We start from the raw sequence: 115,343 nt of genomic DNA, 5'->3' as shown, positions 1-115,343 counted from the left end.
TAGCCCTTTCGTACAGTCAGAGTGTGCCTGTGGCTAACTAGCTTATCTGTTCAATTTTGAAAAATATGATCAACATTCAAGCAAGGAGCTTTCAACCTATGCCGCGGGTAATTTATCTGGGCTTGCAAGCCTTCGCGCACGAGCCGCACCAGTTGTTGCCAGCTGCGGAAAATCCGTTGGCATGCGAATCACTAGTAGATATCAGCGAAGCAGATGCGCAAGCTCCAAGCAGTATATATCTGTTATCCACGTTGAATGATGAAGACGTCGTTAAGCTACGCGCTTGGTGTAAGCATGACGCAGAGCGCCAGGTAATGATCGCTTGGCCACAGCCAGATGCTTGGTTAGCAGCAAACCTTGCAAGCGGCGCCGTTGCCAAAGAGGCGCTTAATGATTGGTTAGCGCAGGCTAAACGACTACTTGCACTGTTTCGCTCAGCGCGCCGCCAGGTTACCTTAGTAGGCTACTCGCCAGGTCGCACATCCAAGCTCATTGACGCACCGCTCGACTTACCAACCACGGCGGCGGATAAAACAATTTATCGGCTAGCCGCGGCTTACCTTTGTGGGCAAACCCAAACGTTACAAGATATCTATGCTTACCTGTTGGCTAGCAGCCAGGAGAGCCCAGTTGAGGAAGGCCAAGAGGCGACCATCGCCCAAGCCGCGCTTAACGAATACCATGCCTTGCAAGCAGCCAGTGAAAAAGGGCAGCGGGATGGCCGAGCGTTACAACAGGCAGAGAGTCTTCAAGAACAACAACAGCAGAATATCGCTCGTTTGAAGGGCGAACTAACAGCCGCGCGTGAAGAGTACGCTGTTGTTTTTCAACAGCTTCAAAGCGTTCAGTCGTCGCTGGCTGAAAGTGTTGACAAGCAAAAGGCAAATGTTGAGCAGCGTGAGCAAGAGAGTTCAAAACGCCTTAAAGAACTTCAGCAGCAAACTAACACGTTGCAAAAGAAAAATGCTCAGCTGGAGCAAGATAACGCGACCATTAAAAAGGCCCAGCTAGCACTTCAGCAAGAAAAAGAGTCCCTTAAAAAGGCGTTGGCGGCGCAACTCAATACTCAAAAAGAGGGGCAGGAAACTCTTGCTACGGCGCAAAAAGAGAATGCGCAGCTGCTGAATACCCTGCAGCAGGCCCAACAGGCCTATGAAGCACTAAGCCAAGAATACCAAGCTTTAGCCGCGCGTAAAGATGACGAAATTTTCCAGCAACAGCGCCTAGTAAACGCCCAGCAGCAAAACATAGACAGCGTAGTCACCAAGCTAGAACGGCGCGCCGCTGAAGTGCAAAAAATCCAGCAACAACTAGAGAAAAGTACCCAAGATACCGCACACTTCCGCCAACAGCTGGAAAAACGCCAGAAAGAGCTCAATATATTACGTGCGGATACGCAGCGGCATATTAGCCACTTGGAAAGCTTAGTGCAGTGGCTGCGTGTGCATGCACAGCGTCATGCCGCGGTGGCTTACCGCGATAGCCGAAGCTACAAAAAAGAGCTACCAAAGCAGCTAGCCATGCTGGAAGCAACGCCGTTCTTTGATGCCGACTGGTACCTTGCCCAATACCCTGATGTTGCCAAGTCAGGTATTAAACCCGCCGAACACTTTATTAAGTTTGGCGCGATTGATGGCCGCCATCCAAGTTCTCAATTCAGTACCGACTTTTATCTTACTCACTACAAAGATGTCGCGGCATCGGGTCAGCATCCGCTGCTGCACTACCTGCGGCATGGCATCGCCGAACAGCGAAAAACGCAGCCACCACAGCACCATTTGCCCGCGCCCAAAAAACCGACAGAGGGGGCTGATGCATGAGTCAAGCTGCCGACCTGCTAGTGCATATTGGCCCACTACGTGAAGAGAGTGAGACGCTTATTAAACAGGCCAACTTAGCGGTATTGTTGGCATCACTTTCGCCCGTTTCAGCGCACCACAAAGGGTTATCTCAAGTGTTACCGGCATTGCATATTGCAGACCAGCCGATAACTCCCCCCGGCGGTGAAGCAGTGTGTTATGCCTACACACTGAAAGACTTCAACAGCTTGGCTCCTGCCAGTGAACTAACGACCCTCTATCCTGGTCTAGGCAAGGCTCGTCATCAATCAGTAGACACTCAAACACTGCCGCAAGCGCTAGAGCAGGCTGGCCTGAGCCAAGCAACGTTTAGCCATTTGATTATCGAACAGCCGGAAATTTCCCTAAGCCTGCTGCAGGCGTTCAATCATTCCGGTTTACTTGATCAGTTAACCCATCTGTGGGTACGTACTAGCCCGTTGCGTTTATACGAAGGCATGGCGACAGACGCCGAGCTAACCCAATGGTGCGAACAGCAAGGTTTTGAAGTGGTGGCTCAAGATGCCGCGGACCCGGATTTCTTTCTTCTCGGTTTTAACCGTAGCCCGCTGTATCACAAGCTAAAAGAGACCCATGCACAACTGGCTGAGCGTGATACACAGCTTAGCCAGCTAACCGAAGAGCGGGATGCACTAAAAAAGCAGCTAAATCAGGCGCTCAAAGCTAATCAGCAGCAAAAAAAAGAGCATCAGGAAACCGAGCAAGCACTCAAAAAGATCGAGCAGCAGTATCAAGACGCTGTGCAAGCTGAGCAGAAAGCGCAGGAAAAGCTGCAAGAAACGCACACTTGGTTTACTCACCGCAAGCAGCAGGCAGAAGAGGGCGTCGAGAAAATCGCTAGCCTTCAAGAAAAATTAACGCACAGCGAAGAAGAGCGCGAAAATTATCAGCGCTACTTTGCTAATCGAAAAAAACAGCATGAAGAAGCTGAAGCTGAGTTAGTGAAAGTCCAGCAGCAGCTAACTGAAAAAGACGCTACGATCAGCCAGCTCAGCGAACAGCTCGCCACGTTACAACAAAGTAACGAACGGTTTGGGCAGTTAGAAAGTAAGCTGGAATCGCTGTTCGGCGAACAGCGCAGCTATATACAGCAAACCACCAACGCTCTTGGTCAGCACGTTACCCGTAGCGCCCGCCAACAGCGTGACGAACAGGCGCTAATGAACTACCTGCAACATGGTCAGCGCCCAATTAGCACAACGTTAGCACCTGGCTATGCCATGGCCTTGCTAGAACACTACAATGCAAATAACCATGATGTAATAGTGATTTTTGGCAGTAATGGCACAACGGAATTGCTGGCGCAAAGTGTAATTAACGCCCGGGCAGAGCAGCCCAAACTAACCCGGCAGAAAGGCCAGCATCACGGGCAGGAACACGAGGTAACGTTATCTCACGCTGACCTGCCACAAACCATTATTAGCATTACGCATCAGAAAGTAGCTAGCGATGAGCTGAAACAGTGCTTGAATAACAAGCGCCTTAGCCACGCGGTCAATGTGGTTCATGCCCCTTGGATAGAGTGCCAAGCCAACGGCCAAACGGCGCTGTTCTACGCGGCAAATACTGTTCTGCAACGCCTAAACCAGTGGCTGCCGGAAGATGCTCGTGTACTAGCGATTGTAGGCGAAACGCTAGCCGAATCAGGGCATAGCCGAGAAGCGGCGTTAACGCTACTGCTACAGCAACTACCCACGCAACGGCTGGATATTGTGCTGGAAGGTAATAGCTATCCGCTGGAAAACGACCTAAAGGAAAGCTGGAATACGCTACTCGAAACCCGCCAACGTCCAGCCCAATGGCTAACGCTCCCCAACACAATCAGCCTCAGAGTAGAAGGGTAGATAACGCATTCTTCCCAACCGTCTTTCCCGTATACCACCGAACCGCCATTAATTGATGCATCGAACCGCCATTAACGCATGCCACCGAACTGTCATTCCCGCATGTCCTTAGCGGGAATCCATTTTGGATTCAGGCACTCAGGCATCAGTGGGTAAGGTCAAGGTGGATTTCCGATAACCCCACTCGGAAATGACGGGGTTGGAGCTGCTCGGAAATGACGGAGTTGGGGGTGCTCGAACTGTCATTCTCGTATGCCACCGAACTGTCATTCCCGCATGCCACCGAACTGTCATTCCCGCATGTCCTTAGCGGGAATCCAGTTTGGATTCAGGCACTCAGGCATCACCGGGTAAGGTCAAGGTGGATTTCCGATAACCCCACTCGGAAATGACGGAGTTGGGGGGGGCGGAAATGACGGAGTTGGGGGTGCTCGAACTGTCATTCTCGCATGCCACCGAACTGTCATTCCCGCATGTCCTTAGCGGGAATCCAGTTTGGATTCAGGCACTCAGGTATTAGCGGGTAAGGTCAAGGTGGATTTCCGATAACCCCACTCGGAAATGACGGGGTTGGAGCTGCTCGGCAATGACGGGGGAAAGGCTCTAGCTTAAAATTCACGATTCAAGATTCACGAGATACCCATGGAAAAAGATCTTGTTAAGCGCGCTCACGATGCTTTTAAACAAAACGATTATCAAAATGCCATAACGCTCTATCAACAAGCGGCCTACCAGTATGGGCAAAGTCTATTTGATGTTAATATTAAAATTTGTGAACAAAGGCTACAGAAGCCCGGCCAAGTGTTCCAACATGCACCCAAAAGTGCTGAGACTATCCCTATTGCCCAGCAATTAGCAGAAACTCAGGAACTGCTGGAATACTATTATCGCCGTTGTCAGGAACTGGAATACCGCCTACAAGACGCTGGCCAAACGAAAACGTCATAAGGCTGTCAAGGTATGACACTCAGGCCTCAAGATGGACTGATAACTGAAAAAGAAGGTAAAGAATGAAAGTACTCACTGTCTTCGGCACCCGCCCAGAAGCAATTAAAATGGCACCGCTTGCACTGCAGCTTGCCTCAGACGAGCGTTTTGAAGCCCGGGTTTGTGTCACTGCTCAGCATCGAGAAATGCTAGATCAAGTGCTCGCTTTATTCGAACTTACCCCAGACTATGACCTGGACATCATGAAGCCGGGACAGGATCTTAACGACGTCACTTGTGGCATTCTGCAAGGGCTCAAACCAGTACTGGAAGACTTCAAACCAGATATTGTTCTAGTGCATGGCGACACCGCCACCACCTTTGCGACCACCCTCGCATGTTATTATCAGCAGATCCCTGTAGGGCATGTTGAAGCAGGTCTGCGTACCGGCAACCTATATTCTCCCTGGCCGGAAGAGGGTAACCGTAAGCTCACAGGAGCATTGGCTGCAGTTCACTTTGCGCCTACGGGCACCTCGCAGCAAAACTTACTGGATGAGGGCATTGCCCCAGCGACTATCCACATAACCGGCAACACCGTGATAGATGCGCTGCTGGAAGTTGCCCATAAGCTGGAAACCAACCAGGCGCTAGCCGCTGAACAGGCCAAGCGGTTCCCCATGCTGGATGAAAGCAAACGCTTGATTCTAGTCACCGGCCATCGTCGCGAAAGCTTTGGTGGCGGATTTGAGCGTATCTGCCAAGCCCTAGCTGCTACCGCCGAGCGCCACCCGGATACCCAGATTCTCTACCCGGTACACCTCAACCCTAACGTCCGTGAGCCGGTTAACCGCTTGTTAGCCAGGGTCGATAATGTGCACCTGATTGAACCCCAGGACTACCTGCCGTTTGTCTACCTGATGAACCAGGCACACATTATCCTTACCGATTCTGGTGGCATTCAGGAAGAAGCGCCTTCGCTGGGCAAACCGGTACTGGTCATGCGTGATACCACCGAACGCCCCGAAGCCGTAGAAGCAGGTACCGTCAAACTGGTGGGCACCGATGTGGCGACTATTGCCAGCGAGCTAACCCGGCTGCTGACCGATAATGACGCCTACACTGCCATGAGCTATGCCCACAACCCCTACGGCGACGGCAAAGCCTGCGAACGCATTCGCGATATTTTGGCTTCTCTGTGAAATGTGAGCGCGCTACGCGCTGTGAATAGTTGCTGACACGACTCACTATTCATTATTCATTATTCACGACTCACTATTCCTACTCACGGAACACCACATGAAATTCGATACTATTTCCATGATTGGCTTGGGCTACATTGGCCTACCTACCGCTGCTGTTTTCGCTTCCCGCAAACAGAATGTTATCGGTGTTGATGTTAACCAACATGCTGTCGACACCATCAACAATGGTGACATCCACATTGTTGAGCCGGAACTGGACATGATTGTTCATGCGGCAGTAAAAGAGGGTTACCTGCGCGCAACTACCACACCAGAACCTGCCGATGCGTTTCTGGTGGCCGTGCCCACGCCGTTTCATACCGACGAAAACGGCCAAAACCACAAAGCAGATTTAAGCTATATCGAAGCTGCCAGTAAGGCTGTAGCTAAGGTGCTTAAGCCCGGTAACCTAGTCGTATTGGAATCTACTAGCCCGGTAGGCGCTACCGAGCAAATGGCTGCTTGGCTAGCGGAAGCCCGTCCAGATCTGACGTTCCCGCAAACCCACGGTGAAGAATCGGATATTCGTATTGCCCATTGCCCGGAACGTGTATTGCCCGGCCATGTTATCCGCGAACTAGTCGAAAATGATCGCGTGATTGGCGGTATGACACCCAAGTGCGCCGAAGTGGCCTGCGAGCTCTACAAAATCGTAGTAGAAGGCGATTGTGTATCCACTACCGCCCGCACTGCAGAAATGGCTAAACTGACCGAGAACAGCTTCCGTGATGTAAATATTGCCTTCGCCAATGAGCTTTCCACCATTTGTCATGAGCTAGACATCAATGTGTGGGAACTGATCGCCCTGGCCAATCGCCATCCGCGTGTGAATATCCTCACCCCTGGTGCAGGCGTGGGCGGCCACTGTATCGCGGTAGACCCATGGTTCATTGTCGATGCCTGCCCGGAACAAGCGAAAATTATCCGTGCCGCGCGCGAAGTGAACGATAACAAACCCCAGTGGGTACTGGGCCGCGTCAAAGAAGCGCTAGAGTACTACCATCAGCAACACCCGGATGCCAAACGCAGCGACCTTACCGTGGCCTGCTTGGGCGTTGCCTTCAAACCAGATATCGATGACCTGCGTGAAAGCCCCGCACTAGGCATTGCACAGCAAGTGCAGCAGCTAGGCTGCCGCCTGCAAGTGGTAGAACCCAATATCAAGTCACTACCTAAAACGCTGCAAGGCGAGAACACCACGCTGGCCACGCTTGAAGAAGCACTTACCCAAGCGGACGTGGTATGCGTACTCGTTAAGCACAAACCATTTATCGCAAATGCCGAACAAGTACGTGCTAAAGAAAGCGTGATCGACGCGGTCGGGCTGCTAGGGTAATTCTATTTTCGGCTCGTCATCCCGAGCACCGAACTGGATTTCCGACTGGCCTTCCCGAGCGGGGTTAGCGGGAATCCAGTGATATCCCGTCATTCCCGAATTGCACCAAAACTGTCATTCCCGAGTGAGGTTATCGGGAATCCACCTTGACCTTTGCTACCAAGGCCAGGGTATTAGAAGTCATTTCCAAATGTGTTTATCGGGAACCCACGACAGACCGGCACGATACGCTAGTAACCTTCATGACTGTAAATAAAGTCTCAAAACTTAACGGGTAACAGTAATATACTCCTATGGACGATCTGCTCAATCACGCCCAACAGCTTGCTAATCAGGCCCCTACGCCTATCATCCAGCCAATAGAAGGACGGGTCGCCTACTTAGTAAATCAGGGTCATGGCACAGCGAATGGCAATACTCAGCAACTTGCAGAAGCCTTGAACCGGCAAGGCCTTGAAACCCTGTGTATGGTACGCCCTGGTTGGCCTTGGGATGCTGAAGGGAAGGGAAACGACCTAATAACCCCTGAGTCTGATATCAACGGTGTGCGTTATCTTTACTCCACGTTACCCAGCAGTGCTTCAGAGTGCGCGCGTGCTACATTAGAGGCTACCGTAGAGAAACTGATCAAGCTATTACGTGTGTATCGCCCCACGGCCGTTCTGACAGAAACGACTGATGTAGGGTTGGGCGCGTGGATTGCAGCAAAACGGTTAGGGTTGACGATTTATGGAATGGGGCCTAGCCAAGAAGATGTAACTGACGAGAAAGTATTACATTGCCTATTTGTAGCTAAGCAAGCTGAATATGTATTTGTGAACAACCGGCAAGTTAAATCTACATTGGTAAAAAATGGGGTGAAAGAAGAAAGTATTGAGGCGATTTCTAAGAATGTTGATAGTGTTACATTGCCATTGGTTCATGCGAAAAGGCTCGCATCTCTCTTAGAAAAAACTAAAGGTATAGAGACAGTAATTGAATCTCAGCCGCTTAAGCGTTATACAAGTATGCCTGCTTTAAGTGTAAATAAAAGCTTGAGGGGTAGGGTTAAAACTAAGAAATCAGAAGATATTATAATAAATCCTGGTAATTCTTTTGAAATAAAACAAAAAGTCGAGGCTGGTGAAGAGTATTCACTAATTATTAAGTGTTTATCTAGTAGTGAAAATCCAAAAGGTTCTGTTGCTGACGTTACATTTTACGATAAAGAAGGTAGGATGTTACCGAAGCCTTATCCTGGAATGTCTAAATCAAAAGCTTTTGGATCATATTTTTATATAGCTACTCATGAGTCTGTAACTGAAAAAGCTAAGAATCATACTTTTTTATCGCCTAAAAATGCTGTTGAAGTGTCTATTAAGATTGTTGCCTTTGGTGTTAAGTCTAGTATGACGCTTGCAGGTGGATATAGGCTGATTTCTAACAAAGAACGACTTAGGGAAAGTGCTAAAGAATGTAAGTATATTGAATCATTTAACGAGATTCTTCTAGAAGCAGAATCCATTCCAGATAGTAACGGTACTGAATATTTTTCTAAACATAGTTTTCGTGTAGGAGTTATCGGTGATGTATATATGTATAACTTTTACAAGGACGTTTTCAATGAAGTTCATTACCTAAGCCCGAGCAATTACTCAGAAATTTTGGCGAAAGGAATAGATATCTTTATATATACTACATGTTGGAAAGGTATCAATAATGAGGAATGGCGTGGTGTGAAATTTAGGGATACTCCTAAAAATGCGCTAGAAAAAATATTAACGCATGCAAAAGAAAATAATATAAAAACTGTTTTCCAAACAATTGAAGATCCTTCAAATTTTGATTATTTTTTACCAATAGCCGAAAAGTTTGATTATGTTCTAACAACAGACACAGACTGCATTGATCGCTATAAGAAGGAGCTAGGTCACGATCGAGTCTATTTTGGTGAATATGGTGTAAATCCACAATTAAATAATCCAATCGGTTGTCGTAGAAATACTCGAAATGCTGCTTTTTTCGCAGGATCCTATCCTAAGCGATATCAAGAGCGTTGCGATGATATGGAAACAATTTTTGATTCGATCGTTGATTCTGGCGGTGAAGTATTGATAGCAGACCGTAACTTTGGTTCAGAATCAGACGATCTTGTTTATCCAGATCGCTTCCAGTCTAGCGTGCTGCCGCCGGTACAACACGACGTGCTTCAAAAGCTACATAAGCTATTTCGTTACAATTTGAACTTTAACTCTATCAAGCAAAGCCCTACCATGTGTGCTATGCGAATTTATGAGCTTCAGGCTCAAGGGAATGGTTTTATATCGAACTATGCTAATTCGGTTTTCAATAAATTCCCAGGAGTTCGTATAGTACCCTATAAACAAGATATGAGTTTCGATTTTTGCAAAGATGAAACCTGGGAAGAATATCGAGTTAATGTTAGCAATATTCGTGAAGTTCTTGATAGCAAAACGAGTTATCAAGTTGTCTCAAAGCTATTAGAAAACATAGGGCTAAAAAACGTAACGAAGCCTGATAAAACTATTGCAGTTATCTGCAGTGATAAAACAGATAGTGTGATACGTTCATTTGAAGCTCAGGCCTATCCTCATAAAATATTGATCGAGGAGGCAGATCTAGAGAGTTGGGAGAAAATAAAAAAAGATTATAGTATTGGTTATTTTTGTTGGTTTAATTCAGAAAATAGCTATGAGAAATACTATCTTAGCGACCTTTTGAATGGTTTTAAATATACGAATTGTTTTTATATAACCAAGAATTCTTTTTTTAACGTATACGGCCAATATGTGCCTGGTAAAGAGCATGAGTATACAGCTCTATGTAGTGGTAAAGGGCTATCTTTGTTTAGTGCGAAATATCTTAAACCAGGCGATTTGTTAAGCTACAATGAAAGCCAAAGCTTTAGTTATGAAAATGGTTATAGTATTGATCCATTTGAAGTCAATTTTATTAGATATATGCAAGTAAATTCTTTAAATGAGTTGAATTATCAGCTGTCAGTGATAATTCCTGTTTATAATAATGGTCGCTTTCTGATATCAAAATGTCTTCCTAGTCTTCAGCGTAATAAAATATGGTCTGAGATGGAGATATTATTAGTAGACGATGGTTCAACAGACCATGAAACACTGTCGACACTTGAGTATTTGGAAGCTCAGTATCCTAATGTACGTGTAAAATTTAATCATGATGGAGGTAGTGGTAGTGCATCTCGCCCTCGAAATCAGGGAATTGATATGGCATCTGCAACACTGGTGACCTTCCTTGATCCAGATAACGAGATTGCGCCAGGCGCTTATGACTTGCTAATAGAGTTGTACCTAGAAGCTAATCACAACTCACCGGAACCCGTTGAGTTTGTTTCTGGATTTCATGTTAAAGTTGGTGAAGATGTTAGAACTATTGGCAAGCATACTCCCAAGCGTATAAGTGTTATTCGAGATTTTAAAAAGGGTTATTTTGATCGCGGACGCTTCCCTGTTATCGCTACGCAATCAGCTGTGATATCTAAAAAACTATTAATAAGTAAAAATATTCGTTTTGTTGAGCGTTCAGCAGGACAAGACACGCTTTTTGGTTGGGAGCTTATTGCTAAGGCTACGTGTGGATGTTTTAATGGTGAAGCATATATTATTTATTATGCAGATCGTTCTGATTCAATTACTAACAAAGTTGATGAAGGATATTTCAAGAAAAAGCTCATTCTTGAGAAAGAACAGAAAAAATTCTTAGAAGAAAATGGTTTGTTACAGATATTTATCGAAAATCGTTTTGACCAATTCATGTCAGATTGGTATTTAAAAAAACTAGATTATGTTGATAAAGATAATGTTGATAAGTGTAAGGGCGTGTTAAGTGATATCTGTCATGTCTATCAGAAAAAAATTGACGACTATCTTTGATTAAATAGCGAAAGGATGTAGAGATGAATAAGCCTAAAATTGGTTTGGTTGGATATTTTGGCTGGGGGAATTTTGGCGACGAGCTCTTTATGGAAGCTCACAAGCAATTCTTATCCGATGATTATGACTTGGAAGTGGTTCACGATAAATTAGAACAGCCTTATTTCTCTGATGCCGCTTTAAAAAACTTGAAAAATTATGATGGTTTTTTGATTGGAGGAGGAGATTTAGTTAATCCCAATGCAGTTTCAGACCTCTATTGGCGTAAAGAGTATCTAGAAAAGCCTGTATTCGTCCATGGCATTGGCTGTCCAAATTTAAAGGTTAAACAGTCTCGTGCGTTAAATTATTTCCATGATTTTTTTTCTAGTAACTCAGTGAAATATGTTTGTCTAAGAGATATTGAAAGTAAAAATTATTTTGATGCCACAGTAAAGCCTAAAGTTGAAACAGTAACATATCCAGATGCTGTGTTTGCGATGAATATTCCCTCTGTAAAGCGTGACCCTAAAGATAAAACTCTAGGGGTTGTTTTACGCAGTCATAAATCATTAGTTGGCGAGTATGAGCAAGTAAGAAAGGCTGTTAATGAAGCCAAAAGACTTGGATACAAAGTGAGCATTATTGTTGCTGCTTTTGGAAATTTGGGTGATGGAGATCTATCGGTCTCGAAAGACTTCGCATATGATGATGAAGAAATTGTTTACTCAACAGACCTTATGGAGCTATGTAAAGCTTTAGGTAAGTGCAATCTTATTTTGAGTATGAAATTTCATGCATTAGTTGTTGCAAGTATGTACAGCGTTCCTGTGATTCAGCTTTCTTCAACACAAAAAAATAGAAACCTGTTTAGATACATGCAGCGCCCAGACTTACTTGGTAATTATCACGATGAAGAACTTTATAGAAAGATACCTCCAACTCCCGCTCCCATTCATTCTTTGCTAGTTAAAAAGCTTAAGAGAGATGCAGGGCAAGGTTACTTATCTCTTATCAGTTCTATGAACGAAGTTTTTTATCCTTAATTTAATCATAGATGAGTTCTGGTGTGTCAAACTACCTTATTGTTTCAGCTCCGTTAGACAGTCCCTATGAAATGCAAATCTCAGAATTTGCTGAGGTTTTTGATAGCGATTGCCACAAGTTTGATTGGGGCGTTTTTAAAGTGTTTGTATTTTCTAAAGGTGTTCAGAGTGGCACATCAGGATTCTTAAAAGGAGTCGCAATAGATCACGACGAGAGAAGTATCATTTTTCATGATGGTTTTGGCTTTAATAACTATGAGGCTTTAAATAGATCCGAAGGTTGCTTTATTTCGTTACAAAGAAGAAATGATTACTTGAAAGTTCATGGTGATAAATTTGGTTTAATGCCTAAGCTCTATACAGTTTTTGAGTTTGGTGGTGGTGCGGTGTCAGACTCTTTTTTTATGCTGATGGCCTTGCGTCGTTTTTTAAATATTGATGCTGATTTTCACGATGAATCTTTTAATTCCAGGTCTTGGTTTAATGCAATAACATATCAGCTACTGAGCAAAGATACAGTCTGTAAGCAAATAAAGTATCTCCCAGCTAACTCATGTGTTTATTTCCATAAGAATAATTTAATAGTAGAGCAGCAAGATGCTTCATTAAATTTTCTTATTAATCAGAAGTCATCCTATAAAGAATTAGTCCTAAAAGCGGCATCTCAGATTTATGGTCTTATGAGTGGGCTTGCAGGTATAGATGAATCGTATTTGAGCTTGTCAGCATCTGGCGGTTTGGACTCAAGAATTTTACTATGCGCCTATTCAAAGATGAAGAAAGATAAATCTTTAGTAGGCTTCGGTGTGAATTCTAAAAAGAATTTAACTAAAGATTTTGATATTGCTTGTAATATATCTGAAAGTATAGGTGTGAATTTTAATAGTAGACCAGCCTCCCGAAAAAGTACAAAAATAAACGGAATTTTTGAGTGGCTTATTTTTTGTTGTGGTATTTATGACCCTTTGTACTCAAGTGGTTCATATTTGGAAAAGGACTCTCTTATAAGGCTCGGAGGTCATGGTGGCGAGCTTTTTAAAGGTAATTATGGGTGGCGAAAATGCTCTTCAATAGGATTGTCTTCCCTCGATAGTGGACTATATGACTTATTTAACAGAGAAATAAAAAAAGGTGTTAAGTCTTTAGGCCTTGATGATGAGTCGAGTTTTTCTTCTGAGTTTCATTATCTAGGTTATCGAAACCCACTGCATGGTAGCAGATTTTTACAATCTACCTTGTTAGGTTTTAGGCCATTAGTAAATGAGAGCTTGATTCGAGTTGCTTATAATTGCTTTGATATACAGTGTCGTGATAAAAATAAAATATCACAAGATTTAGCAATTTTATTAGACCCCTTAATAGCAATTGAACCATATGATGATATTAGGAAGCAAATAAGTCCATCTTATGCCTGTGAGCGAATGAGTTATTTTGGTGGTTTGGGCGAGGTGAGTAAATATTCTGTATTTGGGCATCCAGCGGATATTAAATCTGGCCCTATCCATGGCGCTCTTAAATTAGCAAGAAGTTTTTTTGAAAAAAATAATATTCCATCTAATAAAAATGATTTAAAAGTATTTCTTTCTGACTTCTTGTTTGCTAATGAAGTTGTGGATCGTGAAGTCAAAGATAGGATTTTGAATGCTATTCTCGATAGTTCATCTTCTTATAAAAGTGATGCGGCAACAGGTAAGGCCTTTTCACTTTTTCTAATTACAAGAAAATAATATAAATTAATTTTAAAAAAGAGTTTCTTATGGATTGCTTTCTTTATACAGCCGCTTCAATAAGTCGGAATAAAATAACTGCTGAACATGAACCAGTACAGCCGTTTTTTTTTCTATCATTTCTTGAATTTGCAAATGTTGAAGTAGTCCTAGATATTGGAGCTAACGTTGGTCTCTATAGTTTAGCCTCTACTATCCCAAAGAATGTTCGATGTGTATATTCTTTTGAGCCTGATGAAGCTTCGTATCGTGAACTTGAAAAGAATATAGCCCTGAATTGTTTGTCTAGTGTCATTTTGCCGTTTCAATTTGCAATTTCTAATTCAAATGGAAATTTATCTTTTGGAACATTTTCTCCTATGTCCGGGGTAAATAGCGTCATCAATACATCCATTCATAATTCAGCTGTTTTTTCTGAAATTAGTGATGTGCCTGCAATCACACTTGACGAAATCGAAGGCATTAGTGGCAAAGTTTTAGGCATTAAGATTGATGTAGAAGGGCATGAGCTTGAAGTTATTGATGGTGCTAAGAACTTGCTTGTTAGCAGTCCTACAGTTATTCAAATTGAGCATTATGTTGGCAGCTGTATTGATGAGACTCTTAGAAAAATAGGTTATTTTTGTTTTCTCATTGCTGGCCATGATCACTATTTTACCAATATTCGTAATTTTACCAATCCTTTGTTCGTTAAGCGTGCGGTTGACTATGCTTCTACATGGTTTATTGAAACCAATGCAGGACGATGGCCTAATTTAAGCACTATTAAAAATAGCCTATCATTATCGTGTTCTTTCGTGGACGAAGAAATTCATGCACAAGCATCTTTAGTAGATGGATTTTTCTCTGATCCAGAGTTTGCATTTTATCTTATTGTCAACGGCGAGAAAGTTGATGAGCAATGGTACCGACCTATTGCTTATGCTATTTTTAATGCTCCTGACTATGCTGACTCGATCGAGTTAAAAGCTTTTGCTCGCGAAAAAAATTCTCTTGAAAAGAAAGTCATGGTTGGGAGCTTCCTCAAACAGCCTGCTATTGGTTACCGGGCAGAATCTGCAGTAGGTGAATCTTTGGGTTTGCCAAGCGTGTATTCTTCAATAGTTCATCGTCTAGGTAGAGCAGAGTTCGATTATCCAGCTCTTAATCATGCGCCACTGTTGGATTCGATTACAAGCGAAATTCCTGAACATTTGATTGTGGTTGGTGATAGCTCTGATTTTGAGGTGTTTGTTAATCTTTACAAAAAAAAATTAAGCCGTTTAAGCGTTTTTTGTTTGCCCTGTAAAACTGCTTTTAATAATGAAGAAGGAAAACAGGTTGGTTTTTTTGAAGTGCAGTCCATCTATAAAAATATAACTGTTTACAGTCCTTCCTCTGCTATTGAGTTTATTAATAACATTAATTTTTTATTATCAAGATTAAATTCTGCATGTCATTTTTTAATTCGCGGACAGTTTTTATCTGATCTTGGTGTTGATATTGATGAAATGATGCTTTCTTTTTCTAATTTTCCTTCAGGAAGTAAGATTTACACTGAAGGGCTATCTAATGCTTCATATAAATGTAAAGTGTTGGAGTTTTCGGATAAATATGATTTGGCTGTGGAGTGGCTTTATTCTCGTTCTGAAATAATTTCTCCTGAAGAAATTAATAATAGTTATGAAAATATTTCTATGCCGATTTTGTTCCAGAATGAAAAACTGTCTTTTAATGATATGCTGGATTTTTCATCTACTTCGTTGCTGGAAGAAAATTGTGTACATACCCTTGGTTTAGATTTTTCACTGCCAGAAGATTAAAGTTATGGGCTGAGTGCCGAAGGATCGTGGCGGCTGTAACCAATGACTTTCCAGAGATAGTCGTATACCCAGGTGTCTTTCATCATGAAGTGACTGCATTGGGTTTGTTGTATTCGCTTGACTCTTTAACAGGTTATGCCACTGATTGTGCTAGCTTTCATAATGGTACCCATGAAACCTACCTGAATAATCTAGAAATGAGTCAGGCGAAGTGTTGTATGCCGAATATTGTCTGTGAAAGCTGTCGTGCGCTTACCAGTTATTTACCTTCTCGTTTACGGCCTCGTCCACATGATGTGGAAAATTTAGCAAGTTTGAAGCGCTGGCTTGAAATTTGTGATTACTGGGCTTGGTTTTATCTGGGGCCAGAATATGTTCCGGAAATGCTGTAAGCATGTGGCTACTTTTTTGGCTTAGCCAACTACTTGGTCATTGACCGACCTCATTGTTCTTCAGAATAAAACTGAACCGATAGCTATTAAAGATGGTCAGGATAACAAGCCAGATTTTGCGTTGTGCCTCCTTTGAGTAGAGAGGCCTGCCTCTCTGTCATTCCCGCGTGCCCTTAGCGGGAATCCATGTTGGTTTCCGTGATCGGGCCTCAGTGGGTAAGGTCAAGGTGGATTCCCGATAACCCCATTCGGGAATGACGGATCTGGGGCGGCTTCGGGAATGACGAGGCTGGGGTGAGGCCTCTGCGGGTAAGGTCAAATTGGATTCCCGATAACCCCATTCGGGAGTGACAGGTTTGGGGCGGCTTCGGGAATGACGGGGCTGGGACTGGTTCGGGAATGACGGGCATGGGGTGGCTTCGGGAATTGGTGCGGTTAGTAGTTCATTTACGAAATAACAGAGATGTAATTAATGCCATTTTTTTTTCTACATATACCTAAAACTGCCGGGACAAGCTTTCGACTGGGCGCGGAAGCATACTTTTCGAAAGAACGAATTGTTTATGACTATGGTGCAAATTCTAAAACCACGTCTCCGCTTGTCAAAGAGTCTTTGCATGTCGATCAGCCAGATTTTTGGCAGTTCAAGAAAGCCTTCTTAGCGAATAACCCCGCCATGATCTGTGGGCATGTGCCTGTCGCTCGGTTCGTTTCTTTAATCGGCGTGGGTCGTACGATTACCTTTCTGCGCGAACCGCTGCAGCGAATTGCGTCTGAATATGGCCATTTTGTCAGAAACATGGATTACAAAGGGAGCTTCAAAGAGTTTTACTCATCTCCAGCGATGATTAATCGTCAGCGCCGAGCTCTGAGTGGAGTGAATTTTGAAGCGATTGGGTTCCTGGGGTTAACCGAGCGTTACACGGAAAGCTTGGAAATATTTAATGATAGCTTTGCCACCGATATTGCTGAGCGTAAAGACAATCTAGGTAAGCGTATTCCGCTGGCTGAACATAAGCTAGATCAAGACGACATTGATGAACTCACGCGGCTGAATAAGCAAGATATTGTGCTTTATAAGCACGCATGTGCATTATTTGACGCGCGCTATGCCATGTTTAAATTGAACCAGCCGTGGGCGCATGCGCGTCTTGTCGAAGCTAATACAAAACGCATCAGCGGTTGGGCGTGGTGGGCGAATGGAAGTGAGGAGCCAGTAGATATTGAACTGTGGGTGAAGGGCGAGCATACCACCACTCTGCGTGCAGTCGAGATGCGCAAGGAGTTGTGTCGCTTGCTGCCTCCCCGTGGAGGATACGTGGGTTTTCACCTACCCGTTAAGCTATTGCCAGGCGATACGGTGCAATGCCGGGTTGCTGCAACAGGGCAGTGGTTTCCGCTCAAGCCGCAACGCGTTACGGAGCCCGCTAGCTGAACTTATTGTTGCTCCGTGTCGTCGAACGATCATGAATATCCGCCCGCTTGCGTGCGGGCTTTCCTTTCTCTGCGTATGATGTGGCAGCGCCTAGCAATTCAGCTTATTGCTTTGTTGTTGTTAATAAATTTTCACTTTACCGGCCAGGTATTGCATGGATGACCTGATTAAGCACGCGGAACAAATTGCGTCGCAACCTCTGACTTCTGTTTTTCAACCCATTGCTAAGCGTGTGGCCTATGTGGTTAGCCACGGCCAAAGTTACGCGAATAACGGCTACGCGATTCGCACCCAAGGGGTTGCGGAAGCACTGAATCAGCAAGGGCTGGAAGTGCTATGTTTCTTGCGCCCAGGGCGCCCGTGGGAATTTCACTCTGAGAGTGATATGGCCCCTGAAGTGATCGTCAATGGCGTTAAGTATATTCACTCGCGGTGGCCTTATCGTGTGGTGCCTCAAGGGGCGCGTGCTAATTTTAATGCCAGTGTTGAGCGCTTTATTGAGCTTTTTCGGGTGTACCGTCCTTCTGTGGTGTTGGCCGCCTCTAACTGGATTGTTGCGCTACCTGCCTGGGTGGCAGCCAAACGGTTGGGTCTGCCATTTTGTAACGAAGTCCGAGGTTTTTGGGAGCTTTCCAAAGATGCCCGTGAGCCAGGGTATGCCTATACGGAAAGCTTTAAGGAAGAAGCTGGGCGAGATAGTTTTGTTGCGCGGAAGGCTAATCAAGTCTTTACGCTGAATGACCCGATGAAGGCTGAGCTGGTGAAGCGTGGTGTGCAGCCCGAGCGTATTAGCATTGTGCCAAATGGCATTCGCGAACTGCCTGATCTAAAGCCTACTGACCCGCGATTGCAGCAACGTTTGGGGATTCAGGCAGCCGACCATGTGATTGGCTATATCGGTAGCTTCAATGCTTATGAAGGGCTGGATGTACTTCTGCAAGCCTGTGAGATATTGGTCAAGAAAGGTGTCAGTCTTAAATTGCTGCTGGTGGGGGATGACCAGCCGCTAACCCATGTAATGAGTACCCATGAGCATGATGCTGACAGGCCTTGGTTAATTCAGGTAGGGCGTGTTCCCCATCAGCAGGTGGCTGATTATTATGCGCTGATTGATTGTGTTGCCATTCCCCGTAAGAACTATCCGGTATGCCGGTTGGTGCCGCCTATTAAAGCGGCGGAAGCGCTGGCCTACGGCAAGCGGTTGGTGATGTCGAAGCTTCCGGCATTGCAGAGTGCTTGCCCGGTGGTCAAAGGCGTTAGCTTTGCTGAAGCTGATAATGCTGAATTGCTAGCGGCAGCCTTGGAATGCTCACTGGAAGAGCCATCACCTGAGGTGCAGGAAAGGGCTTCCCTTCAAGTACTAAACCGCAATGTGTTGACGTTTAGCCGCTTGACTCAAGGAATGGCGGAGGCACTGGAAAACATTAGCCAGGAAAGCGTTCGTCAGAAACTTATAGAGCTTGATAAACCGGCTTTATGCAGTGTTCAGCAAAGTGCTGATGCCTTTGCTCAGGTCGATTACCCCACTGCCAGCCGTTGGTTCTATAAAGAAGGCCGCCTGACCGATACACTGAAAGCGTTGCAAAATCTGCAGGCGCGGGGTGTGAAGTTCGATAAACCCAAACGCGACTTTGAAGCTTTTGTGGCGGGCTTGGCGCGCTTGAAAGGGGGCGTAATGTTGCCTCCTCGCCAGCCCAATGCTGGGCTGATGAGCCGCCGTCAGCGTGTCTTATATTGCTTGCATCAGTCGGTTCCCCATGCCACTAACGGCTATTCGACCCGCTCGCACGGTATTGCGGTGGGCTTGCAAGAGTCTGGCTGGAACGTGCGTGCGACGACGCGTCCTGGCTTTCCGTGGGATAGCGGCGCTAAAGGATTGCCGCGTGGTTACTATGAAGCCACTGTTGATGGCGTGGCCTATGGGGCGTGCGCCGGCTGGAATATTGCCAAAACGCCGCTGGATTTCTACCTAGCCGAAGCTGCTGATCACTACCTGCGTGAAGCGCAAACCAGTGGTGCGGAAATCATCGTAGCAGCCTCTAACCATATTACTGCACTGCCTGCCTTAATGGCGGCGCGCCGCCTGGGCTTGCCGTTTGTGTACGAAGTGCGCGGCTTGTGGGAAGTTACACAAGCATCGACCCAGCCTGAATGGGCTGGCTCTGAGCGTTACCAACTCATGCGCGAACTGGAGCAGCAGGCTGCGCTTGAAGCGGATCTTGTCATTACTCTGACCGAAGAGCTGGCTGACGAACTAGCCAGTTGGGGTGTCGCTCGTGAGCGCATTACGGTTGTGCCTAACGCGGTGAATGCTGAACGCTTTACCCCCAGGCCCGCCGATATTGATGTGGCGCGCCAATTAGCGCTACCTGAGGGCGTACCGGTTATCGGTTATGCGGGCAGTGCTGTCGCCTATGAGGGGCTGGAACTGCTGCTGGAAGCGTTAGCCAAACTGAAGGCTCGGGGGCAGGCGTTTGTCTTTGTGCTGGTAGGCGATGGCAAGGTAATTGATACCGTTAAAGCCACCGCCAAAACGTTAGGCATTGAACAGAACTGCCGCTTTACTGGTCGGGTAGCGTTTGAACAGGTGCCCGGTTATTTATCGTGTATGGATATTATGCCGATACCGCGGCTTTCCTCAGCCGTTACTGAAATGGTATCGGCACTCAAACCACTTGAAGCTATGGCGATGGGTAAGGCGGTAGTGCTTTCCGATGTGTCGCCCCATCAGGTAATGGCAGGCTCAGGTGGCGAACGTGCGCGGTTGTTTGAAAAAGACAACGCGGCGGCATTAAGTGATGCCATAGAAGCGCTAATCAATAATCCCGCAGAGCGTGAACGTTTGGGCAAGGCGGCTCGAGCCTGGATTGACCGCGAGCGGACTTGGAATCACGTGACTAGTATTTATGCGCGTAGCTTGCAGCAGTTGCGTGAGTCGCTGGCTTCATACCAGCAGGCGCAAGAGCCCGAAGCTAAAACCCTTGCTCAACTTACCTTGGGGTTGATAGGCGATACCTTTACTACTGACACGCTAGCAAGTGCTGTTAATGTCGTGCCGCTTTCGCCGGATAACTGGCGAGAGCAGATTGCAGAACAACCGATCGATGCGCTGTTTGTGGAATCCGCTTGGAAGGGCAATGACTGGCAGTGGTTCCGCCAAGTAGGGCATTACAGCGACCATGAGTTTGCCGCGCTCGATGCCTTATTGGCGCATTGTCGCCGCAAGGGGATCCCGTCTCTGTTCTGGAACAAGGAAGACCCAGTCCACTTTAACCGCTTCCGCTCGACCGCCGCTAAGTGTGACCATGTATTCACGACGGATAGTCGTCGAATAGTGCCTTACCTGTCCACGCCCGGGGTGCTCTCTCAAACCGCAAGCAGCGCGCCGTTCTACGCCTCACCGAAGATCCATAACCTGCTGCCGTCTAGCCGTGAATGGCAGCCAACGGCCGCTTATGGCGGTACCTATTATGGTAAGCGCTACCCCGAGCGCACCGAATACATGGACAAGATCATGAGTGCCGCGGCTCCCTTGGGCCTAACGCTTTATGATCGTCAGCATGATGACCCCGCATCGCCCTACAAATACCCCGGCGGCTTGGGTAGCTATGTGGCAGGTAGCCTCAGCTATGAAGAGATGATCCAGGCCTACAAGGCTCATCCGGTGCAAATTAACGTCAACTCGGTGCTGGACTCCCCAACGATGTTTTCGCGTCGTGTTGTGGAAACCGCGGCCTGCGGCTCGCCGATGATTTCTGGCCCAGCCCTTGGTATGAACCGTTATTTGGAAGGAGCGGGCCATGTGGTTCGCACCGAAAGCGATGCTGCCCAGGCGCTTGAAAACCTAATGCATTTCCCGGCGTACCGCTGGCGCGTGGCGTTACAAGGCGCACGCGCAGTTATGCGTGCCCATACCACCGAGCTTCGTCTGACCCAAATGCTGCGCACTGCCGGTATGGTTATCCAAGCCCCTGAACCACCGGCGTACTCTATTTATACGTTTGAAATGACTCCTGCTAGCGCGCAGCGTGTACTAGCGCAAACGGTTCGCCCGGCATGTATTGTGAGTCACGAATGGCAGGCAGGTACCCGTGCCCAGCTCGAAGCAGAGGGTATTCGTTGTGCAACGCCAGATGGCGAACGTGCGGCGGCGGGAACGCTTTGGTTATTAGCTAATCCGCGTGCCTTGGAAGGGTTGGAAGCGGAAGACCTTGAAGACTTGATCTGGCCAACCTTTTACGCCCCCCATAAGCGCATTGCTTTCAACCGGCATGCAGTGCTTGAAGAGGGCGACTGGCCGGGCGTGGCGGTGGAAAACCCTTCTATCGATACGACATTGCAGCTACTGCGCCCAGATACGGAAATGGCGCTTTCCCAGCTTCAGAAATGGGTGTCGCGTAAGCCGACCTTGACGCTTCGCAAACCCCCTCAGGTGCATGCCCAGGCTCCCAATGTACCGCCCAAGAAAACCGTTGTGATCGCAGGGCATGATCTCAAGTTTATTAAACCGTTTTATCCCTACTTCACGAAAGCAGGGATGCGCCTATTGCTAGATTTCTGGACCGGTCATAACCAGCATAACGAAACGGCTAGTAAGCGCTTGGTGCGCCAAGCCGATACTGTGTTCTGTGAGTGGACCCTGGGTAACGCTATTTGGTATGCCAAGCACAAAGCTGAAGGGCAAAAACTGATAGGGCGGCTACATCTGCAGGAAATCGATAACGTTCTGTTCCCCAAGATTCCTTTTGAGGCTTTTGATTCGGTGATGTTTGTGGGGCCACACATCCTGCGGCAGGCGATTGCCAAGAACCCTGCACTTAAGCGAAATGGTATTGTAGTTTATAACGGCGTAGACGTTGAAGGCCTGCAATCAGTCCCACGCAAGGTCACTAATGGGAAAGTACTTGGCTTTGTGGGAATAGTACCGCAGCGTAAACGCTTTGATCTTGCGCTGGATATTCTCCGTGAACTTCGTAAAGAAGATGTGGGTTATACGTTACGGATTAAAGGTAAGCGTCCAGAGGAGTATCCCTGGATGGCTAAACGCCCCGAGGAAATGGCTTGGTACGAAGTACAATATCGCCGTTTAGAAGAAGATCCTTTGCTGAAGGGGGCAGTGATCTTCGACCCCCATGGAAACGATATGCCTGAATGGTACGCTGGTATAAATTTTGCGCTTTCCACCAGCGACTTTGAAAGCTTTCATTTTACAATTGCCGATGGTGCCGCTGCAGGTTGTACGCCGATCATTCTACCGTGGGATGGTGCGGATGAGATTTACCCGAAAGAGTGGGTTTATGCGGATACCAAAGCAGCAGTTGAGGGCATAAAGTCTGGATGTGGTGATCAAGAAAGTATTAAAGGTGTAGCCAGGGAGATGTTTAATATTGATATGATTGCTAAAAATTTCACAAGGTTGTAGTTGTTTTTGTTTTATTTAAAGATGTTTTTATGAGTTAAGGGGGCGGCTTGGGTGAGCTATAATATTGAAAGTTACCGTTATGCAGGTATGTATGATATTGATAGTTTGGAAGTTTCTGAAGATGGGCTGTATCAGATAGATTTTGATAAGTATTCTATTGATATTTTTTGTGAAAAATTTTCGTTAATTGAAAAGTCAGACAAGGTCCTTTTTTTCTTTTCTGGGGCCGTGCCTGAAAGAGAAAATAAAGTGGCGCCCTTTTTTTCAGGGCGTTCAATTTCTAAACAATTCAATATGCCTGTTGTTTGTATATCGGATCCAGCATTTAATATCTGTGAAAGTTTGACGCTTGCGTGGTATTCAGGAGGTGATAAGCTGCCGAAATTGCAGGAGAATATTTGTAGTTTGATTCGAAGAATTTCAGAATTATATAATATCGAACCAGTTTTGATAGGTGGCTCCGGTGGTGGATTTGCAGCGCTTTTACAGAGTGGCAAGCTAAGCCAGCTTGATATAATTAATTCTTGTGTTATATGGAACCCTCAAACTGATATTGTAAAATATTCTTACAGATTTGTGAGAGCGTATTATGATGAGCTTTTTTTGAGTGATCAAGATTCTATTTATGGCTACTTTTCACCACCAAAGAATAGTGCTGATATCTCTGATCGATTAAGTAAACGTGGGATAATTAATTCCCTCCTTTTATTTGATTATCGTAAGAGTAGGGTTTTGTATTTGCAAAATAAAAAAGATCATCATTATGAAGTTCATGCTCGACCATTTATTGATAAGTTAGAGCTGAAGAGTACAAGCTCAAAAGGAAGGGTTTTTTCGAAAGGTAATATTTCATTAGTTCTTGGGGACTGGGGTGAAGGGCACTCTCCTCCTCCAGGCGCTACTATAGCTAACAGTATAAAAAATATGTGTGGCTTTGGGAGAAGGGAGGTTGAAGAAGAAGTTGATCTTTTTGGTGGTTATGAAAATATAATAAAAGCCCATCTTGGAAGCGATGGTTTTATTAAGTTCACTGTATGTACTTACGGAAAGCCGCCCGCTAGCTTAGATGGAGCGAGTTATGCTTTTTACTCATACGTTGACGGAGTGCTGAAGAAAAAAAGATTTTATAAGAAAGGTAATAATCAGTCCATAGAAGCACCTAAAGACGATTTTTCATCTAAATTAGTAATGGGTGTTTTTTGTAGAAATTCTCCTGGTGCAGAAGTTGCTAGGACTAAAGTTGAGGTGGGAAAAGCGCTTGGGACTATTTATAAAGGCCATGTCTATGTACTGGTGAATAGGGCTTTTCGCAGAAGTAGTATTTCAGTTTTAGTAGATGGTTTTAATGAGATTTTGCTTGAAAAGGTGGCAAGCAGTGAGGCTAGCGATGCTTTTCCTGTAAAGGACGGTAGCGTCTATAAATCTATAGCTCCTGTTGTTCCTAATGAGAAAATAGAGTTGTTTGTGAAGTATAAAGGAGCTCAGAAAATGGTAGTTCCTTGGTCGTACTTGAAGTACGATCTAAGCAAACTTGTTACAGTAAGTGACAGTGATTTTAGGCAGAGGTTTACATTTAATTCAGGTAGGCATGCTAGCCCAGAAGTGGCGCTTATAATAGCAAAAAATAATCTCTCAAACGATGCTTGCAATGATTTTATCAAAATAAATTCAGGCGTTGTTTTTATCTATAAGTCCATTGAGACTCTTTCTCGTCAAGGCAGGGGAGATTTAAGTAGCCTGTATTTTCAGCTATTGGATATTTGTCACAATTTGCCAGAGGCAGATGGAGCTAGAAAAGATCCAGTACATCTTGTCTACTCCTTAAAAACAGCTTTTTTTCATTTTTTGATTACGGAGATGGAATGGGAAAAGGCAGTTTTAGTCGCCAGTGAAATGCTGATGTTATATAGGAGTAGCAAGTTCAAAAACTACCATTCTGTCAATCTCTTTAAAGTTTTTGGTCTTGCTTGGCTGTTAACACGTGTGCTTGGCGAATTTGATAATGAATTTTTTGAGTCAGCTGAAAATGTTGTTTGTAAAGCATTGAGGAGCATAGAGTTAAATGAAAAAGGATGGCTTTATTCTGAAGCGGATGGTTTAGTTAGTTCGTTAAAGGAAATGAGACTAATGAGGTCTGGTGTTGAGTCCTTCTCAGAAACATCGCTAAAGAGGCTTGTTGAACAACTTTCTAGAGTGCGTGGGAATGCAATAGAAGAAACTTCTAATGAGATATTTAAAGCCTTTGAAATAGTGTGATTTTGTAGTTTATATAAGTGGTTTTGGTTTGTTGGCTGTTAATGATAATTTTATTTTGGATTTCAACTTTTTAAGTGTTCAGCCCTAATGTGAAAACTAATGGTGATTTATGATTTTTTTAGACTGCACGCTCCGCGACGGCGGCTACTATAATGCCTGGGACTTCTCCCATGTATTAATTCACGATTATCTTAACGCTATGCAAGCTTCAGGTGTGGATATTGTAGAGCTGGGGCTTCGATCACTAAAAAACCAGAGTTTCCAAGGCCCTTGCGCGTTTACTACTGATGAATTTATTCGGGGGTTAACTATCCCCAGTGAATTAACCGTAGGTGTGATGATCAATGGCAGCGAACTGGTGGGGGAAGTGCCTCTGGTAGAAGCGCTAGAACTGCTTTTCCCTAATGATGCAGGCAATTCACCCGTAGAACTAGTGCGAATCGCTTGCCATGTTCAAGAGTTCGTGGCGGCACTGCCTGCAGTCACTTGGCTGAAAGAACGAGGCTTTAAAGTCGGCTTTAATTTAATGCAGGTGGCTGATCGTACTGAAGAAGAAATTAAGTCACTTGCTCGTATTGCGAAAGCCTACCCGCTGGATGCACTTTATTTTGCCGATAGCATGGGCAGCATGAATCCAGATCAAGCCGCGCAGATCATTCAGTGGTTTCGCAGTGAGTGGAAGGGGGCGATGGGTATACATACCCACGACAATCTTGGTCTGGCGCTCTCTAATACACTGCGCGCTCTGGATGAGGGCGTGACATGGGTAGACTCTACTGTCACAGGTATGGGCCGCGGGCCTGGCAATGCTCGCACTGAAGAGTTGGCTATTGAACTTGCCGAGCGGCGCGGTAAACCAGCCAATATGGTGCCGCTGATGGCTCTATTGCGGAAACACTTTAAGCCCATGCAGGCTCAATACGGCTGGGGTACTAACCCCTATTATTATTTGGCGGGCAAGTACGGCATTCATCCTACTTACATCCAAGAGATGCTTAGCGACTCCCGTTATGATGAAGAGGATGTGCTGGCCGTTATTGAGCACCTGCGGGTAGAGGGTGGAACCAAGTTCAGTTTCAACACGCTGGATGCAGCTCGTCACTTTTATCGTGGCGAAGCGCAAGGCACGTGGTCACCAAAGGAAATGTTCAAAGGCCGCAAAGTACTGCTATTGGGCACTGGTCCGGGAGTTGCTCGCCACCGCGACGCACTGGAGCGCTATATCCGTATTCATAAGCCGCTGGTGCTAGCGCTTAATACCCAGAGTGCCATCGAAGCCAAGTTGATTGACTTGCGTGTAGCCTGTCACCCAGTGCGATTGTTAGCGGATTGTGATGAGCATACTAAACTACCGCAGCCGCTGATTACCCCGTACTCCATGTTACCAGCGGACGTGCAAAATTCACTGGCTAATAAAGAAGTGTTAGATTTTGGCCTTAATGTTCAAGCGGGTTCTTTCGAATTTGCGGAGACACACTGCATGGCTCCAACATCCCTTGTTATGGCATATGCTTTCGCGATTGCCGCGAGTGGCGAGTGCAGTACGCTTTATCTAGCCGGATTTGACGGCTATCCCGGAGAGGACCCGCGTAATATTGAAATGAACCGCGTAGTCACGCAGTTCAAAGATGCAAATGGTATTTTACCTCTTATTGCCATTACACCATCGCGTTATGATGTTGTTAAACAAAGTGTTTACGGGATGGTCCCATGAAGGAAAAAGTAACCTGTTTTTTACCTTGCCGTGCTGGTAGTCAGCGAGTGGTAAGGAAAAATATCAAGCCCTTTGCTGGTTATGAGCATGGCCTGATTCAAATCAAGCTCCGCCAGCTGCTTGCAACGGAAAGGGTCGACGAAGTCGTCTTGACCACAAACGATGCTGATATTCTGGCCTATGCAGAATCACTGGATAGCCCTCGTCTGCGCTTACATCACCGTATTGAGGAGTTATCGTCAAGCGCTACAAGTACGGATCAATTGGTTGCTCATGCGCTCGAGCTTATTCCGGAGGGGCACATTCTTTGGACTCATGTGACTTCACCTTTCGTTACCTCGCAGCACTACGATCAAATGATTCACACCTATTTTGATCAGCGCAAAAAAGGCTACGACTCACTTATGAGCACTACTTCTATTCATGGGTTCCTTTGGCAGGATGAGCGTCCGATGAACTACGACCGCTCTATCGAGAAATGGCCACGGACACAGACGCTTAAACCTGTGCATGAAGTGAACAGTGGTGCTTTTTTGGCATCGGCGGCTCTTTACCGCGAACTTGATGACCGCATCGGGAAGCACCCTTATCTCTATGAAATGGATAAATTCATTAGCTTTGATATTGATTGGCCTGAAGATTTTGTAATCGCCGAGTGTTTGGTGGAGAAAGGGCTGGTGGGGTTATGAGCCAAACGTTACATGTGTCGGATTACGCCACCCTTGTCTTTGACTGTGACGGTGTGGTGCTGGATTCCAACAAGATCAAGACAGATGCTTTTTATCAAGCCAGCTTGCCATATGGTCAGGCTGCGGCGGAGGCCATGGTGGAGTATCATGTTGCTAATGGCGGGGTATCACGCTATAAGAAATTTGCCTATTTTCTAAAGCAAATTGCTCCTGCACAAGCTACATCGTTACTGGATCTAGACCTAGAGGCGATGCTGCAAGCTTACGCCAGCCATGTGCGGGAAGGGTTGCTGAATTGTGAAATAGCGCCCGGCCTGGAATCGCTTCGCAAAAAGACCCCGGGTGCTCGCTGGTTGATCGTTTCCGGTGGTGATCAGACCGAACTGAGGGACGTGTTTGCTCAGCGAGGTATTGCTGAGTGGTTTGATGGCAATATCTTCGGTAGCCCAGATACCAAAGACGAAATTCTTGCCCGTGAGTTGGCCTCCGGCAATATTCAGCACCCCGCGCTGTTTCTTGGTGATAGTAAGTATGACTACCAAGCAGCAAGTACTGCGGGGTTAGACTTCGTATTTTTAAGCAATTGGAGTGAAGTCGATCAATGGAATGAATGGGTTTTAGCTAACCGATTGGTGCAAATGAGTAGTGTACAGTCATTACTTGATAGTTATAGCTGTTAGAGAAAACTTAGAGAAACGATTAAAGGGGCTTGGTTATTTTTAGATATGCCCCGTCCTGCCTCCTCCCTTTTGTTGGGTTTTTTTATGTCATTTTTTTGATGACCGTACTGTCAGGACTTTCTTTAATTTTATGAGAAAATCTGTTGTTATTAATTATTATACATATGATTGTGCTTATAAATCTAGCAGATACCAAGAGGTGATTAGGGATCTTCTAATGTTTATTTGGACATAAATATTGTGGTTAGTATTATTTTGAATGAGATCTACGTCTAAGAGTGCGGGTTAATGCTAGGGTGGTGCTTAGTAGGTTTTATTTTGAAGTTGCGGTTTTTTAAATTATTGTGTCGGTAAGTGTGATCTCAACTAAAAATGTTTGAAGTGAGTGATTGGTTTTTCTTAAAATTGATGTGTTGGATGCTGTTAAATATAAGTAAGGCTGGGTCTGTAGGTGCTTTTTAAAAAATAAGCTTAAGGCAGTTGGCAGAGCTAGCTTAATAGACTTGCTGTTGATAAATTTAGCAGGCAAGGCTGTAGATAGGCTCCCATGGCTAAAAAGGAAACACCATCGGGGTAATCACTAAGACTGCGGCAGAGTAAGTAATACTGACAGGTAAACCAATCTTGAAGAAATCAGTAGCCTTATAGCGCCCCGGTGAATACACCATCAAGTGGGTTTGATAGCCAAAGGGAATTAAAAAGCAGGCGCTGGCACCGTAGGCAACCGCCATCACAAATGGTAAGGGGTCGGCACCAAAGGCTTGGGCGGTGCTCCAGGCAATAGGGAAGGCTAGGGCGGCAGCGGCGTTATTGGTGACGGTTTCGGTTAGCAGTAGGGTTAGTAGGTAGCAGCCAATAAAGGCAGCGTAAATGCCGTAACCGCTAAACATCCACTGCATTCCCCCTGCCAGAACGGCGGCAGCTCCTGAGTTTTCTAGCGCTTGGGCTATCCCTAAGGCAGAACCAATGATCAGCCAAAGTTCAAACGGAAAGCGGCGGCGTAATTCCGCCAAGCTAATTACTTTTAGTAGCAATAAGCCGCCCAGCAACAGTAGCAAGCCATGAAACAGCGGCAGCAGGTTGGCCGTCGCCAGTGCGATAACCGCTGCAAACCCACCTAGCGTCATGATGCTCTCTTTTCGCGTGAGCTGTGGGCGAGTGAAACTGCCGCTAAGTAGATGAAAGTTGCGGTCTATGTTGCGGTGTTGGCGAAAGTCAGCGCTCACAGCCAGGAGCAAGCAGTCGCCCACTCGCAGGGGGATTTTACCAAGCTGCCCCTCTAAGCGTTTTCCGCCCCGGCGTATGCCGACAACTCCGGCGCTAAACATACTTCGGAAATCAACGTCTTGCAGTGTTTTGCTGGAGAGTTCTGATTCGTGTGAAATAACCACTTCTACCAAATTAGTGGCGAGTAGGTTATTGACTTGATGGCCAAATAGATTGAGCCCGGGAAAGCGCTGTAGCGCCTGAACTTTGCTTACTTCTCCAGTAAACACGAGTGTATCCGCCGCTTGAAGGCGCTCATCTGGCGCAACGGGGCTGATTAGGCGGCCTTGGCGTTCAATTTCTAATAGATACAATCCGTTTAGGCTTCTTAAGCCGTTTTCTTCAATACTCTTGCCAATCATCGGTGAATCGGCTTCTACATCGGCTGCGAGAAAGTAAGAGAGCTTTTCGTCGGTGTCTTCCAGGCGATGGTGAGGTAAGGCATTCGCCCGCCATAGCAGTATGCATAGCGTAATTAATGCAACAGGTACCCCCACTAAGCTGAATTGAAACATGCCTAGTTCATTACCGCTGGCGCTGAGGTTAAATGAGTTCACCACTAAATTGGTGGATGTGCCTACCAGCGTAGTGATGCCTCCTAAAATTGAGGCGTAGGAGAGTGGAATTAATAGCCGTGAAGGTGCAATACGTTGCTGGCGTGAGATAGCCCCTAAAAAGGCCGCTACGACCGCGGTGTTGTTCAAAAATGCAGAAAGCACCGCGGTGCTGCCCATCAGCCGGGCTGTGGCTAAGCGGGGATGGCCTTTAAGTAAGTGACAGGAAAGCCAGTCCAGTAGCGGCGAGCGCTCTAAGGCAAGCGATACCAACAGCAGTAAGAGTAGTGTGGCTAAGGCGGGGTTGGTGTACTGCATGAGCAACGTGCTGGTATCAACAAACCCACAAAGCATAAACAGTCCCGCAAGCGTGACGAAGGCAATCGCAGGCTTCACTTTTCCACTGATTAACACCATCAGCAATACAGCAATTGATAACAAAACGGCCCATGGGGTCATGTTAATCCTTACAAAACATACTTCACGTTAGAAATTTGCTGGATTCTACGCGGGCTTTTATGATGGCGTCTAATAATTGCCAACGATGGCGTTATGTACTGTAGGTAAATTGATTTTTAATCAAAGGTTTGTGATTAATATTGGCCATTAAACATTTATCGCCTGAATTGCTAAATGAACGCCGTAAACAGGCGGTTAAGCTTCGTTTAGACGGCCATACCGTTGCGGTCGCCAGCCAGCAAACAGGGCTTTCCGCGCCAACCGTTTCGGCGGCTTGGAAGGCTTTCCGTGAAGGTGGGTGGGCGGCGGTACCCGTCAAGCCTCGTGGGCGTTTAAAAGGTCAAGCTAACGTTCTTGGGGCAGATGTTCAGGCGCTTTTGTGGCAGGCACTTTACCAAGAACCACAAAATAGTTTATTGCCCCCTTTATTGCACGCAGTGCCCGGCTGGGGAAGTGCCGACTTAGCCGAGTGGCTGAGTACGCACCACGGCGTTGTGCTATCTCAGCGGGCGATTGAACATTGGTGGGAAGCGCAAGGATTAAAGCATAAGCCTTGGAAACTTACGTGCTTAACAAATAGCCGCTTAGCAACACAGCGTTCCCAAGAAGGGCGTTGGTTTCGCAGCGCGGTGGCTCCCGTTTTTACCAAGTTGAAAGATGCGGACCAACGTTGGCAAGGTGGTGTGCGGCGAGTGGCTCATTCATCTGGTGGCGTATATCAGATTTATTTGCATGGCCCCAGGGGGCGGTTATTAATGCGTTGCTTTAAAAAGCCGCCTGAAGCGCAAGACTACCTCGCGGTATTTGATGCATTAAATTCATCCGGTGCTGCTGCGCTGGTCTTTCATGGGGCTCTGTTTTCAGCAAGCCCGGAAGTGACTGACTGGTTAGCGCGGCAGCCTGCGTTTTGGCTAGTGCCAGTGCCTGCTGATTTTACGCTTCCCATATAGGGCTGTATTAATCGGGCTGTGTTAATCGGGCTGCGTTGGTTGGGTAAATTGCTGAAGTTAAAGGTTTTTAGTCAGCGTCTCGAGTGACCACTTGAGAACAATTTTTTCATATAACATTGGGATAGATGATGACATCACTCACCCATTTACAGCGACTGGAAGCAGAAAGCATCCAGATCATGCGCGAAGTGGTCGCCGAGGCTGAAAATCCAGTCATGCTGTATTCCGTCGGTAAAGATTCTGCGGTGATGCTGCACTTGGCTCGTAAAGCGTTTGCGCCTGGGCCACCGCCGTTCCCACTCTTACATGTGGACACGCGTTGGAAGTTTCGGGCGATGTATGAATTTCGCGATAAAATGGCCGAAGAGACCGGCATGGATCTTCTGGTGCATATCAATCCGGAAGGGATAGAGAAAGACATCAACCCGTTTACCCACGGCTCGGCGATTCACACTGATGTGATGAAAACCGAAGGCTTGAAGCAGGCGCTTGATAAGTATGGGTTCGATGCGGCCTTTGGTGGTGCTCGTCGTGATGAAGAGAAGTCTCGTGCCAAAGAGCGGGTGTTCTCTTTCCGTACTGCTCAGCACCGTTGGGACCCGAAAAATCAGCGTCCTGAGCTGTGGAAGCTATACAACACGCGTAAGAACCCTAAAGAGTCTATTCGTGTGTTCCCCATCTCTAATTGGACCGAGCTGGATATCTGGCAGTATATCCATCTGCAGAATATTCCCATTGTGCCGCTTTACTACTCGGCAGAGCGCCCGGTGGTTGAGCGCGATGGCGCCTTGATCATGGTCGACGATGAGCGCATGCCGCTGGAGCCGGGCGAAGTGCCGATGATGCGTAAGGTTCGTTTCCGTACGCTTGGCTGCTACCCCCTAACAGGGGCGGTGGAGTCTGAAGCCGATACGCTTCCGGCCATCATTCAAGAAATGCTGTTGACCAAGACGTCAGAACGCCAGGGGCGTGTGATTGATCACGATAGCGCTGCTTCCATGGAGAAGAAAAAGCAAGAGGGTTACTTCTAATGTCGCACTCATCTGAACTCATTGCCGAAGACATCGAAGGTTACCTGAAGGCCCACGAGCATAAAGGCCTGCTGCGTTTTATTACCTGTGGCAGCGTTGATGACGGTAAAAGCACCCTGATTGGCCGCTTGCTGTTTGAATCTAAACTGCTCTTTGAAGATCAGTTGGCTGCTATTGAAGCTGATTCGAAGAAGTTCGGTACGCAAGGCGGCGATATGGATTTCGCTCTGCTGGTTGATGGCTTGGCAGCAGAGCGCGAGCAAGGCATCACTATCGATGTCGCGTATCGCTTTTTTTCCACCGAAAAGCGCAAGTTTATCGTTGCTGATACGCCTGGGCACGAGCAGTACACCCGTAACATGGTGACCGGTGCTTCCACGGCCGACGCTGCTATTTTGATGGTTGATGCACGCCACGGAATTTTGACGCAGACGCGCCGCCACAGCTTTTTAATGTCTTTGATGGGCATGCGGCATGTCGTCGTTGCCATCAATAAAATGGACTTGGTGGATTACTCTAAAACGCGTTTCGACCAAATCGTTGAAGAGTATCGTACGTTTGCCAAACAGCTCGGTTTGGAAAACATTACGTTTATCCCTATGTCGGCGTTGAAAGGCGATAACGTTATTGAGCCAAGCCCGCACATGCCTTGGTATCACGGCACTACGCTGATGGGCTATTTGGAAACCGTAGAGCTAGATGCCGAGCATTTGCAGCGCGCTCCCTTCCGGATGCCTGTGCAGTGGGTGAACCGTCCTAACCTGGATTTCCGTGGTTTTTCTGGAATGGTAGCCAGCGGTGTTGTTCGCCCTGGTGACCAGATTCGTGTTCAGCCTTCTGGTAAAACGAGCGCGGTGTCACGCATTTATACCTTTGATGGTGACTTGGACGAAGCGGTGGCAGGCCAATCGGTAACACTGCTGCTGGAAGATGAAATTGATATCTCTCGGGGCGACGTCATCTCCGGGGTAGAGCAGCCCGCTCATACGGCTGATCAGTTCGAAACAACGTTGGTGTGGATGCATGAGGCACCGCTACTGCCGGGTCGCCCCTACCTAATGAAGCTAGGCACCCAGCTGGTGTCAGCGACCGTTACCAATATTAAATATCAGGTTAACGTTAATACGCTGGAGCATACGGCTGGCAAGCAGCTTGATTTAAATGGCATTGGTGTCTGCACGATTAGCCTCAACCGTGCGGTTGCTTTTGATGCATATCAAGATAATCACGATACCGGTGGCTTCATCCTGATTGACCGTATGACGAACAATACGGTGGGTGCAGGTATGCTGCATTTTGCCCTTCGACGTAGCCAGAATATTCATATGCAACATGTGGATATTGATAAACAGGCACGTGCGTTGGCGAAGAGCCAAAAGCCGGCGGTTCTATGGTTTACAGGCCTTTCGGGTGCTGGCAAATCGACGATTGCTAATCTAGTCGAGAAGAAGTTATTTACCCAGGGCCAGCATACCTACTTACTGGACGGCGATAACGTGCGTCATGGTTTAAACCGTGACTTAGGCTTTACCGATGCTGATCGCGTTGAAAACGTGCGTCGCGTAGCGGAAACCGCCAAGTTGATGGTTGATGCTGGGTTGATCGTTATGTCTGCGTTTATTTCACCTTTCCGCAGCGAGCGTCAATTAGCACGTGATTTACTGGAAGCAGGTGAGTTCATCGAGATTTTTGTAGATGCGCCGCTTGATGTAGTGGAGGCTCGGGATCCTAAAGGGCTTTATAAAAAGGCTCGTCGTGGTGAGCTGAAAAACTTCACCGGCATTGATTCAACGTATGAAGCACCTGAGTCGCCAGATATTCATCTGAAAACCTCAGAGATGAGCGCTGAGGAAGCGGCCGATAGTGTGATTAAGGCACTGCGTGAGCTTGGTTTGATTAGCTGATCTCCACTTAGTGTAGGCTAAACGCGTAATGTAAATACTGATAAGCCATCAAGCAGCTAACCGCTGTTTGGTGGCTTAATCATAAGGAAATGACAAAATGATTGATCAAGCGTTATTAGATTCTGTGGAGCGTATTGCTCGTGAAGCGGGCGATGCCATTATGGCCGTTTACGCACGCGAATTTAGTGTGGAAGAGAAAGCCGACAAAAGCCCGTTAACTGAAGCGGATCAAGCTGCCCATCATGTGATTATGCGCGGCCTGCAGGGGCTTTCAGTGCAGTTGCCAATACTCTCTGAAGAGGATGCAGAAGGCTTTGCCGGGGTAGATAGTAATGGCCGCTATTGGTTGGTAGATCCGCTTGATGGCACTAAAGAGTTTATCAAGCGTAACGGCGAGTTTACCGTCAATATTGCGCTGATTGAAAACGGCAAGCCAGTGCTGGGTGTGGTTACCGCTCCGGCGCTAGAAACCGCTTATGTCGCTGCTGAAGGTTTAGGTGCCTTTAAGGTTGAAGCTGACGGCCAGCGTCATGCCATTAAGATTGCGGGCCAACCGGGCGCTGCTTCTGCCTGGCGTGTTGTGGGCAGCCGCTCGCACCCCAGCCCGGACTTGGCAGCCTGGCTTGAAAAGCTAGGCAAGCACGAGATGTTGCCCATGGGTAGCTCACTTAAGCTCTGTTTGATTGCAGAAGGGAAGGCTGATGCCTACCCCCGTTTAGGCCCTACTTGCCTTTGGGACACCGGCGCTGCCCATGCGGTTGTGCTTCAAGCGGGTGGCCGTGTTGAAACGTTAGAAGGCGAGCCGCTTAGCTACGCCAACCCAAGTGAAAAACTAAATCCGTTTTTTGTTGTCTGGGGACAGGCGTGAGATGAAAAGCGTGCTTTGAAGAACAGGTTCTGAAGGGCACGTATTATTAAAAGGCATGTGTTGAAGGGCATGCTTTGAAGGCTGAACCAAGGGGAGTGTATGATGCTCCCCTTTAAGAGCCCGTTCATGGGATACTTTAGATGATCGGTCTTTTAGCTGGCCATGAGCGATCTCTTGTGGCCGGGCTTGTGTCACTGTTTTTATGGCTGGTTTTTTGTGACTGGTCTTTTTGACTGGTTTGTGTGGCGAGTGTTTGTAACTTGTAAATAGTCCTCTGCAAATGGCCTTTTGTTAACCGTTCTTTGCAAGTGGTTCGTTGCAAGTGGTTCTTTGCAAATGGTTCTTTGCAAATGGTTCTTTGCACATGGCTCTTTGCATACGAGTGAAAGCCATCGTCGTTATAAGTCGTTATTAAAGGATTGAGTATGTGCGGAATCGTCGGCGCCGTTGGCGCAATGGAATGTCCCCCTTTCTTGCTTTCTGGCCTGAAGGTTCTTGAGTATCGCGGCTATGATTCTGCAGGGCTTGCGGTGCTAAATACGTCTGGTGAGCTGGTACGTGCCCGCGCAAAAGGCCGCGTAGCGGAACTGGAAGCCCGTGTTGCGGAGAAGGGGGTGGCCGGAAATGTGGGTATTGCTCACACCCGTTGGGCAACTCACGGTGTTCCTGCTGAACGTAACGCTCATCCGCATATTTCCAGTGGGTTGGCGGTGGTGCATAACGGCATCATTGAGAACTACGAGGCTCTGCGTGAAAAGCTTCAGGGGTTAGGGTATGAATTCACTTCAGATACCGACACTGAAACCATTGCGCACTTAATTCAAGCCTGCTTTAAAGGCGAAATTGGCGAACCAGCGGAAAATCTTTTTTCTGCGGTGCGTTGTGCCGTGGCGCATTTGCAGGGCGCTTTTGCTTTGGCAGTGGTCAGTGAAGAAGAGCCGGATTGCTTGGTTGTGGCTCGTGAAGGCTCGCCGCTGATGTTAGGTATTGCTGATGATGGGCATTATGCCGCTTCTGATGCCTCGGCACTGTTGTCTGTTACCCAGAAAATGATGTACCTGGAAAATGGTGATGTGGCGCGTTTGACACGTGACTCGGTCACGCTGGTCGATGCACTTGGTCAGCCCGCTCAGCGGGAAGTGGTTGTCTCTAGCCTTTCTGCGAATGCAGTTGAGCTAGGTGAGTTTAATCACTACATGCAAAAAGAGATTTTTGAGCAGCCGCAGGCGTTGGGCAACACACTGGAAATGCTGAGCGGTGCAGGCCAACTGCAGCCGGGTATTTTTGGTGCAGAAGCGCAAGCAGTTTTTGAGCAGGTAGATTCCGTACTGATCTTAGCGTGTGGTACGTCTAGCTATGCGGGTATGACGGCTAAGTACTGGATTGAACAGGTGGCCGGTATTCCGTGCAATGTCGAAATTGCCAGTGAATACCGTTATCGCCAAAGCGTAGCTAATCCTAACCAGCTAGTGGTGGTTATTTCTCAGTCGGGTGAAACCGCTGATACCCTCGCCGCATTACAACACGCTAAATCAATGGGCCACACCCACACGCTGGCGATTTGCAACGTACCTGAATCTGCCATTGTGCGTGAAACGCTGCTGCGTTTTATTACCCGCGCAGGCCCGGAAATTGGTGTTGCCTCAACTAAAGCCTTTACCACTCAGTTGAGCGCACTGTTTTTGTTGACGCTTTTGTTAGCCAAAGCGAATCAGCGGCTAGATGAAGCAGATGAAAAAGCCTATCTGGATGAGCTGCGCCACTTGCCGATTGCAGTTGAAAAAGTGCTGGCGCTAGAGCCAAGCATCAAGGCGTGGTCGAAGCATTTTGCTAATAAGCAGCACGCGCTGTTTTTAGGCCGTGGCCGCCACTTCCCGATTGCCTTGGAAGGAGCGCTGAAGCTAAAAGAAATCTCTTATATTCATGCAGAAGCATACCCTGCTGGAGAGTTGAAACACGGCCCACTGGCATTAGTTGATGAAAATATGCCCGTGGTGGTAGTGGCGCCTAATGATGAGCTGCTTGAAAAACTAAAAGCCAATATGCAGGAAGTGAGCGCCCGTGGCGGCCAGCTTTATGTGTTTGCTGATGGTGGTAGCGCTGTTAAGCCAAGTGAAGGCGTTAATGTATTGGTGATGCCGGAGCACTACGGCCTGCTTTCGCCCGTGTTGCACGTGGTTGCTCTTCAGCTGTTGTCTTACCACGTTGCTCTTGTGAAAGGTACCGACGTTGACAAGCCCCGTAACTTGGCGAAAAGCGTCACTGTGGAATAAAGCCAGGGGCGGCTTCGCCGCCTTCGCGGGTGCCTCATTCGCTCGTTCCTCGCGAGATTCGTTACACCGCGCTACAAACGTATTGAATGCACAGGTTTTGTAGCGCGGCGTAAGCGTCAGCGCACCCGCGGGGGTGCTCACCATTCACTTTTCATTATTCACCACTCACTATTCAGGTTTTGACATGCGTAAATATTTTGGCACCGATGGTGTGCGTGGCCGTGTTGGCGAATTTCCTATGACTCCAGACTTCGCAATGAAGCTGGGGTGGGCCGCTGGCAAAGTGCTGGGGGCGGAAGGTATTAAAGAGGTATTGATTGGCAAGGATACCCGAGCCAGTGGCTATATGTTGGAGTCTGCGTTGGAAGCAGGCTTTTCAGCGGCGGGTGTTAATGTGGCTCTGGTCGGGCCACTGCCTACGCCGGGTGTCGCGTACCTTACTTCTACTTTCCGCGCAGATGCCGGGGTGGTCATCAGCGCTTCGCATAACCCGTTTGACGACAACGGTATCAAAATATTTGGGCAGGGGGGCTATAAGCTAACCGACGCTCAAGAGCAGGAAATTGAAAATAAGCTCCATATTGCTCTGGAAGGCGGTATGGAGTGCGTAAGTTCACAGGCACTAGGTAAAGCGCGCCGTGTAGACGATGCCGCTGGTCGTTATATTGAATACTGTAAAGCCGTACTGCCCAGCACATTAAGCTTGAGCGGGCTAAAAATTGTAGTGGATAGCGCGAATGGTGCTGGCTATAAAGTAGCGCCTGCGGTTTACAAAGAGTTAGGTGCTGAGGTTGTTAGTATTCATGACCAGCCTAACGGTGTGAACATTAATGCAGACTGTGGCGCGACTTCGATGCGCAGCCTGTGCGCGGCAGTGCTAGAGCAAGAAGCCGACCTTGGTATCGCCTTGGATGGTGATGCCGATCGCCTGATGATGGTTGACCACACGGGAACTGTCGTTGATGGCGATGAGCTGCTGTTTTTGTTGGCTAAAGATGCCAAAGATGCCGGTTACACGGGTGGCGTTGTTGGCACTCAGATGAGCAACCTGGGGCTTGAGCAAGCATTGGCGGCGATTGAGGTTCCCTTTGTGCGTGCGAAAGTAGGTGACCGCTATGTAATGGAGCAGCTAAAAAATACAGGTTGGCGCTTAGGCGGGGAAGGTTCTGGGCATCTGTTAAGCTTAGATCATGCCTCTACTGGTGACGCGGTGATTGCATCTCTGCGTGTGCTTACTTCATTGCTGAACCAGGGCACCACGCTTTATAAGGCTAAGCAGGGGATGACAAAACTCCCGCAGACGTTAATTAACGTGCGTTTTGCTGCTAACGGAGGGCACGACCCTCTAAGCACACCCTTGGTGAAGCAGGTGGTGGCTGATGTCGAGGCCAGTTTAGGTAGCCAAGGACGCGTTTTGCTGCGCAAATCGGGCACTGAGCCATTAATCAGGGTGATGGTAGAGGCGGTTGATGCTGAGCAGGCTCAGTCAAGTGCCCAGCAGATAGCAGATAGCTTGGTTTAGGTAATGTGATTTAGTTAGCTACTTGTTATTGATAAGGATATATCTTTTGCCCCTGTCTTCGACACCTGATCCTAGCAGCCAGCCAGAGCAACAAAAGCTTTCTCAAGCTATTGATGGCATTGAGCAAAGCCCTTGGTTTGATGCTGACTGGTATATGGCCCACTATCCTGATGTGGCGGCTTCTGGCATGTCGGCTGCTCAGCATTATTTGCTGTTTGGTGAGCCTTGGGGAAGGCAGGCTGGGCCCTGTTTTGACTCGCAGTTTTATCTTAAAAACAATCAGGATGTTGCTAATGCGGGCGTTAGCCCCTTACTGCATTTTACTCATAATGGTGCAAAGGAGGGGCGTTGGCCGCCTGTCCAACTGCGCTCACAGCAACATGAAGAGCGGCTTTGGCAAGGGCTCGATAGTACGTCGCAGTTGATCAGTTTGAAGGACTTGCTTGCGCATCAAAACTCCTGGGAAGCCAGTTATGCAGCCTGGGCGTTGGGACGTTGGTATGCGTGGCAAGGCGAGTGGCAGCAGTGCGCTGACGTTTTGGCTAGCCGTCACTGGCTGGCGGATATAAAGCCCGCAACGGCAGCGCCTTTGTTACTGGAAATAGATGCCTTAACGAACACCGGTGAATTGGTGGCTGCTTGGCAACGTGCTCAACAGTTGGAGCAGGCGTTTCCCCGTTATCCAGATACCCAGTTGGCATTGGCGAACATACTCGCTGCCCAGGCCAATCTGTATATGTCTGACGAGCCGATAGCGTCCTCTTCTTCACAGGCGGCGGCGTTAAGCGAACAGCAGCGATTGCAGCACATTAACAACTTATACCGTGCTGCTAATCTTTGCCCGCTTATTTTTAAAGACCCCTGCCAGCCCCTCACAATGGATAATTTGACCGTTGATCACCAAGCAGTGGGGAACATTACTGCCACTGTTGCGTCGGAATTAGTCAGCATTATCATGCCGTTGTTTAATGCCCAGGAGCACCTAGCAACCGCTTTGCAAAGTTTAGCCGAGCAAAGTTATCGGCGGTTGGAGGTGATCGTGGTTGATGATGCTTCTACCGATGGCTCATTAGACGTTGCGATGGCTTTTAGCCAGCAGGATGAGCGCTTTACGGTGATCTCTCAGCCGCGTAATCAGGGGGCGTACGCAGCGCGAAATCGTGGATTAGCTGTCGCTAAAGGTGCGTTTATTACCGTACATGATAGCGATGACTGGTCTCACCCACAAAAATTGGCGCAGCAAGTTGCTGGTTTGCAAGGTCACCCCGAATGGAAAGCGTGTTTTAGTGATTGGGTGCGTTGCTCGACTAATATGCTGTTCAATCGTTGGCGCCTTGAGGCGCTGGATGGCTGGATTTATCGAAATACATCATCGTTTATGTTTCGGCGCGAGGTTGTTGATCAGTTAGGTTTTTGGGATGTTGTTAAAGTGGATGCGGATACTGAGTATTTTCAGCGTATTGTCGCGGCTTTTGGCAGTAAGGCTATAGGTACGGTTGGAAGGGGCACGCCGTTATCGTTTGGGCGTAGTCTACCGACATCGCTTAGCCAAGCGGGGCCTACGCATTTAGTTACCCAGTTTAACGGGGTACGTCATAGCTATCGTCAGGCGGCGGCTCAGTGGCATGCCAGGGCCAAGCAGCCCAGCGACCTTTATATGCCAGCTCACCCCGATGTCCGCCCCTTTGAAGCACCTGCCGCCAATCTGCCCAGTTAAACTGGCGACATTGCGATTTAACGCGTTTGTTATTAGGAAAATACCGTGAGCCAATATTCTCAATCGCCTACCAAAAATACTGCGCATGAGCTGGCTATTCAGCCTTCTATTAGCGCATTGGCTCAGGGTTCCATGTTTTGGCAACCTGAGTACCGTCAGACGTCGCCGTGGCTGGAACACTTGCCTTTTCTGTTTTGGTTGGTCGAGGCCTTAAAGCCAACTAGCTCGGTCGGTATTGAGGTTGACTTGGTATCGCATTTCGCTGTGTGTCAGGCTGTTTCCAGGCTTCGCTTAGGTGGCAATAGCTATGTCATTGGCGAGGCTAACGCTGAGCAGGTTCATGATTTAACTGAACAAACGGTAGATAAGTATGCCGGTATTAGCCAGTGGTTAAAGGCCAGCCCTCTACAGGCGGTACAGCAGTTTAATGAACACTCAATTGATCTGCTATTGCTCAATATTGCGCCGCAAGACGAAAGCATCGACGACCTAATTGACCGTTGGGTACCACGCCTTTCCAGTAAAGGCGTTATCTTAATGCCCGGCATCGCTCGACGCGAACCTGGTTGCCAGACCTTCCGTGCTTTTGAAGTGCTTGCTGCTCGTTATCCTCATTTAGCGTTTTATCATGGTGCTGGTTTGGGATTATTAGCGGTGGGCGATGATTTGCCACCGTTGGTGCATGACCTGTTAGGGGCGCTTGAGTCGGCGAGTGCTGCTCGGGAGGTGCAGGATGTATTTGGTCGCCTAGGATGCAGTTGCCTGGACAAAGTCACTATCCAGGAGCAACAGGCGCTGATACACCAGTTCGAGACGCGTTTAAAAGATAAAGCCGATGAGTTAACGACCGCTCAGAATCTCGCTGAAACGCTAAACCAGCAGCAAGCTCAATTTGCGCACGAGCATGAAGCGCGAATTACAAGCCTTACTGAGCAACTTCTAGGTAAAAAACAAGCGTTAGCAGAGAAACAGCACCAAGTCGTTCAATTAACTGATCGTCTACAGGCTCAAAAATATTCCTTGGAAGCCCGCTTTAATGAGTTGGCCGAGCTCACCCGTAAACAACAGGGCTGCGAGCGCGACTTGAGTGAGGCGCAGCATGCACTGCAGAGGCTTAACGATCAGCTCAACACTAATCAACGCCAGTATGAGCAAGAGCTGCAGACGCTTAACGATCAGTTGAAGGCTAATGAGCTTCAGCGTGAGCAACTGGCGCGTGAACTGAAGACAGCTGAGCAGGCAGCGGCTGAGAACTTCGATATACAGGCGCAGCAAACGGTTGAGATTGAGCGCCAGAACCGTGAGTTGGCTCAATTGGTAAACCTGCTGGAGGCGGGGCGTTTGCCATCTGAGGCATCGTCGCAACAAGGAACGTTGGCAGACAACAGTGTTGCTGCGAAGGGCGCTAAACTTTCAAGGTGGGCGATTAATCGCCAGGTTAAGCTTATTAGGAAAAGCCCGTGGTTCGATGCCAAGTGGTATTTGGCACACAATCCAGATGTTGCTCAAGATCGCAAAATGGCGAAAAACCCGGCTCGTCACTATTTGCTGTTGGGGGGATTTGAAGGGCGTAATCCAAGTCCAGCGTTTGATTCTGCATATTATCTTGAGCGTAACCCCGATGTGGCAGAAACTGGGATGAATCCACTAGTGCACTATCTTAAGTTTGGTGAAAAAGAGCAACGTAGTATCAAGAGGTTGTGATGAGAGACGTTAATCGTACGTTGCTAAAAAAGCACGAGCTAGGAAATGCTGCGTTTAATAACACCGAGGCTTTAGCTGCCGAGTTGTTGAAGGCTAAGTTATTCGACGCAGGGTGGTATGCGAGCCGCTACCCCGATACTCATTACAGTCAACTTTCTCCGCTAGAGCACTTTACACGTTATGGCTGGGCGTTGGGTCGTTGTCCTGGGCCTGGCTTTGATCCTAATGAGTACTGCCGCCGCTATCCCGATGTTATTGCATCGGGGCTAGATCCATTACTGCACTATCTTCGGCATGGCCAAGAGGAAGGGCGGCAGGCGTTAGTCCAAGACAGGTACGCTCGCCTTAAGCCATCCCTGGCAGTTGTAGTGCATGCATATCATCTTGATTTGGTGGCGTTGCTGGGGGAGCGGCTCGCTTTCTTTAGCGAGCCTTTTGATTTGTTTATTACAACACCCCATGCGCCAGATACGCCTGAGATTGTTGCTTTACAGCAGCGCTTTCCTGGCGCTGAGGTAGTGTGTTGCCCTAACCGTGGACGCGATATCGCGCCATTTCTCCAGCTGTTACCTAGTTTGCAACGCTATGATTGGTGCTTGAAGTTACATACCAAACAGGGCGTAACGGCTGTCGCGAAGCAGTGGCGTGACGCATTGCTGGAAAGTGTGCTGCCCGCCGCTGACGACTTGCGAAACTTGGTTGCTTATCTTCGTCGTGACTCGAGCTTACGGTTGGCTGGCCCGCGTCAGCTATTTATGAGCCAGCAGGCTATGCAGTTTGGTAATCGGCCTTGGTTAGAGAAATTGTGTCCTCAGCTGGGAGTTCCACTGCACGAAGATTGGGGCTTTTTTGCCGGTAGTATGTTTTGGTTCCGTCCGCAGGCATTGGCGGACGTCGCTTCGTTGGCAAACACGTTAACATTTGAGCCGGAGTCTGGGGCTCAGGATGGGCAGTTGGCCCATGCCTTGGAACGTTTAGTGGGGGGCGTTACTGTTCCCCAAGCTGAACGTGTTGTGCTGCTGGGACATGATGCTTCCGGCCGGTTTGACATGCAGCGCTGGCAGCAGGGAATGCCGTTAGAAACCACCATGCCTTCGCGGCTACTGGCAGCCGCTCCTGCTGCTGTGAAAGCATCTGAGACAGTATCTGAGACAGTATCTGAGACAGCACCTGCAACAGTATCTGCAACTCAGTCGTTGGCAGGTGACCTTAACCTAGGGGCAGGCACGGCTATTCGTGGTTGGCTAGCTGATCGCAACAGTAGTGAACCGCGTGCGGCAGTCATCCGCATTGATGGTCGCCATGAAATTGAGGTGTTAGCTAACCAATTTCGTATTGATCTGCTTGAAAATGGCCTGCATGAAGGGCGGCACTCCTTCGAGGCTTATCCGCCGGTTGAGCTGGTCGATGGTCAACGGCACTCCATTGAGCTGCTGGATGCATTGACTCGTCAGCCGGTGGCGAGTGGCGATGCTTGCTGGGCGTTTAAGCGCTCATTTAGTGATTTTGCGGGCTATCTCTCGCATGGGGTGGTTGACCCCTATTTACCACGCCCTTTTCGTGAAGCTGATAAACGCTGTTTAGCCACTATGGAAAATGTGGCAGATGCGTTGGTTCGTGAGGCGCAGTCACTCGAAACCCCACCGCTGGTGTCTATTGTGATGCCGTGTTTTAACCGACTCGATACTATTGAAGCGGCGGTAGACTCGGTGCGCGGTCAAGTGTATGCCAATTGGGAACTGCTGTTAGTGGATGATGGCAGTACCGACGGAACACGCGAGTGGTGCGATCAGCAAGCCGCTGAAGATACACGCATTCAGGTGATAGCGTTAGGCAACAATAGCGGAGTTTCTGTGGCTCGCAACCAAGGCTTGGCTGCGGCAAACGGAGACTATATTGCTTACTTAGATTCTGATAATGCCTGGGATCCTCGCTATTTGGCGGCGATGGTTGCCGCGTTTGGTCGCGAACCGACGGCGCAAGCGCTGTACTCCGGGTTGTATCATTACTCTGGAGATACCACCGAGCCGGCGGGGGTGCTGTTTGGGCCTTTGAATCGTGCTTTGTTGTTCAACAAAAACTATGTGGATCTTAATGCTTTTTGCCATACGCGTGCCGCTTATGAGCGCTGTGGCGGTTTTGATGAAACGCTACCAAGGTTTGTCGATTGGGACCTGATTCGCCGTTATAGCCAGCACTTGCGCCTCTGTTCGGTGCCTGTCGTTTTGACCCACTATTACTACGGCCGTGCCACCAACACGCTAACGTCGAACACCGCCTATATTGGCTATTTAGAGCAAGTGCGCGAGGCAACAGGGCACCAGTGGTCCTCGACTGCGTCAGCAGAGCTAAGTCGAGGGGTGTCAGTTATCATCCCTAGCTATGAGTCACTAGAAGACCTACGCGACTGCTTGGTGAGCCTGGAGGCATTGGCGCTTGGTGAAAAACTGGAGGTGATTGTTGTTGATAATGATTCGTCACCCCCAGTCAAAACCTTCCTGGAAGAGGCTCAGGCAGCAGGGCGGCTGAAGGCGATTTTTAATACCTGTAACTATGGTTTTACTCATGCAGTTAACTTGGGCATGGCTGCGGCTAACTCAGAGCATGATTTGATATTGCTTAACAATGACGCTCAAGTTGAGCCGGGGGCGCTGGAAACCATGCAACAGGCCGCCCGGCAGCTGCCTGAGTGTGGTTTGGTGGTGCCTCAGCAAATTCTGCCAGGTGGCACGCCAACCCTCACTACACATGTTCCATATGCCGATGCTGAACAGCCCTGCGATGTTAACTTGTCGTCTCATCATGGCAATATACTGACGCCACCCCTGTTGCATGATGGCCGAGTGGTAGAAATCACTTTTGCGCCGTTCTTTTGTGTTTATATTCCCCGAGAAACGTACGTGCGTGCTGGTCCGCTGGATGCGCAGTTTGGTCGACACTATCGCTCTGACCGTATCTATTGTGATGTGGTGCGGCATTTGCTTGGCTTACGTATTTATCACGTTAGTGATGCGTGCGTAGTACATAAGCTACAGAAATCTACACGCGTACTTTCAGGCCGCTCCAATAGCGAATTCGATTTAATGTTTAAAAAGAACCAGTGGGACGAATCCACGCGTCGCTCCTTAGGTTTCCGTAAAGCGGTTTGGGATAATTGAAGGCTAAGTGACTTAGCCGCTTGATATGGATGGTTTGATTGAGAATTTTCGAAAATGCTTGTGATGATTCTGAGCGTAAAAGCAAGCCTTTAAGCCTTCGACTAGCACGTTTTGTTAAGCGTCTATTAGGACAGAAAAATACTGCTTTCAGTGAGTTTGGAGTGCGGTGGCATCTGGATTTTCCTGACCCTAAGCGCCCTGTTTGGTTTCTTCCTGGTGGGCGTGTTGTTCAGGGCTGGATAGTGTTGCCTGAGAATTTAGCCGAGACGCTTTCTGACGTGCGTATTGTTGCTCAGTGGCAGCCTGAATTTGAATTATGTCACCCGTTGGACATTGATCGTCCGGATGTTGTTGAGAAAATTGTCTCTGCGCCTATGGAGGAGGCAGCGCAGCGCGTAGGCGGCTTTCGTTTCACTGTCCCCCCTATGCTAGCCAGCTTTCGTTTAATGTTAGTGCTTGAAGGCGAGTCCTGGCTGTTGAGGGAAATACGCTTAGATATCGGCAATGATGATTGTGACCAACAGCTGAAAGTTCTGGAAGGAAAGCAGGGCTGGCTGTTTTTGGATAACGACACGAATGGTAGCGTCGACCAGTTTATGGGGCGCATGCGTCTTACCAAGTCAGGTTTAGAAGGGTGGGATGATTATCTGCATCAGCTTGAAAATGTCGCTGACGGTCTTCCTTGGGCGTTGTTGGTGGCGCCTTCTAAAGAGAGCGTGATGGGCGCGAATTATCATCCTCGGCAAGAGGGCGCTTCAGGCCCTATGCACCAACTGCTGACTCTTGATGTCTCCAAAGACGTTGTTTATCCGGTCGATGAGTTAAAGGCGTTGGGTGATAGGGCTTTTATACCAACCGATACTCACTGGACCAATGAAGGGGCTTTGGCTGCGACGCTAGCGTTAGTGGCTAAGCTAGGGGTCGATGAAAACGCCTGCCGTGAGCTTTTTAAAAACGACCGTTATAAAAGCAAAACCATGTCTGGCGATCTTGGCAATAAGCTAACCCCCAATAAGACGTCTAGCGTTGATGTGCTGGTTTCCTTTGGCTACTCTCGCTACAAGACCTACGACAACGGCTTGCCCAACTTTGGCCGATTGCTGGTGGTTGAGTATCCCGAGGCCCTGATGGCAGGCACGTGTTTGATTTTCGGTTCTTCCTCTAGTTACTCCATGTTTAACTATTTATGCCGTGTGTTTCAGCGCATTGTGTTTGTGCACAGCGCGGGTAATGTGGATCCAGACCTAGTAAAAGCGGTTGCTCCAGCGTATTTAGCAACCCAGACGAATGCTCGTTTTGTGGTGCAGATTCCAACGGTTGCCCATAGTTTGGATAAGGTGATTCATCAAAAGTGTGCACAGCTGGATGAGAAGGCGTTTGAAGGCGTTCGTGAAAAGCGTATCATCGCATCAGATGAATACCTTCAAACCTTGGGGCTGCTGCGTTGGGAACAGATTGCCAGTAGCCATCTTGTGTAAGTGTTGCCTTGGTAACGGAATGGGTTAAGGATGGCGATGAGGCAGCATATTGTCGGTTTAAAAGAAATGATGGCTGCCATTGGGAGGCACAGCGCTGTTCCTCCTTTCTGGCGGCGTCATCCCACTATTCGTGTGGCAGCTGCACCTGCTTTTAAAAGCGAAGCAGCAGCAAAGGTCAATACGCCCGTAAAGGCAAGTACCTACTGTGTTAGTGATGGAGAAAAACCTCTTCCCGGCTGGAATATGCTGGAGCTAGATGGGCTAGGCTCAGATGCCCACGGCGCGGCCACGATTCTTTTTTATACTCGTAAAGGCATTATCGAAACATCGGTATCGCTGCGCCCTGGTAAGACCACTAAGCGAATTCTTTGGGTGCCGCTTGGGGTTAAAAAAATTGCGTTTTCGTTTCTAGCCAGTGAAGCTGCGTTGGCAAACCTAACGGCAGAGTGGGTGTGGTTAACACCCTGGTTCGCCCGGAGCCGTTTGGCGCGACGCTTGATCAATAACCACGCTAGTTTCAAAGGCATGAGAACGCGCGACGTTGTGCGGCACTTTCACATTGAGTCTGTGGCTCAAGGGTGCAATTGGCGTCGAATTGCCTTGGCGGAATATAACCAAACCCACGCAAAGCAACATGTGTCTGAAGATTATGCGCGTTGGGTAAGTACCACCGAGAAAGAGGCTGTGGAAGACCCACAAGCGCTTATTGCGAGCTTGAAAACAGCGCCGCTGTTCTCGATTATCATGCCTGTTACGCTGAGTGATTTAGAGCACGGCGAAGCGCCTTTTATTGCCACCATTAACTCTTTAAAAGCACAAAGTTACTTTTTTTGGGAAGTCTTTATTGTGCTTTCCGCTGAGATTACCGATGCGCAGCGAAAAGCATTAGAGCGTTATATTCCGACCACTAGCCGTATCAACTTGATCCATAGTTATCATCGCACCTTGGCAAAGTTAGACCATCAGGGGTTTATTCAAACCCAGGGCGATGGGGTCATGCGGATTAGCTGTGGCGATCAGTTAGCGAAGGAAGCGTTGTGCCAACTGGCAAAAGCCTGGAATGATCATTCTGAAGCACAGCTGTTTTATAGTGATGAAGATGTACTAGGAGCAAATGGCAAGCGTTGCAAGCCAAATTTCAAGCCTGGCTGGAATCCAGATTTGTTGCTTTCGACCAACTACATTGGTCGAGTAGCGCTATATAAACGGCGGTTGCTATGGCAGTTGGAGTCTGAGCAAACGGATCTACTCTCTCACTTAACCAGCCGAGCTGCGGTTGATTATGCGCTGGCGCTCACTTTTATGATGTGGAAAGTGACTCACGGCAATGAAAAGTCGGTGTGCCACTTGCCTGCCATGCTGTATCACCGTAGTGAAGACTTTCCTCATCCGCTTCACCAGCAAGATGCTATTTCGTTGGTCAGCAGCGTATTGAAGCAGCACGTGGTTAGTGCAAAAGCGGTAGTACATCCGGGTTTGTTGGAAGGCTCAGTGCGAATTGAGTGGCCAATTCCTAATCCCGCGCCGTTAGTGAGCTTATTAGTGCCTACTCGCAATGGCGTTGATATTTTGCGACCGTGTGTGGATGCCATTTTAGAGCGCACTGCCTACTCCCATTTTGAGCTGTTGATTCTGGACAACCAGAGTGACTGCCCTGAAACCATTGCTTACATGGAAGCGGTGGCCAAGCGCGATCCGCGTGTTCGAGTATTGCATTGGGATCATCCGTTTAACTACTCTGCGATTAATAATTTTGGCGCGGCACACTCCCATGGCAGCATCATTGGTTTGATTAATAATGATGTGGAGCCGGTAAATGAGCATTGGTTGACCGAGATGGTAAGTCAGGCCTGCCGCTCTGAAATTGGCTGTGTCGGGGCCAAGCTCTACTACCCAAACGGTATGCTGCAGCATGGTGGGGTAATACTTGGTTTGGGAGACGTAGCAGGTCATGCGCATCGCTTCTTCCCACGTGAAAGTGATGGTTACGCGGGGCGTTTGAAGTTGGTTCAGAACTTATCTGCGGTGACCGCTGCTTGCTTGCTGCTGCGCAAGAATGTGTTCAATAACGTAGGCGGCTTAAATGAAAAGAAACTCAGCGTTGCTTATAACGATGTTGATTTGTGCTTAAAGGTTAGGCAAGCAGGCTACCGTAACTTATGGTCGCCGTTTGCTGAACTTTACCACCATGAGTCTATCTCTCGCGGTGCCGACGATACACCGACTAAACGCGCCCGCTGGCTGAGTGAAGTTGCTTATATGCGCCGTACCTGGGGAAAGCACCTAGACAGCGATCCCGCTTACAATCCCAATTTAACGCTTGTGCATGAAGATTTTTCGCTCAAGTGAGGGGGGAGAGTGAGGCGTTGCCACACGCATTGGGTCGTGCTTAGCGATGGAGGCCTGCCCACTGAAGATATCTACTTTTTCGAGTCTGCAGCTCCTGTAATACGAAACCAAGGGGGAGCGGCTGAGCGTGTTGTCGCTTCGCGCTCTTTCGGTGCAGCGTGGCGTCATGGCCGCTCTTTTTTACACCACTATGCTGGTGCAAACGTGTTGCTGTGCCGCTCGCTGCCGTTGAGCTGGCTGCGCTGGCTTGAGCGGCATCGCCAAGCATTTGGCTATATTGGTTATCTAATTGACGATGATATTGAGGCGGCCGCCAACGACCCCACACTGCCGCCAGCTTACCGAAAGCGCATGGCGCGCGTTGCTAAGCTTCAGCCCCGCTTAGTGGCATTGAGCAACGAAGTCATTGCTTGCAGCGCGGTGTTGGCTGAGCGTTTTCGTCCTCTTCACCGCTGCGTGTCCGTATTAACGCCACCTCTTATCGCTACGCTGCCCGTAAAGACCCACTTTGAGTCATCTCCCTCATCCTCAGCACCGTGGCGAATTGGTTTTCACGGTACTCGAGCGCACCTGAATGACTTAATGCACATTGCACCTGCATTGCAGGCTATTCAGCAAACTCGCAACGACACACAGCTTGAGCTGATGCTGGGTAAGCATGCTCCAAAAGCCTTGGTAGAATTACCTAATGTTTTGGCACCAGACCCACTGCCTTGGCACGCTTTTCGCAATTATCAGGCTAAGTGCCAGTTGCACATTGGTTTGGCGCCGTTGTTAAACACACCCTTTAATCAGGGCAAGTCATTTATTAAGTTTCTCGATATTGCTGCCATGGGCGGAGTGGGTATCTATTCAAACCGCTACCCTTATACCGAGGTGGTTAGGCATGAAGTTAATGGGCTGTTGGTAGAAGATTCACCGCAGGCATGGCAGGCTGCCATCGAGCAGTTACTTAATGATCCAGTCGCGACGGTTACAATGGCGCAGCAGGCCTCAAAAGATGCCAGTGACATCGGTGATCCGCAGCGTGCACTAAGGTTTTGGCAGGTGCGTGCGGACCAGCCAAATATTAATCAGGGAGCAAATAGGATGGATGCCAACGTTAAGGCGTTTTTTGATGAAACCCCGGATGCCAACATTGCCAAAGAGCGGGTGGCATTCGGAACCTCAGGTCACCGAGGACGTGCCACCGATCGCACCTTTAACGCTGCGCACATTTTTGCGATTACTCAAGCGGTGGTGGATTACCGCTCTGAGGCAGGCTATCAAGGCCCTATGTTCCTTGGTTACGACACTCATGCACTTTCAAAGCCTGCATGGGAGTGTGCGTTGCGTGTGTTGGCCGCCAATAAGGTATCTGTATTCATTGAAAAAGATAATGGTATTACGGCCACGCCATTGGTCAGTCGAGCAATTTTGCAGCATAACCAACTCAGCCACCAGGTAGCATCAGACACTGCGTTAGCCGATGGCTTGATTATTACTCCTTCCCATAATCCACCTGAAGATGGCGGTATAAAGTACAACCCGTCGCATGGCGGGCCAGCGGATACCGAAGCAACGAAATGGATTGAACTGCGTGCTAATGCCTATTTGCTACGTCAGTTATGTGATATTTCGCTGGTGCCCTTAGAGCAGGCGCTGGCGCATGCACAAGCGTATGATTTTACTGCTCACTATGTAGCTCAGTTGGGCGACGTAGTGGACATGGCTGCTATCCAAAAAGCTAATCTCACTCTTGGCGTTGACCCCATGGGTGGAACAGCGCTGCCAGTATGGCAGGCAGTGGCTGAACACTATGGCTTGAACCTTGAGGTGGTCAATACATCAACAGATGCTAGTTTCGATTTTATGCCGTTGGATCATGACGGCAAGATTCGTATGGACTGCTCTAGCCCTGATGCCATGGCTAATCTGTTAAAGATTAAGGATCGCTTTGATCTCGCTTTTGGCAACGATCCTGACGCTGATCGCCACGGCATTGTGGATGCCAATGGCTTAATGAATCCAAACCACTTTTTAGCGGTATGCGTGGATTATTTGATTGGCCATCGTTCTGAATGGGCGGAAACGCTCAATATCGGTAAGACGCTGGTGTCTTCTTCAATGATTGATAGGGTTGTGGCTGCCCATCAGCGTGAACTTTATGAAGTGCCGGTGGGTTTTAAGTGGTTTGTTGAAGGGCTGCACGATGGCTGGCTCGCCTTCGGTGGTGAAGAGAGTGCTGGCGCGAGCTTGTTAACGCGCAATGGGAAGGCTTGGTCTACTGATAAAGACGGCATTGCGCTTTGCTTGTTAGCGGCTGAAATCACTGCGGTCACCGGGAAAACGCCCAGCGAGTACTACCGTGCATTAACCGAACGCTTCGGCGAGCCATTCTACAAGCGCGTTGACACTGCCTGTACAGCTGCAGAAAAAGCCGCTTTTAAGAAGCTTACTGCGGACAGTGTTACGGAAACCACGTTAGCCGGTGATCCGATCACCGCGGTATTGGTTAATGCCCCCGGCAACGGCGCAGCTATTGGTGGTTTGAAGGTGGTGACTGACAACGGCTGGTTTGCTGCCCGCCCCAGTGGTACTGAATCACTCTATAAAGTATACGCTGAAAGCTTCAAAGGCCCGCAGCATTTAGACGAGTTAATTGAAAGCGCTTCTGCGCTGCTATCTAGCGTACTAAAAGAGTAAGTGTGGCTTTCGCTGATTACTAGCGAGAGTTGTTAAATATTTAATTTATCGGTTTTGCAGTGCGAGGTAAGCCCACAACGCACCCGCAATAGAAAGGACGTTAATGATGACCCAAGTGCGTAAAGCGATTATTCCGGTAGCCGGTTTTGGCACACGCCTGTTACCCATTAGCAAAGCGATTCCCAAGGAAATGGTGCCCGTTGTGGATCGTCCGCTCATTCAACACGTGGTGGAAGAAGCGCTGGCGGCGGGTGTTAATGAAATCATTCTGGTAACTCGAGCTGGAAAGTCTGCGATTGAAGACCATTTCGATGCTCACTTTGAACTTGAGCACTCATTGGCCAGTAAGGGCAAAGATGCATTATTGGAAACACTGTCTGCTATTTCTCCTAAAAAGCTCAAAGTGACCAGCGTTCGCCAACCAAACGCAAAAGGCTTGGGCCATGCGATTTTTTGTGCCGCGCATCTGTTAGACAAAGACGAGCCGTTTGCCGTCATCCTTCCTGATGTGCTGGTGAAGCCACAAGTTGGCAGTGCGGCTTGTGATCTGGGCAGCATGGTAGAGCGTTGGGCTACAAATAACGCTTCGCAAATCATGGTGGAAGCGGTGCCTAAGGAAGACGTTTACCGTTACGGCATTGTGGACTGTGATGAGCCCGCTGCCGGTGAGAGCGCCAATATGCGCGGTGTGGTAGAGAAACCCGCGCCCGAAGATGCGCCTTCACGCCTTTCGGTTATTGGCCGCTATGTGCTGCCATATCGCATCATGGAGCTGCTACGTGACCAGCCACCTGGTGCGGGTAATGAAATTCAGCTGACGGATGCTATCGACCGTTTGATGCAGGAAGGCAAAACCGTGCAGGCGTTCCGTATGCATGGCCGCACCTTCGACTGTGGTCACATTGAAGGTTGGCTAAAAGCTAACACGACGCTCGCCCGGGAAGCAGGTTACGACGTGTAAAGTTAGAAAGAACCGTATCAGTAAATAAAGCCGCTCAGTTCATACTGCAGCGGTTTTTTTTTGCCGTTAACACCAGACGCTGCACCGTTTTCTCGCGTATTGTTCACTCGTCGCGGGTGCCTCATTCGCTCGTTCCTCGCGAGATTCGTTACACCGCGCTACGGTAAGTGCTGTAGTGATTTAGTGGTTTTGTAGCGCGGTGTAAGCGTCAGCGCACCCGCGGGGGAGTATAGAACGTTGCATCCGTGGCTACGACGCGGGTGCCTCATTCGCTCGTTCCTCGCGAGATTCGTTACACCGCGCTACGGTAGGTGCCGCAGGCTGATTTAGCGGTTTTGTAGCGCGGTGTAAGCGTCAGCGCACCCGCGGTGGAGTATAGAACGTTGCATCTGTAGCTACGACGCGGGTGCCTCATTCGCTCGTTCCTCGCGAGATTCGTTACACCGCGCTACGGTAAGTGCCGTAGGCTGATTTAGTGGTTTTGTAGCGCGGTGTAAGCGTCAGCGCACCCGCGGGGGAGTATAGAACGTTGCATCCGTAGCTACGACGCGGGTGCCTTATTCGCTCGTTCCTCGCGAGATTCGTTACGCCGCGCTACGGTAGGTGCCGTAGGCTGATTTAGTGGTTTTGTAGCGCGGTGTAAGCGTCAGCGCACCCGCGGGGGAGTATGGAACGTTGCATCCGTTGCCACGACGCGGGTGCCTCATTCGCTCGTTCCTCACGAGATTCGTTACACCGCGCTACGGTAATTGCCGTAGGCTGATTTAGCGGGTTTTGTAGCGCGGTGTAAGCGTTAGCGCACCCGCGGGGGAGTATGGAACATTGCATCCGTAGCTACGACGCGGGTGCCTCATTCGCTCGTTCCTCGCGAGATTCGTTACACCGCGCTACGGTAAGTGCCGTAGGCTGATTTAGCGGGTTTTGTAGCGCGGTGTAAGCGCCAGCGCACCCGCGGGGGAGTATGGAACGTTGCATCCGTTGCCACGACGCGGGTGCCTCATTCGCTCGTTCCTCGCGAGATTCGTTACATCGCGCTACGGTAATTGCCGTAGGCTGATTTAGTGGTTTTGTAGCGCGGTGTAAGCGTCAGCGCACCCGCGGGGGAGTGTGGAACATTGCATCCGTAGCTACGGGGTGCCTCATTCGCTCGTTCCTCGCGAGATTCGTTACGCCGCGCTACGGTAGGTGCCGTAGACTGATTTAGCGGTTTTTGTAGCGCGGTGTAAGCGTCAGCGCACCCGCGGGGCAGTATAGAGTGTTGCATCCGTAGCTACGACGCGGGTGCCTCATTCGCTCGTTCCTCGCGAGATTCGTTACACCGCGCTACGGTAAGTGCTGTAGGCTGATTTAGTGGTTTTGTAGCGCGGTGTAAGCGTCAGCGCACCCGCGGGGGAATTTGGGGTTCGAAAAGCACCTTGGCTAAAAAATAACATCGACCACAATCATATCGGTGTAGGTTCCTGCGGGTGGTGTGTTTTGTCCCGGTAGAATGTCGCCTCGGTAAGTGAAGCCCTGGCTTGTTATGCCACTGGGCGTGCCGGGGTTGGTGTCGGCAGACGAGGAGGGGCGTCGCTCGCTGCCGGTATTGCCCCAGCGATCGTTACCGGCAGTGCCTTTGTAAAGTTGGTATTCCAGGTAGTGACCATTGTTCTCCATGCGGCGGATGTTGGCGGCAGGATGCTGACCATCACTCAATCCTACTGAGTAGTCGCTGCCTTTTGTGCAGGTAATATCGATGGTTTGCGTTACTGGGTCGAACCCGGCGATCAGTGGGGAGCTTCCAAAGTTCAGGTCGGGCGCTTGAATGGCGCAATCAGGGGTGACGGTTAGATTTAAATTAATCGTACTGGTACCTGAGCCAGTGCGAAAGTTTAGACATACAAGTGCCCCTAGATTACAGATGCGCCAGTTCCAGTTGACAGACAACGTATCCGTGTACGTCCCGGCGGCTATATTAGGCGTAGGTTGGGTGCGAAACTCCATGGGGATATTGGCGCTTTGGCCGCCAAGCAGGCCGAGCAGGTCGATAAGCACAGGGTTGAAATAGTTGTAGGTGGTGTTGAGAAAGATCTCTTCATTCTCTGAGGCCAGCGCGAAGATGCGAAAAGGAACGGTATCACCACTAGCGGCATTGACCAGCTCTCCTTGATTAGCGCTAGTGACCGTTGCGCGAATCCATTGGTTAGACACAACTGCGAGCCCTAACACAGATCCCTGGCAAACCGCACCGGCATTGGGTTGGGCGGAGGTGTCGTGTGGAGTATTTGCAATGGCAAAGGAGCTGATGTTGCCAAAGTTAGCGCTGGTGCTTGGGCTTATTGTGCATGCCCAAGCCGTCGGCGTAACCCATAGTAAAGCCAGTAATGTAGCTCCGGCCAGCCAGCGGTGATAGCAGCGAGCAGTGGAGAGTGGCATTGGTTGGCGCTCCTCTAAATACAGGGGTGAGACCCTAGCTGCTGGATATCATCGATATGGGTATCAATAGATAGGCTAAGCGCGCACGCGCTACCATTGGGCATTGTCACGTGTAGTTGGTTGTCACTCTGCAGGCCTTCGAGATACGTCAGTCCGTCCCAGCCCACCAGCGCGGTTGCACCGCTGTCAGTGATAACGCGAGAGCCTAATGGCAGTGGCTTGCCTTGTTTGTCTAGAATGGCCAGAGTGGCGGCAATAACCCGTTCAACTGGGAAGCGTAACAGGTAGCCGCTACCCGGGCTTACCGCTACGCGCTGCTCAACGGTTGGGACATTGAGGTTGGCGGAAAGAACCAGTGGGTCGATCTCGTATTTACCCGCGTAATAGGCACGGGCCCAGGGAACGAGCAAGTGGCCGCTGCCACGGGTATGGCCAACGAATTGATTTTCGTAGCGAACTGGCACGCCTGCCTGACCATCGGTACTGACGACGACAAATCCATCGCGCACGTAATTGGTCGCGAACCATTGGTTGTCCATGTGTACCAGCGATCCTCTAGCATCGACATAGCGTGTGTCATTGCCGCCGGTGCCGAAAATGCCACCGCGCAATTCAGTGGAAGCTCCCCGCCAAGCCACTTCAGCCTGACGGTAGCTGCTTTCGGTGTCGCGGTGTTCATAGGCGAGGTTCCAGCCCCAGCCACCTTGTATCGGTGGAGAGTGGGCATATTGGACTCTGCTGGCCATTTCTCCGTTATTGTCGCGGCGTACGCTAGTGCTTAATGTGCCGGGATGACTGCTTAGCGGCACCGTTATCTGAGCTAGGGTGTTCCAGCCGCCACCTATCTCACGGTTGGCAGTGAGCGAGAGGTGCGTGCGATTCCATAGAGGGCGGTTGTAAGACAGGTTAAACAGCCGAGTACGGCCGTCGTCGCCGGTCTTAATATCAAAGTAACCGCCAGCAAGTGACCCATGTGAGCCAAGGCTAAACCCTCCGGTGAACTGGGTAACTTTCCGCTGCGTATTTTCACGTGTCGCGTTGTGAATGTGGCGAGATAGATCAGTGAAATCAGCTTGTTCTAGTTGATGGCGCAGGGCGATGTTAAAGCGGCGACTCCGATAGCGGTATCCCGTTGTGTAGGCGTCACCGGTGACGCCTTCGCTGCGGCTTTGGCGGTAGGCTGTCTCTAATGTACCTAGCTGCCATAAGTCAAACGTGCCGCCAGCGCCTGCCGTGGTTAAATCGTCGCTGGCTTCGGTTTGTAATTCCAGGGTGAATTGATTGTTGATGCCGCGCCGATAGCTACCGGTGGCGGCCATTCCGCTATAGGCAAAATCACGCTGGCCGAAGTGGCGGCGCGGGGCACCTGCACTGAAACTGAAGGTGCTTAAACCAGGTTGTAGCAGTTCGCTGGAAACGTAAAACGGCAGGCGAGTGGAAACTCTGCGACCCAGGCTATCGGTGGTCACAATGGTGGCTTCGCCAGCACCAGTGACCATGGGCATATTGGTGACCGTGAAAGGGCCCGGTGCTAGCTCCATTGAGGATTGTTGCGCGCCATCAATGAACAGATCGAGGGTGGTGGGAAGCGCGACTTCGCCGCTGAATTCCGGTAGCGGGTGGGTGATGATATCGGGACGAAGGGCAAAGTTTCGAGAAATCTGGATGCCGCCAAGGCGCACTGCATTAGTCCAACCCAGTGGCCTTGTGATGATGTCTCCTGCACTGTACTGAATCATCCGCTGTTGATCTGCATACTCCCAGCGGGTGTCGAAACGCCGGTAGCCGTTGTCTTGGCCACTCTCTCCTGTCACTACCTCACGGTAAATACCTGAGGTGCTGAGTGTTCCCGCTGCACCAAACAGTCGCGCTTCGTGCCCTAAGCTGGCAAGTGTCGCGCCACCCTGAGTGTCACTGATATAAGCGTCGTAGTTAAGCAGTGCGCCAGGACTGGTGTTGAGTGCGAATGCTTCGTTTTGGGATAAATTAGTGTGCAACTGATGAGGTAGCCAATGGGGAGGGACTTCCAGGTAGAGCCGTTGGCTGGGACTATGATAGTGCGCCTCTAAACCATTTAATTGGCTGATATTAATAATGTTATCTGACTGGTGCAGGTGTTCATTAGGAAAGCCTAGTTGTTGGAGTGCCTCACGCTTGATGAACAGTTCGCCATTCTGTTGAGTAACGTGCTCGATACGCTGGGTAGAGCGTTGATTGACGATGACCTCTAGATAGAGTTCTGAAATTGCCTGAAGATCACCCGCGCGTGGCGGTGGCGGTAATGCCTGACCGATGGCAGGAAAAGGCTCTGCCGCTAAGAGCAAAGCGCAGCTGCTTAGCATTAGCCATGTCGGGAGATGCCAATGGATCCGCGGGAGCATGTTGGCGCCTACTCAGCCGCAATGCGATGGCTGACTCCCGAAATATGAGCACGCAGCTCGCCAGTAGGCCTTATGTGTTGTGGTAGTGGCCAGCGTCGTGCCTGCCTGGGCAACACATAGCCAAGCAGCCCGTTGGTGACTTCGTTACGTTGTCCTGGTTGTGCAAAGATAACTTGGCTTAGGCGCACATGATGCTGACCCATGTTGCGTATTTCTAGTTGCGATTGCCCTTCATTTGTTACCAGTCTCCAGGTTAGGCCAGGGTAAGGTATGTTACTGGAGGCGATACGTTCAGGGGGCAGTGCTCCTTCACCATAAACAAACAACGGTAGTGAGTAGCGCATTTGTAATTGCACCGCGGCACGAGGCAAATTTTGTCCTCTATCACTGGGTGCCAAGGTTGGAATTTCATCAACAATAACGCGATACGCTTGTTCTTGGCCGGAAGGTACTGGAGCTTGGCGAATCAGACGTACTAGCTGGCGCTCACCAGGAGCAATCGCCATCATGGGGGGGCTGCCGACAACGCCTTGTTGGGGGCGGTAGTGATTTTCTCCTCCTACCTGAGACCAAGCAAAAATCCGCACCTGCATGTTGACCGTTTCGCTACCTCGGTTTTCTAACCAAAGTGCACTCGCCTGTTGATGGCTTTCGATCATCGGGTAAATGGGCCAAATCAGCAGAGAGTTAGCTGAGGAAGGTCCAGCAAGAAGGCTTAGCAGGGTGAAAATTGCAATGATGTGACCGAAGCGCCTTTCCCGCATAGCTATTCTCCTAAGTCGAACTTGTGCCCTTCGCTGCAGTGTTACCACTCCAGGGTTAGTACGAGTTCGTCGCGGTAACTACCTGCTGGGCGGTTGCCTGGCAGCGTTAACCTGCCCCAGATGGGGAGGGTAATATCATTAGGACTGGTCGTGGTATCTAAGGTGATGGGTTGGTCAATGCCAATCGCGTTCTGCGAAGTGGCATCCTGGTAGAGTTGGTAGGCTAGCGTTTCGCTGCCATTTTCCCGCTTAAGCTGTCGATCACTATCTGGCTGAAGCCCGCCATCAATACGCATATTGAGTGTAATTCCTGGTGTACAGCTGAGCGTCAAAGAGCCAGAGGCCAGCAGCGCTACGTTGCGCGTTTCCTGGGAAAGTGCTGAGGCGGTGCCAAAGGCTAAGCTTCCCAGCACTCCAACTTGGGTGCCTTCAGGAGGAACGTCGTTATTAATTAGGCAGCCAGGTGTAATGGTCGCTGACACCATGAACGTGGCGGTGGGAGAGGCCTGCGCCAGTCCCGCCGCTATGACCATCGGGGCGACGAGTCGCAAGCGGCGAGCCATTCGAGAAGCTACCAGGACAGTTCAACATTTAGAGTGTCTTCGTAGGTGCCCGCCGGTAGGTTTCCAGGGTCACCAAAGGCACGCCCGTATAGATCGATTGCCTGCGGAGTATTGGCGAATGCGCTGAGTACGATGGTGTCATTGACAGCCAGTGCCGTCGTTCGTGCTGAATCCGTATACAAGGTGTAGCCGACAAATGCCGTTTCGGCAGTATCTTGCATGGCATGGACAGCGGGAGAGGCTTGGCTGTCATGCAGGCCGCTGAGCAGAGTAAAAGTGGGGGCTACTCCAGGAGAGCAGAGTACTGAGATGCCGCCAGCACCAGCTACTTGAGCATCTGACTCATCGAACAGCGCAGAGTGGGTGCCGAATGCCAAGCTGCCGAAGTCGACTGCCGAGCCTTCCTCGTTATTAATTGAGCAGGCGTCTTCAAGAGTAATTGAAGCGTCGATAGTTCCGGTAACGGTCTGGGCTTCTAGTGGGGCAGAAGAGAAGGTGAGTGCAGCAATGACAGTGCTTAATCCGGTGATTCGAGAGTGGCTTGTGCGAGAGTAGTTTGTTTGAGAGTAGCTTGTGCGAGAGTAGCTTGTGCGAGAGTAGCTTGAGGTCAGCATAATAAACTCCTTAGAGATTAACTGCTTACAGCATTGCCCATAGGAAAGAGCATTTCGCTTATTGACTCAAGGCCTCACTTAAGATCTGTCTCAAACACTAACTCAAGACCTAGCTAGATCTAACTCAAGGCCTAAAATGCTCAGTAGAATTTGGTAAAATTCACGCCTATTTTTAAGTTAGCACGTAATACTAAAAAAGCACTGCGAGTATTAAGAAGTTAAAAAGTGGGGGGCAACATCAACTGTGTTTAAACACTTTTTGAACTGGCACCCAAGCGTGCGTAGCTATTTAAATACGTTTATTTTTCGTTTATTAGTGTTCGTTAATTGCACCAAAACGGGGCGATAAGGCTACCACTTTAGTCTATTTTTAATGTGTTTCTTGCCTATACCGAACCGGCATAGGGTATGCAGGTTTGCGTGCTCGCAGTTAAATACGTCATCGCTCTGGCCAGCAAATCGACGTTTTTAACTATAAAAGGGTATCTATATATGCCTTATGTTCACGATACGCTGACACGTTTAGCGAAAAGTAGCCCTGCACAAACTGAGTTTTATCAAGCCACTGAGGAAGTGCTTGAGTGTCTTCGCCCACTGTTCGAACGTGCGCCGCATTACCATCAGCACAGTATTATTGAGCGCATTGTTGAGCCGGAGCGTCAGGTCATGTTCCGGGTGAGTTGGGTGGATGATGCTGGTCGTGTACAAGTCAACAAAGGCTATCGCGTGCAATTTAATTCGGCGCTTGGCCCTTATAAAGGCGGTTTGCGTTTTCACCCCAGCGTGACGTCGGGCACCATTAAGTTTTTAGGATTTGAGCAAATTTTTAAAAACGCGTTAACGGGATTGCCGATTGGCGGTGGTAAAGGCGGCGCTGACTTTGACCCAAAAGGGAAGTCTGACAACGAAATCATGCGTTTCTGTCAGGCGTTTATGTCGGAGCTGTATCGTCATATTGGGCCGCATACCGATGTGCCCGCTGGAGACATGGGCGTTGGTGGACGAGAAATAGGCTATCTATTTGGTCAATATAAGCGCTTAACGGGACGTTACGAGGGCGTGCTGACGGGGAAAGGTCTAAACTGGGGTGGTTCCCTCGGTCGTAAAGAGGCCACTGGCTACGGTGCGGTTTATTTTGCCGAAAACATGCTAGCAGCCAAAGGCGACGCCTTGCGGGGTAAAACCTGCTTGGTATCTGGTGCGGGTAATGTGGCGATTTATACGATCGAGAAGCTCTATGAGCTGGGTGCCAAGCCCGTTACCTGTAGTGATTCCAAAGGGACTATTCACGACCCTAGCGGTATCGATTTAGGTTTGCTAAAACAGTTAAAAGAAGTCCAGCGTGACTCGTTGGAAAGCTACCTGCATGAGCACCCGGAAGCTCACTATATTGCGGCTCGGGATTACCCGCAGGATGGTCACGCGGTTTGGCGTATTGAAGGCGAGGCAGCATTCCCTTGTGCGACGCAAAACGAGCTGACCGAAGCTGATGCCAAAACACTGTTGGCGAATGGCGTTACCTGTGTGAGCGAGGGGGCCAATATGCCTTCCACTAAAGAGGCGGTAGATGTCTTTTTGGAAGCTAAGATTGCCTATGGCCCCGGCAAGGCGGCAAATGCAGGTGGCGTGGCGACGAGTCAGTTGGAGATGGCCCAAAACAGCAGTATGGAGCAGTGGCCGTTAGACAAAGTTGATCAGAAGCTTAAACAAATTATGGCGGATATTCATCGTCAGTGTGCAGATACGGCAAGTGAGTTTGGTGAACCTGACAATCTTGTATTGGGCGCTAACATTGCCGGCTTCCGCAAAGTGGCCGATGCGATGATTGAACAGGGCGTTATCTAATCGCTTTTATTAGCTAAACCACATACACTGTCGTAATACAGTCCTTTCCCTCTGGGGAAGGGCTGTTTTCGTTGGTGCGTTTTATGCTCACTGACATCACTATTGATTGCTTTCCGAGGAGAGTAGAAATGGGGCAGCGTCCTCCTATTATCATTAATCGTCTTGATGCTGAACGACTTCAGCGCTTGATTGATAATGCAGCTGAAAAAGACATGATGGTGGCGGAGTTACTGGAAGAGGAGTTGACACGCGGAGAGATACTTGACCCTCAGGACATTCCTGAAGATGTGGTTAGTATGAATAGCCAGATACGTTTTACTGACCTGACCCGCGAACGGCAGATGATTCGAACGCTGGTATATCCTCATGCGCTTGAAAGTGTTGAGGATGGAATTTCGGTGATGGCGCCAATAGGCGCAGCGTTAATTGGCTTGCGCGTGGGAGATGTCATTGAGTGGCCGCTACCCAACAACACCGAAGTGCGCCTACGTATCGATGCGATTTTCTGGCAGCCCGAGCGGGAGAAGCAGTTTCATCGCTAAGTAGGTAGTGACAAGTAGGTAGTGACAAGTAGGTAGTGACAAGTAAGTAGTGGCAAGTAAGTAGTGATGACTCTCCGTTCTGGAGAGGAGTGCTGCATTACCGCTTTCAAGTACGAACCGATGCCTAATGGCGAACGGGTCGCAAAGCGTGCCAGTTCGCCGTGTCCTTATCACGTCTGTCCTTATACTACTGGTCTTATCACTACTGGCCTATCAGCTCAGCTAGCTGTATCGCGGAAATCTTTACCTCGCGAATTGCTCGCTCACTATCCAGGTCATCCATCGCGACGACCCCAACACACGCTTCCATGCCACTACGAGACCGGGTAGTCGGAATGTGGCTGGCTACGCCAACCGCACCGCGTTGCAGTTGCCCCCGCGTGAGGCTATAGCCATCAGCGCGGGCTTGCTTAACCTCAGGGCTGTCCTCTTCCTGGGGTGCTCGTCCTGCCAGAATTGCGATACCCGCCGCACCTAGTGTTAATGGATGGCGGCTGCCAACACGGTAGCCCACACGCAGCATTCCCTCTTCAGGCTCAGCGACCAGCGTCACCATGCACTCTTCCCCTTGGGCTAGCGAAATAAACGCGGTCGCGCGTGTTGCTTTGGCCAGGGTTTTTAACAGTGGCAGGGCGACCGTATGGAGCTGGGGTTCAAAACGAGAAGCTAGCAAGGTAATGCCTGCGCCCAACCTAAGGGTGCCTCCCTGTGTGCGGGTAAGCAGGGCATGTGACTCGAGCGTAGCGACGATGCGATAGGCGATAGTCCTGTGTACTTCAAGCTCCTCAGCAAGCTTAGCAATGCTGATACCTTCATTATGCTCGGAAACTATTTTTAAGGCGAGCAGGCCGCGATCAAGCGTTTGAAGCGTGGACGACATCAGTAAAGAACCTCGAACAGACGTTTGCGTATGGACAATGAAGGATCGACAAGTATGGCGCAGTACCTTGGGGCTGCAAACATGTATTGACGGTGCGTGATTCTTCATCTATTTTTTTGTCTCTATAATAGATTATAGTTGTGCGTTAATAGATACAAAAAAATAAAACAAGCATCTTGTTGAGCGTTCCCCCTTGGAGACATCATGACCACACCTGTACGCCAGCCCGATGGAATGGCAGAGGGCTGTCCTTTTCATCAGCCCGCTCAAGCAACTAGTCATGGAACTAGCCAAACAACGCTGACATCACCGACGGGGTGCCCCGTTTCGCGTGATGCTGCTGCCTTTGATCCTTTCGGCGCGTCTTACCAGCTTGACCCCGCCGAGGCGCTACGCTGGTCTCGCGAGCAGGAGCCGGTATTCTTCAGCCCCAAGCTTGGTTACTGGGTTGTCAGCCGCTATGAAGAGGTAAAAGCTGTTTTTCGTGACAATCTGACCTTTTCTCCCGCTATCGCGTTGGAAAAATTGACGCCAGCGCCACCCGAAGCGGTAAAAATTCTCGAAAGCTATGGCTTTGCAATGCGCCGCACCATGGTCAATGAGGATGAGCCAGACCACATGGAGCGCCGCCGCCTGCTGATGGAGGCGTTCCTGCCTGAAAACCTCGAGAAGCATGAGGCATGGGTTCGTGAGTTAGTGCGTAGCTATATGGATCATTTCATCGATAAAGGCCGCGCGGATCTGGTAGAGGAGATGTTTCGGGAAATTCCCATGACCGTGGCGCTGCGCTTTCTGGGGGTGCCCAGCGAAGATGCCAAAGAGCTTCGCAAATTCTCGGTCGCCCACACGCTTAACACTTGGGGGCGCCCCTCGCCAGAACAGCAGCTGAAGATTGCTGAAGACGTAGGGCAATTCTGGAAAACGGCGCAGACTATTCTTGATCGCATGCGCGAAGATCCAACCGGTGAGGGGTGGATGTATGATTCGATTCGTATGCACAACCAGCACCCCGAGGTTGTGCCTGAGAGTTACCTGCGCTCAATGATGATGGCTATTTTGGTAGCTGCTCATGAGACGACTGCTTTCGCCACCACAAACGCTTTCCGCATCCTGCTATCGAACCGTGCTTCTTGGAATGATATCTGTGAGAACCCGACGCTAATTCCTAGTGCCATTGAGGAGTGTCTCCGTGCCGCTGGCTCGGTGGTGGCTTGGCGGCGTATCGCTACTGAGGATGCTGACGTAGGGGGTGTGACGATCCCTAAAGGCGGCAAACTATTGTTGGTACAAGCGTCGGCAAACCGTGATCCACGACATTTTGAAAACCCTGACGAGTTTGATATCTACCGCCATAACTCAGCAGAGCATTTCACCTTCGGTTATGGTGCGCATCAATGTATGGGTAAAAATATTGCCCGCATGGAAATGCGGATTATTCTAGATGAGTTTGTCCGCCGTTTACCCCATATACATCTTATTGAGGATCAAGCGTTCGAGTACCTGCCCAATACCTCTTTCCGGGGACCAACCTCGCTTTGGGTGGAGTGGGATCCTGAGCAGAACCCTGAGCGTCGTAACCGTGCGGTGCTTGAGAACCCGACACATTTCCATATTGGTGCGCCTATTAAAGAGGATATTGTGCGGCGGGTTTTAGTCGCTGAGGTAGAGCGTGAAGCCGAGGAAGTCGTTCGGATTGATCTTGTCGACCCCTATGGCCGTGAGCTGCCGGACTGGTCGCCTGGCTCACATATCGAACTGGTCTCAGGCGAATGGCGGCGCTATTACTCGCTGTGTGGCAAGCGCAATGACCGGCATCGTTTGTCTATTGCTATTCTACGTGAGCCGACGGGGCGTGGTGGTTCATTGTATTTTCACAGCACGCTCAAGCCCGGTGACATACTGCATATTGCTGGCCCGAAGAACCATTTTCACCTGGACCTGACTGCTGAGCGCTATACCCTCATCGCTGGCGGTATTGGTATTACGCCGATTCTTACCATGGCGGATCAACTTAAGGCATTAGGCAAACCTTACACTCTTCACTATTGCGGCGCCGGGCGGCAAACCATGGCCTTTTTGGAGCGCGTCGAGCGTGATCACAGCGCAGCGCTAACCGTTCATGCAAGAGATGAGGGCTGTCGGCTTGATATCTCAACCGCACTGAGTAGTGTAGCCAAGGGTGATCAGGTCTACTGTTGCGGCCCTGAACGAATGTTAGAGGCGCTCGAGGTATTGGCGCAGAGCTGGCCTGAAGGCGTCTTACATGTTGAACATTTTTCGGCTCGCTCAAACATCCTTGATCCTGAACAAGAGCATGCCTTCGAGGTAGTACTTAGCGACTCTAACGTGACGCTTCAGGTCGGGAGTGATCAGACCTTGCTTGAAGCACTGACGGCGTTTGGCGTTGATGTGCCCAGTGACTGCTGTGAAGGTTTGTGCGGTACTTGTGAAGTCGCTGTTGTCGAGGGGGATATTGACCACCGTGACTTGGTACTCAGCCGTGCTGAGCGGGCTGCCAGTGATCGGATGATGGCCTGCTGTTCGAGAGCTAAAGGGGAGCGTCTTGTTCTTGCTCTCTGACCGCTAGCAATTTACAAACAGCAACTAACAATATTAAAACGCATCACGTTGCACGCTAATCCTGTAATCAAAGAGAGGAAATTAATAATGAAAAAAATCGCCACACTGACAATCTTTTCTGCCTTGATGTCATTAGGCGCTTTACAGCATGCCATCGCCGCGACTGAACTGCAGATTAGTACTTGGGCAGGCCCTAATCACGGCGTGAACACTATTGTTTGGCCAACATGGGGAAGTTGGGTAGAGGAAGCAACCGAAGGGCGCGTCACTGTTAACGTTGTTCATGATATGGGCCCACCAGGCTCGCAAATGGAATTAATCGCAGATGGCGTGGCCGACGTTACCTGGCTTTTTCATGGATTAATGCCGGGTCGTTTCGAGCTGACCAAACTGCCCGAACTGCCCACGTTTGAAGACTTCTCGTCCGAGTCTGCGTCGGTGGCTTATTGGCGTACCCATAACGAGTTCCTAGCCGAGGCTAATGAGCACCGTGGGGTTGAGGTGATTGGGGTTGGGGTACATGGGCCGGGTGCGCTTTATCTTGGCGAAGAGATTGATAGTCTTGATGATCTAGACGGTAAGCGTGTTCGTATTGGTGGCGGCATTATGGCAGACATCTCGAATGCACTTGAGCTTACCGGCGTAGCATTACCTCCCGCCAGCACTTATGAGGCTGCTACACAGGGCGTTATTGATGGCGCGATGCTAACACTTGAAGGGCTCAAAAGTTTTCGTCTAGCGGAAGTGCTGCCCTACACCGTTCAGATGCCGGGTGGTTTTTATCGGGGCAGTTTCTCGCTGGTTATCAACCCTGATACATGGGCCTCGCTTTCTGAAGAGGACCGCACAGCCATTGAAAGCGTGTCGGGAGAACGACTGTCTCGTTTGTTTGGCTACATGATGGATGTGGTGGATGAGCGTGGCGTCGAGTTTGCGCAACAGCAGGGCAACACGTTTGTGGAACTGCCCGCCGAAGAGCTTGAGCGTTTCCAACAAATCGCCGCAGATCTGCCAAGTCAGTGGGAGGCCGCGGCTAATGAGCGTGGTGTTAACGGTGAAGCCGCACGCAGCTTCTTCCTGGAGCAGCTCGACGTGGTAGATAGTGAAGAGGGGTTGAGTGCTGAGGAAGTGGTTGACCAGAGCATGTGATGTGTCCCTGCCCGAGGCGCTGTTGTGCTTCGGGCAGCGGGTTATTTTTTCTGTAGATTATCGACAGAGATCTCAACATCCTGAGGGCGTTGTAGCACGTTAAGCAGCACGATAGCGCGCTCTTCGCCTTTGCAACGTTTGAAAACGGCTTCTAAATCTTTGAAGGGGCCGTCGGTGATCGTCACTTTTTCCCCAGCGCAGAAGTAGCTGTGGCTGCCTTCTTGATGATGCGGCTGTGCGCGAAGGGTATCTACCAGGGCATCCGGCACGGCGATGGGCGTGTTGCCAAAGGTGAGTAGTCGCAGCACGCCGCGGGTAGAGCGAATTGGCCGCCAGTTGCTGACGGTCTGATCCAGCCGAATAAACAGGTAATAGGGGAAAAGCGGCTCGGATACCAGCGTGAGTTTGCCTTGGCGCTTACGTTTAGCATTAAGCACAGGATGGAACACCTCATAGCCTTGGTTGGTGAGGTGCTCTGCGGCGCGAAATGATTCGCCGCCTTTGCATTGAATCACATACCAGCAGGGAGTAGCCCGCTCGGCTTGGGTTCCCAATTCCTCCATAAATCACCCTTTGGCGTTTGCAAGCAGTAGCGCGAGTGCATCCAGCGTTTGGTCAACGTGATCCTTGGTGTGCTCACAGGAAAGAAAAAAGCGTAGCCGAGCACTTTTTTCAGGGACCGCAGGATACAGAATAGGCTGCACGTTAATGTGCTGTGCAAACAGCGCATGGGAGAGGTGTGCCGCGAGCGGCGAGCTGCCCACAATAACGGGTACAACGGCAGAGCCAATGCTATGGCCGGTATCCATTCCCCGCGCTTGCGCCTGCTCCAGGAAGTAGCGCGAAATTGCCTGTAGCTGGGTAACGCGTTCGGTTTCCTGGGGCATTAATTCCAGTACTTTAAGCGAAGGTGCAGCCACTTGAGCGGGCATGCCGACACTGTAAAGAAAACCGGGTGCAAAGTAGCGCAGTGTTTCGACCAGCGCTTTATTGCCGGCAATATAGCCCCCGCAGCCTGATAGCGTTTTGCTCATAGTGCCCATCCATATATCAACATCGGCTGGGTCAATCGCAAAGTGTTCTCGTAAGCCTAGCCCGGTGTCGCCCATGACGCCAAACGAATGCGCTTCATCGACCATCAGCCACGCCTGATGGCGCTGCTTTAGCTCAATAAAGCGGGGCAGATCGGGGATATCGCCATCCATGCTGTAAAGCCCTTCAATGACGACAAGAACGCGTTCAAATTGATGGCGATGGCGGCTTAACAGGGCGTCTAGCGCAGCGGGATCGTTATGGCTGAAAGACATACGCTTGGCGCCGGAAAGCTGCGCGCCGACCAACGAGCTGTTGTGGATGTACTCATCATGCAGCACAAGATCTTTCGGGCCTAATAGATAGCCAAGGGTCGACACATTGGTTGCGTGACCACTGACAAAAACAACCGCGTCTTCAACCCCATAGATATCGGCGATCGCTTGCTCTAGTTGACCGTGAATAGGTCGTTCACCGGAGACTACGCGACTGGCGGAAACGGAGGTGCCGTAGTGAGCCGCTGCGTCGGATGCCGCTTGAACAACCCGCGGGTCACCGGAGTAACCCAGGTAGTTATAGCTGGCGAAATTAATGCACTCATGGCCATCAATCACGCTGGTGGCACCGGCGAGGCCGTCATGGACTTTAAAAAACGGGTCAATCAGCCCGAGCTGTTTTGCGCCCTGGCGCATCATGACTAGCTGTTGATAGCCCGGGTGGGCATCAAATCGTGTAAAGCGCTCGGGAACAGTCCGAGTGGCTTCGGCGCCTGATATAGCAGGCGCCTGGGTGCTCGCGGCACGGGGCGTTGGGCGCTTGCGTGCCTGTTCCAGCAGCTGTCGTTTCAGTTCAGAGCGCTTTACGGTCATGGTGTCTCGGTGGTAGATGTTGAAGCCGGCTCATTATTGAGTCCGTCCGCCCCGTGGCGAGCGGCCAGAGAGGCTAACGCATCTTGTGGCGTTTCTTCAACATCATTGTCATGCTGATGTAACTTTTGAATCAGCACACCGGCCAGTTTGTGCAGCGTAGACGCTTCACTCAACACCATCACCGGTACTTGTACGTTCAGGCGATTCTCGATGGCGGTCATCAATTCAACGCCCATAAGCGAGTCAAAGCCCATATCGTATACTGAACGATGAATGTCGATTTTCTCTTCATCAATCAGCAGGATACTAGCTAGCTCTGCGCGCAATAGATCGGTAATGGTGCTATGCAGCTCTTCTGGTGAAAGATCGGCCAGTAGCGCGCTGATATCGTCATCGTGGTCAACGCTGCCGTCATCATCGCTGGTGCGGGCAATTTCGTTAAACCGTGGTACTTGGGCGGTGGGCAGGAAGCGCGCTAGTGCGCCCCATTCCAGCTCAAGTACACCAAGGCTTGGCCCGGGCGTCAGCAACATTTGTTCAAGCACTTTAAGGGCGTCATCAGAGCGCAGCGCAGAACCGCCTAAGCGCTCTTGCAACGCATCGCGGGTGCGCGTGTTGCGTGCCAAGAAACCGACATCTTCAATAGCCCCCCAGCGTACGCAGGTAGCGGGTAGTCCAGCGGCGCGACGGCGGGCAGCAAAGGCTTCTAGCCAGTGGTTGGCAGCAACGTAATTGGCTTGTCCTGGGTTGCCAAATAGCGTCGTCGCCGAGGAGTAGAGCACAAAGAAGTCGAGTGAGATGTCCTGGGTAAGGGCGTCCAGATGACGGGCACCGTCAATTTTAGGAGCCAGCACCTTGTGAATACGCTCGGCATCTAAATTGCGAATCAAGCCGTCGTCGATCACTGTTGCGGCATGCACGATGCCACGCAACGGGCTAAGCTCGCGTTTCGCGCGCTCCATAACACTGGCTAGCGCGTCGTGATCGGTAATATCACAGGCTGCAGCCAGCACCGTCACGCCTTGGGCTTCGAAGGCCGCGATAGCGGCTTGGGCTTCTTCGCTAGCGGGGCCGCTACGGCTTAACAGGATAAGCTGGCGTGCGCCTTTACTGACTAACCATTGAGCCGTTTTTAGGCCAAAGCCACCCAAACCACCGGTTACTAGATAGCTGGCGTCGGCTGTGAGCGTCATCGTGCCAGTGCCTAATAGTTCGTTACGCGGTGGCGCAATAGGCTGTTCGTAGGTGACCACTACTTTGCCGATCTGACGTGCTTGCTGCATGTAACGGAAGGCATCAATCACTTGGTTGTGACTGAACGCCGTGAACGGCAGCGGGCTGAGTGTACCGTCGTTAAATAGTGCCATCATTTCACCGAACAGGCGCTGGGTGAGGGCAGGCTGCACTTTCATCAACTGGTCAGAGTCGATGCCGAAGTAGCTTAAGTTGTTACGGAACGGGCGCAGGCCAATATGAGTGTTTTCATAGAAGTCCCGTTTACCTAATTCCAGGAAGCGACCAAACGGGCGTAGTGCGCGGAGGTTTTGGTTAATCGCTTCGCCTGCCAATGAGTTCAGTACGACATCCACGCCTTCGCCTTGCGTATCCTCTAGGATCTCTTCGGCAAACGTCAGCGAGCGGGAGTCGTAGATACGCTCTTCACCCATAAGGCGCAGGAAGTCGCGCTTCTCTTCAGAGCCAACGGTGGCGTAGATATCGGCACCCAGCCACTGGGCAATTTGCAGCGCGGCGATACCCACACCGCCAGCGGCACCGTGAATCAGCACTTTCTCACCGGGCTCCAAGCGCGCCAGATGTTTTAGCGCGTAGTACACGGTGAAGAACGTGGTCGGGATTGTCGCGGCAGCAGCATAGCTGACGCCTTCCGGAAGGGGCGCTACAGCATTCTGGCTGGCAATGAGACGGTCGCTGAAGCTAGCGGGTCCAAAGCCCACGACCGCCTGGCCAGGAACGACGTGCTGAACATTGGCACCAACAGCAAGCACCTCGCCCGAGAACTCAAGCCCCAGGGTCGGTCCAGCGAAGCCATTTTCAATCGCTTCATCAGACAGTAAGCCCAGGGTGTACATGACATCGCGGAAGTTGAGTCCCGTCGCTTTAACGCGAATTTCTACCTCGTCCGCGCCAAGTTCAGGCAGTGGGCGTGGCCGCCACTGTAGCTGACGCAATTGCCCGGGTAGGGCAAACCCCAGCGTCATTGCCTGATGAGGCGCAGCGCTTGCCTGCTTGACCGGGTGAGGTGCGGGCAGGGTGCGCAGACGGGTAGCAAACCGCTCGCCTTCAAGCGTTATTACCAGCTCGTTTTCGCTATCTGGCGTAGCTAGTGACGCTACAAAGGCATTTAACGCCGCATTGCTGGGCGCGTCGGGTAGATCGATCAGTGTGACGCTATGGCCAACCGCTTCATTGGCGAGCGAACGACCAAAGCCCCATAGCGCGGCGTCATCGCCTGTACTGGCAGCCTGGGTTGCTAGCCAAAGCGTGACACGGCTGCCTTGGCCTTCAAGCCCACTGGCTTCTAATGCCAGTGACCACTGCTGTGCTGTGTAGCAGCGCTGAGTTTGAGCGGCAGTTGTAGAGCCCTTAAGCCCACGCAGGTCAATCACATTGAGTGCCGCAGGTACGTCTTGGCGTTCACCTAGTGCTGAAGTCAACAGCGCTTGTGGGGATTCGTCGCTGACGGCTAGCCATGTATTGGCGGTGTCTAACCGCTCTGCGAGTTGGGCAGCAAGTGCTTCGTGCTCAGTGTCAGAGACAATTAAATGGTAGGCCGCTGCTGCCGTTTGCGTCTGCGAGTCATTGGAGACTGTGTACTGGCCATGCAGTAGGTAAGCGCCATTCTCTTCCAGCTCAATCGGTGGCGAAATGCTAAGGCCTTGTTGCGCTAACCACTCGACCAGATTGTCTTGTTCCAGGGCGGTTTGGTCGATGCCAGGTGTGGCCAGTAAGTCGTCAAGCCAACGGCTCGGCTGAATTCCAATCACCATTACCTGAGCGCCTGGCGCAAGTTGGCTTGGCAGCGCTTCAATCAACTGGCGGGTACGTTCAGGTTGGGTCACGTCCACGCTGATAAACGCCAGCTGGGCTTTCTCTGCATTGCTAAGCGTCGGCAGAGCCTCTTCCAGCGGCTGGATATCCATCAGCGGGAAACGCTCTTGAAGCTGTTCCGCCTGATGGCGAGCCGTGTCGCTGGTAGTGATGGCACGGTAGTGGTACGCATCGTTAGCGATAGCCGTGTTCGCTAGCTGTTCAAGCAGTCGCTGGCCAAGGGCTGGGGTGCAGGGGCCAGCTTCTAACAACTGCAGCCGCTGACCGGTAGGCAGTGTAGCTAGCGTAGCTTCCATTAAGGCACCCAGCTCGGCGGCTAATACTTGCCAGCCGCTTTCGCCAATCAGGACGCGATTAATGCCTGCGAGGTGCTCAGCGGTAATGCCTAGGCTTTCCAGAGTGTCGTTGCCGCTGGTCAATTGCTCTCGGTGTAGCCCTAAGCGACCGACCATATGAATCGGGGCAAAATAATCGGGATAATCCTGCACCAGTAACTGCCAAATGGTTTCCGGTGCGAGCTGATCTTCGCCAGCGTTAACATTAACACCCGCAAAGGCTTCGCTAAGGCTATCAAGTAGCGGTGACACTTCTTGGGCATAGCGTTGACCGGTGCTGGCGGTAAACGCCTCGCTTAGCCCGGCCAGTCGGGCGAGCGCATGGCCTGGCAGCGAAAGTGCCGCCGTGTTCAGCGGAGCTGGCGTTAATTCAACATCCAGGTAGCTAAAATGCTGGTGATGGGCGCGGTTTAAGCGAATCGCCTTGAAGCGGGTTTCGCTAAGCACGGCCACAGCGTTACCGGCTGCGTCATATAGTTCGAAGTCGGCGGTGAAGGAGTGAGGCGCGCGCTTACCCATGACAGCTCGTGCCAGTACTGGGGCACCGGCTTCAGCATTCACCTGAATGCGCCCAACACGAACCGGCACGAAGGCTAGCTGGGCGGCAAACTCGTTGTGTTGAGCCAGCAGCGGAATAAACATCTGGAAAGCACTGTCCAGAATGCCTGGATGCAGGTGTAGCGTATCGAGCTGCGATTGGACGCTATCGGATAGGGTGATTTCCCCCATGACGCTGTCGCCTTCAATCCAGCCATGGCTAATGGCTTGGAACGCAGGCCCGTAATGCAGTCCGATACGTTCGGCCATCTGCAGGTGCTCGGCCAGGGTATAGTCGGGCGCGCGGTTTGGCAGGCTTGGCGCTTTTCGATTGAGCAAGAAGCCTCGGCTTTCGCGCATGCGGCGGGCAACGGCATTTAGCTGCCATTCGCTACCGGTGGCTGGCTCGCGGGAGTGGATGGCTAAGCGGCCGTCATCTGGGTCCAGCGTTAAGCGCATAGTGCGCCCGTTGTGGCCATCCAGCAGTAAGGGTGCGCGAATTTCCAGCTCTTCAATATCTAAAAGCGGTGTGTCTTTCTGCTGTAGAGCGGCTGCTAGCGTTAGCTCTACAAACCCTGCGCCCGGGAAGACAGCGCCTTCGCCGACGACATGATCGGCCAGCCATGGCTGGCGCTTGGTATCCAGCTGGCTCTCCCAGGTGTGATCCTGCTGCGCCAATGGGTAGCCAAGCAGCGGGTGCTGGTAATAGCGGGAAAGCAACCCTTGGCCATCGTTGGTGCCTTGCACCCAAAGGTGAGTGCGTTGCCAGGCGTAGTGTGGCAGCAGGACGCGCTGGCCTTCGACGGGGAAGAAGTGGTGACTATCGAAGCTTAACCCGCTTAACAGCACTTGGCCGAGGCAGCGGGTTAAACCATCTGCCCCTGACTTATGCCGTTCAATGGTGCCTAGCACTAAGCCGCTGCGCTCTTGCTGGCGTAGAGAGTCGTTTAGATAGCGGCGCAGGATGGGGTGTGCACCGACTTCCACAAAGACATTGTAACCCTGCTCAATCAGTACCGTCGCGGCGTTGTCAAAGAGGACGGGTTCACGAATATTGAGCCACCAGTAATGGGCATCCAACTGTGTGCCTTCACTGATGGTGCCGGTCACGGTGGATACATAAGGAATCTGGGTGGCGCGTGGACGAATGTCAGCCAAGGCTTCCACGACGCCCGCTTTGATGCTGTCCATGGCGGGGCTGTGGAAGGCGTAATCCAGAGGCAGGCGCTTTGCAAAGGTGCTCTGCTCGCTAAGGGCGGCCTCGATGGCGCTTAGCTGGTCACGGTCACCCGCTAACGTAATGCCTTTGGGGCTGTTAATGCCAGCCAAGCTAATGTTGCTAAATTCGGCTTTTTCAAGCCAGGGGGCGATCTCTTCCGCGCTGATGGCGACAGCCGTCATTTCCCCAAGACCACGGGTTTTGCCCTGGTAGAAGCTGCGGTAATAAATAACTTTAACGGCGTCTTCTAATGTTAACGCGCCGGATGCCCACGCAGCAGCAACTTCGCCCACGCTGTGGCCGAAGACGGCGGTGGGCACGATACCCTTGGCTTTAAGCCATTCGGTTAACGCGACCTGCAGTGCGAACAGGGCGGGTTGAGCGATTTCGGTGCGCTCAAAGCGGCCTTCTTCGCTGGACGCTTCCTGATTACGGCCCGCAAGCTCGTCACGCAGCGAAAAATCCCCATACTTCTGGAACAGCGCATCTACACGGTCAATGGCGTCGCTAAACGCGGGCTCGCTGTCTAGCAGGTCATGCCCCATGGTTTCCCACTGGCAGCCGTTACCATCGTAAACAAACACCGGGCCACGGGCGTTAGCTAAGCGCTCCAGTGTCACAACGCTGCTAGCTTCACCTTCCGCAAATTGGCTGAGCGCATTGGCAGCGGCTTCCGCTGTTTGGGCGAAACACAGTGCGCCAAAGGTGTGTTGTTCGCGGTGGCTGTTCAGCGTGTGGGCGATATCATAAAAAGCATGGTCGCTTTCGCGTAGGAAATTAGCTAGCCCACGGGCATTCGCCGCCAATGCTTCCTGGCTACGTGCGCTAATGCGAACGGGTAGCGCAACATCGGGCACTTGGCGGGGGGTAGGTGCTTTTTCGGGGGCACTTTCCAGTATCACGTGAGCGTTAGCGCCACCAAAACCAAAAGAGTTAACGCCAATGACCAAGCGGCCCTGCTTTTTGAGCGCTTGGGCTTTGGTGACAACGCTAATATTCCACTCATCAAATTTGATGCGTGGATTAAGGTTGCGTATACCAATGGTGGCGGGCACTTCACGGTGCTGCAGGCTATATAGCGCTTTAGCAAGCCCGGCAACGCCTGACGCCGTTTCTAAATGCCCCAGGTTGCTTTTTACTGAGCCAATCAGCAGCGGTGTTTTACGATGTTTGCCGAGCGCTTCACCGATAGCTCGGGTTTCAATGGGGTCGCCAACGGCGGTACCGGTGCCGTGGGCTTCAAGGTAGTCGATCTCATCCGGCGAGATGCCAGCCTGTTCGTAGGCACGACGCATTAAGTCAATTTGAGCGCTGGGGTTGGGCACCGTCAGGCCAGATTTGTGGCCGTCAGTGTTCACCGCTGAGCCTGCTACCACGGCCAGGATATTGTCGCCATCGGCCACGGCTTGATCATAATCTTTTAGCAAAAACAGCCCGGCACCCTCAGAGCGCACGTAACCATTACCGGCTTCATCGAAGACTTGGCAGCGGCCGGTGGGCGAGAGCATGCTGGCTTTAGAGAAAATAATAAAACCATAGGGGTGCAGGTGCAGGCTGATGCCACCTGCTAGCGCCATATTGGTTTCGCCGCTGCGAATCGATTGGCATGCCTGGTGGAAGGCCACCATGGAAGAGGAGCAGGCGGTATCCAGCGACATGCTGGGGCCATGTAGATCAAAGACGTAAGAAAGCCGGTTAGAGGCGATACTTGAGGTATTACCTGTCGCGGTCGAGGCATCAATCGCCGCCATGTCATCGGCAAGGCGATAGGAATAATCAAGGCTTGCGATGCCAAGGAAAACGCCGCACTGGCTACCGCGCAGGGTGCTGGGCACGATGCCCGCGCTTTCCATGGCTTCCCAGCTAAGCTCTAACAGCATGCGCTGTTGCGGGTCCATATTTGCCGCTTCACGGGGCGAAATACCGAAAAACTCTGCGTCGAATCCGCTTATGTCGCCTAGGCTACCCGCGGCAAAGGTGACGCTGGTGCCGGGGTGGCGTTTGTCCGGGTGCTGGAAAGCATCGAGGCTCCAACGGTCGGCGGCCACTTGGGTGACGAGGTCTTTTTCGGCTTGCAGGTCCTGCCAGAACGTTTCAGGTGTGGTGCCGGGGAAACGATGGGCGGCGCCGATAATGGCAACGCGTTTAGTCATTCTTGCTCCTGAGGTTCTGGTTCTGCCTTGATCACATCGCTACTTATATCGCGTCCAAACGCTCGTTTAAATAGGTAGACGCCAAGTTCGTTTGCTTCCAGCGTGCACGACGTGCGCTCAATGGGCGTCTTATCATGCAAATTTCGATCTACTTCCGTTGACCATATCATGTACGGAGTGCTGCTAGCAGGAGGCGAAAAGTGCCTATATGCGGCAGGCAGTATGGGTACGTGGTCACCGTACCAGCCCAGCAGCCCTGGTCTTATAGCAGAGTTTAGCGCTGCTTTAACGCTTCCGAGCATTTTATCTGATTCACCTAAATGGTGCAGGTAAACGGCCAAATCACGTAAATGATGCGGTAGTGGCCACGGCGCTGCTGGTAATGTTGACGCCGCTGTGGCCTTTTCCGGTGCTTCTAAGTGTAAAGGGCCGTGATTCTCCATAGTAATCACAAACACAAAGAGTGGCCTATTATCGTTATCTTCAAGCAGTCGTCCAACTCTTCGTGCAACGGCTTGGTCGCCAATGTACTGACCATGCTTATCCTGGCTTTCGAATTCGCCAATGTCGATAAACGTCTCAAACCCTAGTTTGGGAATAACGCTGTCCCGCATATAGAAGGTAGCGGGATAAGGATGCACACAAACAGTTCGATAGCCTTGGGCTTTAAATGCGCTGGCAATGCTGGGCAGTGTGTGGCGCGACAGCGTACGGTAAGGGTTAAATTGGCGTGGCCCCCAGGTATCAGGTGCTATGCCAGTTAAAACAGCACATTCGGTGCGCACAGTGTTTGCGCCCCATGCGGGCACATTCAGTGCTCCCTGCACAACAGCTTCCTTGCAGGTAGCATCATAATTCGGCAGTAAGTCAGCGGCAATCTCGCTACACCATGGGCGAGGATCAAAAAACGACTCGCTTTGTACCAGTACAACGTTTGGCTTGGCCGCATCGGCGTCTAGCTCAAGGCTGTGCTGATCAAGTGACTGATGTTGAGCAAGTGGCTGAAAGGGCGATGCATCGGCTGTGGGCGGTTGTGAGTGCATCAGGGCGATGCCGTATGCCCACAGGCTGGAAAATAGCCCCAGTCGATCTAGGTCAGTGGTCGGGTTAAGCGTAATAGACGGTAGCTTGCGCCACCCCAGCCAAACGAGCAGCGTACCGGTTGCTATCAGCATTAGGCTATTCACTAGAAACGCCGTGCCACCCCATTGGCCGATTAGCGATGGTTCAAAAACCAAAAAGCTCCCAATGGCAACCGCACCGGCGCTGCTAGCGGCAATGGCGAGACCAATGCCGAAAAAAGGCACATACAGGCGCGGGTGCAAAATAGCATCCCAAAAGTATTCAAAATCGTGGCAGATAAAAGGTTCGTTCAGCGTGCGTGATTTAGTATTGCTGGACTGCACGACCACGAGCTGCAGCGATAAGATGAAAACAACAGCAAACCAAGGGCGTTGCAGAAACAGCATAAAGGCGCCAAACAGCAGTAACCAGCTACCAAAGTGCAGCGTATTTGCCGCTAAGCCACGTTTCCAAAACGGTTGTGGGCGAGGGCTCAGCAGTGCCTCGAATAGCATACTACCTAACAAGCCTACTAACAGTGGGCTAAGAAACGTGGATGATAGAAAGAACGCCACGCTACGCGCCCCCGGTATGATTAAAGCCAAGACGTTTGATAAGCCATTGAGAAATGCTCGCCGGTAGCACGGCTAGCCACCAAGTACCGAAATTCAGCGGGAAGGGAAAGCTAATGCGAGCGCGGTTAGCGGCGATGCCTCGTTGTATGGCGTCAGCGGCTCGCTCTGGCGGCCACTCCCAAGGCTTCGGGCCTGGCATGGCGTTGCACATGGCGGAAGTAACATAGCCAGGCATTACCACGGTCACACCAATGCCGTGGGGTTCAAGCAAGCCTCTTAAGCCCTCTCCGTAGGCTTTAATACCTGCCTTGCTAGCGCTGTAGCTTGGCGTTGTCGGTAGCCCATGCCAGGCCGCTAACGAGCTAATAAACACCAATTGACCGCTGCCCCGTGCTTGCATAGCAGGAACTAGCCGCTGCGCCATTGCAATGGGGGTTTTCAAGTTGACATCGAGCAGCGCCTGAACCTCGTCCCAAGGTTCTAGCGTGCTTGCGCTGGGATGAGTATTGACCCCCGCATTGGCAATCACAATATCTGGAACGTGCTCGGCGCATAGCGTATCGAGCCAGTCGTTGAGCTCGCTCTGGTCGGTTAAGCTGGCTGATGACAGCGTCACCTGTGCACCTTTTTCGCGACATGCCATCGCCAAGCCTTCAAGCGCCTGCTGATTGCGGCCGTGTAGCACCAAGTGCGTAGCCGGAGCTGCATAAGCACGGGCCAGCGCCCCGCCTATTGCGCCAGTGGCACCGGTGATCAGCACGCAGCGGGAGGCATTAGCAGGGCAAGAGGTCGTTACACCGTTCGCAGCAACGTTCACAGCAACGTCTCCAGGGGTGAAGGGCAGGCTTCTAGTATACGCGCTGCGTTGTTCACCGCTAAATCGATACTGGGTTGGCAGTAAAAACCACCGTTGATTTGCGTAGTGTGCATCACCGTATTGCGAAAATAGCCAAACAGCGCTTGGCTGGGCAGCGGTGGTTGGTGCCAAAACTCGTCTAGCGAGCCTTCGTAGGTGAGGCCCGCTAAATTGTAGATGGGGTCGCTGAGGGCAAAGGTAGGGCACTGCTTTTCAAGGGACACAATGCCGACCGTGCTGTTCACTGTGACGGTGCCTGCGGCGTGTTTAAGCAATGGGTTGAGATTGCCTGATTCCAGGTAAACGATGCGCCCATGTAGGCCGTAAAAATCTTCCAGCCGTTTAATGATGTTCGGGTAATTAACCAGCCCCATATCCAGCGGGTGGTTTTTGATACATAACAGCGCATCGCTAGGGGCGTTTAGCGCAAATGACCCCATAACGTGATCCATCACCTCTTCCATATTGGCATAAGGTGAGTGGTCACGAATCTGTGCATCGGTGTTGAGCTGCAACGGCAACATAAAATAAGGCTTGCCGCCTTCGATAAGGTTTTTTATCCGCGTAGCATCACGCCTTTTCCAGTACTTAAGTAAAGTGAAGCGTTTGGCGTAGCCCGCATACTCCACCGGCGCAGTGATAGGCGCATGGTTACGATAGTGGGGAGCCACCAAGGGGTTCGCTAACCCCGCTAGGTGGTAGCACATGTCGTGAGCGGCACGGATTTTAAAAGACGAACGAAAGCGAACCGGGGCAGGGAGCTTGGGCAGCGCTTTGCCTGTTTCAAAAAACCACTTGGGATCTCGGGGCAGTAGCGAGTGGCCATTAACACCCTCGCGTTCAAGCGTGACCCAAAAAGGGCGAAAGTAGCCTTCTTCAAAAACGTGGGTACGAATGCCAGCCGCGGCGGCTAAGTCAACCGCTGGGCGGTGAATCGGACGTCGGTCACCAAATAGCACCTGATCGGTAATGCTGTAACGCTGCCACAACGACTGGATATAAGCCGGTAGCTCGCTTAGTGGGCCACGAAACAAATGGTTTTGGCTGTGGGTGCGCTGCCAGTAGGCGATATCGCCAGCGTTGAAGTTAACCTTTACCACGCGGTGGCCATCGTCGGTTAGCCGACGGGCAAGACGCTGGTAAAAGGGCGAGCAGACGCCTTGGAGAAATAAGAATGCACGCTTTTGCTTCAACTTAATGACTTCCAATGAATAAGTTACGATAGCAGCGATATAGCCGCTGCTTCCATGTAAGCATATGTTTTTGAGACTTAACTTTTTCTAATTTAGCCTGCTCCAGCAGGCTGACTACCGTTTCAGCATTACACAGCTGCCGAGAGCCGGGATCGACGTAGCTTGGGTATAGAAGCAGTGTTCCTGCGACTAGCGCATCCAGCGACAGCACACGGTTGCGTCGCGAACACTGCATGGCATCCTGGGTTAGCCCCCAGCCGGCGTAAAACGGCAGGCCATAGGTGCATACTTGGCGTCGACGAAGTAGCGCTTCAAAGCCAGTCAGCGAACTCATGGTATGCACGGCATCAACGCGTGCTAACAACACGGTGATATCGATAGAACTAGCGTCGAGATCATACAGGCGTTTGGCGTTGGTATCGAGTGCTCCGACACGCGCGCCGGAAATCACATCAGGGTGGGCTTTGTAAACAATAAAAGCATCGGGGTTGGTGTCCCGCACGGCTTTTAACAGTGCACTGTTGGTACTTATCTCTGGCGAACCTGTTGCAATCGACGCATCGCTTTCCACTTGGCCTGGCACTAAAATAATGTGCTTGTTAGCGGGTAATTCAATGGCTTCTTCGCCCGGTACATTATATTTGGAAAGCTTCAATGCGACCAATCGTTCGCGCAATCGTTCCGCTCGCTCTAACAAGTCATCGCTGAAATCAGCGCTATTCAGCAACGTTTCTAGTTCGCTGGGCTGGCTGGGGTCGTAGTAGATGCCCTGTCGATCAATGACCAAAGAGAGCGGCTGAGCGAGATCCACCCCTAAACCTACGGAGCGTATAAAGCCGTCTTCCATTCGCCATAACGCCGCTATATGGTCACGGTGGCGGGCTTTAAAGTCATCGTTAATACGACTGGACCACACCAGCAGATTGGGTTTTTCAACCTCCGCTGAGAAAGCGGCTGGCAGCTCTTTTTGATAATTGACTTTTGCCGCTGGGCCCAGGAAGTGGCCAATAAAGCGCTTCTTCCATGAAGAGAAGCCACAGGCTAACCACTCACCACGCAGGCGCTCTTGCTGGCGCTTTTGATCGGCAATCAGGGCAATCGTTTCTTCCAGCGTTGTGGCCTTGCCCGTGTAGGGGTTGGCATATCGGGGGTAACGAAGATAGGCGGCGGCAAATACCTCTTCCAAGCGCCGAGAGGTTTGTCTTCGTGTACAGCTAAGCTGATCGTGCGTTAACCCCCATCCCGCATAGAAGGGCAGGCCAAAGCAGTGTACTTGCTTACCTGCCATCAAGGCTTCGAAGCCTAGCTGGCTAGTGACGACATAAACGGTTTGAACTCGGTCAAACAGTGCCCAAGGGTTAATGTTATCGCTGATGATATGGCAGCGAGGGTTATCGTGAGCGTCAGCGAGATGCCCGAGCTTTTTGCCTGCGATAACATCAGGGTGTACTTTAACCAAAACATCGGCATCAGGATGATTGGTTAAAGCGCAGGCTAACATTTGCCGAAAACTGTCTGCGTTAGCGCCGCCATAGTGGATAGAGGCATCGCCTGCCGTTTGATCCACCACCAACACGCTGTCAGCCCTAGCATTGTCAGCCCTAGCACCGTCAGTCTTAACACTGCCAGCTTCAACCGTGCAGCTTCTAGCAACGGGAAGCGGGTAATCAGGCGCGTGGTTGTATTTCGATAGGCGATAACGTGATAGTTGCTCAATGCAGCGCCTGGCCTGGGCAAGCTCTTCGGCGTCAAAGGTGGCATGATTGAGCCAGTTTTCTAAATCACTTGGGCGAGAGGCGTCATAATAGATACCCGTGTAATCAACGACTATGCTATGAGGCTGATAGCCTTCGACGCCTAGTCCTAAAGAACGAAGAAAGCCATCCTCAAGAGCGACATACGGTAAGCGATGACGAGCGGCATAATGACGAGCACCATCACTCGTGGGCTTGAGCCCCCAGCCAATAACCGCACTCGGTTTAGAACTCAGTGGCCTAATGCGTGAAAAATGCGAATATTCGGGCAAAAAAGAAGCAAGCGCGTTGATCTTGGTAATACCGGGAGATGTATAGCCTGCCGTTAGTTTTGCCATGAAAGAGCCGAAATAGTGTCAAAAACATGCGTAAATATAAACGCAAACATTTAAAGCGGCGAACATACGTGAAAAGGTCTAGGTTATCAATTAAGCCTAAAGTGGTCTTACGGTAAGAGGGTTTGCTGTTACACAATGATACATATCAAAGGTGCAACCACGTTGAATTTCACCAACGCGCACTTCTTCCTCTATTTTGTTAAGTTGTCGGTTTATGGCGCAATTGGGACTGGCTCATTGGACGAGCAAGTAGCAAACGTTAATAACAAGGTGGTGATTGGTGCGTCTGGCTGCTGCCTGCAAAAGATTGATATTTAGGAAGTCGATGCTGAGTAAATCAATCGTTAGTTCTTTAAAAGGCCGGCTGCTGCTGGGGCTTTTGTGTGCGCTACTGATACTGGCTGGGCTGGTGTTGGGAATGGCGTGGCAGGTGGGGAAAACCATGGTGCAAGAAGCCAATATGGCCCACATGCGTTATGAGGCCGACCTGATTGCGGATGAAGTTACCCAGCAAATCGACCACCGTATCCAAGCGTTAGAGCGGCTAAACGACGTTCTTGGAATGACCAATGATCCTGAATGGCTTGGCTATGAGCTGCGCAAAAACGACGCACTACTGGCATGGTTCGATGCCATTGTTGTGAGCGATAGCAGCGGCAGAATTGTGTCTGATTGGCCGGCATTGGCGGGGCGTGTGGGCCTGGAAACAGCCGACCTTGAATACTATAAAATGCTGCAAGGTACGCAAAGGCCTTACGTTAGTGAGCCATTTGTGGGGCGGGCTAGCGAGATGCCCATGGTGCTAGTCAGTGTTCCCCGGATAGATAACGACGGGCGGTTCGCGGGCATGATTGGTGGTGTTGTCAGCTTAAATAGCAGTGGGTTATTCAAACGCCTAGCAACTATTCGATTGGGTAGCGAAGGCTATGCTGCGGTTTCTACTGCAACTGGCCGAGTCTTGTATCATCCGAATCGAGCGCTAATTAATAACGATAGCTTTGATGCAACGACTATTCCGCTGTTGGACTTAGCGCTCGACGGCTGGCAGGGCGATGGCGTTGGTAAGTTGCTTGATGGCCGAGTTGGCCTACAGTCCTATGCACAAGTGTGGTCAGCAAGCTGGGTGGTGGGGCTTTATCTTCCTTTGCAGCAAGCTCAATTACCGTTATCTGGTTTTATCCATAAGCTATGGTGGATTTGGTGCGCCGCTGCGGTATTAATGATGCCTCTTTTATGGTGGTTGCTGGCACGTATTTTAACGCCATTGAACCTGCTGGAAGCACAAATTGGAGACGTCGGGCTTGGCCGCCGTTCTGGCGTTGATCTTGCGACCAATATGCAAGAGCTACAAAAAGTAGCCAGTACCTTTAATCGCGTTGAAAGCGAGCGTCAGCAGCTCGTTGGACACCTTCAAGAGCGTGAAGCATTTTTGGATTCGGTGCTCAATGCCTCGCCCCAAGGAATGTTTGTCGCTGACTTTGGCGGCGACATTACCTATATGAACCCCGCGCTACTCGATATCTTGGGTATTGAGCCTGATCTGCCTATGGAAGCCTGGCTTGAGCAAATCCATATAGATGATCGTTCCGGCGCGAAAGACATGTGGATACATAGCTTAAAAACCGGCAATGACTATGTGCGTCAGCTGCGCTTTATACGCAGTGATAATGAGATACTTTGGCTTGAGATTCATGCCCGTGTGGTCATGCTTTCCCAAGGGGGGAACTCGCTTGGCTTGGTAGGGGTGGTAAAAGACATTACTGAGCGCCGGGAGCAGGAAGCGCTTCAACGTTGGGAAGCCGAGCATGACCCATTAACTGGCCTGCTCAACCGCCGTGGGTTTGAGCGCCGTCTTGACGAAGCCTTTGCCGACTTTCAGAAAACCAGCACGCCGTCAGCGCTGCTACTATTCGACCTTGATCACTTCAAGCCCATTAACGATGAAGGTGGGCATGCATTAGGGGACGAAATGCTGCGCCGTATTGCCCAGGTAGTCGCGTGGGAAGTCCGTCGCAGTGACCACGTAGCCCGCCAAGGTGGCGATGAATTTGGGGTGCTGTTGCCGAGCTGTACTTTAGGCCAGGCAGAACGCATTGCTGAATCGTTACGCCAAGCGGTGAGTGAAGTGTCGGTTTCCCATGAAGGCAAAGAGTACACCGTAACGTTGAGTATTGGGGTGACCTGCTTTGATGAGAACGACACTAACTACAACGTGGCACTTTCCCGCGCGGATGCCGCCAGCTACGAAGCCAAAGCCCATGGCCGTGATGATGTGGTGGTCAAGCTGTCCAAGGCACCTGATCCAATGTCGGTGTTTGATTAGCGGTGACATTGGCACTGCATTTGGTCTTTGCGTCTTCGGGGTAGCCTTTTGTTAAGGCCGTTATTTATTTCCATCAGTCGACAAACCTCGAATGACGGTAGAATATAAGCGCCTGCTTATTCGAATGAGAGTGCTTTCGTGAACCTACTTGAGCTATTTTCCCGCACGCTGGATACCACGTTGCCTGTTTTTGCCATGGTGTTCGTCGGCATCGGCTTAAAGCGCCTAAAATGGATCGACAGGGAATTTGTCTCTACAGCGTCCGCTCTCGTTTTCAAAGCAACGCTCCCCACGTTGATTTTTTTGAGTTTAATAAAAGCCGATCTAAGTGTTGCGTTAGATGTGCCTTTGCTGCTGTTTTTTGCCGCCGCGACACTTGGCCAGTTTCTAATCAGTTGGCTATGGGCCAGCTATCGGGTGCCTAAAGCCGACCGCGGTATTTATGTACAGGGCGCGTTTCGGGGTAACTGCGGCATCGTCGGGTTAGCACTGGCGGCGGGAATGTACGGTAACTACGGGCTTTCGGCCGGTAGCCTGCTGCTTGGCGTAGTGATTGTGATGTATAACGCGCTTTCGGTAGTGGCCCTGGCGGCCTACCAGCCTGGGCAATCGACAAATTGGCGCAGCCTGTTAAAGCATATCGTCACTAATCCACTGATTATCTCTGTAGTCGCCGCGCTGCCATTTACAGCGTTTTCGATTCCACTGCCCAGCTGGCTGATTACCTCCGGCGACTACTTCGCCTCGTTAACGTTACCGCTAGCATTGATCTGTGTCGGCGCCACGCTCTCGGTTGCCACCATGCGCAGCGGCAGCCAAATCGCATTAAGCGCCAGTAGCATGAAAATGATTGTGCTGCCGCTGCTCTCCACGCTAGCCGCATGGGCGGTAGGGTTCTCTGGAGAAAAGCTAGGCTTGTTATTTCTATTCTTCGCCAGCCCAACCGCCGCCGCCAGCTTTGTGATGGTAAAAGCAATGAACGGCAATGTAGCGCTGGCTGCCAATATCGTCGCGATGACTACCTTAATGGCCAGTGTCACCGTCACCACCGGTATCTTTGCGCTGCGCCTGTTAGGCTGGATTTAACTGCGCGGTTGGCTGACACTCTCCAACGCGCTATACTATGCGCCCCATAAGTCCCTGTAGCTCAGTAGGATAGAGCAGCCGCCTCCTAAGCGGCAGGTCGCAGGTTCGACTCCTGCCAGGGACGCCAGTTGGGGTTCTTTGCAAGTCCTGAGAAGGCCTAGAAAAGAGTACAATACTCTGAAATACATGGTTTTTTAGCTCCTCTTTGTTCCTCGCAGTTCCTTCCAAATCCCGCTGCCAAGTGGTATACATTCCGGTATATGCCTTCATTCGGAAATACTCGGTATACCTCCATGGCGCTAACTATCCGACAAATAAACGCAACTAAACCCGGCACGAAAATTATTACCCTCTCAGATGGCATGGGATTAGAACTTAGGATCTCAACCAATGGCAGCCGAGGATGGCGTTTGCGCTACACACGCCCTAACGGCAAACGCAACATGATCAGCCTTGGCCAATACCCCGAGGTGAGCCTTGCCGAAGCAAGGGAAAAGCGGACGGATATGAGGCGTTTAATATCCCAAGGCATTGATCCTGTAGAGCAAAAGCAGAACGACAAACGCCAACGACAGTATGCAACTGAAAACACCTTTGAAGTGCTGGCCATGGAGTGGCACGCTGCCATGGTGCCGCGCTGGAAGGAGAGTTCTAAGCGTGCCAATGACAGCAGGCGCGTGCTTGAAATGTATGTGTTCCCAAAAGTAGGGAATCGGCCAATAGAAAGCATTCTGCCCCTCGAATGGCTAGACATACTGCGCACGCTTGAAGATTTAGGGAAATTCGAACAGAGACGCCGCCTGCACGCCTTTTGTCGCGATATCTACCGCTTTGCCATCATCACGGGTAGAGCTAGCTACAATCCCCTTACCGACCTTCAAACGGCGCTTAAGCCCTACAAACGGGGCAGCTTCCACCATATCCCCCAAAGCGAGCTACCACAGCTTGTGCGCGATATTGAGGCGTACGATAAAAGCCCCATGGTGCGCATTGGGCTAAAGCTGTTGCTACTGACAGCCGTTCGCCCTGGAGAGCTACGCCGGGCTGAGTGGGCAGAGTTCGACTTAGATGCAGCCGTTTGGAAGATCCCCGCCGAGCGCATGAAAATGGGCAGGGCGCATCAACTGCCCCTGCCTAGCCAGGCATTGTGCGAGCTGCGTTATCTTCACAAGCTAACAGCCCCCTTCAAATTGCTATTTCCTGGCCGTAACGACCCACGAAAACCAATTTCAGATGCCGCTTTTGGCATGGCGCTAAAGCGCATGGGTTATGAAGGGCGGCACGTACCCCACGGTACCCGCCATGTGGTGGCCACCGGCTTAAAAGAGCTGGGTTACCCCAGGGAATGGATAGAGCTACAGCTATCGCACAAGCTGCCAGGGATCGAGGGCGTTTACACCCATGCCCAGCACATGGCCCCGGATCAACGGCCCGCCATGATGCAGTTTTGGGCGGATTACCTAGATAACATTAGCGCCGAGGTTTAAATGCGAATTAAGCTGCCTATCAAATGTCCTGAATGCGGAACTAAAACCCGAACTAGATCAAGCCGGAAAATGACAGAGGGGTATCATGTTTTATACCAAGAGTGTACTAACAAGAAGTGTGGCTTTAAGTTTAAAGCTGAGGAGGTATTAGGTGATACGACAATCGATGCAGTAGCGGAAAACTTCGATTTAACGAGTTTAAACCCCGATGCATGTGCGTTGATGATTATCGATCAGCAGCAAGCGGATATGTATTATCCCTATTTTAGAAAGCGCAATAACGAGCGCGCAGAGTACAACATGCATCGGCTGCTGAGTGCATGGCGTGAAAACTCGCTGCCTATCATCCATGTTCGTCATCTCTCTGGTGATCCAGAGTCTCCCTATTCCCCCGGCCATCCTGGTGTGCGTTTTAAACTTGGTTTAGAGCCTCTCGCTAACGAGGAAATTTTCGATAAAAGCATCACGGATGCTTTTTTACGCTCCAACATTGAGGATTGGCTGCTTAAGCGATCCATTCGCCAACTCGTAGTGGTGGGATCGACCAGTGAAGGGGCGGTAGAGGCGACAGTAAGAAGCGCCTCTAACTTAGGGTTCACCGTATGGGTTCCCGATGACGCTTGCTACACCTTCGAGAAGTTTAGTTATGACGCCGTGGATATTCTTCCCGAAACTATCCATACCCTTGCCATGACGAACCTGCACCAGGGTAATTCTACGGTGGTGGATACCACGCTAGTGCTTCACGCAATCGAGCATGCCATTGCTACCAAGGAGGGGTAGAGCAATAGCCAGCGCCGCAGCTGAGTGACGATTTAGGCAACTGCGTGTTGTAAATTTTCCTTTTTCTACAACAAGTAAATACTGACTGGATTTTTTATAACCTATTGAATTTAAAATACAAAATAAGTTTTTCCAACGGGTGACGCTTTATCAACGTGTTATAAATAGGTCATTAAACACTTTCTGTTGTATATCCATACAGTTCTTACAACAGCGCTTTCTGGTAGTCCTCCTCGTTCCTCGTCAAGCTAGTGGTGTCTCAAGCGTAAGGCTTGCAACATCACCACTAGCTGAAGGAACCCACCTTATGGCTCATCGAAAACCAACCTCTCCCGTGTCATCCAAAGCCGCTTTGGATACCTGTCTAGCTGTCCAGAGTCATTCAAGTGCCATCCCGTTGTGCGGGAGTCGTGGCACAACGCGCATCGATGGCGCGTCATTTCGATAACCGTCAAGCTTCATAGGGCCACTAGGGCACTTGCCCGGAATGACACCGCGAGGACACAAATTAATGCCTGAACTCACCACTCACACACCGCCTTTCAGAACGGTGAATAAGATCCAGCTAGGTAATCGCCTGCTGCGTCGCAAGGAGGTCGAGCAGAAAACCGGTAAAAGCCGTTCTGCCATTTATGACGGTATTCGCCAGGGCACTTTCCCGGCTCCGGTGCCGATTGGCGGCAAAAGCGTTGCTTGGCTAGAGGAGGAGGTGGATAGCTGGATTGCTAACTGCCTGGAGGAACGCAAGCGCCAAACCTTAGGAAGCCGCCCAGCACCGTTACGCATAACCACACACCAACCGGAGCGCCACGCATGAGCCAGTTTGAATTCATGATTAACGGAACAACGCTGAAGCTCACCGCTGACGATGTGGTCAAGCTTGAAGCCGCCATGGTAGATGCCACCAAATCACCCAGCCGAAAGGCCTTCCGTAAAGGGTCGACCGGTGATATCAGCGCTAAATGGTTAGATGGCCAGCGTGATGGCCTGGAACGCTTCAACCGCCATCAGCCCGCCACCGAAATACTGACCGACTGCTAACCCCCTAACCTCATTCCGCAAGCGGTAACGCTGCTGGGCCAAGCCCAGCGGGTATGGGGAAGTTTTGTCCATAGATCGTAAAAAAGCCCCAGCGTGTGGAGCGCTGGGGCAAAGGGAACAAATAAACAAAGAGGGATGTATGAATAACTTTAGCAGAGTTTTTGCCGTTTTCGACCTGAAAGACTTGCGAGGAACATTCGGGAATGCTTATCATGGTCTTGCTGTAGCAAAATCTACAGCCGGGCGTAGGAACCCGAGTTCAAATAGGCGCTACAGCGCCCCTACCATTGCAGGCGCTTTTTTTACGCCTGGAATGTGTTGTTATGGCGGCTGTGCGTGGGCACGCTTCGGCGTGGCCGGTTTCCTATTTGACCGGTTTCCTACCCCGCGTACGGTCGCCACCCAATCCCGTAGGAAGGATCGTGGTGACTCCAAGGAACAAATAGGAGTCTTACCCATGGCCAATCACAGCCAAGGTGCGTCTACGCACACCCACATTTCCCCCTCGCATGTTGCTATCGCGCTAATCGGTGCAAAACTGATTGCCTACCGTGTTAACCGTAAGCCTTCACAGCTTAACCAGTTGTTGGGTATGGCACGCATGGCCACCGCGCTAAATCTCCTCTCTTACCAAGAACATGACCAACTTCTCGTCGAGCTTGAGCGCTTGTGTGTCGAGGAGGTGGCTCATGACTAAGTTCACGAATTCCCCTCGCCTTGAAGATGCGGTTTGCCTAACAGAAGCCGAATGCTTGTTAGTCGATCCTCGCGCCAACTTTGAAGACCTGTTTGAACAGTGTGAAACTCGCTTGGAAGCGGTGAGTAACCTGATGATGACGCTTAGCATGTTGGATGCCCCAGGCGCATGTGCAGATGCACGCGATTTAGCCCACGTCGCTATTTCATGCCGACTGTTGTTAGCCGATTCATTGGATTTACTGTTTGCCGCCCGTCAAGCGTCTAAACGCCAACAACCGCCTGCTAGCAAAGGGGGCGACCATGGCTAAGACGACGGTTCAAAAGATCCAGCAAGTGGCCATCGCCGCATTAAGCGACGCTGAAACGTTACTCGCCGAATGGCTACCCGATGGGGCACGCCAGGGCAGCGAATGGGTCGCACGCAACACGGCCCGCGATGATCAAGGCAAAGGCTCGTTTGGTGTCTCGCTCACCAGCGGCAAGTGGAACGACTTTGCTGACTCAGACGCCCATGGTGGCGATTTGGTGTCGCTACTTGGTTACTTGCGCGGCTGTCGGCAGGTAGACGCCGCCATGATGATCGATCAGCGGTTAGGGCTGGGTATTTTTCATCGCAACGGTGAGGCGCAAGCCTCACCCCCTATCACGTATTCCCCCACAAAAAGCCAGCTACGCCAGCAGGCGGAAGCGCAGCGCCTGTTGGCCCTGCAAAAGGCTGCAGAGTTAGCCAAAAAGCTGTGGCTGAGTGGCCAGCCCGCTTGCCCTGGGCATGCGTATTTGGTGCGTAAGGGGATTAGCGCTTACCGCCTACGCCAAACCCCCAAAGGGCAGCTAATGGTGCCCCTTTACGCCAACGGTGAATTGGTCAATGTGCAGTTGATCGATGCTCAAGGGAACAAGCGCTTTTTAAAAGGCGGGCAGGTGCAGGGGGCTTACTCACCCCTTGGCCATGTACTGCCAGGAAAAACGCTGTACGTCTGCGAGGGCTGGGCCACCGGAGCCACTATCCACGCCCACACCCGCGAACCCGTGGCGTGCGCCATGCATGCGGGCAACCTTGAGCCGGTGGCGCGTGCGTTATGTGAACGCTATGGCCACCTAGAAATGGTCATTGCGGGCGATGATGACCGCGCTACCCCTGGAAACCCTGGGCGTCATGCCGCCAATGCCGCCGCACTGGCGGTGGGGGCACTGGTGCTGTTCCCGGCTTGGCCGACAGAAGCCCCGCATAGCCTGACCGATTTTAACGACTTGGCGTGCTGGTATCGCCAACAAGGGGGCCGCCATGAGTGAGGTTAAACGTGAGCAGCAAAGCCACCTTGCGCTTGTTGGCCAACCGACTGCGCCGGAGATCGACGCTTTAGAGCGCCCAAGCTATGCCGTGTACGAAGGGCAAACTCTGGTGGATGGCAAGCTGTTTCGAGCGGGCACATGGTTTCACGGCATCAAGCAGGGCCAAGGGGATGACATTGGCCAACCGTTTGATCTATGGATCTGCGCACCGCTGCATGTGGATGCCGAAACGCTCAACAGTGATGACGGCAGTGTAGGCCGCTTACTGCGCTTTAAGCACCGGGGCAAGGTCATTGAATACGTCATGCCCATGGAAGCACTGGCTGGGAAGGGCGAGGAGATATTAAAAGCCCTTTTCCGCCAGGGCTTAAAAGTGGAGTACCACCAGCGCCGCTATGTGCCTGCCTATATCGCCAGTCACCACGACTTAAAGCGCGTGCTGGCCACTACCACCAAACCGGGCTGGCACGATGCAAGCGGGGCGTTTGTACTGCCCGGCAAAATTTTAGGCGGTAAGGACGTGCGCTTTCAGGACAGCGGCAAGGGGGCCCACCTATTTTCTGAACGGGGCACGCTGGAAGGCTGGCAAAGCGAGCTAGCCCACTACTGCCAGGGCAACCCGGTACTGATTCTATCGGTTTGCTGCGCGTTGGCGGGGCCGCTGCTTTCAAAAGTAGGCGTAAACGGTGGTGGCGTGCATTTGGTAGGTGACTCATCGAGCGGTAAGTCACTGGCTCAGGCTATCGCCGCCTCAGTATGGGGCGACCCCAGCCGTTTTGCCGCTTCGTGGGATATGTCGCGGGGCGGTATTGAGATTGAGGCATCGTCCCGTAATGACACGGTGCTGATTCTGGACGAGATCAAACGTGCTGACCCCAAGCGGGTACAAGAAATGGCCTACGCCATCGCTAACGGCACTGGCAAAGGCACCATGACTCGCGAACGGGAAGGGCGAACTAAGCTCTACTGGCGTGTTTTAGCGCTTTCCAGTGGGGAGCGGTCACTGTCTGAACATGCGGCCATTTCAGGTAATGCCGCCCACGCTGGGGCAGAGCTGCGCATGGTGGATGTTAACGCGGGCACACGCACCTACCGTGCCTTTGATGATGTTCACGGCATGAGCGGAGCTACCTTCCATAGAAAGCTAACCACGGCCACTGCACACCACTACGGCATGGTGGGGCCTGCGTTCGTGGAGCACCTCATTAAGGAAACCGACCCTGACTACTTTTATCAGCGGTTCGCTGAGGTGCGGGGAGGGTTCAATTCTGATGGCCCGCAAGCGGGTAGGGTCGCGGATCGCTTCGCCATTATTGGACTAGCGGGAGAGCTGGCATCCACCTACGGGATTTTACCGTGGGAAGAAGGCACCGCCGCTAACGCATGTAGTCAGCTATTCCGCGAGTGGGTCGCCAGGGTTGGCGATGGGAACGCCGAAGATCGACAAATACTTAGCGCGCTATCGGACTTTATCGCTATGCACGGTGATAGTCGCTTTTCCAACATTGCCGCTGAGCTGCCTAATCCTGGTATCAAGCACCGTGCGGGTTACTACGAGATAGAGGACAGAAAACGCCTTTATCTGTTCAACCGTGCCTCACTAACGGAAGCGGCCGCGGGGTATGGCAGAGATCGCATAATTCGCACACTGGAAACCTACAACGTGCTGGCCAAAACCGATAGTGGTCGCCGCCAGAAAAACTACCGCCTGCCAGGAGGAGGGAGCACGCGCTTTTTCGTCATTGATCCCGACAAGTTGGACGGCGAGCGAGGGGGCGAATGATGCAGAGGCTTTTTACGCGTGAACCTAGTTTCTGTGGCAACACTGGCTACAACGGCAACGCCCAGCAACCATGCGGGTTACAGGTGTTGCCTATTAATAAGAGAGGTGGCTACAAAGGCAACACATATCTTTATATCTATATAGATCCTGACTCTGTCTGTTGCCGTTTTAAAAAAGCGGCTACAGGTTGCCAAAAAAAATATCAATTAAATCAATGCTATTGCCGTTGTTGCCACGTTGCCCCCGTTTTTCAAAATCAGACAGGGGAATTATATATGGGAGGTATTGAGAATTATTCCCATATCTGCAAGGAGGCGACCCCTTTCCCTTCCTGGCAGGCGTTTTTCACCCAGCTAAACATTTCCCGTTGGTGGGGCATTGGCTCCACCGTTTCACCTGCGCACGCATGCCAACAGTGAGGCCAACATGACCCAGCAGACACCCGCCACCTCCCAAGCACCTGAGCAGGAGCAAGGCACCATGCAAGCAACAGATAATAAGCACTCCAAAGCCCCCGAAACCGCCGTGAGCGATGAAACCGAGTTGGAGACGGAGATTGAGCAGCTACGCGCCGTTTACCTCGCTCGTCGCTCGAAGCTTGAAAGCGTAACGGGCCGATTGGACAAACTGCGAAAGACGCTGGGCGCACTACAACACCAGATAGACGACACGGAAGGCGCATGGCGTCAGGACTTGGTGAAAGGGTTTGGCGAGCAGAGCAAGGCGGTGCGTGACAAGCTTAAGCAAAAAGGCCAGTTGACCTCTGAAGTTGCGCAGACCCAGGAAATGATCGAGCTGCTAGAGCCGCAACAGGAATGGCTCAAGATGCAGACGCATTTGGCTCGGCAACCGCTGGAAGGATCTATGGGTCGTCTGGCGGAAATTTTATCCCGCAAGAGGTTGATGAAGTGTCTTAAGGATATGAGCCATAGTGAGGAAATGGCCACCTTGAGCGCTGAGCTGCCAAGGCTGTTCAACAGCATTCATGAAGGGACTTACAACGATTATGCACACATGGCGAGGCTAGGCATTGATGTATCAAGCCAGCCAGGGAGCAGTATCGACCCCTTGATGGATAATGCTAGTCGACGCTGGACTAGTGAAGAGATTGAGCGCCGCCAACATGCTGCGCTGGGCAAGCTATTGCTGGACGTCATGCCCAAAGCCAAACCGGTGCCCACACCAGAGATTTTACAGGTGCCGCCCTTGCTCGCCTGCGAAGCAAGCAGACGTGACTACCCATCACCCATTGGCTTTAATCGGCGGTTAAAAGAATTAGAAGCGCAAATGGAGTACGTGCCAAGCCAGGACGACCTCGATAGCGCGTAGCGCATCTACAAGCCATACGCAGGCCAATGACCAACGCCCCGCCTTTGTGCGGGGCGTTGTCGTGGAAAGGAGGGCAGAAGGGTAGCCAGTCTTCTGCGAGCGCCTACAGGGCTTTATGGGGCGATGCTGCCCAACCATCTATCCCCACACCGGCCGCGACCCACGCCGCGCCCTCGACACCCCGCCCCGCCCGCGCGCTAAATGTAGTGGTTTTTATGCACCCCTGCGCCCGCCGCCAAGCCGCGCCACTGCTGGGCTGGCTGGTGAAAAATGGGTGCATGAAAATTATGCGAATTCATGCGGGGTTATGCGCTTCAGCACTGTACGCGTGACTAATCAGGCTTGAAAGCTGGCTCTTACCTTGCTGGCAGTGAAAAAGAGCGTTCTTGAGTATTCCTAACAAAGCCCCCGTGTACATACTATGAGAAAGGCTAGTAATTAAGCGTGAGATTTTTTACGTGTGTGGGGCTTTAATTTGTCATTACGGGGTACGGCACACAGAGTAGGCAGGTCTAATAACGGCACCCAGCGGCCTTACGTGAAGGTTGCCAGGGAAAAATCCCCAGATCGCCGCATCCTAAGGCGCGTTGTCTCTAACCAGTCTGCCGAGTTCGCTTGTGGGGTAATTCTTAATGCACACCACCATAAGTCCTAAATCCCGCTATCGCTGGGCTTTAGGGGAAAATTGGGTGCATGGGAGTCATGCGAAATCATGCAGGTTTATGCGCTTTCAACAGGCAAGAGGGAGAATGATGACATAGAGCTAAGCTATCAACTGGCGGGTAGCTGAATAAGGGGGCCTGATAATTCCTAATAGTGCCGTGCTTTTCTAGAAAAAGACGATGTGGGGTGATCTAAAGTCGCACATGATAGGCTTGTATGTATGACATGGAATGGGCAACACTATTAAAAATAATTAAAGTTGGGATTTGGCCTAGTGAGTATCAATTTACAGGTGGCAATAATTTGCAGGTAACAATAATTTTCAAATTACGTGCCATCGCAGACGGAGCAGAGGCACATTGTTATAGATTGATTACAGAGCCACTCCCACCTACCAGTTCAGGAGGTCTAACACTCAATAGTCAAAACAGCTATCGACCCAAATAAGGTTTAAGAAGTAGCTAAGTTGTGCGATTAAACTATCACATAAAGAACATAACTAAAGAATAGAAAAGTGGGCGTTAATTGGTTTAGTTGAATAAATGTAGATGGTATTACTTTTCACCATAAAAACACGTATAAGTGTTAATGATTTTATTGTGCTGAGGGAGCTCAATGTCCGAATCTAAATTTAATAGAAAAACAGTTGATTTGATCGCATATCGTTCTGCTTATATTTGCGCAAATCCAAGATGCAATAGGTTAACTGTTGCTCCGTCCCTCAATGATGCTGAGTCAAAAGTAAAAATCGGTGAAGCCGCTCACATACACGATGCGCGAGAAATGACTATCCGCTTTGATCAGAGTATGTCACTAGCAGATCGAGCCAAAGCTGAAAATGGAATCTGGCTCTGCGCTAGCTGCCATACAGAAATCGACAAAAACCGAGGTATAGATTATCCGGCAGAAGTTTTAAAGAAATGGAAGAAAGATCATGAGGATTTAATATCGGATTTATTGCGGCATCACAAAAGTCCTTTGCCGTTAATTAGAAGATTTACGAATGATCAAAAGCTAGCGCAAAAAATTGTAGATATTATTTCTAATAAGGGTGTCTTTCACCAAGCGCATTACCTTGAAAACCTTGATCACGTCATCTTGTCTTTAAAAGAGGTTCGAAAAAGTCTCGTTGAAATTGGAAGTAAAATTGATTTTGATAAAAAGCTTAAAGAAATCAATGAAAATTTAAAAAAGGCGCTCAAGGAATACATGAACGACACGTCTCAGTATCCGGTTTACTCCGATTCCCATATGGATGTGCTTAGGAAAAAGGTGGGAATATCTCTCCGTATATTACGCGATGAATTTGGGTGTTCAGTTGACGGATCCATTGTCCAGATAATGCCTTGATAAAGAAAAAATGTGTAAATTAGAGCGACACTATCCTACGCTCATTTTTGTTGCCTTTTTCAGTGGTTTATATGCCTCATGATTAAAAAAGGCATTGTCTTACAATTTACAAAAAAGTATCCAATCGTAGCTAACGCCATTTTTAATTAACTAACAATTTTGTGAGATATAAGGAAAAACTATGATCCGGACAGAATACCTGAATTTTTTGCAAAATCTTAACGAAGCTGGGGTTTCCTCTGATATTCGTAAGTTGGCTAATCTGATACTGGTGAACCAGGATGAGTTGGTTCCATTGGGCACTCATCAGGGGGCGCGCGTTAGGCGTCTGGTCGCATTGGCGCAGGCAAGTTGGGATACGCTAAACGAAGATATTAAGCCTTTATCAGAGCAGCCAGAAGAGCAGATGGCAGCCGTTACCCAGCTTAAAAGCATGGTGGTTGGGCCTTTTCGTGGTTTTGCAAGACAGGAGACTTTTGATTTGGCAAGCCGTTTAGTGCTGATATACGGCCCCAACGGGACAGGAAAATCCAGCTTTTGTGAAGCACTTGAGTATGGCTTGCTAGGTAATGTAGCAGAGGCAGAAAGCAAGCGTTTTCGTGATCAGCACGAGTACCTGAAAAACGCTTATGTTAAACTTTTTACGGCTCCAGTGATTGTAGGTTTGAACGAGCAAGGAGAAGAGGTTGAAATCCAGGCAAGTGAAGAGTTATATCGCTTTTGTTTCGTAGAAAAGAATCGTATTGATAGCTTTTCGAGAATCGCTGCTCAAGCACCTGCTAAGCAAACTGGACTTATCTCAACGTTGTTTGGTTTAGATTCTTTTAATGAATTTGTACGAAATTTTACAGCAGAAATCGATGCTAGATATATTGATTTGACTGGCGTAAAAGCTTCTGAGCTAGCCAGAAAACGTCAGGCGCTTTCTGGCTCTGAACAGCAAATATCCATTAACGAAAATGAGTTGCAAAAACTAGATGTAGAGGAGAGAGAATTAGCCGATCAGTATCGTGAAGGAGCTACGTTTAACCAAATGGTTTTTGAGTTAAATGGTGACGAACACCATGCTGGAACTATCCAACAACTTGAACATGAGTTGCAACAACATCAAGAAAATAAAAGTAACTTAACCACTCATGAATTAGATAATATTGTTAATTCAATTGGTTTAGGTTTTGATGAGCTAGATGTTAAGCAGGAAGAGCTACAAAGAAATAATAAAGAGTTGTCGTTTCAAAAGCTATATAATGCAGTGGTTAAGCTTAAAGAAAGTAGTTCGGAGAATTGCCCTGCATGTAAAACACCACTTAATCAAGTTGCAGTAAACCCCTATACTCATGCAGATGAAGAACTAAAAAAACTGCAACACTTAGCATCTCTGCAGAAAGCAATAGAGCAAAAACAACAAGATATAACTAATTGGCTACTGTCACTTTCGCAAATTGCAACCACTTGCTTGAGGTTACTCCCGCAAGAAAATATTCTCCACACTATGAGAATTCCATCCGACACACAAGCCACAATCGAATGGTGGAGCCTCCTGAATCAGCAGTTACAGGATGGTTTTACAACATTGCAGCATATACAGTCGCAGGTTAATCAGCTTGAACAGGCAGATTTAGTTATTGAACAAGCCGATAAAGTTCGCTCAACCAAACAGGCTGAGTATAACCGTTTACGCCGACTAGAAAATAAAATTACTGTATTACAAACTCGTAGACATACTGCACAACAAGCAATAACGTCTGCCAAGCAGACTATCACCAACTTCGATACTGAAAATTCAAAGCTTATAGCTGATGTGGATGTGGAGCGAACTCTTGTAGAAAAAAATAATGCAATTGCAGCTTCTTATCGCAGTTTGATTGCTAAATTAAATGCCTATAAAAATAGACGTCCAGGTCAATTAGTCGCCAACCTTGGAGAGATAGTTGTCACGCTTTATAATGCATTTAATAGAAATGACTCTAAAAGTGAGCTGTTGTCCATGGTTAAGTTACCATTAGCACAGAATCAACAGCTTGGTATATCTTTTCAAAACAACCCTCAAAAAGTCTATGACGCATTACACGTTCTTAGCGAGGGTCATATTCGCTGCGTTGGTCTTGCAATATTGCTTGCTAAAAATCTAAAAGAAAACTGCCCGTTATTGATATTCGATGATCCTGTGAATGCCATAGATGAAGACCATAGGGAGTCTATCCGAAGAACGTTATTCGAAGACCATTACTTTTCCGACAAGCAAATTTTACTGACCTGTCACGGTGAAGAATTCTTTAAAGATATCCATAACTTACTCCCTGCTCAGTCTGCGGCGCAATCTCAATCTCTCGCTTTCTTGCCACGCTTGGATGAGCCACATATCCGAGTGGACTTTAATTGTGCGCCTCGTAATTACATCATCGCTGCACGAAGTCATTTTGAACGAAATGAAATCAGAGATGCGCTTACAAAGTCTCGTAAAGCGCTCGAGTCTCTTACAAAAGTAAAAGTCTGGCGTTATGTGAATAAATATGGTGATGGTAGTTTAAGTCTAAAGTTGCGCTCATCAAAAGCGCCAATTGAACTGAGAAATCTTACTGAACAACTTAATAAAAAGATTGGTAAGAGTGATTTTTCTGATTTGAATAAAGAATCGGTTTATAACCCACTTGAAATATTGCTTGGATTGAATGGTGATTCGCGTGAGTGGCGTTATTTAAATAAAGGAGCGCACGAAGAAGATGATAGAAGTGAGTTTGATAGGCATTCTGTGTCAGTTATAATTTCTGCGTTAGAATCAATTGATCAAGCTTTGTAAGGGCATGAATTGTTCGTTATGAAACTATTGAAAATAATAGCCTTTGTAGCTGATCGAGAGTTTATATAACTGTGCGCTGTTGTCGGGCGTTTTTACTCGAAACGCCTTATATCAATATTAGCTAAATTTTCGCATCTGGCCGTAGGAAGCCCATGTGTGCCATTTGCAGATTTTTTTGTGATAGATGTTGCTCAATATCTAGTGGATAGCTGGCCGCAGATATGGCTGTGGTATACATGGTGGTATATTTTGTTCTTTGTTATTGTATTAATTTAAATAAATTCAATAGCTTAATTGATTTTTTTGACTCCTGCCAGGAACCCCGACTCCATTCTCCCTTTATCATCTATTTCTCCATTTCGACAGTTAGTCTCTCTTGACTGCCCCGACTCTGCCGGTATCAGGTATGCTCTTGTTTTGCCGTTTCTGCTGCACCTGCTGAGGACATTGCTATGCGTTTCCAACCCGCTATTGCCATTACGTCGCTTGCGATGATCTCTTCGTTGCTGCTGCCTACCGCGCTTCTGGCGCAGGATGCCCATATTGGCAGCGTGCGAACGGAGTTTAGGTTGATTGGCCCGAACAGTACGATTGAAGTGGAACGTTTTGACGACCCAAAAGTACAGGGGATCTCCTGCTATCTCTCTTACTCTCAGGTGGGCGGCTTATCGGGTGCGGTCGGGCTGGCTGAGGAAGCTAGCGAGGCGAGCGTGGCTTGTCGGCAAACGGGAGAGATTGTCTTCGACCCTGATGAGGTAGACGAGCAAGAGGTCGTTTTTAACCAGCGCCGCTCTGCGCTATTTAAGAATATGCGCGTGGTGCGCATGCACGATGCTGAAACCGAAACCTTTGTGTACTTAACTTACAGCACCAAGCTGGTAGATGGTTCACCAAAGAATGCGATTTCGGCGGTCCATTACGGTGGATTTTAAGAGGGCTTAGCGGGGCTTCCCCAGCATCTGTGTCCAGAAGGTGGTATAGCGCGAATCAGCATTGCTGGCCTTGGCCATGCCCATTTCGGTGAAGGTATCATTCATCATATTGCGGCAATGGCCGGGGCTCTCTAGCCAGCCGTTTACCACGGCGGCGGCAGATGCGTGCCCAGCAGCAATATTTTCTCCTAAGGCTTGCCACGTGTAGCCATGTTGATTGGCGCGTTGCTCAATTCCTGCGCCGTTAGCATCGGTATGGCTAACGTAGTCGTTGTTGGCCATATCGCTGGCGTGCATTGCGGCAGCGGCCTCCAGTTGGCAGCTCCAGGTTAGTGGGCTGGCTGCTGGAAATGCTTGATCGCCACATTGACGGGCGTTGTTTCGTGCCTCGTTTACCAGTCTTAGCATTTCCTGTTGCTGCTCCATCAGGCCACACGCGCTGTTGGTGCTGTCGCTATAAGGACTGTCGCCGTGTGAATCACCAACGGCCTGCGTGCCGCTGCCTATCAACATCAGTGCTATTGCGCTGAACAGTGCCCAGCGGGTAGGGCGCTTTAAGGTGGAGTTAGCCGTTACGTTGTTCATTTTCGCCGATGTAGGGGCGGCCTCTTTTTCAGATTGATTTTATCCGAAAGCGATACCCGATAAAGGCTTGCTTGCGGGTCGGAAATGCTGAGGCACACGCCTTGATCGCTTTTTGTACCAATCCTGCCCGCAGCCTAGCTACCATTTTCGGTGTCATCCAACCCTACCGTCCAGTTTTTAGTGTATATGCTAAAAATATATTTTGACGTTTTTTATAAATGTAGATATTTTTGTTAGTCATTACGGTTGATGCTGCCTATCTGAAAATGAAGAAGCTGGCTCGCTAGTGCTTTGGGAAGTACAGGCAATGGCGTTGTAGCGAGTTCGTGGGAGGCGCGGCCAGCGTTTGAGAGCACGCTCTAATGTCATGGCAAAAAGGAAAACAAGATGAGTGAGTTACCCGATATTTTGATACCTGACGCATTTATTGGCGGAGAGTGGTGCGGTGCTGACAAGCGCTTTGCGGTCACGAATCCGGCAAATGGTGAGCTATTAGCAGAAGTCCCCGACCTGGATGCTGATGGTGCACGGGCAGCGGTTGCCGCAGCAGAGGCAGCAGGGCCTAGCTGGAAAAAGCGTACTGCTAAAGAGCGTGCAACGCTGTTACGCGCCTGGTTCGATGCCATCATGGCGCACCAGGAAGACCTGGCTCGACTAATGACGTTGGAGCAGGGCAAGCCGCTGGCAGAGTCCCGCGGTGAAGTGGCGTATGGCGCGTCATTTGTCGAGTTTTATGCCGAAGAGTCCAAGCGCATGGCCGGTGAAACCTTGCCGGGCCATGGTGTTGATAAGCGCATTCTGGTGTTTCGCGAACCGATTGGCGTTGTGGCTGCCGTTACGCCCTGGAACTTCCCGCTGGCAATGATCACCCGTAAATGTGCCCCCGCGTTAGCGGCAGGCTGTACGGTGGTTATCAAACCTGCAGAAGCAACGCCACTGACGGCGTTGGCGGTGGCGCGTTTGGCTGAGCTTGCTGGCCTGCCCGCTGGGGTAATCAATGTGGTCACGGCTAGCCAGCCTGCACCGATTGGCGAGGTGTTAACCACCGACCCGCGCGTGCGTAAGTTCTCTTTCACCGGCTCTACGCCGGTGGGTAAAAAGCTGCTTGCTCAGTGTGCCGGTACGGTCAAAAAAGTATCGCTGGAGTTAGGCGGTAACGCCCCTTTCATCGTGTTTGATGACGCCGATCTAGACGCCGCCGTTGAAGGGGCTGTTGCCTCCAAGTATCGCAACTCTGGCCAGACCTGTGTGTGCACCAACCGTTTCTTGGTGCAAAGCGGCGTTTACGAGGCATTTGTTGAGAAGTTTGCCAAGCGGGTGGCTGAACTGAACGTGGGCAATGGGCTGGATGATGGCGTTATGCAAGGCCCGTTGATCAATCAGGCTGCGGTCGAAAAGGTCGAGTCCCACATTGGCGATGCGTTGGAAAAGGGTGGGCGTTTGGTCTGTGGCGGCAAGCCGCACACGTTGGGCGGCACTTTCTTCGAACCGACGATTATTGCTGATGTGACCGACAGCATGCGGGTTGCCCGTGAAGAGACGTTTGGTCCCTTGGCGCCTGTGTTCCGTTTCGAGACGGACGAAGAAGCCATTGCCATGGCGAATGCGACTGAGTTCGGGCTGGCAGCTTACTTCTATGCCCGTGACTACCGCAGAATTTGGCATGTAATGGAAGGGCTGGAGTACGGCATGGTAGCCGTTAACGAAGGCATTCTGTCTACCGAGCTAGCGCCCTTTGGTGGGGTGAAAGAGTCTGGGCTGGGCCGTGAAGGCTCACGTCATGGGCTTGATGAGTTTACTGAGTTGAAATACGTCTGTGTTGGCGGCCTATAAGCGATTTTCACTAATTAACTGAGGAATGCGGTAAATGAAGATGAGCAATGCACAGCTGAATGAGCTTAAACAGAAATATGTCGCTAATGGTGCCGCCAGCCCTGCAACGCAATTTGCGGACCGTGCTGAAAACGCGATTATCTGGGATGCGGATGGTAACCGTATTATTGATTTCGCAGGCGGTATTGGCGTGCTTAATATCGGCCATTGCCATCCTAAGGTAGTCGAAGCGGTTAGGGAGCAGTTAGGTCGGGTGATGCACACTTGCCAAACCGTTATTCCTTACGAAGGCTACGTGAAAGTCGCTGAAAAACTCAGTCAGCTCACGCCTGTGCGCGGCCATGGCAAAGTCATGCTGGTTAACTCCGGGGCTGAAGCACTAGAGAATGCCGTCAAGATTGCGCGTGCCGCCACCGGCAAGAATAACGTGATCTGCTTCGATGGTGGCTACCATGGCCGTACCTTTATGACCATGGCAATGAACGGCAAAGTGGTGCCTTACTCGGCTGATTTCGGCAGCATGCCGGGGAATGTTTTCCGTGCGCCTTACCCCGTTCCGTTCCATGGGGTCAGCGAAGAAGGCGCTATCCGCGGTCTTAAAATGACGCTGAAGACCGATGCTAACCCAAGAGACACCGCCGCTATCGTGATTGAGCCTGTGTTGGGTGAAGGCGGGTTCTATCCTGCACCGGCCAGCTTCCTTAAAGCAGTGCGTGAAATTTGCGATGAGCACGGCATGCTGATGATCGTCGATGAAGTGCAGTCTGGCTTTGGCCGTACCGGTAAGCTGTTTGCGATTGAACACAGTGGTGTTGAGCCTGACCTTATGACCATGGCTAAGAGTATGGCCGGTGGCATGCCGATTTCAGCCGTGGTGGGAACGGCTGAGCATATGGATGCGTGTGGCCCTAACTCGCTGGGTGGCACCTATTCAGGTAGCCCGGTTTCTTGTGCGGCTGTGTTAGCGGTACTTGAAGTATTCGAAGAAGAAAAGATTCTTGAGAAGAGCCAAGCCTTAGGAGAGGTTCTGGGGCAGCGCTTTACCCAGTGGCAGCAGCGCTTTGCTTGTGTTGAAAACGTGCGTCACTTAGGTTCGATGGCGGCATTGGATCTTGTTGCCGCTGATCAAACCCCCGACCCAGAGCTTGCAGCGGCCATGTGCAAACGTGCCCGGGAGAAGGGGCTTATCCTGCTGTCGTGTGGGCTCTACGGTAATACGCTCCGCTTCTTGATGCCGGTCACCATCGAAGACAGCATCCTTGAAGAAGGGTTGGCGATTGTTGAAGAATTGCTCGAAGAGCTTACAGCGTAATATCTAGCGTCTCATTGGTTAGTTAAGCGCCAATTTGAAGCTTCTGTAGGCAAAAAACTTTGGTAGCTAGAACGCTTTTGTAGAGAGCTTTTGTAGAAAGCTTTTGTAGAGGGCGTTGATAAGAGCGCTGAAAAGCGTATTGGTTAACGAGTTGATAGAAGCCGGTGCAGCTAGTCTGCATCGGCTTTTTTTATTGCTTGTTGCCGGTGTTATTGAGTGCGGGGAAGAACACGTTCAAACAGCTGTTACAAGGTGTGTTATTATTTTGACCCACTTTGCAAAATGCATACTCATGAATTCATCTTTCTTCCCAGACGAAAAGGCGGATGCCAAGGAAAACTTGGGTATTCGTGCCTACAAGCTACTTAAAATAGATATTATTAAAGGCACTTTTCAGCCTGACGAAAAATTGCGTATGAGTGTGCTTAAAGCGCGCTATGACCTGGGTATTGGCCCTCTGCGAGAAGCACTTTCCCAGCTTGTTGCTGAGTATTTAGTGGTGGCAATTAGCCAGCGTGGCTATCGTGTAGCGCCCATGTCGCTCGCTGAGCTTAACGATATTTACGATGCCCGGGCGCAGGTTGAAGCGATGATGTTGGGGCTTGCAATCGAGCGCGGCGATGATGCCTGGGAAGCCAATATCCTGGCAAAGTCTTATCAATTAGCCAAGCTGACGGAAATGAACTCGCCAGAAGGGCTGTTAGATAGTTGGGATCGTCGGCATAGTGATTTTCACACCGCGATGGTGGTTGGCTGTAACTCTCCGCACTTGATGAAAGTGCGCGCTGGGCTGTTTGATAAAGTTCAGCGTTACCGCTTTTTGTGGCTTAAAGAAACCGTGTTTTCTGCTCAGGCCCTTGAAGAAAAGCGCCAGGAGCATGCCGCCTTAGTAGACGCCACGCTTGAGCGCCGCAAGGATGAAGCAGTGGCATTGATGCACGAACACTTGATGTCTCCCGTGCCGATTATTGCCCAGGTAATGCGCCAACAAAGTGTCGCATAAGGCAACAGAAGGCAGCGCAGAAACGCTAAAAGAAAAGGCCCTAATGATTAGGGCCTTTTTAGTTGGGTTGCTGTTCGTTAGCCGTTTGATACGCCTGTTTAGAACAGTAAGTTGGGCAACCATAGCGCAATACTTGGGAATAGTACGATAATTGCTAATCCCACTATCTGTAGAGCAACATACGGCAGTGCTGAACGATAGATATCAACGATAGTAATGGACTTTGGCGCGACTGATCGCATATAGAACAGGTTATACCCAAAGGGCGGTGTCAGATAAGCGGACTGCATACTGATAATAAACAGCACCGCAAACCAGGTAGTATCGAACCCTAAGTCACGTACGATTGGCACATAAAGCGGAATCGTGATGAACAGGATCGCAAAGTCATCGAGAAACATGCCCAGTGCAAAAAAGCTAATCAGCATGATGATGATGACGGTATAGGGCGACAGCGAGAAGTCATTAATAAAATCACTGACGATCATACCGGCGCCTAAGCCCATATAGATACGGCTAAAGAATACCGCGGCAATGGCAATCCAGAGCAACATGCCGGTTATTTTGGCCGTGCTGAGCATGGCGTAGCGCAGCAGGCTCCAGTTAAGCCGACCTCTCAGCGCTGCAATCAGCATGGCACCGCCAGCCCCGACTGCAGACGCTTCCGAAGGCGAGGTTACCCCTCCGATAATGCAGCCCAATACGGCAGTGACCAAAAGGCCAGGGGCAATCACATGGCGCAAAGACATCAGCTTTTCTTTGGCACTAAAGCGTTCTTCTACTGGCGCAGCAGGGCCTAGGGAAGGGTTGATACGGCAGCGTATTAATATGTATGCCATGTAAATAGCGGCAAGCATTAGGCCGGGTACTAAGCCAGCAGCGAATAGCTTTCCTACTGATTCACGAGCCAGAAACGCATAGACAATCATCAAGATACTAGGTGGGATGAGAAACCCCAATGCACCACCCGCCATGATCGTGCCGGTGACTAGCCGCTTGTGATAGCCCCGCTTGAGCATTGCCGGTAGTGCAATGATCCCTAGGCTGACAGTAGCTGCCCCTGAGACTCCCGCCATGGCAGCGATAAGGGCGCAGATCAGAATGGTGCCAATCCCGAGCCCGCCTGGAAGGCTGCCCATCAGCTTATGCATCATCTCGAAAAGGTCATCGGTAATACCGGAACGTTCCAGTACCAGTCCCATAAAGATGAACAACGGCAGGGCCACCAGGAGAAAGTTGTCCATGGTGCTGTATGCCGATGAGAGCAAGAAGTCTAAGCCACCAGGGCCAAACATCATGTAGGCACTTCCCATGCCCGATATCATCAACGCCCACGCTAGCGGAGCGCCTATTGCCATTAGGACGATCATGGAGAAAAACATGATCGCCGTAATTATCATGGGGTCTAAATTTAACATAGGGATACCCTTTGCATGGCATATCCGCCAGGACGTGCCGGGGTGTGTCTCTTATTTTTCACGGTAAAACCACGTTGAAATAGAACTTAAACAGCACGATAGTTAATCAGCGTCGCTAATGTCGTCTCGCGGATCGTCATAGGGAATGCCAAATAAACGCACGATGGCCCTCACTAGCTCTGCTACGCTCTGCAGAATTAGCAGCCCAACAGCAATTGGAATGGTCGCCTTTATCGGCCAAAGCGCAGGACGCCAAATGCTTCGGTTGGAATACTCGCCAATTAGCCAGGAGCGGTGGGCAAACTCCACGGCCATGGTGAAAAATATGCACAACACCAAAATACCCAGTGAGAACACAATCACGTCACACAACGCCTGCATGCGGAAGGGCAGCAGGCGATAAATGACATCACTGCGCACGTGGCTTTGGTGGCGTAAGGTATAGCTGCCAGCCAGGATGCTCAGTGCACCGAAGAACATCGTCGCTAGTTCGTGCCCCCACACCGTGGGGGCATTGAGTACATAGCGAGCGACTACTTCATAGAGCAGTACACCGATAATACCTAGCGTCAGCCAGGCGGTGACTCGTCCGACCCAGTCGGAAAGCCCATCCTGAAAGCGTAGATATCGGTTGATCTTACTCACTCAATCTTCCTTGCGCTTTGGCGTTGTTGATCAAGATTTCAACGGCTTGGGCATTTCGCTCAGAGCGTGCCGCTTCTTCTTCCCAAATCGGCAAAGATGCTTCCGCTAGGCGTTGTGAATCTTCTGCTGGCAGGGTGGCGAATTCAAACAGCTCACCTTCATCGATGATCCGTTGGTTGCCTTCTTCAAGCCAGTTGTGAACGTCTTCCAGGTACTGAGCCAGCTCATCTACCAAAATTTGCTGCTGCTCTTCGCTCATCCGTTCCCAAGCGCGGGGGTTGATGAATGCGTTTTCTGTCCAGCCTGGGTTAAGTAAGTTGATATCGGTGTAGTAGCCCGCTACTTCATTGATTCGTAGCTGTTCGTACTCAACAGGGCCACCGTAAATGGCACCGTCGATAACGCCAGTCGAAAGCGCGACGTAGAGTTCTTCACCGGGAATAAAGGCTGTCGGAATATCGAATTTTTCCAGCACCGTTGCAATGGAGCTGGTTGCGCGGATGCGCATGCTGGCAAGATCTTCCAGGCTGGAAACAGGCTCTCGGGTGACTAGACCATAATCGCTACCAAAGCCGCGGCCAATCAGCTTAACGCCTTGCTCTTCGTAAGCTTCTGCGATGAGTTCATCAAGGCCTTGGTTGGCAAATATATCGTGGGCTTCTTCAGCGCTTACCCATGCTCCTGGTAGGCCCCCTTCGATCGTGCCGATACCCACTGTGCCAGGCCAGTAACTACCCACACCATGGCCGATATCGATGCTCCCACGGGCAACGGCTTCGACAAACTGGTCGCTGCTGACTAGCTCGCCGCCACGGAAAAATTGAATGTTGATAGTGCCATCACTCGCTTCACTTACCCGTTCCCGTAAATCAGCTGCAATCTGATCCACTTCGGTGCCATAAAACGTGTGCATGCGTAAACGAACGGTATCGGCATAAAGCGCTTGGCTAGCCATGATGGAAGCGGCGATGGACGTCGCTAGAGCGCATTTCACGGATGTTGAGAGCTTCATAAAACCTCTTTCTTGATCGCGTTTAGAGTTATAGAGGGCATCCATGCTTCAGTTTCGAAACCATGTTGCGCCCCCAGTTTAATCACACGCATGGTGCTCAGGCTATAAAAAATTTCTATAAAATCGTCTAACATCAACATTTTTGCATTACGTTGACTGATGTCAAACCAAACCGAAACTGCATCTATAAATTAATTTTTTATTAATTTTCATTGATTTACTGTGTTTTTGAGCGATGGATTTCCGATCAGGTGTATTAGGTAAGCGTTGATAAACGGTGTAGCCAACAGATCGTCGAGTCTGCTATTGGCCTAAATCCTCTTTGGGTAAGACCTTAAGACAGCACTTAAGGCAGCACTTGAAACAGAGCTTGGAATGCTTGCGGGTTTTAATGAGTTTTGGCGCTTTAATACACGCAGACTTGAATACGTGCTGAGCAGAAGAGCTGCCCCGCCTACAGGCAGAGCAATCAGCGAAAGAGCTTTCCTTCTCTTCGGGTTATTGCGTCCTAGCGCTGCTTTTTTTAATAAACGCGGCACGCGCTATCGTTAAGAATTGTTTAGTAGGGGTAGTGTGAGCGGTGGGGTCTTAACAATGAAAACGAATCAAGGATCTGATAATGAAATATCCACTAACCCTGTTAGCTGCTGCTGTTGCTGCCACCGTTACCACAACCAGCTATGCGGCGCCGTTGCTGAGCGACCAAGCATTGCTCGTCGATAGTCCGGAACACTTGAGTGCCAATGCCTGGGTAGAAATCTCGCAATCGGCTTTTGAAGGGAACGTGCGCGGTGTTCTGGAATTATTGGGCGAAGAAGCGGAGCTTTGCGCCATTATGAAAGCGGATGCCTATGGTCACGGCATTGCTAATTTAATGCCTTCTGTGATTGCGCTAGGTATTCCTTGTATTGGTGTGGCGAGTAACGAAGAAGCGCGAGTTGTTCGGGCATCTGGTTTCGATGGGCGTTTAATGCGCGTGCGTAGTGCGACACCAGAAGAAGTGCGCGGTGCCTTCGATTACGGCATGGAAGAGTTATTCGGCGATATAACGGCTGCTCGCCAGGCCTCCAGCGATGCCGCTGAGGCAGGGGTGACACTGCGCTATCATTTGGGCCTCAATGCCGGCGGTATGGGACGCAATGGCATGGCGCTTGATAGTGAAGCCGGTCGCCAGGAAGCGTTAGAGCTTCAAGACTTAGCGTCGTTAGAGCTGGTGGGCATCATGACCCACTTTGCCTTTGAGGACGAAGATTTTGTTCGCCAGGGGTTAGCGGCGTTTCATGAACAAAGTGACTGGTTAATCGAGACGGCTAACCTGGATCGCGAGGCGCTAACGCTTCACGCCGCCAACTCATTTACCACCATGGAAGTGCCTGAAGCACGCCTTGATATGGTACGCCCGGGTGGCTTGCTGTATGGCGATCTACCCCATTATGAGCAGTTCAAACCGGTGATGTCGTTTCGCACGCGGGTAGCGTCGGTTAACGATTACGCGCAAGGCAGTGGCGTTGGTTACGATAACGTCAGGGTGCTGGAGCGTGATAGCTTATTGGCGAACTTGCCTGTTGGCTATTCTGATGGCTACCGGCGTGTTTTCACCGATGCTGCCTTTGTACTGGTTAACGGTGAGCGCGTGCCGGTTATGGGTAAAGTGTCAATGAACACGACCATGGTAGACGTGACGGATGTCGAGGGCGTGGCACCGGGCGATGAAGTGGTACTTTACGGACTCCAGGGTGACGAGCGAATTACCATTGGAGAACTTGAAGACCTTAATGGCGCGCTACTTGCCGATCTTTACACGGTATGGGGAAACTCTAACCCGAAGGTGTTGCGTCCAAGCGATAGCGATACAGGGACAGAGACAGATAGCGAGTAATTATTGCCAATACAGGTAGTAATGTACTGTGTTTGTTGACGAAACCACCCCGCTCAACTGAGCGGGGTGGCTGCGTTTTGGGGAAGGATTATTGCGCTGAGAAGCGGGGCTGCGCGTTATAGGATCATTGCAGCTATCCAGCCAAAGGCAATCAGCGGAATATTGTAGTGCAGGAAGGTCGGAACAACGCTGTCCCAGATATGGTCGTGCTGGCCGTCGGCATTGAGACCGGCGGTTGGGCCAAGCGTCGAATCGGAGGCCGGAGAGCCTGCATCGCCCAAGGCGGCTGCGGTGCCTACCAGCGCCACGGTAGCGAGTGGCGAAAAACCAAAGTTAAGTGCGAGTGGTACGTATAGCGATGCGATAATTGGGATTGTTGAGAAGGAGGAGCCAATACCCATGGTAATGAAAAGGCCCACAAGCAGCATAATCAGCGCTGCCAAGCCTTTATTATCACCAATGACTTCTGTAGAGCTGCTGACCAGCGCTTCAACCTCGCCACTGGCCTGCATCACACTGGCGAAGCCCGCCGCGGTGATCATAATGAACCCAACCAAGGCCATCATGCGCATGCCTTCAGTGAAGATGCCATCCTGCTCATGCCAACTAAAGACGCCGCTTAAAGAGAGCAGCGCAAAGCCAAAAATACCTCCCAGCACCATTGAGCCGGTGTAGAGCTGAACGGCCACGGTGCCAACCAATGCGATTGCCAGTACGGCTTTTTGCCAGCCTTGCAAATGCTGGGCCGCTTGCGCTGGGGTTTCATCGCCCTTGGCCAAGTCTCGGTCTTGGTAGTTACGCCCTTTGCGATAGCTAAACAATACTGCTAGGGCAAGGCCCAATGCCATGCCACCAATAGGAATCACCATTGCCATGGGCACCATCTGACGGGTGACTTCTAGGCCAAATTCGGCACCACTTTCATTGAGGTTGGTGAGCAAAATATCGTTCAGAAAGATAGCGCCAAACCCTACTGGTAACAGCATATAGGGAGCGGTAATACCGAAGGTAATCACACAAGCAACGAGTCGGCGGTCGAGCTTAAGGTGATTCATCAGTTTCAGTAACGGCGGAACCAGTACAGGAATGAAGGCAATGTGTACCGGAATAAGGTTCTGAGAGCTGACCGCCGCGGCCAATAGGGCGGCCAGTAGGGTGTAGGTCACCATGCGGCGACTACTGCCAGAATCATCAACATGAAAACGCGCAATGGCGCGGTTTGCCATTACTTCGGTGATGCCCGAGCGTGAGAGCGCGACGGCGAAAGCACCCAGCACAGCATAGGCTAGGGCTACAGTGGCGCCGTTGCCAAGACCGTCGTTAAAGGCATCAAGGATGGCATTGATCGGCATGCCCGCATAAAGCCCACCCACCAACGTTGCAACGATTAAGGCAAAGACAACGGAAACGCGAGCCAAGCTGAGGCTGACCATTACTAAAATGGCCAAAACGATAGCATTCATGAATAGCTACTCTTGTCGTTGGAGTTAGAATTAGCTGGAGTTAGATTTAGCTGGAATGTGATTTAGCTGGAATTGAATGCGGTGAAGCCCCGCAGCCTGTTGCTACGGGGCAGGAGTGACCGCTTAGTGCTGGCTTGGCAGGGTGCCAGGGCGAAGCAGGTGGCTCAGCGTTCTGGCTGACAACAAGCTGCTGGCGGCTTCAATGTCTGGCGCGAAGAAACGGTCCTGTTCGTAGTGGGTGACATGTTCACGCAGCAACTGCTTAGCTTGCTCAAGTTGTTGCGTTGTCTTTAAGTCGTGGCGCATATCAAGCCCTTGGCAGGCACAGAGCCACTCGATGGCTAGAATGTCGCGTACATTATCGGCCATTTCCCATAACCGCTTACCCGCCGCCGGGGCCATGGAAACATGGTCTTCCTGGTTGGCTGAAGTCGGCAGGCTATCCACGCTATGCGGGTGCGCTAAGGCTTTATTTTCACTGGCAAGCGCGGCTGCTGTTACCTGGGCGATCATAAACCCAGAGTTGACGCCGCCTTTCTCGACCAGGAAGGGCGGCAACTGGGACATGTGTTTGTCCATCATCAACGAGATGCGGCGTTCCGCCAGTGAGCCAATTTCGGCAATCGCCAAGGCTAAGTTATCAGCCGCCATGGCCACCGGTTCGGCATGGAAGTTGCCGCCGGAGATGATGTCGTCGGTATCTTCAAACCCTCTGTCAGTAAAAACTAAAGGGTTATCAGACACCGCGTTGATTTCCACCGCCAATACGTCGGCAACATGGCGAATCTGTGTCAGTGCTGCACCCATCACCTGGGGCTGGCAGCGCAAGGAGTAAGGATCTTGCACTTTATCGCAGTTGGCGTGGGAGTTGCCGATGTCACTGCTCTCGCCGAGTAAATGTCGGTAGGCCGCCGCCGCGTCGATCTGGCCACGTTGGCCACGTACTTCATGAATGCGCGCATCGAACGGTGAGCGTGAGCCCAGCGTGGCTTCAACCGTCAGTGAACCGCAAACCGTGGCGGCGGCATAGAGGTCTTCGGCATCGAACAGACCGCGTAGCGCGTAAGCCGTCGATACTTGGGTGCCGTTGAGCAGCGCTAGGCCCTCTTTCGGGGCTAGTGCAATCGGGCTAAGACCGGCGACTTTTAGCGCTTCTTCAGCGCTGAGCCATTCGCCTTTATGGCGTGCTTTGCCTTCGCCAATCAGCACCACACTCATATGGGCCAGCGGCGCGAGATCACCTGATGCACCCACAGAACCTTTGAGCGGAATATGCGGATACACCTCGGCATTGATCAATGCGATAAGGGCATCAAGCACTTCACGACGAATACCGGAAAAACCGCGTGCCAGGCTATTCACTTTCAGTACCATGATCAGCCGCACAAGGCTGTCATCCATCGCAGCGCCCACGCCGGTGGCATGAGAAAGCACTAGCGAACGCTGCAGTGCTTCCAGGTCTTCATCGGCGATACGTGTTTGAGCAAGCAGCCCAAACCCGGTGTTAATACCGTAGACCGTGCGGTTTTCCTCGACCACCCGATTGACGCAGTCGACGCTTTTTTGGATTACCTCGTCGGCGCTGCTAGGCAGGCTAACCGTGACGGGGGACTGAAAAACCTGGCGCGCTTGCGCCAGTGTCATTTTGCCGGGCTGAATGTCGAGATGGGTCATTATTAGTGCTCCTTGTCGTTGTTGAGTTAGCTGTTCAGCATCGGCAAATCGAGGCCGTTTTCACGGGCAGATTGCTTGGCAATGTCGTAGCCTGCATCGGCATGGCGCATAACGCCAGTACCCGGGTCGTTGCGCAGCACGCGGCCAAGGCGTGCGTGGGCATCATCGGTGCCGTCGGCGACGATAACCACCCCGGAGTGCTGTGAATAGCCCATGCCGACACCGCCACCGTGGTGTAGCGATACCCATGTCGCACCACCAGCGGTGTTTAACAGCGCATTCAGCAGCGGCCAGTCGGAGACCGCGTCGGAGCCATCCATCATCGACTCAGTCTCGCGGTTGGGGCTTGCCACGGAACCGGAGTCCAGGTGGTCACGGCCAATCACCACGGGTGCTTTAAGCTCGCCGTTTTTGACCATCTCGTTGAAGGCTTGACCAAGACGCGCACGATCTTTCAGGCCGACCCAGCAGATACGTGCCGGAAGGCCTTGGAAACTGATGCGCTCGCGGGCCATATCCAGCCAGTTGTGCAGGTGCGGGTCGTCAGGAATCAGCTCTTTGACTTTTTGATCGGTTTTGTAAATATCTTCCGGGTCGCCTGAAAGCGCGGCCCAGCGGAAGGGGCCAATTCCCTGACAGAATAAGGGGCGGATGTAGGCGGGTACAAAACCAGGGAAGTCGAAGGCATTTTCAACACCTTCTTCTTGAGCCATTTGGCGAATATTGTTGCCGTAATCAAAGGTGGGCACGCCCATTTTCTGGAAGTCGAGCATAGCTTTTACATGCACGGCCATCGACTGCTTGGCCGCTTTTACGGTGGCTTGTGGTTCGGATTTACCACGTGCTACGTACTCTTCCCAGGTCCAGCCTGCAGGCAGGTAGCCGTGTAGCGGGTCGTGGGCACTGGTTTGGTCAGTGACCATGTCGGGCTTCACGCCACGCTTGACCAGTTCGGGGAGTACATCCGCCGCATTCGCACATAGGCCAATCGAGACGGCTTTGCCTTCGGCAGTGTAGCGTTCGATACGCGCTAAGGCATCGTCGAGATCGTCTGCTTGCTCATCCAGATAGCGTGTGCGCAGGCGGAAATCGATGCTGGTTTGCTGGCACTCGATATTCAGCGAGCAGGCACCGGCCAAGGTGGCAGCGAGCGGTTGAGCGCCGCCCATGCCACCCAGGCCTGCAGTGAGAACCCAGCGACCTGTCAGGTTGCCGTCGAAGTGTTGGCGGCCTGCTTCCACAAAGGTTTCGTAGGTGCCTTGGACAATGCCTTGAGAGCCGATGTAAATCCATGAGCCTGCAGTCATCTGGCCGTACATCATTAGGCCTTTGCGATCCAACTCGTTGAAGTGTTCCCAGTTGGCCCAGGCGGGGACCAGGTTGGAGTTGGCAATAAGTACCCGCGGGGCATCTTTATGGGTTTCAAATACGCCTACCGGCTTGCCAGATTGCACCAACAAGGTTTGCGTGTCTTCCAAGCGCTGCAGGGTCTCAACGATTTTGTCGTAGCACTCCCAATCACGCGCGGCGCGGCCAATCCCGCCGTATACCACCAAGTCCTCGGGGCGTTCAGCCACGTCAGGGTGGAGGTTGTTCATTAGCATGCGCAGCGGGGCTTCGGTCAGCCAGCTTTTGCAGCTGAGTTGGCTACCGGTGGGGGCAGCAATCTTGCGGGAAGCGTCGTGACGTTTATCGTTCGGTAACATGACCTGGTTCCTCTGGTTTGGCGGTTTTGTTAGTTAATTAGTTATTGGCTAGTAATTGATTGATTTGTTAATTCAGGGCGCTAGGTGTCGAGCGCCAACTGAAAGACAATTCGTGCTGCCGCGCGGGCGGTACGGCTATCGATATCGTGATCGGGATTTAGCTCGGCGAGATCAGCTAAGCGCAGCTTGCCGCTGTCGCGGATGGTCTCAATCAGTGGTTCTAGCAACGCGAGTGAGACGCCGCGAGCGGCGGGGGCACTGACGCCAGGGGCATCCCCAGCGGGCAGGACATCCAGATCGATGGTCAGATAGAGGTGGTCGCAACGCACCATGAAGCGCTCCAGGTCGCGCCGGATGCACTCAAGCTGCGCCGGTTGGAAGTCCCGGTCTTCACGAACCATGACGCCGAGTTCTGCTGCGCGACTAAACAGCGCGCGCGTGTTGGCAGCGCGGCTTACGCCTAAGCAGGCGTAGCGAAACGGCCAGCCGTGCTTGGCGCATTCATCAGCAATTTGCGTGAAGGGGGTGCCCGAAGAGCGCACGTGGGTTGGGTCGCGCAGATCGAAGTGGGCATCAAAATTGATAATGCCGATGCGTGGTGCTTTCTCGCCGTTATCAGCGAGATGTTGGGCAAGCCCCAGCCAACTGCCGTAGGCCACCTCATGGCCGCCACCTAGCACAACGGGGAAGTGTTCGGCCTTAAGTAACGCTGCTAATCGATCGGCGAGGGCTTGCTGGGCGGTTTCCAGGGCATCGCCTTCGCAGCGGACATTTCCCGCATCATAGGCTGGACCTGTACGGTGCCACGCCAGTGGTGCTAGCGCTTTACGCAGTGCCGAAGGGCCTTGCGCGGCACCGGTACGCCCCTGGTTTCTGGCTACACCGGCATCGCTTTCAAAACCTAATAAAGCACAGCCCGGCGCTGCCGTTGGGCTGAGCGGTTGGATCTTTTGATGCCAGCGCTCACTGCTGGGTTCTGGGTCTGTTCGGCCTGTCCAGAGTGACATGTCGAGTTCAGGGGCAGTGGCTTGACTGTTACTGGCCATGGGTAAGCACTCCCTGGAACATACGCTGACGAAGGCGTCCTGGTTGTACGGCGTAAGCGAGCTCAGCGGGTGCATCGATATCCCATACACAGAGGTCGGCTTCTGCACCTTCGTGGATGCGCCCTTTGCCCGACAGGCCTAGCGCGGTTGCCCCGTGGGCTGTCATGCCCGCCAGTGCCTCTTGGGGAGTCAGGCGGAACAGCGTGCAGGCCAGGTTAAGCATTAGCGTGGGCATAAACAGTGGGGAACTGCCGGGATTGGCATCGGTTGCCACTGCCATTGGAACGCCAGCGGTGCGCAGCGCCGCAATCGGCGGTTGTTGCGTTTCACGGAGGGT

75 protein-coding genes, 1 tRNA gene and 1 pseudogene (1 of these 77 cut by a window edge) are annotated in these 115,343 nt (G+C 50.7%); 54 read left to right on the top strand and 23 right to left on the bottom strand.

Annotated elements, in window-relative coordinates; all coding sequences use genetic code 11:
* The first annotated feature begins 98 nt into the window (after positions 1–98).
* From IR195_RS13645 to IR195_RS13570, 16 genes are all read left to right on the top strand, one after another.
* Complete coding sequence (locus tag IR195_RS13645) at positions 99–1,820, top strand: coiled-coil domain-containing protein (RefSeq protein ID WP_206047836.1); 1,722 nt, start codon at positions 99–101, stop codon at positions 1,818–1,820.
* Entirely contained in the window at positions 1,817–3,703 is a 1,887-nt protein-coding gene (locus IR195_RS13640; RefSeq protein ID WP_206047835.1) for a coiled-coil domain-containing protein, read from the top strand. Before IR195_RS13645 ends, IR195_RS13640 begins: the two co-directional genes overlap by 4 nt.
* 642 nt (positions 3,704–4,345) lie before the next feature.
* Positions 4,346–4,651 (top strand): hypothetical protein, encoded by a 306-nt coding sequence (locus IR195_RS13635; RefSeq protein ID WP_125749844.1) that lies wholly within the window; start codon positions 4,346–4,348, stop codon positions 4,649–4,651.
* 62 nt (positions 4,652–4,713) lie between these two features.
* Positions 4,714–5,832 (top strand): non-hydrolyzing UDP-N-acetylglucosamine 2-epimerase, encoded by a 1,119-nt coding sequence (wecB, locus tag IR195_RS13630; RefSeq protein ID WP_206047834.1) that lies wholly within the window; start codon positions 4,714–4,716, stop codon positions 5,830–5,832.
* Between the two features lie 97 nt (positions 5,833–5,929).
* Positions 5,930–7,210, top strand: coding sequence for a UDP-N-acetyl-D-mannosamine dehydrogenase (wecC, locus tag IR195_RS13625; RefSeq protein WP_206047833.1), 1,281 nt, complete (start codon positions 5,930–5,932; stop codon positions 7,208–7,210).
* Between the two features lie 293 nt (positions 7,211–7,503).
* Entirely contained in the window at positions 7,504–11,115 is a 3,612-nt protein-coding gene (locus IR195_RS13620) for a glycosyltransferase (protein ID WP_206047832.1), read from the top strand.
* 23 nt (positions 11,116–11,138) lie between these two features.
* A complete protein-coding gene (locus IR195_RS13615; RefSeq protein WP_206047831.1) occupies positions 11,139–12,140 on the top strand; it encodes a polysaccharide pyruvyl transferase family protein in 1,002 nt (333 codons plus the stop codon).
* A 23-nt stretch (positions 12,141–12,163) separates the two neighbouring features.
* Positions 12,164–13,867: a hypothetical protein gene (locus IR195_RS13610; protein ID WP_206047830.1), complete on the top strand. Its 1,704-nt coding sequence runs from the start codon at positions 12,164–12,166 to the stop codon at positions 13,865–13,867.
* A 29-nt stretch (positions 13,868–13,896) separates the two neighbouring features.
* Positions 13,897–15,669 carry an FkbM family methyltransferase gene (locus IR195_RS13605; protein ID WP_206047829.1) on the top strand — a complete coding sequence of 591 codons (1,773 nt, stop codon included), beginning with the start codon at positions 13,897–13,899 and terminating at the stop codon, positions 15,667–15,669.
* Positions 15,670–15,695: 26 nt separating this feature from the next.
* A complete protein-coding gene (locus IR195_RS13600) occupies positions 15,696–16,061 on the top strand; it encodes a hypothetical protein (RefSeq protein WP_206047828.1) in 366 nt (121 codons plus the stop codon).
* Positions 16,062–16,533: 472 nt separating this feature from the next.
* Positions 16,534–17,496 carry a sulfotransferase family 2 domain-containing protein gene (locus tag IR195_RS13595; RefSeq protein WP_206047827.1) on the top strand — a complete coding sequence of 321 codons (963 nt, stop codon included), beginning with the start codon at positions 16,534–16,536 and terminating at the stop codon, positions 17,494–17,496.
* 154 nt (positions 17,497–17,650) lie between these two features.
* Complete coding sequence (locus tag IR195_RS13590) at positions 17,651–22,918, top strand: glycosyltransferase (RefSeq protein ID WP_206047826.1); 5,268 nt, start codon at positions 17,651–17,653, stop codon at positions 22,916–22,918.
* A 51-nt stretch (positions 22,919–22,969) separates the two neighbouring features.
* Positions 22,970–25,174, top strand: a complete 2,205-nt coding sequence (locus IR195_RS13585; RefSeq protein ID WP_206047825.1) for a hypothetical protein — start codon at positions 22,970–22,972, stop codon at positions 25,172–25,174.
* A 109-nt stretch (positions 25,175–25,283) separates the two neighbouring features.
* Entirely contained in the window at positions 25,284–26,888 is a 1,605-nt protein-coding gene (locus IR195_RS13580; protein WP_206047824.1) for an aldolase catalytic domain-containing protein, read from the top strand.
* Positions 26,885–27,577, top strand: coding sequence for an acylneuraminate cytidylyltransferase family protein (locus IR195_RS13575; protein ID WP_206047823.1), 693 nt, complete (start codon positions 26,885–26,887; stop codon positions 27,575–27,577). Before IR195_RS13580 ends, IR195_RS13575 begins: the two co-directional genes overlap by 4 nt.
* A complete protein-coding gene (locus IR195_RS13570) occupies positions 27,574–28,257 on the top strand; it encodes an HAD family hydrolase (protein ID WP_206047822.1) in 684 nt (227 codons plus the stop codon). The genes IR195_RS13575 and IR195_RS13570 overlap by 4 nt, the downstream gene beginning before the upstream one ends.
* A gap of 551 nt (positions 28,258–28,808) precedes the next feature.
* Here the strand turns inward: IR195_RS13570 and IR195_RS13565 are convergent.
* Complete coding sequence (locus IR195_RS13565; RefSeq protein WP_206047821.1) at positions 28,809–30,536, bottom strand: SLC13 family permease; 1,728 nt, start codon at positions 30,534–30,536, stop codon at positions 28,809–28,811.
* Positions 30,537–30,676: 140 nt separating this feature from the next.
* On the opposite strand from IR195_RS13565, the gene IR195_RS13560 reads away from it, so the two are divergent.
* The 13 genes from IR195_RS13560 to IR195_RS13500 all read left to right on the top strand — a co-directional run bounded on the left by IR195_RS13560 (position 30,677) and on the right by IR195_RS13500 (position 53,136).
* Positions 30,677–31,486: a helix-turn-helix domain-containing protein gene (locus IR195_RS13560; protein WP_206047820.1), complete on the top strand. Its 810-nt coding sequence runs from the start codon at positions 30,677–30,679 to the stop codon at positions 31,484–31,486.
* A gap of 128 nt (positions 31,487–31,614) precedes the next feature.
* A complete protein-coding gene (gene cysD, locus IR195_RS13555; protein WP_206047819.1) occupies positions 31,615–32,517 on the top strand; it encodes a sulfate adenylyltransferase subunit CysD in 903 nt (300 codons plus the stop codon).
* Positions 32,517–34,421 (top strand): sulfate adenylyltransferase subunit CysN, encoded by a 1,905-nt coding sequence (cysN, locus tag IR195_RS13550; RefSeq protein ID WP_206047818.1) that lies wholly within the window; start codon positions 32,517–32,519, stop codon positions 34,419–34,421. Before cysD ends, cysN begins: the two co-directional genes overlap by 1 nt.
* Positions 34,422–34,518: 97 nt before the next feature.
* On the top strand, positions 34,519–35,289 hold the full coding sequence (gene cysQ / locus IR195_RS13545; RefSeq protein WP_206047817.1) for a 3'(2'),5'-bisphosphate nucleotidase CysQ: 771 nt from the start codon (positions 34,519–34,521) through the stop codon (positions 35,287–35,289).
* Between the two features lie 425 nt (positions 35,290–35,714).
* Positions 35,715–37,562, top strand: coding sequence for a glutamine--fructose-6-phosphate transaminase (isomerizing) (gene glmS, locus IR195_RS13540; protein ID WP_146945348.1), 1,848 nt, complete (start codon positions 35,715–35,717; stop codon positions 37,560–37,562).
* Positions 37,563–37,746: 184 nt separating this feature from the next.
* Entirely contained in the window at positions 37,747–39,084 is a 1,338-nt protein-coding gene (gene glmM / locus IR195_RS13535; RefSeq protein ID WP_146945430.1) for a phosphoglucosamine mutase, read from the top strand.
* 46 nt (positions 39,085–39,130) lie between these two features.
* Positions 39,131–40,801 (top strand): glycosyltransferase family 2 protein, encoded by a 1,671-nt coding sequence (locus IR195_RS13530; protein ID WP_241006725.1) that lies wholly within the window; start codon positions 39,131–39,133, stop codon positions 40,799–40,801.
* Positions 40,802–40,846: 45 nt separating this feature from the next.
* Positions 40,847–42,505 carry a hypothetical protein gene (locus IR195_RS13525; protein ID WP_206047816.1) on the top strand — a complete coding sequence of 553 codons (1,659 nt, stop codon included), beginning with the start codon at positions 40,847–40,849 and terminating at the stop codon, positions 42,503–42,505.
* Complete coding sequence (locus tag IR195_RS13520) at positions 42,505–45,663, top strand: glycosyltransferase (protein ID WP_206047815.1); 3,159 nt, start codon at positions 42,505–42,507, stop codon at positions 45,661–45,663. The genes IR195_RS13525 and IR195_RS13520 overlap by 1 nt, the downstream gene beginning before the upstream one ends.
* Positions 45,664–45,824: 161 nt before the next feature.
* Positions 45,825–47,141 carry an alginate O-acetyltransferase AlgX-related protein gene (locus tag IR195_RS13515; protein ID WP_241006724.1) on the top strand — a complete coding sequence of 439 codons (1,317 nt, stop codon included), beginning with the start codon at positions 45,825–45,827 and terminating at the stop codon, positions 47,139–47,141.
* Positions 47,142–47,177: 36 nt separating this feature from the next.
* Complete coding sequence (locus tag IR195_RS13510; RefSeq protein ID WP_206047813.1) at positions 47,178–49,490, top strand: glycosyltransferase family 2 protein; 2,313 nt, start codon at positions 47,178–47,180, stop codon at positions 49,488–49,490.
* 1,089 nt (positions 49,491–50,579) lie between these two features.
* Positions 50,580–52,175 carry a phosphoglucomutase (alpha-D-glucose-1,6-bisphosphate-dependent) gene (pgm, locus tag IR195_RS13505; protein ID WP_241006841.1) on the top strand — a complete coding sequence of 532 codons (1,596 nt, stop codon included), beginning with the start codon at positions 50,580–50,582 and terminating at the stop codon, positions 52,173–52,175.
* A 106-nt stretch (positions 52,176–52,281) separates the two neighbouring features.
* Positions 52,282–53,136: a UTP--glucose-1-phosphate uridylyltransferase gene (locus IR195_RS13500; RefSeq protein ID WP_146945425.1), complete on the top strand. Its 855-nt coding sequence runs from the start codon at positions 52,282–52,284 to the stop codon at positions 53,134–53,136.
* Positions 53,137–54,555: 1,419 nt separating this feature from the next.
* Here the strand turns inward: IR195_RS13500 and IR195_RS13495 are convergent.
* Genes IR195_RS13495 through IR195_RS13475 form a run of 5 tightly spaced genes read right to left on the bottom strand, consistent with a single transcriptional unit; the run spans position 54,556 to position 59,873 of the window.
* Entirely contained in the window at positions 54,556–55,551 is a 996-nt protein-coding gene (locus IR195_RS13495) for a Csu type fimbrial protein (protein ID WP_206047812.1), read from the bottom strand.
* 14 nt (positions 55,552–55,565) lie between these two features.
* Positions 55,566–57,932 (bottom strand): fimbria/pilus outer membrane usher protein, encoded by a 2,367-nt coding sequence (locus tag IR195_RS13490; RefSeq protein ID WP_206047811.1) that lies wholly within the window; start codon positions 57,930–57,932, stop codon positions 55,566–55,568.
* An 8-nt stretch (positions 57,933–57,940) separates the two neighbouring features.
* Positions 57,941–58,696, bottom strand: coding sequence for a fimbrial biogenesis chaperone (locus IR195_RS13485; protein ID WP_146943130.1), 756 nt, complete (start codon positions 58,694–58,696; stop codon positions 57,941–57,943).
* A gap of 41 nt (positions 58,697–58,737) precedes the next feature.
* The gene (locus tag IR195_RS13480) at positions 58,738–59,259 is read right to left on the bottom strand and encodes a Csu type fimbrial protein (protein ID WP_206047810.1); all 522 of its coding nucleotides are present in this window, start codon (positions 59,257–59,259) and stop codon (positions 58,738–58,740) included.
* Positions 59,260–59,267: 8 nt separating this feature from the next.
* Positions 59,268–59,873, bottom strand: a complete 606-nt coding sequence (locus IR195_RS13475) for a Csu type fimbrial protein (RefSeq protein WP_206047809.1) — start codon at positions 59,871–59,873, stop codon at positions 59,268–59,270.
* A 492-nt stretch (positions 59,874–60,365) separates the two neighbouring features.
* Between IR195_RS13475 and gdhA the strand changes: the two genes are divergently transcribed.
* Positions 60,366–61,718: an NADP-specific glutamate dehydrogenase gene (gdhA, locus tag IR195_RS13470; RefSeq protein ID WP_206047808.1), complete on the top strand. Its 1,353-nt coding sequence runs from the start codon at positions 60,366–60,368 to the stop codon at positions 61,716–61,718.
* A 128-nt stretch (positions 61,719–61,846) separates the two neighbouring features.
* Positions 61,847–62,260, top strand: a complete 414-nt coding sequence (gene rnk, locus IR195_RS13465; RefSeq protein ID WP_125749740.1) for a nucleoside diphosphate kinase regulator — start codon at positions 61,847–61,849, stop codon at positions 62,258–62,260.
* Between the two features lie 202 nt (positions 62,261–62,462).
* On the opposite strand, the gene IR195_RS13460 is transcribed toward rnk, so the two are convergent.
* Positions 62,463–63,140: an IclR family transcriptional regulator gene (locus IR195_RS13460; protein WP_125749738.1), complete on the bottom strand. Its 678-nt coding sequence runs from the start codon at positions 63,138–63,140 to the stop codon at positions 62,463–62,465.
* A gap of 204 nt (positions 63,141–63,344) precedes the next feature.
* Here IR195_RS13460 and IR195_RS13455 point away from each other — a divergent pair, with 204 nt between their 5' ends.
* Positions 63,345–65,720, top strand: a complete 2,376-nt coding sequence (locus tag IR195_RS13455; RefSeq protein ID WP_206047807.1) for a cytochrome P450/oxidoreductase — start codon at positions 63,345–63,347, stop codon at positions 65,718–65,720.
* An 87-nt stretch (positions 65,721–65,807) separates the two neighbouring features.
* On the top strand, positions 65,808–66,869 hold the full coding sequence (locus IR195_RS13450) for a TRAP transporter substrate-binding protein (RefSeq protein WP_206047806.1): 1,062 nt from the start codon (positions 65,808–65,810) through the stop codon (positions 66,867–66,869).
* 41 nt (positions 66,870–66,910) lie between these two features.
* Here IR195_RS13450 and rfaH read toward each other — a convergent pair whose 3' ends face one another.
* Genes rfaH through IR195_RS13415 form a run of 7 tightly spaced genes read right to left on the bottom strand, consistent with a single transcriptional unit; the run spans position 66,911 to position 81,861 of the window.
* Entirely contained in the window at positions 66,911–67,432 is a 522-nt protein-coding gene (rfaH, locus tag IR195_RS13445; RefSeq protein WP_146943140.1) for a transcription/translation regulatory transformer protein RfaH, read from the bottom strand.
* Positions 67,433–67,435: 3 nt separating this feature from the next.
* On the bottom strand, positions 67,436–68,770 hold the full coding sequence (locus IR195_RS13440) for an aminotransferase class I/II-fold pyridoxal phosphate-dependent enzyme (protein ID WP_146943142.1): 1,335 nt from the start codon (positions 68,768–68,770) through the stop codon (positions 67,436–67,438).
* On the bottom strand, positions 68,767–76,083 hold the full coding sequence (locus IR195_RS13435; protein WP_206047805.1) for a type I polyketide synthase: 7,317 nt from the start codon (positions 76,081–76,083) through the stop codon (positions 68,767–68,769). The genes IR195_RS13440 and IR195_RS13435 overlap by 4 nt, the downstream gene beginning before the upstream one ends.
* A complete protein-coding gene (locus IR195_RS13430; protein WP_241006723.1) occupies positions 76,080–77,720 on the bottom strand; it encodes an LTA synthase family protein in 1,641 nt (546 codons plus the stop codon). Before IR195_RS13430 ends, IR195_RS13435 begins: the two co-directional genes overlap by 4 nt.
* A gap of 1 nt (position 77,721) precedes the next feature.
* Positions 77,722–78,537 carry an SDR family NAD(P)-dependent oxidoreductase gene (locus IR195_RS13425; RefSeq protein ID WP_206047804.1) on the bottom strand — a complete coding sequence of 272 codons (816 nt, stop codon included), beginning with the start codon at positions 78,535–78,537 and terminating at the stop codon, positions 77,722–77,724.
* Positions 78,534–79,769 (bottom strand): capsule biosynthesis protein, encoded by a 1,236-nt coding sequence (locus tag IR195_RS13420; protein WP_125749714.1) that lies wholly within the window; start codon positions 79,767–79,769, stop codon positions 78,534–78,536. Before IR195_RS13420 ends, IR195_RS13425 begins: the two co-directional genes overlap by 4 nt.
* Position 79,770: 1 nt before the next feature.
* A complete protein-coding gene (locus IR195_RS13415) occupies positions 79,771–81,861 on the bottom strand; it encodes a capsular polysaccharide biosynthesis protein (RefSeq protein ID WP_206047803.1) in 2,091 nt (696 codons plus the stop codon).
* Positions 81,862–82,186: 325 nt separating this feature from the next.
* Between IR195_RS13415 and IR195_RS13410 the strand changes: the two genes are divergently transcribed.
* The 17 genes and pseudogenes from IR195_RS13410 (at position 82,187) to IR195_RS13335 (ending at position 99,430) form a co-directional block, all read left to right on the top strand.
* On the top strand, positions 82,187–84,184 hold the full coding sequence (locus tag IR195_RS13410) for a sensor domain-containing diguanylate cyclase (RefSeq protein ID WP_206047802.1): 1,998 nt from the start codon (positions 82,187–82,189) through the stop codon (positions 84,182–84,184).
* A 138-nt stretch (positions 84,185–84,322) separates the two neighbouring features.
* The gene (locus tag IR195_RS13405; protein WP_125749705.1) at positions 84,323–85,270 is read left to right on the top strand and encodes an AEC family transporter; all 948 of its coding nucleotides are present in this window, start codon (positions 84,323–84,325) and stop codon (positions 85,268–85,270) included.
* A gap of 50 nt (positions 85,271–85,320) precedes the next feature.
* Positions 85,321–85,397 (top strand) — tRNA-Arg (locus IR195_RS13400).
* A 166-nt stretch (positions 85,398–85,563) separates the two neighbouring features.
* A complete protein-coding gene (locus tag IR195_RS13395; RefSeq protein WP_206047801.1) occupies positions 85,564–86,757 on the top strand; it encodes a tyrosine-type recombinase/integrase in 1,194 nt (397 codons plus the stop codon).
* Positions 86,758–86,850: pseudogene (locus IR195_RS20630) on the top strand (hypothetical protein); the annotation flags it as partial.
* A gap of 129 nt (positions 86,851–86,979) precedes the next feature.
* Entirely contained in the window at positions 86,980–87,540 is a 561-nt protein-coding gene (locus tag IR195_RS13390) for an isochorismatase family protein (RefSeq protein ID WP_241006722.1), read from the top strand.
* 511 nt (positions 87,541–88,051) lie between these two features.
* On the top strand, positions 88,052–88,357 hold the full coding sequence (locus tag IR195_RS13385; protein WP_206047799.1) for a helix-turn-helix transcriptional regulator: 306 nt from the start codon (positions 88,052–88,054) through the stop codon (positions 88,355–88,357).
* On the top strand, positions 88,354–88,581 hold the full coding sequence (locus tag IR195_RS13380) for a hypothetical protein (RefSeq protein ID WP_206047798.1): 228 nt from the start codon (positions 88,354–88,356) through the stop codon (positions 88,579–88,581). Before IR195_RS13385 ends, IR195_RS13380 begins: the two co-directional genes overlap by 4 nt.
* Before the next feature lie 457 nt (positions 88,582–89,038).
* Positions 89,039–89,278, top strand: coding sequence for a hypothetical protein (locus IR195_RS13375; protein ID WP_206047797.1), 240 nt, complete (start codon positions 89,039–89,041; stop codon positions 89,276–89,278).
* Positions 89,271–89,588, top strand: coding sequence for a cyclic nucleotide-binding domain-containing protein (locus IR195_RS13370; RefSeq protein WP_089038671.1), 318 nt, complete (start codon positions 89,271–89,273; stop codon positions 89,586–89,588). Before IR195_RS13375 ends, IR195_RS13370 begins: the two co-directional genes overlap by 8 nt.
* Positions 89,581–90,573, top strand: coding sequence for a toprim domain-containing protein (locus IR195_RS13365; protein ID WP_206047796.1), 993 nt, complete (start codon positions 89,581–89,583; stop codon positions 90,571–90,573). Before IR195_RS13370 ends, IR195_RS13365 begins: the two co-directional genes overlap by 8 nt.
* Positions 90,566–92,356: a DUF927 domain-containing protein gene (locus IR195_RS13360; RefSeq protein ID WP_206047795.1), complete on the top strand. Its 1,791-nt coding sequence runs from the start codon at positions 90,566–90,568 to the stop codon at positions 92,354–92,356. The genes IR195_RS13365 and IR195_RS13360 overlap by 8 nt, the downstream gene beginning before the upstream one ends.
* Positions 92,357–92,782: 426 nt before the next feature.
* Positions 92,783–93,685 carry a hypothetical protein gene (locus IR195_RS13355; protein WP_206047794.1) on the top strand — a complete coding sequence of 301 codons (903 nt, stop codon included), beginning with the start codon at positions 92,783–92,785 and terminating at the stop codon, positions 93,683–93,685.
* Between the two features lie 26 nt (positions 93,686–93,711).
* Entirely contained in the window at positions 93,712–94,017 is a 306-nt protein-coding gene (locus IR195_RS13350) for a hypothetical protein (protein ID WP_206047793.1), read from the top strand.
* 946 nt (positions 94,018–94,963) lie between these two features.
* On the top strand, positions 94,964–95,698 hold the full coding sequence (locus tag IR195_RS13345; RefSeq protein ID WP_206047792.1) for a hypothetical protein: 735 nt from the start codon (positions 94,964–94,966) through the stop codon (positions 95,696–95,698).
* A gap of 181 nt (positions 95,699–95,879) precedes the next feature.
* Positions 95,880–98,498, top strand: coding sequence for an AAA family ATPase (locus tag IR195_RS13340; protein WP_206047791.1), 2,619 nt, complete (start codon positions 95,880–95,882; stop codon positions 98,496–98,498).
* Between the two features lie 452 nt (positions 98,499–98,950).
* Entirely contained in the window at positions 98,951–99,430 is a 480-nt protein-coding gene (locus IR195_RS13335) for a CreA family protein (protein ID WP_146943184.1), read from the top strand.
* A gap of 6 nt (positions 99,431–99,436) precedes the next feature.
* Here the strand turns inward: IR195_RS13335 and IR195_RS13330 are convergent, their stop codons facing one another.
* Complete coding sequence (locus IR195_RS13330) at positions 99,437–100,015, bottom strand: CAP domain-containing protein (protein WP_206047790.1); 579 nt, start codon at positions 100,013–100,015, stop codon at positions 99,437–99,439.
* A 387-nt stretch (positions 100,016–100,402) separates the two neighbouring features.
* Between IR195_RS13330 and IR195_RS13325 the strand changes: the two genes are divergently transcribed.
* The 3 genes from IR195_RS13325 to csiR all read left to right on the top strand — a co-directional run bounded on the left by IR195_RS13325 (position 100,403) and on the right by csiR (position 104,163).
* Positions 100,403–101,848, top strand: a complete 1,446-nt coding sequence (locus IR195_RS13325) for an NAD-dependent succinate-semialdehyde dehydrogenase (RefSeq protein WP_206047789.1) — start codon at positions 100,403–100,405, stop codon at positions 101,846–101,848.
* A 40-nt stretch (positions 101,849–101,888) separates the two neighbouring features.
* Positions 101,889–103,160 (top strand): 4-aminobutyrate--2-oxoglutarate transaminase, encoded by a 1,272-nt coding sequence (gabT, locus tag IR195_RS13320; RefSeq protein ID WP_206049797.1) that lies wholly within the window; start codon positions 101,889–101,891, stop codon positions 103,158–103,160.
* 292 nt (positions 103,161–103,452) lie between these two features.
* Entirely contained in the window at positions 103,453–104,163 is a 711-nt protein-coding gene (gene csiR / locus IR195_RS13315; RefSeq protein ID WP_146943188.1) for a DNA-binding transcriptional regulator CsiR, read from the top strand.
* 98 nt (positions 104,164–104,261) lie between these two features.
* Here the strand turns inward: csiR and IR195_RS13310 are convergent, their stop codons facing one another.
* The 3 genes from IR195_RS13310 to dctP all read right to left on the bottom strand — a co-directional run bounded on the left by IR195_RS13310 (position 104,262) and on the right by dctP (position 107,238).
* Positions 104,262–105,521 carry a TRAP transporter large permease gene (locus IR195_RS13310; RefSeq protein ID WP_232471454.1) on the bottom strand — a complete coding sequence of 420 codons (1,260 nt, stop codon included), beginning with the start codon at positions 105,519–105,521 and terminating at the stop codon, positions 104,262–104,264.
* Between the two features lie 162 nt (positions 105,522–105,683).
* On the bottom strand, positions 105,684–106,226 hold the full coding sequence (locus tag IR195_RS13305) for a TRAP transporter small permease subunit (RefSeq protein ID WP_206047788.1): 543 nt from the start codon (positions 106,224–106,226) through the stop codon (positions 105,684–105,686).
* Positions 106,219–107,238: a TRAP transporter substrate-binding protein DctP gene (dctP, locus tag IR195_RS13300; RefSeq protein ID WP_193085680.1), complete on the bottom strand. Its 1,020-nt coding sequence runs from the start codon at positions 107,236–107,238 to the stop codon at positions 106,219–106,221. The genes IR195_RS13305 and dctP overlap by 8 nt, the downstream gene beginning before the upstream one ends.
* 619 nt (positions 107,239–107,857) lie before the next feature.
* Here dctP and alr point away from each other — a divergent pair.
* Positions 107,858–109,117 carry an alanine racemase gene (alr, locus tag IR195_RS13295; protein WP_146943193.1) on the top strand — a complete coding sequence of 420 codons (1,260 nt, stop codon included), beginning with the start codon at positions 107,858–107,860 and terminating at the stop codon, positions 109,115–109,117.
* A gap of 116 nt (positions 109,118–109,233) precedes the next feature.
* On the opposite strand, the gene IR195_RS13290 is transcribed toward alr, so the two are convergent.
* From IR195_RS13290 to hutI, 5 genes are all read right to left on the bottom strand, one after another.
* Positions 109,234–110,580 carry a Na+/H+ antiporter family protein gene (locus tag IR195_RS13290; RefSeq protein WP_206047787.1) on the bottom strand — a complete coding sequence of 449 codons (1,347 nt, stop codon included), beginning with the start codon at positions 110,578–110,580 and terminating at the stop codon, positions 109,234–109,236.
* A gap of 123 nt (positions 110,581–110,703) precedes the next feature.
* Positions 110,704–112,254, bottom strand: a complete 1,551-nt coding sequence (hutH, locus tag IR195_RS13285) for a histidine ammonia-lyase (RefSeq protein WP_206047786.1) — start codon at positions 112,252–112,254, stop codon at positions 110,704–110,706.
* A gap of 26 nt (positions 112,255–112,280) precedes the next feature.
* Complete coding sequence (gene hutU, locus IR195_RS13280) at positions 112,281–113,960, bottom strand: urocanate hydratase (RefSeq protein ID WP_206047785.1); 1,680 nt, start codon at positions 113,958–113,960, stop codon at positions 112,281–112,283.
* 80 nt (positions 113,961–114,040) lie between these two features.
* Positions 114,041–115,006: a formimidoylglutamase gene (gene hutG / locus IR195_RS13275; protein ID WP_206047784.1), complete on the bottom strand. Its 966-nt coding sequence runs from the start codon at positions 115,004–115,006 to the stop codon at positions 114,041–114,043.
* Positions 114,996–115,343, bottom strand: partial view of an imidazolonepropionase gene (hutI, locus tag IR195_RS13270; RefSeq protein WP_206047783.1) — the 3' end only. 867 nt of this gene lie beyond the right edge of the window; the window shows 348 of its 1,215 coding nt (coding positions 868–1,215); its start codon lies off the right edge, out of view — the gene reads right to left on this strand; the stop codon is at positions 114,996–114,998. The genes hutG and hutI overlap by 11 nt, the downstream gene beginning before the upstream one ends.

Source organism: Vreelandella venusta, assembly GCF_015689495.1.
GTDB lineage: Bacteria > Pseudomonadota > Gammaproteobacteria > Pseudomonadales > Halomonadaceae > Vreelandella > Vreelandella venusta.
This window is presented reverse-complemented; position numbering and strand designations above follow the sequence as displayed.

Coding starts and splice junctions, on each gene's coding strand:
- IR195_RS13645 (WP_206047836.1), top strand. CDS start 99: ATGCCGCGGGTAATTTATCTGGGCTTGCAAGCCTTCGCGCACGAGCCG.
- IR195_RS13640 (WP_206047835.1), top strand. CDS start 1,817: ATGAGTCAAGCTGCCGACCTGCTAGTGCATATTGGCCCACTACGTGAA.
- IR195_RS13635 (WP_125749844.1), top strand. CDS start 4,346: ATGGAAAAAGATCTTGTTAAGCGCGCTCACGATGCTTTTAAACAAAAC.
- wecB (WP_206047834.1), top strand. CDS start 4,714: ATGAAAGTACTCACTGTCTTCGGCACCCGCCCAGAAGCAATTAAAATG.
- wecC (WP_206047833.1), top strand. CDS start 5,930: ATGAAATTCGATACTATTTCCATGATTGGCTTGGGCTACATTGGCCTA.
- IR195_RS13620 (WP_206047832.1), top strand. CDS start 7,504: ATGGACGATCTGCTCAATCACGCCCAACAGCTTGCTAATCAGGCCCCT.
- IR195_RS13615 (WP_206047831.1), top strand. CDS start 11,139: ATGAATAAGCCTAAAATTGGTTTGGTTGGATATTTTGGCTGGGGGAAT.
- IR195_RS13605 (WP_206047829.1), top strand. CDS start 13,897: ATGGATTGCTTTCTTTATACAGCCGCTTCAATAAGTCGGAATAAAATA.
- IR195_RS13595 (WP_206047827.1), top strand. CDS start 16,534: ATGCCATTTTTTTTTCTACATATACCTAAAACTGCCGGGACAAGCTTT.
- IR195_RS13590 (WP_206047826.1), top strand. CDS start 17,651: ATGGATGACCTGATTAAGCACGCGGAACAAATTGCGTCGCAACCTCTG.
- IR195_RS13580 (WP_206047824.1), top strand. CDS start 25,284: ATGATTTTTTTAGACTGCACGCTCCGCGACGGCGGCTACTATAATGCC.
- IR195_RS13575 (WP_206047823.1), top strand. CDS start 26,885: ATGAAGGAAAAAGTAACCTGTTTTTTACCTTGCCGTGCTGGTAGTCAG.
- IR195_RS13570 (WP_206047822.1), top strand. CDS start 27,574: ATGAGCCAAACGTTACATGTGTCGGATTACGCCACCCTTGTCTTTGAC.
- IR195_RS13565 (WP_206047821.1), bottom strand. CDS start 30,536: ATGACCCCATGGGCCGTTTTGTTATCAATTGCTGTATTGCTGATGGTG.
- cysD (WP_206047819.1), top strand. CDS start 31,615: ATGACATCACTCACCCATTTACAGCGACTGGAAGCAGAAAGCATCCAG.
- cysN (WP_206047818.1), top strand. CDS start 32,517: ATGTCGCACTCATCTGAACTCATTGCCGAAGACATCGAAGGTTACCTG.
- cysQ (WP_206047817.1), top strand. CDS start 34,519: ATGATTGATCAAGCGTTATTAGATTCTGTGGAGCGTATTGCTCGTGAA.
- glmS (WP_146945348.1), top strand. CDS start 35,715: ATGTGCGGAATCGTCGGCGCCGTTGGCGCAATGGAATGTCCCCCTTTC.
- glmM (WP_146945430.1), top strand. CDS start 37,747: ATGCGTAAATATTTTGGCACCGATGGTGTGCGTGGCCGTGTTGGCGAA.
- IR195_RS13520 (WP_206047815.1), top strand. CDS start 42,505: ATGAGAGACGTTAATCGTACGTTGCTAAAAAAGCACGAGCTAGGAAAT.
- IR195_RS13510 (WP_206047813.1), top strand. CDS start 47,178: ATGAGGCAGCATATTGTCGGTTTAAAAGAAATGATGGCTGCCATTGGG.
- pgm (WP_241006841.1), top strand. CDS start 50,580: ATGGATGCCAACGTTAAGGCGTTTTTTGATGAAACCCCGGATGCCAAC.
- IR195_RS13500 (WP_146945425.1), top strand. CDS start 52,282: ATGACCCAAGTGCGTAAAGCGATTATTCCGGTAGCCGGTTTTGGCACA.
- IR195_RS13495 (WP_206047812.1), bottom strand. CDS start 55,551: ATGCCACTCTCCACTGCTCGCTGCTATCACCGCTGGCTGGCCGGAGCT.
- IR195_RS13490 (WP_206047811.1), bottom strand. CDS start 57,932: ATGCTCCCGCGGATCCATTGGCATCTCCCGACATGGCTAATGCTAAGC.
- IR195_RS13485 (WP_146943130.1), bottom strand. CDS start 58,696: ATGCGGGAAAGGCGCTTCGGTCACATCATTGCAATTTTCACCCTGCTA.
- IR195_RS13480 (WP_206047810.1), bottom strand. CDS start 59,259: ATGGCTCGCCGCTTGCGACTCGTCGCCCCGATGGTCATAGCGGCGGGA.
- IR195_RS13475 (WP_206047809.1), bottom strand. CDS start 59,873: ATGCTGACCTCAAGCTACTCTCGCACAAGCTACTCTCGCACAAGCTAC.
- gdhA (WP_206047808.1), top strand. CDS start 60,366: ATGCCTTATGTTCACGATACGCTGACACGTTTAGCGAAAAGTAGCCCT.
- rnk (WP_125749740.1), top strand. CDS start 61,847: ATGGGGCAGCGTCCTCCTATTATCATTAATCGTCTTGATGCTGAACGA.
- IR195_RS13460 (WP_125749738.1), bottom strand. CDS start 63,140: ATGTCGTCCACGCTTCAAACGCTTGATCGCGGCCTGCTCGCCTTAAAA.
- IR195_RS13455 (WP_206047807.1), top strand. CDS start 63,345: ATGACCACACCTGTACGCCAGCCCGATGGAATGGCAGAGGGCTGTCCT.
- IR195_RS13450 (WP_206047806.1), top strand. CDS start 65,808: ATGAAAAAAATCGCCACACTGACAATCTTTTCTGCCTTGATGTCATTA.
- rfaH (WP_146943140.1), bottom strand. CDS start 67,432: ATGGAGGAATTGGGAACCCAAGCCGAGCGGGCTACTCCCTGCTGGTAT.
- IR195_RS13440 (WP_146943142.1), bottom strand. CDS start 68,770: ATGACCGTAAAGCGCTCTGAACTGAAACGACAGCTGCTGGAACAGGCA.
- IR195_RS13435 (WP_206047805.1), bottom strand. CDS start 76,083: ATGACTAAACGCGTTGCCATTATCGGCGCCGCCCATCGTTTCCCCGGC.
- IR195_RS13415 (WP_206047803.1), bottom strand. CDS start 81,861: ATGGCAAAACTAACGGCAGGCTATACATCTCCCGGTATTACCAAGATC.
- IR195_RS13410 (WP_206047802.1), top strand. CDS start 82,187: ATGCTGAGTAAATCAATCGTTAGTTCTTTAAAAGGCCGGCTGCTGCTG.
- IR195_RS13395 (WP_206047801.1), top strand. CDS start 85,564: ATGGCGCTAACTATCCGACAAATAAACGCAACTAAACCCGGCACGAAA.
- IR195_RS13390 (WP_241006722.1), top strand. CDS start 86,980: ATGATTATCGATCAGCAGCAAGCGGATATGTATTATCCCTATTTTAGA.
- IR195_RS13385 (WP_206047799.1), top strand. CDS start 88,052: ATGCCTGAACTCACCACTCACACACCGCCTTTCAGAACGGTGAATAAG.
- IR195_RS13380 (WP_206047798.1), top strand. CDS start 88,354: ATGAGCCAGTTTGAATTCATGATTAACGGAACAACGCTGAAGCTCACC.
- IR195_RS13375 (WP_206047797.1), top strand. CDS start 89,039: ATGGCCAATCACAGCCAAGGTGCGTCTACGCACACCCACATTTCCCCC.
- IR195_RS13370 (WP_089038671.1), top strand. CDS start 89,271: ATGACTAAGTTCACGAATTCCCCTCGCCTTGAAGATGCGGTTTGCCTA.
- IR195_RS13365 (WP_206047796.1), top strand. CDS start 89,581: ATGGCTAAGACGACGGTTCAAAAGATCCAGCAAGTGGCCATCGCCGCA.
- IR195_RS13360 (WP_206047795.1), top strand. CDS start 90,566: ATGAGTGAGGTTAAACGTGAGCAGCAAAGCCACCTTGCGCTTGTTGGC.
- IR195_RS13355 (WP_206047794.1), top strand. CDS start 92,783: ATGACCCAGCAGACACCCGCCACCTCCCAAGCACCTGAGCAGGAGCAA.
- IR195_RS13350 (WP_206047793.1), top strand. CDS start 93,712: ATGACCAACGCCCCGCCTTTGTGCGGGGCGTTGTCGTGGAAAGGAGGG.
- IR195_RS13345 (WP_206047792.1), top strand. CDS start 94,964: ATGTCCGAATCTAAATTTAATAGAAAAACAGTTGATTTGATCGCATAT.
- IR195_RS13340 (WP_206047791.1), top strand. CDS start 95,880: ATGATCCGGACAGAATACCTGAATTTTTTGCAAAATCTTAACGAAGCT.
- IR195_RS13335 (WP_146943184.1), top strand. CDS start 98,951: ATGCGTTTCCAACCCGCTATTGCCATTACGTCGCTTGCGATGATCTCT.
- IR195_RS13330 (WP_206047790.1), bottom strand. CDS start 100,015: ATGAACAACGTAACGGCTAACTCCACCTTAAAGCGCCCTACCCGCTGG.
- IR195_RS13325 (WP_206047789.1), top strand. CDS start 100,403: ATGAGTGAGTTACCCGATATTTTGATACCTGACGCATTTATTGGCGGA.
- gabT (WP_206049797.1), top strand. CDS start 101,889: ATGAGCAATGCACAGCTGAATGAGCTTAAACAGAAATATGTCGCTAAT.
- csiR (WP_146943188.1), top strand. CDS start 103,453: ATGAATTCATCTTTCTTCCCAGACGAAAAGGCGGATGCCAAGGAAAAC.
- IR195_RS13310 (WP_232471454.1), bottom strand. CDS start 105,521: ATGGCAATAGGCGCTCCGCTAGCGTGGGCGTTGATGATATCGGGCATG.
- dctP (WP_193085680.1), bottom strand. CDS start 107,238: ATGAAGCTCTCAACATCCGTGAAATGCGCTCTAGCGACGTCCATCGCC.
- alr (WP_146943193.1), top strand. CDS start 107,858: ATGAAATATCCACTAACCCTGTTAGCTGCTGCTGTTGCTGCCACCGTT.
- IR195_RS13290 (WP_206047787.1), bottom strand. CDS start 110,580: ATGAATGCTATCGTTTTGGCCATTTTAGTAATGGTCAGCCTCAGCTTG.
- hutH (WP_206047786.1), bottom strand. CDS start 112,254: ATGACCCATCTCGACATTCAGCCCGGCAAAATGACACTGGCGCAAGCG.
- hutU (WP_206047785.1), bottom strand. CDS start 113,960: ATGTTACCGAACGATAAACGTCACGACGCTTCCCGCAAGATTGCTGCC.
- hutG (WP_206047784.1), bottom strand. CDS start 115,006: ATGGCCAGTAACAGTCAAGCCACTGCCCCTGAACTCGACATGTCACTC.